General features: G+C 70.1%; 109 protein-coding genes and 1 tRNA gene (1 of these 110 cut by a window edge). 51 read left to right on the top strand and 59 right to left on the bottom strand.

Annotation, left to right across the window (positions count from 1 at the left end; all coding sequences use genetic code 11):
* The 3 genes from bla to metH form a co-directional block, all read left to right on the top strand.
* On the top strand, nt 1-596 hold the 3' portion of the coding sequence (bla, locus tag H2041_RS00550; RefSeq protein ID WP_293408315.1) for a subclass B3 metallo-beta-lactamase. Its footprint begins 268 nt before the window's first position; 596 of the gene's 864 nt are visible here — the last part of the coding sequence; its start codon lies beyond the left edge, outside the window; the stop codon is at nt 594-596.
* Nucleotides 593-1669, top strand: coding sequence for a homocysteine S-methyltransferase family protein (locus H2041_RS00545; protein WP_293408313.1), 1077 nt, complete (start codon nt 593-595; stop codon nt 1667-1669). The genes bla and H2041_RS00545 overlap by 4 nt, the downstream gene beginning before the upstream one ends.
* A 77-nt stretch (nt 1670-1746) precedes the next feature.
* A complete protein-coding gene (gene metH / locus H2041_RS00540; protein ID WP_293408311.1) occupies nt 1747-4392 on the top strand; it encodes a methionine synthase in 2646 nt (881 codons plus the stop codon).
* 15 nt (nt 4393-4407) lie between these two features.
* Here the strand turns inward: metH and H2041_RS00535 are convergent, their stop codons facing one another.
* A complete protein-coding gene (locus tag H2041_RS00535; protein ID WP_293408780.1) occupies nt 4408-4683 on the bottom strand; it encodes a hypothetical protein in 276 nt (91 codons plus the stop codon).
* Nucleotides 4684-4840: 157 nt separating this feature from the next.
* On the opposite strand from H2041_RS00535, the gene H2041_RS00530 reads away from it, so the two are divergent.
* Together H2041_RS00530 and H2041_RS00525 are read left to right on the top strand one after the other, a co-directional pair.
* A complete protein-coding gene (locus H2041_RS00530; RefSeq protein ID WP_293408309.1) occupies nt 4841-5152 on the top strand; it encodes a DUF1244 domain-containing protein in 312 nt (103 codons plus the stop codon).
* A gap of 86 nt (nt 5153-5238) precedes the next feature.
* Nucleotides 5239-5691 carry a hypothetical protein gene (locus H2041_RS00525; protein WP_293408306.1) on the top strand — a complete coding sequence of 151 codons (453 nt, stop codon included), beginning with the start codon at nt 5239-5241 and terminating at the stop codon, nt 5689-5691.
* A gap of 63 nt (nt 5692-5754) precedes the next feature.
* Here the strand turns inward: H2041_RS00525 and H2041_RS00520 are convergent, their stop codons facing one another.
* The 4 genes from H2041_RS00520 to H2041_RS00505 form a co-directional block, all read right to left on the bottom strand.
* Nucleotides 5755-8628, bottom strand: a complete 2874-nt coding sequence (locus tag H2041_RS00520; protein ID WP_293408304.1) for a TonB-dependent receptor — start codon at nt 8626-8628, stop codon at nt 5755-5757.
* A gap of 540 nt (nt 8629-9168) precedes the next feature.
* Nucleotides 9169-12171: a TonB-dependent siderophore receptor gene (locus H2041_RS00515; protein WP_293408302.1), complete on the bottom strand. Its 3003-nt coding sequence runs from the start codon at nt 12169-12171 to the stop codon at nt 9169-9171.
* A gap of 432 nt (nt 12172-12603) precedes the next feature.
* A complete protein-coding gene (locus tag H2041_RS00510) occupies nt 12604-13215 on the bottom strand; it encodes a hypothetical protein (RefSeq protein WP_293408300.1) in 612 nt (203 codons plus the stop codon).
* Nucleotides 13216-13220: 5 nt separating this feature from the next.
* Nucleotides 13221-16811 (bottom strand): hydantoinase B/oxoprolinase family protein, encoded by a 3591-nt coding sequence (locus H2041_RS00505; RefSeq protein WP_293408298.1) that lies wholly within the window; start codon nt 16809-16811, stop codon nt 13221-13223.
* 74 nt (nt 16812-16885) lie between these two features.
* On the opposite strand from H2041_RS00505, the gene H2041_RS00500 reads away from it, so the two are divergent.
* The 3 genes from H2041_RS00500 to H2041_RS00490 all read left to right on the top strand — a co-directional run bounded on the left by H2041_RS00500 (nt 16886) and on the right by H2041_RS00490 (nt 18396).
* Nucleotides 16886-17581 (top strand): DnaJ family molecular chaperone, encoded by a 696-nt coding sequence (locus H2041_RS00500; RefSeq protein ID WP_293408296.1) that lies wholly within the window; start codon nt 16886-16888, stop codon nt 17579-17581.
* Nucleotides 17582-17700: 119 nt separating this feature from the next.
* Nucleotides 17701-18006, top strand: a complete 306-nt coding sequence (locus tag H2041_RS00495; RefSeq protein WP_293408294.1) for a hypothetical protein — start codon at nt 17701-17703, stop codon at nt 18004-18006.
* Nucleotides 18007-18105: 99 nt separating this feature from the next.
* The gene (locus tag H2041_RS00490) at nt 18106-18396 is read left to right on the top strand and encodes a putative quinol monooxygenase (protein ID WP_293408292.1); all 291 of its coding nucleotides are present in this window, start codon (nt 18106-18108) and stop codon (nt 18394-18396) included.
* 43 nt (nt 18397-18439) lie between these two features.
* Here H2041_RS00490 and H2041_RS00485 read toward each other — a convergent pair whose 3' ends face one another.
* Nucleotides 18440-19702, bottom strand: coding sequence for a cytochrome P450 (locus H2041_RS00485; protein ID WP_293408290.1), 1263 nt, complete (start codon nt 19700-19702; stop codon nt 18440-18442).
* Between the two features lie 167 nt (nt 19703-19869).
* Between H2041_RS00485 and H2041_RS00480 the strand changes: the two genes are divergently transcribed.
* Nucleotides 19870-20970 (top strand): NADH:flavin oxidoreductase, encoded by a 1101-nt coding sequence (locus tag H2041_RS00480; protein ID WP_293408288.1) that lies wholly within the window; start codon nt 19870-19872, stop codon nt 20968-20970.
* Nucleotides 20971-20985: 15 nt separating this feature from the next.
* On the opposite strand, the gene H2041_RS00475 is transcribed toward H2041_RS00480, so the two are convergent.
* The 5 genes from H2041_RS00475 to H2041_RS00455 all read right to left on the bottom strand — a co-directional run bounded on the left by H2041_RS00475 (nt 20986) and on the right by H2041_RS00455 (nt 24504).
* Nucleotides 20986-21897 carry an SMP-30/gluconolactonase/LRE family protein gene (locus H2041_RS00475; RefSeq protein ID WP_293408286.1) on the bottom strand — a complete coding sequence of 304 codons (912 nt, stop codon included), beginning with the start codon at nt 21895-21897 and terminating at the stop codon, nt 20986-20988.
* 65 nt (nt 21898-21962) lie between these two features.
* Nucleotides 21963-22481 (bottom strand): dihydrofolate reductase, encoded by a 519-nt coding sequence (locus tag H2041_RS00470; protein ID WP_293408284.1) that lies wholly within the window; start codon nt 22479-22481, stop codon nt 21963-21965.
* A gap of 38 nt (nt 22482-22519) precedes the next feature.
* A complete protein-coding gene (locus H2041_RS00465; RefSeq protein ID WP_293408282.1) occupies nt 22520-22927 on the bottom strand; it encodes a VOC family protein in 408 nt (135 codons plus the stop codon).
* Nucleotides 22928-23009: 82 nt separating this feature from the next.
* Nucleotides 23010-23846 (bottom strand): thymidylate synthase, encoded by an 837-nt coding sequence (locus tag H2041_RS00460; RefSeq protein ID WP_293408280.1) that lies wholly within the window; start codon nt 23844-23846, stop codon nt 23010-23012.
* A gap of 103 nt (nt 23847-23949) precedes the next feature.
* Nucleotides 23950-24504: a DUF924 family protein gene (locus H2041_RS00455; RefSeq protein WP_293408278.1), complete on the bottom strand. Its 555-nt coding sequence runs from the start codon at nt 24502-24504 to the stop codon at nt 23950-23952.
* Nucleotides 24505-24709: 205 nt separating this feature from the next.
* Here H2041_RS00455 and ilvC point away from each other — a divergent pair, with 205 nt between their 5' ends.
* Nucleotides 24710-25729: a ketol-acid reductoisomerase gene (ilvC, locus tag H2041_RS00450; RefSeq protein WP_293408276.1), complete on the top strand. Its 1020-nt coding sequence runs from the start codon at nt 24710-24712 to the stop codon at nt 25727-25729.
* A gap of 64 nt (nt 25730-25793) precedes the next feature.
* Here ilvC and H2041_RS00445 read toward each other — a convergent pair whose 3' ends face one another.
* Together H2041_RS00445 and H2041_RS00440 are read right to left on the bottom strand one after the other, a co-directional pair.
* Entirely contained in the window at nt 25794-26510 is a 717-nt protein-coding gene (locus H2041_RS00445; RefSeq protein WP_293408274.1) for a M23 family metallopeptidase, read from the bottom strand.
* Nucleotides 26511-26703: 193 nt separating this feature from the next.
* Nucleotides 26704-27477, bottom strand: coding sequence for a methyltransferase domain-containing protein (locus H2041_RS00440; protein ID WP_293408272.1), 774 nt, complete (start codon nt 27475-27477; stop codon nt 26704-26706).
* A gap of 188 nt (nt 27478-27665) precedes the next feature.
* Between H2041_RS00440 and H2041_RS00435 the strand changes: the two genes are divergently transcribed.
* Nucleotides 27666-28601 (top strand): polyprenyl synthetase family protein, encoded by a 936-nt coding sequence (locus H2041_RS00435; RefSeq protein WP_293408778.1) that lies wholly within the window; start codon nt 27666-27668, stop codon nt 28599-28601.
* A gap of 44 nt (nt 28602-28645) precedes the next feature.
* Here the strand turns inward: H2041_RS00435 and fumC are convergent, their stop codons facing one another.
* Complete coding sequence (fumC, locus tag H2041_RS00430) at nt 28646-30037, bottom strand: class II fumarate hydratase (RefSeq protein ID WP_293408270.1); 1392 nt, start codon at nt 30035-30037, stop codon at nt 28646-28648.
* Nucleotides 30038-30120: 83 nt separating this feature from the next.
* Here fumC and H2041_RS00425 point away from each other — a divergent pair, with 83 nt between their 5' ends.
* Nucleotides 30121-30540 carry a RusA family crossover junction endodeoxyribonuclease gene (locus tag H2041_RS00425; RefSeq protein WP_293408268.1) on the top strand — a complete coding sequence of 140 codons (420 nt, stop codon included), beginning with the start codon at nt 30121-30123 and terminating at the stop codon, nt 30538-30540.
* Here H2041_RS00425 and H2041_RS00420 read toward each other — a convergent pair.
* The 5 genes from H2041_RS00420 to H2041_RS00400 all read right to left on the bottom strand — a co-directional run bounded on the left by H2041_RS00420 (nt 30508) and on the right by H2041_RS00400 (nt 35260).
* Nucleotides 30508-30894 carry a DUF5367 family protein gene (locus H2041_RS00420; RefSeq protein ID WP_293408266.1) on the bottom strand — a complete coding sequence of 129 codons (387 nt, stop codon included), beginning with the start codon at nt 30892-30894 and terminating at the stop codon, nt 30508-30510. The genes H2041_RS00425 and H2041_RS00420 overlap by 33 nt on opposite strands.
* Nucleotides 30895-31052: 158 nt before the next feature.
* The gene (locus tag H2041_RS00415; RefSeq protein WP_293408264.1) at nt 31053-31340 is read right to left on the bottom strand and encodes a DUF1153 domain-containing protein; all 288 of its coding nucleotides are present in this window, start codon (nt 31338-31340) and stop codon (nt 31053-31055) included.
* A 177-nt stretch (nt 31341-31517) separates the two neighbouring features.
* The gene (locus H2041_RS00410; protein WP_293408262.1) at nt 31518-32906 is read right to left on the bottom strand and encodes a flagellar hook protein FlgE; all 1389 of its coding nucleotides are present in this window, start codon (nt 32904-32906) and stop codon (nt 31518-31520) included.
* A gap of 62 nt (nt 32907-32968) precedes the next feature.
* A complete protein-coding gene (locus H2041_RS00405) occupies nt 32969-33703 on the bottom strand; it encodes a flagellar hook capping FlgD N-terminal domain-containing protein (protein WP_293408260.1) in 735 nt (244 codons plus the stop codon).
* 9 nt (nt 33704-33712) lie between these two features.
* Nucleotides 33713-35260 carry a flagellar hook-length control protein FliK gene (locus H2041_RS00400; protein WP_293408258.1) on the bottom strand — a complete coding sequence of 516 codons (1548 nt, stop codon included), beginning with the start codon at nt 35258-35260 and terminating at the stop codon, nt 33713-33715.
* A 397-nt stretch (nt 35261-35657) separates the two neighbouring features.
* On the opposite strand from H2041_RS00400, the gene flgK reads away from it, so the two are divergent.
* Together flgK and H2041_RS00390 are read left to right on the top strand one after the other, a co-directional pair.
* The gene (gene flgK, locus H2041_RS00395; protein WP_293408257.1) at nt 35658-37754 is read left to right on the top strand and encodes a flagellar hook-associated protein FlgK; all 2097 of its coding nucleotides are present in this window, start codon (nt 35658-35660) and stop codon (nt 37752-37754) included.
* An 11-nt stretch (nt 37755-37765) separates the two neighbouring features.
* Nucleotides 37766-38698 carry a flagellin gene (locus tag H2041_RS00390; RefSeq protein WP_293408255.1) on the top strand — a complete coding sequence of 311 codons (933 nt, stop codon included), beginning with the start codon at nt 37766-37768 and terminating at the stop codon, nt 38696-38698.
* Between the two features lie 11 nt (nt 38699-38709).
* On the opposite strand, the gene H2041_RS00385 is transcribed toward H2041_RS00390, so the two are convergent.
* Nucleotides 38710-38907, bottom strand: a complete 198-nt coding sequence (locus H2041_RS00385; RefSeq protein WP_293408253.1) for a hypothetical protein — start codon at nt 38905-38907, stop codon at nt 38710-38712.
* 205 nt (nt 38908-39112) lie between these two features.
* Here H2041_RS00385 and mnmA point away from each other — a divergent pair, with 205 nt between their 5' ends.
* Together mnmA and H2041_RS00375 are read left to right on the top strand one after the other, a co-directional pair.
* Complete coding sequence (mnmA, locus tag H2041_RS00380; RefSeq protein WP_293408251.1) at nt 39113-40300, top strand: tRNA 2-thiouridine(34) synthase MnmA; 1188 nt, start codon at nt 39113-39115, stop codon at nt 40298-40300.
* A gap of 37 nt (nt 40301-40337) precedes the next feature.
* On the top strand, nt 40338-41528 hold the full coding sequence (locus H2041_RS00375; RefSeq protein ID WP_293408249.1) for an acetyl-CoA C-acyltransferase: 1191 nt from the start codon (nt 40338-40340) through the stop codon (nt 41526-41528).
* 135 nt (nt 41529-41663) lie between these two features.
* On the opposite strand, the gene H2041_RS00370 is transcribed toward H2041_RS00375, so the two are convergent.
* Together H2041_RS00370 and H2041_RS00365 are read right to left on the bottom strand one after the other, a co-directional pair.
* The gene (locus tag H2041_RS00370; RefSeq protein WP_293408247.1) at nt 41664-41945 is read right to left on the bottom strand and encodes an endonuclease domain-containing protein; all 282 of its coding nucleotides are present in this window, start codon (nt 41943-41945) and stop codon (nt 41664-41666) included.
* A gap of 73 nt (nt 41946-42018) precedes the next feature.
* Nucleotides 42019-42597, bottom strand: a complete 579-nt coding sequence (locus H2041_RS00365; protein WP_293408245.1) for a DUF3617 family protein — start codon at nt 42595-42597, stop codon at nt 42019-42021.
* A 110-nt stretch (nt 42598-42707) separates the two neighbouring features.
* Here H2041_RS00365 and H2041_RS00360 point away from each other — a divergent pair, with 110 nt between their 5' ends.
* Nucleotides 42708-42980, top strand: coding sequence for a GNAT family N-acetyltransferase (locus H2041_RS00360; protein ID WP_293408243.1), 273 nt, complete (start codon nt 42708-42710; stop codon nt 42978-42980).
* Complete coding sequence (locus H2041_RS00355; protein WP_293408241.1) at nt 42977-43135, top strand: hypothetical protein; 159 nt, start codon at nt 42977-42979, stop codon at nt 43133-43135. Before H2041_RS00360 ends, H2041_RS00355 begins: the two co-directional genes overlap by 4 nt.
* A 37-nt stretch (nt 43136-43172) precedes the next feature.
* Here the strand turns inward: H2041_RS00355 and H2041_RS00350 are convergent, their stop codons facing one another.
* From H2041_RS00350 to H2041_RS00325, 6 genes are all read right to left on the bottom strand, one after another.
* Nucleotides 43173-43469 (bottom strand): hypothetical protein, encoded by a 297-nt coding sequence (locus tag H2041_RS00350; RefSeq protein WP_293408238.1) that lies wholly within the window; start codon nt 43467-43469, stop codon nt 43173-43175.
* A 204-nt stretch (nt 43470-43673) separates the two neighbouring features.
* Nucleotides 43674-44516, bottom strand: coding sequence for a DpnI domain-containing protein (locus H2041_RS00345; RefSeq protein WP_293408236.1), 843 nt, complete (start codon nt 44514-44516; stop codon nt 43674-43676).
* A gap of 33 nt (nt 44517-44549) precedes the next feature.
* Nucleotides 44550-44771 carry a hypothetical protein gene (locus H2041_RS00340; protein WP_293408234.1) on the bottom strand — a complete coding sequence of 74 codons (222 nt, stop codon included), beginning with the start codon at nt 44769-44771 and terminating at the stop codon, nt 44550-44552.
* Between the two features lie 58 nt (nt 44772-44829).
* Nucleotides 44830-47028 (bottom strand): excinuclease ABC subunit UvrB, encoded by a 2199-nt coding sequence (gene uvrB, locus H2041_RS00335; protein ID WP_293408776.1) that lies wholly within the window; start codon nt 47026-47028, stop codon nt 44830-44832.
* A 133-nt stretch (nt 47029-47161) separates the two neighbouring features.
* The gene (locus tag H2041_RS00330) at nt 47162-50179 is read right to left on the bottom strand and encodes an autotransporter domain-containing protein (protein ID WP_293408232.1); all 3018 of its coding nucleotides are present in this window, start codon (nt 50177-50179) and stop codon (nt 47162-47164) included.
* 246 nt (nt 50180-50425) lie between these two features.
* Nucleotides 50426-50605, bottom strand: coding sequence for a hypothetical protein (locus H2041_RS00325; RefSeq protein WP_293408230.1), 180 nt, complete (start codon nt 50603-50605; stop codon nt 50426-50428).
* A 380-nt stretch (nt 50606-50985) separates the two neighbouring features.
* Between H2041_RS00325 and H2041_RS00320 the strand changes: the two genes are divergently transcribed.
* Both H2041_RS00320 and H2041_RS00315 read left to right on the top strand, forming a co-directional pair.
* A complete protein-coding gene (locus H2041_RS00320; RefSeq protein ID WP_293408228.1) occupies nt 50986-52080 on the top strand; it encodes a cell wall hydrolase in 1095 nt (364 codons plus the stop codon).
* 100 nt (nt 52081-52180) lie between these two features.
* Nucleotides 52181-52723, top strand: a complete 543-nt coding sequence (locus tag H2041_RS00315; RefSeq protein WP_293408226.1) for a DUF1003 domain-containing protein — start codon at nt 52181-52183, stop codon at nt 52721-52723.
* Here H2041_RS00315 and H2041_RS00310 read toward each other — a convergent pair.
* Nucleotides 52720-53670 carry a GlxA family transcriptional regulator gene (locus H2041_RS00310; protein WP_293408224.1) on the bottom strand — a complete coding sequence of 317 codons (951 nt, stop codon included), beginning with the start codon at nt 53668-53670 and terminating at the stop codon, nt 52720-52722. The two genes, H2041_RS00315 and H2041_RS00310, sit on opposite strands and share 4 nt — an antisense overlap.
* An 83-nt stretch (nt 53671-53753) precedes the next feature.
* Here H2041_RS00310 and H2041_RS00305 point away from each other — a divergent pair, with 83 nt between their 5' ends.
* Nucleotides 53754-54455: a DJ-1/PfpI family protein gene (locus H2041_RS00305; RefSeq protein WP_293408222.1), complete on the top strand. Its 702-nt coding sequence runs from the start codon at nt 53754-53756 to the stop codon at nt 54453-54455.
* Nucleotides 54456-54502: 47 nt separating this feature from the next.
* Here the strand turns inward: H2041_RS00305 and H2041_RS00300 are convergent, their stop codons facing one another.
* From H2041_RS00300 to H2041_RS00275, 6 genes are all read right to left on the bottom strand, one after another.
* Nucleotides 54503-54712, bottom strand: a complete 210-nt coding sequence (locus H2041_RS00300; protein ID WP_293408220.1) for a hypothetical protein — start codon at nt 54710-54712, stop codon at nt 54503-54505.
* A 53-nt stretch (nt 54713-54765) separates the two neighbouring features.
* The gene (locus tag H2041_RS00295) at nt 54766-56430 is read right to left on the bottom strand and encodes a glycosyltransferase family 4 protein (protein WP_293408218.1); all 1665 of its coding nucleotides are present in this window, start codon (nt 56428-56430) and stop codon (nt 54766-54768) included.
* 34 nt (nt 56431-56464) lie between these two features.
* Nucleotides 56465-57310: a carboxylating nicotinate-nucleotide diphosphorylase gene (gene nadC, locus H2041_RS00290; RefSeq protein WP_293408216.1), complete on the bottom strand. Its 846-nt coding sequence runs from the start codon at nt 57308-57310 to the stop codon at nt 56465-56467.
* A complete protein-coding gene (locus H2041_RS00285; RefSeq protein ID WP_293408214.1) occupies nt 57307-58833 on the bottom strand; it encodes an L-aspartate oxidase in 1527 nt (508 codons plus the stop codon). Before H2041_RS00285 ends, nadC begins: the two co-directional genes overlap by 4 nt.
* Complete coding sequence (gene nadA, locus H2041_RS00280; RefSeq protein ID WP_293408210.1) at nt 58833-59921, bottom strand: quinolinate synthase NadA; 1089 nt, start codon at nt 59919-59921, stop codon at nt 58833-58835. Before nadA ends, H2041_RS00285 begins: the two co-directional genes overlap by 1 nt.
* A gap of 156 nt (nt 59922-60077) precedes the next feature.
* Nucleotides 60078-62462 carry a PAS domain S-box protein gene (locus H2041_RS00275; protein ID WP_293408207.1) on the bottom strand — a complete coding sequence of 795 codons (2385 nt, stop codon included), beginning with the start codon at nt 62460-62462 and terminating at the stop codon, nt 60078-60080.
* Between the two features lie 106 nt (nt 62463-62568).
* Here H2041_RS00275 and H2041_RS00270 point away from each other — a divergent pair, with 106 nt between their 5' ends.
* Complete coding sequence (locus H2041_RS00270; RefSeq protein WP_293408205.1) at nt 62569-63699, top strand: cell wall hydrolase; 1131 nt, start codon at nt 62569-62571, stop codon at nt 63697-63699.
* Here the strand turns inward: H2041_RS00270 and H2041_RS00265 are convergent.
* The 3 genes from H2041_RS00265 to trxB form a co-directional block, all read right to left on the bottom strand.
* On the bottom strand, nt 63696-64184 hold the full coding sequence (locus H2041_RS00265) for a GNAT family N-acetyltransferase (protein WP_293408204.1): 489 nt from the start codon (nt 64182-64184) through the stop codon (nt 63696-63698). The genes H2041_RS00270 and H2041_RS00265 overlap by 4 nt on opposite strands.
* Nucleotides 64185-64456: 272 nt before the next feature.
* The gene (locus tag H2041_RS00260; RefSeq protein ID WP_293408203.1) at nt 64457-65755 is read right to left on the bottom strand and encodes a UDP-N-acetylglucosamine 1-carboxyvinyltransferase; all 1299 of its coding nucleotides are present in this window, start codon (nt 65753-65755) and stop codon (nt 64457-64459) included.
* Between the two features lie 28 nt (nt 65756-65783).
* Nucleotides 65784-66794 carry a thioredoxin-disulfide reductase gene (gene trxB / locus H2041_RS00255; protein ID WP_293408774.1) on the bottom strand — a complete coding sequence of 337 codons (1011 nt, stop codon included), beginning with the start codon at nt 66792-66794 and terminating at the stop codon, nt 65784-65786.
* Between the two features lie 50 nt (nt 66795-66844).
* On the opposite strand from trxB, the gene H2041_RS00250 reads away from it, so the two are divergent.
* Nucleotides 66845-67129: a hypothetical protein gene (locus H2041_RS00250; protein WP_293408202.1), complete on the top strand. Its 285-nt coding sequence runs from the start codon at nt 66845-66847 to the stop codon at nt 67127-67129.
* A gap of 51 nt (nt 67130-67180) precedes the next feature.
* The gene (pseI, locus tag H2041_RS00245; RefSeq protein WP_293408201.1) at nt 67181-68260 is read left to right on the top strand and encodes a pseudaminic acid synthase; all 1080 of its coding nucleotides are present in this window, start codon (nt 67181-67183) and stop codon (nt 68258-68260) included.
* On the opposite strand, the gene pseH is transcribed toward pseI, so the two are convergent.
* The 4 genes from pseH to H2041_RS00225 all read right to left on the bottom strand — a co-directional run bounded on the left by pseH (nt 68257) and on the right by H2041_RS00225 (nt 71822).
* Nucleotides 68257-68823 carry a UDP-4-amino-4,6-dideoxy-N-acetyl-beta-L-altrosamine N-acetyltransferase gene (gene pseH / locus H2041_RS00240; RefSeq protein ID WP_293408199.1) on the bottom strand — a complete coding sequence of 189 codons (567 nt, stop codon included), beginning with the start codon at nt 68821-68823 and terminating at the stop codon, nt 68257-68259. The two genes, pseI and pseH, sit on opposite strands and share 4 nt — an antisense overlap.
* Nucleotides 68823-70001 carry an NAD(P)-binding protein gene (locus H2041_RS00235; protein WP_293408197.1) on the bottom strand — a complete coding sequence of 393 codons (1179 nt, stop codon included), beginning with the start codon at nt 69999-70001 and terminating at the stop codon, nt 68823-68825. Before H2041_RS00235 ends, pseH begins: the two co-directional genes overlap by 1 nt.
* Nucleotides 70002-70077: 76 nt before the next feature.
* Complete coding sequence (gene pseG / locus H2041_RS00230) at nt 70078-71106, bottom strand: UDP-2,4-diacetamido-2,4,6-trideoxy-beta-L-altropyranose hydrolase (RefSeq protein WP_293408195.1); 1029 nt, start codon at nt 71104-71106, stop codon at nt 70078-70080.
* Nucleotides 71106-71822 carry an NTP transferase domain-containing protein gene (locus H2041_RS00225; protein WP_293408193.1) on the bottom strand — a complete coding sequence of 239 codons (717 nt, stop codon included), beginning with the start codon at nt 71820-71822 and terminating at the stop codon, nt 71106-71108. The genes pseG and H2041_RS00225 overlap by 1 nt, the downstream gene beginning before the upstream one ends.
* Nucleotides 71823-71947: 125 nt before the next feature.
* On the opposite strand from H2041_RS00225, the gene H2041_RS00220 reads away from it, so the two are divergent.
* Nucleotides 71948-72175, top strand: coding sequence for a hypothetical protein (locus tag H2041_RS00220; RefSeq protein WP_293408191.1), 228 nt, complete (start codon nt 71948-71950; stop codon nt 72173-72175).
* On the opposite strand, the gene H2041_RS00215 is transcribed toward H2041_RS00220, so the two are convergent.
* From H2041_RS00215 to H2041_RS00200, 4 genes are all read right to left on the bottom strand, one after another.
* A complete protein-coding gene (locus tag H2041_RS00215; RefSeq protein WP_293408188.1) occupies nt 72172-73164 on the bottom strand; it encodes a mitochondrial fission ELM1 family protein in 993 nt (330 codons plus the stop codon). The two genes, H2041_RS00220 and H2041_RS00215, sit on opposite strands and share 4 nt — an antisense overlap.
* A gap of 78 nt (nt 73165-73242) precedes the next feature.
* On the bottom strand, nt 73243-73716 hold the full coding sequence (greA, locus tag H2041_RS00210; RefSeq protein WP_293408186.1) for a transcription elongation factor GreA: 474 nt from the start codon (nt 73714-73716) through the stop codon (nt 73243-73245).
* A gap of 168 nt (nt 73717-73884) precedes the next feature.
* A complete protein-coding gene (locus H2041_RS00205) occupies nt 73885-74379 on the bottom strand; it encodes an ATP-binding protein (RefSeq protein ID WP_293408184.1) in 495 nt (164 codons plus the stop codon).
* Between the two features lie 9 nt (nt 74380-74388).
* Nucleotides 74389-75177, bottom strand: coding sequence for a glucose 1-dehydrogenase (locus H2041_RS00200; RefSeq protein ID WP_293408182.1), 789 nt, complete (start codon nt 75175-75177; stop codon nt 74389-74391).
* A 96-nt stretch (nt 75178-75273) separates the two neighbouring features.
* Between H2041_RS00200 and H2041_RS00195 the strand changes: the two genes are divergently transcribed.
* Complete coding sequence (locus H2041_RS00195; RefSeq protein ID WP_293408180.1) at nt 75274-75819, top strand: GNAT family N-acetyltransferase; 546 nt, start codon at nt 75274-75276, stop codon at nt 75817-75819.
* A 39-nt stretch (nt 75820-75858) separates the two neighbouring features.
* Here the strand turns inward: H2041_RS00195 and H2041_RS00190 are convergent, their stop codons facing one another.
* From H2041_RS00190 to H2041_RS00180, 3 genes are all read right to left on the bottom strand, one after another.
* Complete coding sequence (locus H2041_RS00190; protein WP_293408178.1) at nt 75859-76029, bottom strand: hypothetical protein; 171 nt, start codon at nt 76027-76029, stop codon at nt 75859-75861.
* 264 nt (nt 76030-76293) lie between these two features.
* On the bottom strand, nt 76294-79596 hold the full coding sequence (carB, locus tag H2041_RS00185) for a carbamoyl-phosphate synthase large subunit (protein ID WP_293408176.1): 3303 nt from the start codon (nt 79594-79596) through the stop codon (nt 76294-76296).
* 202 nt (nt 79597-79798) lie between these two features.
* Nucleotides 79799-80005: a cold-shock protein gene (locus H2041_RS00180; RefSeq protein ID WP_293408173.1), complete on the bottom strand. Its 207-nt coding sequence runs from the start codon at nt 80003-80005 to the stop codon at nt 79799-79801.
* Nucleotides 80006-80347: 342 nt separating this feature from the next.
* Here H2041_RS00180 and H2041_RS00175 point away from each other — a divergent pair, with 342 nt between their 5' ends.
* From H2041_RS00175 to H2041_RS00165, 3 genes are all read left to right on the top strand, one after another.
* On the top strand, nt 80348-80767 hold the full coding sequence (locus H2041_RS00175) for a cupin domain-containing protein (RefSeq protein WP_293408171.1): 420 nt from the start codon (nt 80348-80350) through the stop codon (nt 80765-80767).
* A gap of 136 nt (nt 80768-80903) precedes the next feature.
* A complete protein-coding gene (locus tag H2041_RS00170) occupies nt 80904-81455 on the top strand; it encodes a sigma-70 family RNA polymerase sigma factor (RefSeq protein WP_293408169.1) in 552 nt (183 codons plus the stop codon).
* On the top strand, nt 81452-82186 hold the full coding sequence (locus H2041_RS00165; protein WP_293408167.1) for an anti-sigma factor: 735 nt from the start codon (nt 81452-81454) through the stop codon (nt 82184-82186). Before H2041_RS00170 ends, H2041_RS00165 begins: the two co-directional genes overlap by 4 nt.
* 46 nt (nt 82187-82232) lie before the next feature.
* Here H2041_RS00165 and carA read toward each other — a convergent pair whose 3' ends face one another.
* Nucleotides 82233-83402, bottom strand: coding sequence for a glutamine-hydrolyzing carbamoyl-phosphate synthase small subunit (carA, locus tag H2041_RS00160; protein WP_293408165.1), 1170 nt, complete (start codon nt 83400-83402; stop codon nt 82233-82235).
* A 179-nt stretch (nt 83403-83581) separates the two neighbouring features.
* Here carA and H2041_RS00155 point away from each other — a divergent pair, with 179 nt between their 5' ends.
* Both H2041_RS00155 and H2041_RS00150 read left to right on the top strand, forming a co-directional pair.
* Nucleotides 83582-84022, top strand: a complete 441-nt coding sequence (locus H2041_RS00155; RefSeq protein WP_293408163.1) for a DUF1330 domain-containing protein — start codon at nt 83582-83584, stop codon at nt 84020-84022.
* An 11-nt stretch (nt 84023-84033) separates the two neighbouring features.
* A complete protein-coding gene (locus tag H2041_RS00150; protein WP_293408160.1) occupies nt 84034-84279 on the top strand; it encodes a DUF1272 domain-containing protein in 246 nt (81 codons plus the stop codon).
* Here H2041_RS00150 and H2041_RS00145 read toward each other — a convergent pair.
* Entirely contained in the window at nt 84276-85421 is a 1146-nt protein-coding gene (locus H2041_RS00145; protein ID WP_293408158.1) for a response regulator, read from the bottom strand. The genes H2041_RS00150 and H2041_RS00145 overlap by 4 nt on opposite strands.
* 176 nt (nt 85422-85597) lie before the next feature.
* Between H2041_RS00145 and H2041_RS00140 the strand changes: the two genes are divergently transcribed.
* From H2041_RS00140 to rpoD, 6 genes are all read left to right on the top strand, one after another.
* Nucleotides 85598-86293: an HAD family hydrolase gene (locus H2041_RS00140; protein WP_293408156.1), complete on the top strand. Its 696-nt coding sequence runs from the start codon at nt 85598-85600 to the stop codon at nt 86291-86293.
* Between the two features lie 69 nt (nt 86294-86362).
* A complete protein-coding gene (locus H2041_RS00135; RefSeq protein WP_293408154.1) occupies nt 86363-86752 on the top strand; it encodes a hypothetical protein in 390 nt (129 codons plus the stop codon).
* Nucleotides 86753-87304: a hypothetical protein gene (locus H2041_RS00130; RefSeq protein ID WP_293408151.1), complete on the top strand. Its 552-nt coding sequence runs from the start codon at nt 86753-86755 to the stop codon at nt 87302-87304.
* Entirely contained in the window at nt 87301-88182 is an 882-nt protein-coding gene (gene sigJ, locus H2041_RS00125) for an RNA polymerase sigma factor SigJ (protein ID WP_293408149.1), read from the top strand. Before H2041_RS00130 ends, sigJ begins: the two co-directional genes overlap by 4 nt.
* A gap of 38 nt (nt 88183-88220) precedes the next feature.
* A complete protein-coding gene (gene dnaG, locus H2041_RS00120; protein ID WP_293408146.1) occupies nt 88221-90107 on the top strand; it encodes a DNA primase in 1887 nt (628 codons plus the stop codon).
* A 105-nt stretch (nt 90108-90212) separates the two neighbouring features.
* On the top strand, nt 90213-92138 hold the full coding sequence (rpoD, locus tag H2041_RS00115; RefSeq protein ID WP_293408144.1) for an RNA polymerase sigma factor RpoD: 1926 nt from the start codon (nt 90213-90215) through the stop codon (nt 92136-92138).
* A 106-nt stretch (nt 92139-92244) separates the two neighbouring features.
* Here rpoD and coaD read toward each other — a convergent pair whose 3' ends face one another.
* The gene (gene coaD / locus H2041_RS00110) at nt 92245-92775 is read right to left on the bottom strand and encodes a pantetheine-phosphate adenylyltransferase (RefSeq protein ID WP_293408142.1); all 531 of its coding nucleotides are present in this window, start codon (nt 92773-92775) and stop codon (nt 92245-92247) included.
* A 100-nt stretch (nt 92776-92875) separates the two neighbouring features.
* On the opposite strand from coaD, the gene H2041_RS00105 reads away from it, so the two are divergent.
* Entirely contained in the window at nt 92876-93076 is a 201-nt protein-coding gene (locus H2041_RS00105) for a DUF2905 domain-containing protein (RefSeq protein ID WP_293408140.1), read from the top strand.
* Between the two features lie 5 nt (nt 93077-93081).
* Here the strand turns inward: H2041_RS00105 and H2041_RS00100 are convergent, their stop codons facing one another.
* From H2041_RS00100 to H2041_RS00090, 3 genes are all read right to left on the bottom strand, one after another.
* A complete protein-coding gene (locus H2041_RS00100; protein ID WP_293408138.1) occupies nt 93082-93903 on the bottom strand; it encodes an RMD1 family protein in 822 nt (273 codons plus the stop codon).
* A gap of 50 nt (nt 93904-93953) precedes the next feature.
* On the bottom strand, nt 93954-94181 hold the full coding sequence (locus tag H2041_RS00095) for a flagellar hook protein FlgE (RefSeq protein ID WP_293408136.1): 228 nt from the start codon (nt 94179-94181) through the stop codon (nt 93954-93956).
* 72 nt (nt 94182-94253) lie between these two features.
* Nucleotides 94254-94874, bottom strand: a complete 621-nt coding sequence (locus H2041_RS00090) for a TIGR02466 family protein (RefSeq protein WP_293408134.1) — start codon at nt 94872-94874, stop codon at nt 94254-94256.
* 116 nt (nt 94875-94990) lie between these two features.
* Between H2041_RS00090 and H2041_RS00085 the strand changes: the two genes are divergently transcribed.
* On the top strand, nt 94991-95335 hold the full coding sequence (locus H2041_RS00085) for a hypothetical protein (RefSeq protein ID WP_293408132.1): 345 nt from the start codon (nt 94991-94993) through the stop codon (nt 95333-95335).
* Nucleotides 95336-95357: 22 nt separating this feature from the next.
* Here the strand turns inward: H2041_RS00085 and H2041_RS00080 are convergent, their stop codons facing one another.
* Nucleotides 95358-96593, bottom strand: coding sequence for a serine hydrolase (locus H2041_RS00080; protein WP_293408130.1), 1236 nt, complete (start codon nt 96591-96593; stop codon nt 95358-95360).
* Between the two features lie 85 nt (nt 96594-96678).
* On the opposite strand from H2041_RS00080, the gene H2041_RS00075 reads away from it, so the two are divergent.
* From H2041_RS00075 to H2041_RS00065, 3 genes are all read left to right on the top strand, one after another.
* Nucleotides 96679-97578, top strand: a complete 900-nt coding sequence (locus H2041_RS00075; RefSeq protein ID WP_293408128.1) for an alpha/beta hydrolase — start codon at nt 96679-96681, stop codon at nt 97576-97578.
* A 155-nt stretch (nt 97579-97733) separates the two neighbouring features.
* On the top strand, nt 97734-98090 hold the full coding sequence (gene panD / locus H2041_RS00070) for an aspartate 1-decarboxylase (RefSeq protein WP_293408125.1): 357 nt from the start codon (nt 97734-97736) through the stop codon (nt 98088-98090).
* On the top strand, nt 98090-98551 hold the full coding sequence (locus H2041_RS00065; RefSeq protein ID WP_293408123.1) for a hypothetical protein: 462 nt from the start codon (nt 98090-98092) through the stop codon (nt 98549-98551). Before panD ends, H2041_RS00065 begins: the two co-directional genes overlap by 1 nt.
* Nucleotides 98552-98605: 54 nt before the next feature.
* On the opposite strand, the gene H2041_RS00060 is transcribed toward H2041_RS00065, so the two are convergent.
* A complete protein-coding gene (locus H2041_RS00060) occupies nt 98606-99364 on the bottom strand; it encodes an SIMPL domain-containing protein (RefSeq protein ID WP_293408121.1) in 759 nt (252 codons plus the stop codon).
* A 147-nt stretch (nt 99365-99511) separates the two neighbouring features.
* Here H2041_RS00060 and H2041_RS00055 point away from each other — a divergent pair.
* The 5 genes from H2041_RS00055 to H2041_RS00035 all read left to right on the top strand — a co-directional run bounded on the left by H2041_RS00055 (nt 99512) and on the right by H2041_RS00035 (nt 105356).
* A tRNA-Ile gene (locus H2041_RS00055) sits at nt 99512-99587 on the top strand.
* Nucleotides 99588-99752: 165 nt separating this feature from the next.
* Nucleotides 99753-100373, top strand: a complete 621-nt coding sequence (locus H2041_RS00050; RefSeq protein ID WP_293408119.1) for a sigma-70 family RNA polymerase sigma factor — start codon at nt 99753-99755, stop codon at nt 100371-100373.
* Nucleotides 100374-100417: 44 nt separating this feature from the next.
* Nucleotides 100418-101380, top strand: coding sequence for a DUF4880 domain-containing protein (locus tag H2041_RS00045; protein WP_293408117.1), 963 nt, complete (start codon nt 100418-100420; stop codon nt 101378-101380).
* Nucleotides 101381-101469: 89 nt separating this feature from the next.
* Nucleotides 101470-104247, top strand: a complete 2778-nt coding sequence (locus H2041_RS00040; protein WP_293408115.1) for a TonB-dependent receptor — start codon at nt 101470-101472, stop codon at nt 104245-104247.
* A 23-nt stretch (nt 104248-104270) separates the two neighbouring features.
* Nucleotides 104271-105356 carry a glycerophosphodiester phosphodiesterase family protein gene (locus H2041_RS00035; RefSeq protein ID WP_293408113.1) on the top strand — a complete coding sequence of 362 codons (1086 nt, stop codon included), beginning with the start codon at nt 104271-104273 and terminating at the stop codon, nt 105354-105356.
* Here H2041_RS00035 and H2041_RS00030 read toward each other — a convergent pair.
* On the bottom strand, nt 105353-106282 hold the full coding sequence (locus tag H2041_RS00030) for a LysR family transcriptional regulator (protein WP_293408111.1): 930 nt from the start codon (nt 106280-106282) through the stop codon (nt 105353-105355). The two genes, H2041_RS00035 and H2041_RS00030, sit on opposite strands and share 4 nt — an antisense overlap.
* Nucleotides 106283-106417: 135 nt before the next feature.
* On the opposite strand from H2041_RS00030, the gene H2041_RS00025 reads away from it, so the two are divergent.
* The 4 genes from H2041_RS00025 to leuD all read left to right on the top strand — a co-directional run bounded on the left by H2041_RS00025 (nt 106418) and on the right by leuD (nt 110319).
* On the top strand, nt 106418-107176 hold the full coding sequence (locus tag H2041_RS00025) for a GntR family transcriptional regulator (RefSeq protein WP_293408108.1): 759 nt from the start codon (nt 106418-106420) through the stop codon (nt 107174-107176).
* A gap of 84 nt (nt 107177-107260) precedes the next feature.
* Nucleotides 107261-108280: a phosphoglycerate dehydrogenase gene (locus tag H2041_RS00020; RefSeq protein WP_293408105.1), complete on the top strand. Its 1020-nt coding sequence runs from the start codon at nt 107261-107263 to the stop codon at nt 108278-108280.
* On the top strand, nt 108277-109698 hold the full coding sequence (gene leuC / locus H2041_RS00015; protein WP_293408103.1) for a 3-isopropylmalate dehydratase large subunit: 1422 nt from the start codon (nt 108277-108279) through the stop codon (nt 109696-109698). The genes H2041_RS00020 and leuC overlap by 4 nt, the downstream gene beginning before the upstream one ends.
* A gap of 3 nt (nt 109699-109701) precedes the next feature.
* Complete coding sequence (gene leuD / locus H2041_RS00010) at nt 109702-110319, top strand: 3-isopropylmalate dehydratase small subunit (RefSeq protein WP_293408101.1); 618 nt, start codon at nt 109702-109704, stop codon at nt 110317-110319.
* An 81-nt stretch (nt 110320-110400) separates the two neighbouring features.
* Here the strand turns inward: leuD and H2041_RS00005 are convergent.
* Nucleotides 110401-110674: transposase (locus H2041_RS00005; protein ID WP_293408099.1), on the bottom strand; the 274-nt coding region annotated here is incomplete at its 5' end.

Raw genomic sequence — 110674 nt, 5'->3', positions numbered from 1 at the left:
TGAACACCCACGCCCACTTCGACCATTCGGGCGGGCTGGCGCAGCTGAAGGCCGACACCGGCGCAACGCTCATCGCCAGCGCGGCCGACAGGCCGGCCCTGGAGAGCGGCGAGTACGTCGGCTCCGAGGAGGTCGCGGCCTTCGACTTTCCGCCGGTGAAGGTCGACCGGGTGATCGGCGACGGCGAGACGGTGGAACTGGGCGGGGTCGCCCTGACCGCCCATCTGACGCCGGGCCACTCGCCGGGCTGCACCACCTGGACCTTTCCCGTCCAGATCGCCGGCAGGACGCGGCAGGCCCTCCTCTACTGCTCGACCTCGGTGGCGGCCAACCGGCTCGTCTCGAAGGACGAGGGGCCGCAGTATCCCGGCATCGTCGAGGACTATCAGGCGAGCTTCGAGAAGCTGGGCCAGATGAAGGCGGACGTCTTCCTCGCGCCCCACGCCGAGCAGTTCGGCCTGACGAAGAAGCGGGAGAGGCTCGCGGCCGGAGACGCCGAGGCCTTTGTCGATCCCACCGAACTCCCCGCCGTCGTGGCCGCCAGCAAGGCGGCCTTCGAGACGGCGCTGAAGACCCAGAAGGAGACCGCGCGATGAGCAAGGTCCAACCCGGCCGCGCCGAACGCATCGCCCGCCTGAAGGCGATCGCCAAGGAGCGGATCCTGATCCTCGACGGCGCCTGGGGCGTCATGATCCAGAAGCGCAAGCTGGCCGAGGCCGATTATCGGGGCGAGCGGTTTAAGGACCATCCGGTCGAGCTGAAGGGCAACAACGACATCCTCTGCCTGACGCGGCCGGACATCATCGCCGAGCTGCACGACGCCTACTTCGCCGCCGGCGCCGACATTTCCGAGACCAACACCTTCTCGGCCACCACCATCGCCCAGGCCGAGTACGAGGCCGGCGAGGCGGTCTACGACATCAACTTCCAGGGCGCGAAGATCGCCCGCGAAGTGGCCGACCGCTGGACGGCGAAGGAGCCGGACAAGCCGCGTTTCGTGGCCGGTTCGGTGGGGCCGCTGAACCGCATGCTCTCCATGTCCTCGGACGTGAACGATCCCGGCGCGCGGACGGTCACCTTCGAGCAGGTCTACCAGGCCTATCGCCAGCAGATGATCGCCCTGCACGAGGGCGGCGTGGACCTGTTCCTGATCGAGACCATCACCGACACCCTGAACTGCAAGGCGGCGGTGAAGGCGATCCTGGACCTCGAGGACGAGGGTTACGAGCCGCTGCCGATCTGGATCTCCGGCACCATCACCGACCGGTCAGGCCGGACCCTGTCGGGTCAGACGGTGGAGGCCTTCTGGAACTCCGTCCGTCACGCCAAGCCCTTCGCCATCGGCCTGAACTGCGCGCTCGGCGCCGACCTGATGCGGCCGCATATCGCCGAATTGGCCCGCATCGCCGACACCCTGGTCTCGGCCTATCCCAACGCCGGCCTCCCCAACGCCATGGGAGAGTATGACGAGACGCCCGACCAGACGGGGCACCAGCTGCACGAGTGGGCCGAAAGCGGCCTGGTCAACATCCTGGGCGGCTGCTGCGGCACGACGCCCGACCACATCCGCCACGTGGCCGACGAGGTCCGCGGGATGACGCCCCGCCAGGTTCCGGAGCGGCCCGCGGCGCTTCGACTGGCGGGCCTTGAGCCCTTCGAGCTCGCTTGAGCCTTTGATCTTCTGACGACTTGCGGGAGAAGGAGCCGCTGGCCAGTTCGGCGGCTCCTCTGACTTATCGGAGCACCATGCGTCCCACCTTCATCAATATCGGCGAGCGGACCAACGTCACCGGCTCGGCGAAATTCCGCAAACTGATCGTCGAGGGCGATTTCGCCGAGGCGCTGTCGGTCGCGCGTCAGCAGGTGGAGGCCGGGGCGGCCGTCATCGACGTCAACATGGACGAAGGCCTGCTGGATTCGAAGCAGGCCATGGTCACCTTCCTGAACCTGATGGCCGCCGAGCCCGACATCGCCCGGGTTCCGGTGATGATCGACTCCTCGAAGTGGGAGGTGATCGAGGCAGGCCTGCAGTGCGTGCAGGGCAAGTCCATCGTCAACTCGATCAGCCTGAAGGAGGGCGAGGAGGCCTTCGTCCGCCAGGCCAAGGCCTGCCTGCGCTATGGCGCGGCGGTGGTGGTCATGGCCTTCGACGAGCAGGGACAGGCCGACACTGCGGCGCGCAAGATCGAGATCTGCACGCGGGCCTATCGCAAGCTGGTCGACGACATCGGCTTCCCGCCCGAGGACATCATCTTCGACCCCAACATCTTCGCCGTGGCGACGGGGATCGAGGAGCACGACAACTACGCCGTCGACTTCATCGAGGCGACGCGGGCGATCAAGGAAAGCCTGCCGGGCGCGCGGGTGTCCGGCGGCGTCTCCAACGTCTCCTTCTCGTTCCGCGGCAACGAGCCCGTGCGCCGGGCGATCCACTCGGTCTTCCTCTACCACGCCATCGCCGCCGGCATGGACATGGGCATCGTCAACGCCGGCGACCTGCCGGTCTATGACGAGATCGAGCCGGAGCTGCGCGAGGCGGTGGAGGACGTGATCCTCAACCGGCCGCAGCGGACCAACATCTCCAACACCGAGCGGCTGGTGGAGCTGGCGCCCAAGTACAAGGGCGGCAAGGGGCAGTCCAAGGGGCCGGACCTCGCCTGGCGCGAGGGCAGCGTCGAGGAGCGGCTGAAGCACGCCCTGGTGAAGGGCATCACCGAATTCATCGAGGAAGACACCGAGGCCGCCCGCCAGCAGGCCGAGCGGCCCCTGCACGTCATCGAAGGCCCGCTGATGGCCGGCATGGACGTGGTCGGCGACCTGTTCGGCTCAGGCAAGATGTTCCTGCCCCAGGTGGTGAAGTCCGCCCGGGTGATGAAGCAGGCCGTCGCCTACCTGATGCCCTTCATGGAGGCCGAGAAGGAGGGCAAGCCCCGCGAGGCCGCCGGCAAGGTCCTGATGGCGACGGTGAAGGGCGACGTCCACGACATCGGCAAGAACATCGTCGGCGTCGTGCTCCAGTGCAACAATTACGAGGTGATCGACCTGGGCGTCATGGTCCCGGCCGACCGGATCCTGGACGAGGCGGAGAAGCACAATGTCGACATCATCGGCCTGTCGGGCCTGATCACGCCGTCCCTGGACGAAATGGTGTTCGTGGCCAGCGAGATGGAGCGCCGCGGTTTCGACATTCCCCTGCTGATCGGCGGGGCGACGACGTCGAAGACCCATACGGCGGTGAAGATCCAGCCGGCCTACAAGCGCGGTTCGACCACCTATGTGCTCGACGCCAGCCGGGCCGTCAGCGTGGTCTCCGGTCTTCTCTCGCCCACCGAGCGCGAGCGCATCCAGGCCGAGACGGCGGCGGAGTACGAGCGCGTGCGCGAGCAGTACGCGCGCGGCCAGACCAACCGCGCCCGCGCCAGCCTGGAGGAGGCGCGCGCCAAGGCCTTCTCCATCGACTGGGCCGACTACGACCCGCCGCGGCCGCACGTGACGGGACTGCAGGTCTTCGAGGACTACGACCTGGCGGACCTCGCCGCCCACATCGACTGGACGCCCTTCTTCGCCTCCTGGGAACTGGTCGGCCGCTTCCCGCAGATTCTGGACGACGACGTGGTCGGCGAGGCGGCGCGCAGCCTCTATGCCGACGCCCAGGCGATGCTCGCCAAGATCGTCGAGGAGAAGTGGTTCACCGCCAAGGGCGTGGTCGGCTTCTGGCCGGCCAACGCCGACGGCGACGACGTGGTGGTCTATGCCGACGAGTCGCGTGTCACCGAACTGGCCCGCTTCCACACCCTGCGTCAGCAGATCGCCAAGGCCGACGGCAAGCCCAACGTGGCGCTGGCCGACTTCATCGCACCCATCGGGACCAAGCCCGACTGGATCGGCGGCTTCGCCGTCACCGCCGGCCACGGCGAGGCGGAGATCGCCGCGCGCTACAAGGCCGCCGGGGACGACTACAACGCCATCCTCGCCGCCGCCCTGGCCGACCGCCTGGCCGAGGCCTTCGCCGAGGCCATGCACCGCAAGGTCCGCACGGAGCTCTGGGGCTTTTCGCCCGACGAGCCCTTCGACATCGACGCCCTCATCGCCGAGAAATACCAGGGCATCCGGCCCGCGGCCGGCTATCCCGCCCAGCCCGACCATACGGAGAAGCGGACGCTCTTCGCCCTGCTGGACGCCGAGGCCAGGGTCGGCGTGAAGCTCACCGAGAGCTTCGCCATGACGCCGGCCTCGTCGGTCTCGGGCCTCTACTTCGCCCATCCGCAGTCGCACTATTTCGGCGTCGGACGGATCGAAAAGGACCAGGTCGAGGACTATGCCCGCCGCAAGGGGTGGGCCGTCACCGAGGCCGAACGCTGGCTGGCGCCGATCCTGAACTACCAGCCCTGAGGGCCGGGCGGCAGGTCAGGTCCGCGCCGTCGCCGGTCCGCTGGCGACCGGGGCGAGGCTGGGCGACAGGGGGCTGAGGATCGCGAGCAGGCCCAGGGCGGGGCGCCCCTTGTCGCGGCGACGGGCGAGCCAGATGGCCACGCTGGGGGCTGTGACCGCCGTCCGTCCTGCGCCCAGCAGGCCATAGGCCACCTTGATCGGCCAGCCGCCGAACCAGCCGAAGTGCAACACGACCAGCACCCCGAGGATCTGCTCGCCGAGCGTGCTTCCCTCGACGCGAGCCTGATGGATCAGCTCGCCCTGGCCGTCAAAGGTGAAGCCGTCGCCCAGCGGGCAGGGCAGGGCGGCCTTGGGCTTGCATCACGGGCCATTGCGCAATCAAAGGGCCCGAAGCAGCGTCCCCGAAGCAGGGGGCCCGCTTCCATCGCCGGAAGCCTTGAGAGGATGTATGGACACGATCGATGACAAGACTGCGGCCGCCGCCTTTCGCCGTCTGGTGGAGCATCTGCGGCTGCGCACCGACGTCCAGAACGTCGATCTGATGGGACGGGCCGGATTCTGTCGCAATTGTCTGGCTGACTGGCTAAGCGAGGCCACGGGCGGAGCCCTGAGCCGGGATCAGGCCCGAGAGGCGATCTACGGCATGCCCGCGGCCGAGTGGAAGGCGCGCCACCAGACGGAAGCCACGCCGGATCAGCTGGCGCGGATGGAGGCCAGCGTCGCCCTCAACGAACAGCTTCGGCGCGGCCTCGCCGACTGAAGCGCAAACCAGCCTGGCCGTAAGGCGTTGTTCCGCGGAAGGCCCTGCGCGCCGCCACGGCCCGGGCGCAACTGTGGAGACACGACTTGCGACACCTGATCACGACCAGCCGCAGGCTCGCCGCGCCGGCGCTCGCCGCCCTGGCGCTCGCCGCCTGTTCCGGTGAAAGCGCCGACGATCGCGATCCCTATGCGGGACTGAACGAAGCCATCCAGCAATGGCGCGTCGACCTCGTGGCGTCTGACGCCTGTCCGGCCCCGCCGGCCGAGGCCCTGACCGAGGGCCAGGGCGGCGCCGACGGCTGCCGCAATTTCGCCGTCGCCTGCAAGGTCGAGGGCGAGCTGACGGAGGCCGAGGCCGAGCAGGGCGGGGCCAAGGTGCTGACGGCCATGCGCTGGGAGGCCTGGAACCCTGAGAGCGCCGAGTTCCGCACGACGTCGGCGGCCGCCAACTTCCTCAAGGTGGGGGAGACCTGGACGCGGTCCGATGCGCCGCCCGTCAACCTGACCACCTGCCGGCCGCTGGACTTCGGCCAATAGCCCAAAGGAAAGGGGCGGCGCCTTGCGGCGCCGCCCCTGGAGTTTCGAACCTCTCGCTTCAGATCAGAAGCGCTTGGTCACGTTCAGCTTGAAGTAGCGGCCGTACGGATTGGCCGTGAAGGGGTCGTACGACAGGTCCAGCCGGGCGAACGGCGGGTCCTGGTCGAACACGTTGATCACCGTGGCGCTGACCGTCGTGTCCCAGGGCAGGAAGACGCGGTAGGCGATGTCGGTGGTCACGAAGGCGTCGATCTTCTGGCCGTCGGGGCCGTTGGAGAAGGTCGAGGTGCCCGCGCGCGTGTCGACCATGTCGTCGATGTAGCGCAGGGTGGCCCGGACGTTGTGGATGTCGCGGTTGTATTCCGCGAACACCGAACCCCGCCATTGCGGCTGGGAGCCGTAGCCCAGGTAGTCCATCGTGCCGGCATAGTCGGTGGCCTCGGCCACCTGGACGCCGTCGATGACGTTGGCGTCGACCGAGTATTCCAGGACATAGGTCAGATCGAGACCGAAGTTCATGTCCCCGCCGAGCACGTCACGCGCGCGGTAGGAGGCGGCGACGTCGATGCCGTTCGTCTTCACGTCCGGACCGTTCACGTAGTTGATCCGCACGCGGTTGATGTTCGCCGCGGTGCAGGCCCCCGTGCCGCCGAAGGTGATCCGGCTGACCAGGGGCGAGGAGCAGCCCGCGCCGTTGGGGCCGAAGATGGCGTTGACGATGTCCGAACCGGATTCGTTGTCGATCGGACCTTCGAAGTCGAAGCTCCAGTAGTCCACCGAGGCGCGGAAGTCGCCGAAGTCGACCAGGGCGCCAAGGTTCAGCGTCTGGGCTTCTTCCGGCTCCAGGTTCGGATTGCCGAAGGTGTCGTAGGCGCGATAGCCGCCGGCGACCGAGGTGTAGGCCAGGGACGTCGTCGAGGACGGCGTGATCTGGGTGATCGGCGGGGCGCGGAAGGTCGAGCCCGCCGAGGCGCGGAAGGCCAGCCAGTCGGTGGCCTGCCAACGGACGGCGACCTTCGGGTTGGTGGTCGAGCCGACATTGCCGCCGTAGTCCTCGTACCGGACCGCCAGGGTCAGGTTGAGGGAGTCGGTGACCGGCACAGCCATTTCGCCGAAGAGGGACACGACCGACTGGTCGAGGTCGTAATCCTCAAGCGCGCCGAAGAAGGTGAAGGGGCCGTTCTCGCGGCCGGGGCAGGTCGCGGCGGGGTTCACCGAGGAGTCGGGGCAGGGGCTGACGGCGACGTTGGTGAAGTCGCTGTTCTGACGCTCCAGCGCGCTCCAGCGGTACTGGGTGCCGAGGGCCCAGCCGATCGGGCCGCCGCCGAAGTCCACGGGCAGCTCACCATTGAAGACCAGGTCGGCCGTGTAGAGCTGCGAGCGGATCTCGTAGGCGTACTCGTCGAAGATGTAGTCGAGCACTTCGCGGCTGTTGGCCGTGCCCGCCACATAGTTCGGGTTGGTGCGGCCATCCACGGCGTTGGCCGGGGTGCCGGACGAGAACGGGTTGAACCACAGGCAGCCGTTGGCGCCGGGGGTCGTGCCGGTGCAGCTGTCGCCGCCGAAGCCTTGCAGGGCGCGCTGCAGGCGGCCCACCAGGATGTCGGGGGTGGCGATGTCGCTGGTGTTGTCCATGTAGGTCATGGACGCATCCCAGCCGATGCCGCCGCCGAACTCGAACTCGCCCTTCAGGCCCGCCGAGATGCGGTAGGCGTCGAAGCGACGCTTGTCATGCTTGGCCGCGCCTTCGAACAGGTCGTTGCCGTCCACGCCGATCGGACGCCAGGCGATGGAGGTGAACAGGCCCGCCGTGCCGGCCGAGGCCGGAACCTGACCGGGATAGCTGGCCAGCAGGGCCTGGAGGCCGGGGTTGGCGGCCGGGATGAAGTAGCCGTTGCCCTGGATTTTGCCCGACAGCGCCGAGGACGGATAGTTGTTCGGCGGATAGGACGGCGAGGAGTGCTCCATCGACACGTCGTGACCGGCATAGAGCGCTTCCACATGGAAGGTCGTCGTGTCGGTGATGTCGAAGTTGAACTCGCCGTACAGCTGCCAGTGGTCCTCGTCCTCCACCAGGTTGTTGAACCCGATGTACTGGAACTGGCAGAGCGTGCCCGTCTGCGGGCCGGAGATCACGTTACAGGCCGGGTCGACGACCGGCGAGGTGTAGGTGACGCCGCCGTTCGTGCTGGCCAGGTAGAGGCCCGGATTGCCGAACGAGGACCAGCCGCCCTGCGGGTTTTCCTCATAGGGACGCACGGCGAAGTCGCGCTCGGTGGTCGGCAGTTCCGAACGGTGACGGTAGCCGGCGGTCAGCAGCATGCTGGACCGGTCGGTGGTGTGGCCGTAGGCGATGCTGGTGTTGTAGTCGCCGTCCGAGCCGTCGATGAGCGAATAGCCGGCCTGCAGCTCCAGCCCGTCGAAATTGCGGCGGGTGATGAAGTTGACGACGCCGCCGATGGCGTCGGAGCCGTAGGTGGCGGCCGCGCCGTCCTTCAGAACCTCGACGCGGCCGATGGCGGCGGTCGGGATCAGGTTGGTGTCCACGTAGATGGAGCCGGGCGACGTCGCCATGCGGCGGCCGTTGAACAGCACCAGGGTCCGCTCGGCGCCCAGGCCGCGCAGGTTGGCGCTGCCGGCGCCCGTGGTCTGGCCGGCGCCGAACTGGTTCGATTCACCGACCGCGCCCTGCATGGCGGGGATCGACTTGATCAGGTCGACCGTCGAGGGCGAACCCTGCTTCTCCAGTTCGTCATTGCCGATGACGTTGACCGGCAGAGCGGCGTCTTCCGGCGTGCCGGCGATGAACGAGCCGGTGACCACGACCTCTTCGACCACGGTGGTCGCGTCGGCGGTCTGCGCGGACGCCTGACCGGCGCCGAGCGCCGCGGCGACGGCGAGGGCCGAAGCTGTCATCAGATAATGCGAGCTTCTCATGCGTTTCCCCATCTATGAGTTTTCTTCAGTCCAGCAGGCCGGAGACCGACCCGTCGCGGGCTAAAAACAGAGGGGTTCGTTCGAAAATCAAGTTTCTTATGCAGGGTACGCAGAAGCGCCGCTGTATAAAAACGCCGGTCGAGCGCAAAAACGTGTCACAGCGTTACACATATAACGCAGGTACGTCAGAATAGGGCGGATGGGCTTACGCCGCTCTCCGAAAAACGACCGTACAATCAATGGTCGACAATCTTCGCAAGCGTCAAAAATCAGCGAAACGCCAAACTGTCGCAAGACAGCCACAGTGTTGGCGGAAATCGCTCGGGCTCGGTCCCGGCTACGGTCTCCACGCCCTTCGGCCCCGCCTCGGCGGCCATACCAGGCCGATGAATCTGGCCGGAGTCGCTTACCGGGTCATGAGTCGCAGCGGGGGCGCGGACAGAAGGCGGCGTGGCCGGGGCGCGCGGGACAGCGCCTGGGGCAAAGAAAAAGGGGCGGCTCCGAAGAGCCGCCCCGCAGAGGCGATTGCCGTATCCAGGATCAGAACTTCTTGCGAAGACCGATCTTGAAGTTGCGGCCGTAAACATTGCCGATCGCCGGATCGTACGAGTACTCCAGCCGCGAGGCCGACGGGTCTTCGTCGGTGACGTTCAGCACCGAGGCGGTGAGCGTCAGGTCCCAGGGCAGGAACACGCGGTAGGTGACGTCCAGCGTGACGAACGGGTCGACTTCCTGGCCGAAGGTGACCAGCTGGCAGCCCGTCGTGGTCGTGGCGTTGGCCACGGTGCACGGGGCGGCCGAGAAGCCGGTGTTCACCACGGTCGGGCCACGGTTGTCGGTGACGCCGTCGATGTAGTTCACCGTAGCGCGCACATTGTGCTCGCCGCGATCGTACTCGGCATAGAAGGCGCCGCGCCATTCCGGAACGGTGCCCGGCAGGCGGTCGTAGTTCGCGTAGCCGACGGCCTCGTAGGACGGGGTCACCTGCACGCCGTTGTAGGTGAAGGCGTCCTGTTCGTATTGCAGGACGTAGCTCACCGTGGCGTTCAGGGTCATGTCGCCGCCGAACACGTCACCCGGATAGTCATAGGTGAGGGTGGCGTCGATGCCCGAGGTGCGCAGCTCCGGACCGTTGACCAGGTCCGACCGGATCCGGGAGATGTCCGAACCCATGGTCACGCCCTGGACGCAGGCGTTGTTGTTGGAGAAGGTCACCAGGTCCCGCAGCGGGTGCGAGCAGTTGACGAACTGGGCGCCGTTGCCCGGGCCGTTGCCGACCAGGTTGCCGACCACGTTGGCCGGAACGCGGACGATCTGGTCCTCGAGCTTGATGTTCCAGTAGTCTACCAGGGCGCGGAAGTCGCCGAAGTCCATCACCGCGCCGACGGAGTAGGTGAGAGCCTTCTCCGGGCCGATGTCGGGGTTGCCGAAGGCGTCGACAGACTTGAAGGCGTTGCCGGCGGCCTGGATGCCCGACAGACCCGTCGCCCCGCCCGGAGCCCGGTCGGTCGGCGTCGGACCGCGGAAGGTGGAGCCCACCGAACCGCGCAGCGACAGCCAGTCGGTGGCGTCCCACTTCATCGACAGCTTCGGGTTCGTGGTCGAACCCGTCTCGCCGCCGTAGTCCTCGAAGCGGACCGCCAGCTGAGCGTTCAGGTTGTCGAGGACGGGCAGGTTCAGCTCGCCGAACAGGGCGTAGATGGACTCGTCCACGAAGTAGGGTTGCGACTGGCCGAGGAACATGTACGGGCCGGTCTCGATCGCGCAGCTCGTGTCGCCCGGCACGGGGCAGGGCGTGATGTTGCGATCGTAGAAGTTGCTGCCCAGACGGCGGGTCTGTTCGGACGAACGCCACTGCGCGCCGGCCGCCCAACCCACTTCGCCGCCCGGCAGGTCGAAGCCGGTCATGCCGTTGAAGACCAGGTCGAGGACGTAGAGCTCGTTGGTCGTCTCGCCGATCTGATCGTCATAGAGCCAGCGGGCCAGTTCCTGGGAATTGGCTTGAGCCGGGTTGTAGTTCGGGTTGGTCGTGCCCAGCAGGGGGTTGCCCGGATAGGCGGTCGAGAAGGGGTTCAGCCACTGACAGCCGTTGGCGCCCGGCGTGTTGCCGGTGCAGTCCGGACCGCCGAGGCCGCGCAGCGCACGGTCGAGGCGGTTGATCAGGATGTCGCGGGTGACGCCGTAGGCCTGGTTCTTCGAATAGGTGAAGGACAGGTCCCAGCCGATGCCGCTGCCGAAGTCGAGCTCGCCCTTCAGGCCGGTCGCGATGCGGAACAGCTCGTAGGAGCGCTCGCCCTTCTGGCCGTCATAGCCGAACGCCGGGTTGCCGCCGCTGGCGAACGGACGCCACAGGGTCAGCTGCAGGCCCGAGGTCGGGATGGCCGCATAGGCGCCCGCCGCGCCGGCGGAGCCGAAGATCTGCGGATTGGCGGCGATGAAGGCCTGGACGTAGGGGTTCGACTTGGGCGCGAAGTACTGGGTGCTGCCCGGGCCGAACGGCCCCTGGGTCGGCGGATAGGACGGCGAGTAGCCGATGTTGGGCACGTCCGTCTTCGAGTACATGCCCTCGATGAAGAACTCGGTCGTGTCCGTCAGGTCGAAGTTCAGTTCGCCGTACAGCTGGTAGCGGTCGGTCTCTTCGATCAGGTTGGCGAAGGGAACGTAGCTGTAATAGCAGGCCGGCAGCTGGCTGGCGCCCGACTGGTAGACGCCTTCAAAGCCGCCGACGGCGCCGCAGGTGGACTCGCGGATCGAACCGACGGCGTCGCCGTAGTTCGGGTCGGGCGTGCCCGGGATGGTCGGCAGGTCGACGCCCAGACGGGCGACGTAGAAGCCGGGGTTCGACAGGAAGGACCAGCCCGACGGGTTGGTCGTGTAGTCCTGGTAGGACCAGTCGCGGTCCAGGGTGTCGAGCTCGGAGCGGTGCTGATAGCCGGCGGCCACGAAGACGTTGCCGCGCTCGCCCTGCCAGCCCCAGGCGGCGTTCAGGTTGTACTCGCCGTCATTGCCGTCGACGTAGCGGTACTCGCCGCCCACCTCGAAGCCCGAGAAGGTCTTCTTGGTGATGAAGTTGATCACGCCGCCGATGGCGTCGGAGCCATAGGTGGCGGCCGCGCCGTCCTTCAGGATCTCGACGCGGCCGATGGCGGCGGTCGGGATCAGGTTGGTGTCGACGCCGGTCAGCGGGTCGGTCGACATGAAGCGACGGCCGTTGAACAGCACGAGCGTCCGCTGCGGGCCCAGGCCGCGCAGGTTGATCGAGCCCGCGCCGATGGCGCCCTGGGCCGAGGTCGAGAACTGGTTGGTGTCCCCCAGAACCGGGCCGCTGACGGTCAGCGACTTGATCAGTTCGGTGGTGGAGGGCGAGCCCTGCTTCTCAAGCTCGGCCGAGCTGATCACGTCGACGGGCAGGGCCGCGTCTTCCGGCGTGCCGGCGATGAACGAGCCGGTGACGACGATTTCCTCGACTTCGGTCTGGGCCGAGGCCTGGCCCGCCGCGAGGCTGAGGGCGAGGGCGACGGCGGCCGTAGAGACCGTCGACAAGTATTTTGAACTCCTCACACGTTTCCCCTTCATAATTAGAAGCGTCATGGATCAATTTGTGATCCGATGCCGGGTAGAGACGTGCGTCGCGTGAATAAATCAAGCATGCGAGTTGTCATGCTTACTCAAAACGGCAAGGAATAGATTTCCGTTCTGTCAAATGTAAAGCCGTTGGTAATAGAAAACCGACGATCTCGCAGAAAAGTATACCTCGGCTTCGAGGGTGCGTGGCAAAAACCCCTGTAAAATCAATGCTCGGAGTTTGGCGTGTGCGCTGAAAACGGCGGCTGTCGCGGCCCTGTCACGTTGCGGCAACAGTGAACACGAAAACGCCTTCCGACCGCCGCATTGGGGCCGGAAGGCGCACAATCCGCCCACTTCCGAGATCTCGGCTCTGCGAGCGCCCGCCGTTTGGGCGCCCGCCTGCGGCCTTCAGGGTTCGCCCGGAGTTTCGGTCGACTCCGGCGGGACTTCTGCGGGGGTGTCCTGCGCCGGAGCCGTCCGGTCGAAGTCGAACGCGGGCTGCGCCAGGCGCGCGCGCCGTTCCAGGGCCACGGCGGTCGCTTCGCAACGCGCGGGCAGCGTCCAGCTCATCCACTCCTGGGCCAGGCGCGCGTCGCTCAGCTCGCCGGCCTGACTCCAGGTGGCGCGGCCGCGGCGCACGGCGTCGGCCCCCTGGACGTTGAGCGGCTGAGGGCTCGCCCGCTCGGCGGCTTCCATGGCCCGGCGGAACAGGCCGAGGTTCCGCTCCGACAGCGCGTCGAGCTCGTCATAGACGGCGAGATCCTCCTCCAGCGACGTGCCCGGCCGGCGGAAGGTGGATTCGATGCGGACGACCTCGGGCATGGCGCGGTCGCGCAGGTCCCGATGGCCGGAAAGCGCGCCATAGCACCAGGCCACCAGGCCATAGGCGTCGCGCGGCGCGCCGGGCGGGTAGGGCGCCTCGGCGGCTTCGGCTGCGGGCGCGGCGGGCGCGGCGGCGGCGGGTGCGGCTTCGGCGTCTTGCGCCAGCAGGGCGAGGGCGAAGAGGAACGGGGAAAACAAGGGAGCTACACCTCGACTGGGTCTTGGGATGCGTCAGCGGCCGGCGGCCCGAAGCCCCCGCCCCCCGGGGTCTCGATCTCGACGGCCTCGCCGGGCTGGACGCGAATGGAGAAACAGCCCGGAAGTTCCTTTACCTCGCCGCTGGCGGCGATCAAAGCCTGCCGCCCCGCCTGTCCCGGCTGGCCGCCGGCCAGGCCCTGGGGCGCATGTTCGCGGCGGGTCGAGAGCAGGGCGGCGTCCATCGGGGCGAGGAACCGCAGCCGTCGGACCACGCCGTCGCCGCCCCGCCGACGGCCGGCGCCGCCGGAGCCGCGCCGCAGGGCGAACCGCTCCAGCCGCACGGGAAAGCGGCGCTCCAGGATCTCCGGGTCGGTGAGGCGGGAGTTGGTCATGTGCGTGTGCACGCCGCCGGCGCCGTCGGCCTGCGCGGTCGCGCCGGCCCCGCCGCAGATCGTCTCGTAGTACTGCCGGTTTTCGTCGCCGAAGGTGAAATTGTTCATCGAGCCCTGGGCGTTGGCCATGACGCCGAGCGCGGCATAGAGGGCGTCGACCACGTGCTGGCTCGTCTCCACATTGCCGGCCACCACCGCCGCCGGCGGCGCGGGGTCGAGCATGGAGCCCGGGCGCGTGCGGATGTCGAGCGGCTCCAGGCAGCCGGCGTTCAGCGGAATTTCGTCGTTCACCAGGGTGCGGAAGACATAGAGGGCCGCCGCATCGACGATGGAGGCCGGAGCGTTGAAGTTGGACGGCAGCTGATCGGCGCTCCCGGTGAAGTCGAGCACGGCCGAGCCGGCCGCGGCGTCCACCTTGGTCCGGACGACGATCCTGCCGCCCCCGTCCATGGGGACGTCCGCCGTCCCGTCGCTCAGGCGGCCGAGCGCCCGGCGCACGGCCTTGGCGGCGTTCTGCTGCACGAAGCCCATGTAGCGGGCGACCGTCTCGCCGCCGAAGGCTTCGATCATGGCCAGCACCGCCTCGCCGCCGGCGCGGCAGGCGGCGAGCTGGGCCTTCAGGTCGGCCAGGTTGCGTTCCGGCGCCCGCGCCGGCCAGCGGCTCGCGGCGAGCGCAGTACGCACCGTCTCCTCCAGAAAGACGCCGTCGGCCATGATGGGCAGGGCGTCGAGCAGCACGCCCTCTTCGTCGATGGTCTTGGAGAAGGGCGGCATGGAGCCGGGCTGGACGCCGCCCACATCGGCATGATGGCCGCGGGCGGCGACGAAGAAGGCGGGCTCGCCCTCGCCGGGCCGGAAGACGGGCATGACGACGGTGATGTCCGGCAGGTGGGTGCCGCCGGCATAGGGATTGTTGAGGCCGAAGGCCTGGCCCGGCTGCACGATCGGATGGCGTGCGCGTACGGCCCTCACGCTCGCCCCCATCGAGCCCAGGTGCACGGGCATGTGCGGAGCGTTGGCCACCAGGCCGCCGTCGGCGTCGAACAGAGCGCAGGAGAAGTCGAGCCGCTCCTTGATGTTGACGGAGTGCGCCGTGCGCTCCAGCGCCGCCCCCATGGCCTCGGCCACGCCCATGAAGCGGCGGTTGAACAGCTCCAGGGTGATCGGATCCGGCGCGTCGGCGGACGGCGAGACCGCGGCGACGGGCGCCGTCTCCTCCAGCGTGACCAGCCCGCCTGCGCCCGCCACGGCGCGCCAGCCGGGCAGGACGACGATCTGGGTGTCGCCGCGGACGATCAGCGCCGGACCTTCGATCCGGTCGAGGTCCTCGGCGGCGACGACCGGCGCGGACCGCCACTCGCCGGCATAGAGCCGTCGCGGCTCGCCGGACGGCTGCGTCTTCGACGGCGGCGCGGCGTCGGCGCCCCAGGCCTCCGTCCGGCCTGCGGCGGCCACCTCGGCCTCGACGCTGGCGATCAGGATCGGCCGCTCCGGTTCGGCGAAACCGAAGAGCCGCACATGGGCGGCTTCGAACGCGGCTCGCACGGCGGCGGCGTCGCCCGGCGCGACGGGAAGCTCGGCGTCGGCGCCGTCATAGCGGAGCCGGAAGGCGAGGGCGACGGCGCCGGGTTCCGCGCCCTGCGCCAGCAGGTCGGCGCGTGCGAGGTCCTCCACGGTCCGGGCCAGGTCCCTCGCCCTCTCGAGACCGGCGGCGTCCAGCGGCGCCTCCAGCCCCGCCTGCCGGAGGGCCGAGACCTCCGCCCGGCCGATCCCATAGGCCGACAACAGGCTGCCGTATCGCGGGCAGAGCACCCGGCGCACCCCCAGGGCGCGCGCGGTGTCGCAGGCCACCTGACCCGCCGCGCCTCCGAAGGCGACGAGGGCGTGATCGCGCGGGTCGAAGCCCCGTTCCGTCGAGATGCGCCGCACGGCCAGGGCCATCTGCTCGACCGCTATGGCCAGGAAACCTTCGGCCGCCGCCTCGGCGCTCGGCGCGCCCATGGCCCGGGCCAGCGTCTCCAGCCGTTCGCGGGCGGCGGCGACATCCAGCGGCTGGTCGTTGGTCGGGCCGAAGACCGAGGGGAAGCGGGCGGGGTCGAGACGGCCGAGCACCAGATTGGCGTCGGTGACCGTCGCCGGACCGCCGCGGCCGTAGGCCGCCGGTCCCGGATCGGCCCCGGCGCTGTCGGGGCCCACCCGCGCCCGCAGGCCGTCGAAGAAGAGGATGGAGCCGCCGCCGGCCGCGACCGTCTCCACGTCCAGCATCGGGCTTCGCAGCCGCGCGCCGGCGACCGAGGCGCGATCGCGCCGCTCCAGCCGTCCCGCATAGCGGCAGACATCGGTGGAGGTGCCGCCCATGTCGAAGCCGAGGACGGCCGAGGCGCCGGCCTCGCGCGCCGTGGCCGCGACGCCGACCACACCGCCCGCAGGCCCGGAGACCACGGCGTCGCGGCCCCGGAAGGCGGCGGCGGGGACCAGCGCACCGGCCGAGGTCATGAAGTAGAGCGGCGCGCCGGCCACCGCCTCGGCCACCTGCCGCACATAGGCCTGCAGCACTGGCGTCAGATAGGCGTCGGCCACGGTGGTCTCGGCCCGAGGCAGAAAGCGGGGCAGGGGCGAGACCTCGTGCGAGAGGGCCACGAACTCGAAACCGGCGGCCTCGGCCAGCCGCCCGGCGGCCAGCTCGTGCGCCGGGTCGAGGTCGGCGTGCAGAAAGGCGATCGCCGCCGAGGTGAAGCCTTCGCCCCGGGCCTTCGCCAGAGCGTCGGCGAGCGCGGCCTCGTCCAGCGGCGTCACGAGCGCGCCGTCGGCGGCGAGCCGCTCGCGGACTTCGACGACCCGCGAATAGAGCGGCGCCGGCCGCACGATGTTCAACGCGAACAGCTCGGGCCGGGACTGGTCCCCGATGACGAGGGCGTCGGCGAAGCCCTCGGTGGTGACGAACAGGGTCTTGGCGCCCCGACGCTCCAGAAGGGCGTTGGTCGCCACCGTCGTGCCCATCCGGATGGCGCGCACGCGCTCGGCCGGAAACGGCGCGTCGGGCGCGGCGCCCAGGATGCGGCGCATCCCTTCCACGGCGGCGTCCGTATAGACGCTGGAGGCCGACAGCAGCTTGAGGGTCGCGACCTGTCCGTCGTCACGCCGGGCGATGACGTCGGTGAAGGTGCCGCCGCGATCGATCGAGAAGCTCCACAGCCTGTCCAAAACTTAACCTGCGCGTAGCCCGATTTGCGTTGTCATGAGGGCGCCTTGTTCCTAAGGCTACTTGGCATAAGACAATGAGCTTCTGGCGCAAAATCGCAGGCTTGGCCGTTCGCCTCCCCGACGCGGCCGACTGCCCCGACTGTCCGCCCGGCCTGCCGGGCGAAGACCCTGCGTTTTCCACGGCCGTCACCGCCCTCGGGGCCAAGCTCGCCCGCGCCGACGGCCACGCCGGCAATGCGGAGTTCGACGCCTTTTCCGACGTCTTCCAGTCCGACGAGGCCTCCCGCCCGAACATCAGGCGGCTCTACAATCTGGCCCGCCAGACGACCCGCGGGTTCGAGAGCTACGCCCGGCGTCTCGCCCGCCGCTACCGCAACTGCCCGCAGATCCTGGAGGACGTGCTCGACGGCCTCTTCCACATCGCCTGCTCGGACGGTGCGGTCACCGACGAGGAGCTCGCCTATCTGGAGCGCGTGGCCGAGCTCTTCGGCTTCTCCGAGCTGGTCTTCCGGCGGCTGAAGGCGACGCACCTGGGCGCCGGCGCCGACGATCCCTACGCCGTCCTGGGCGCGCCGCACGATGCGACCGATGACCAGCTGCGGGCGGCATGGAAGATCGCCCTGATCGAGAACCATCCCGATCGTGCGCGCTCGCGGGGGCTGCCGCAGGAGTTCATCGAGGTCGCCGAGGCCAAGGCCAAGGCGATCAACGCCGCCTTCGAGGCCGCCATGCGCGAGCGCCGGGAAATGGCGCTGGTCGGCGCGGTCTAGAGGCGCGGCGCGGCGTAACCGCCCAATCGGCGCCCAGATGTTCCCGCAAGGTTGACGTCCGGGAGCCGAAGGCGAACATAATCGTTAGGCCCCGAACAGGAGGCGATCAGAAAGAGACCATGGAGACGCGCCAAGCCTCGGGTCAGGGCCATCGCCCGGCCCTTCGCAGCCTCACCGCCATCGCCGGCGCGGTCGCCGCCGTGGCCGCCGTCCTGGTGGGCGTGGTGCTGGCCGTGGTCTTCGCCGCCACGGTGGTGGTCATCGGCGTGATGCTGAGCACGCTCCTGGCGCTGGCCGCCCTGGCGCACCGCGCCGGCCGTCTGGCCCGCCGCCGCAGCGGCCCCGTGGGCGAGGACGGCGTGATCGAGGCGCGGCACCTCGGCGGCCACCACTGGGTGGCCTACGGCTGGAACGAGCGCCCCTGATCTTCCGGCGCGGCTGAGCCTTCGCGCCTTCGCGCGGCCTTGCCGGTCGCCGCCTGCGCCTCTACCGTCGATTCAAACAATCGTTGGGAGAATGAGCCTATGATCGGTGTGGTCGCGACCCTGAAGGTCCAGGACGGCAAGGGCGAAGAGTTCGAGGGCGTGTTCCGCGACCTGATGGCCCAGGTGAAGGCCAACGAGCCCGGTTGCCTGGCCTACCAGCTCACCAAGAGCCGCACCGAGCCCAACACCTACAAGGTGCTCGAACTCTACGCCAACGAGGACGCGCTGAAGGCCCACGGCCAGTCCGAATACTTCAAGGCCGCCGGCCCGAAGATGGCGCCCTGCCTCGCCGGCCGTCCCGAGATCGAATACCTCGACGCGGTGAACTGAGGCCCGTTCGGCGGCTCGCGCGACGGCGAGCCGCCTTTCCGGCTCAGTGACGCTTCGGGATGACCACCGGCAGGTGTTCGTAGCCCTTCACGAAGGACGAGTTCACCCGCACCGGCTCGCCCACCACGTCAAGGCGCGGGAAGCGCTTCATGATCTCTTCCCAGATGATCTTCAGCTGAAGTTCGGCCAGGCGGTTGCCCACGCAGCGGTGGATGCCGAAGCCGAAGGACAGGTGCTGGCGCACCCGCGGCCGGTCGATGATGTAGGCGTTCGGGTTCTCGATCACCTCGTCGTCGCGGTTGCCCGAGACGTACCACATGATCACCTTCTCGCCCTTTCTGATGGTCTTGCCGCCCAGCTCCACGTCGCGCGTGGCCAGCCGCCGCATGTGGGCCAGCGGCGTCTGCCAGCGGATGGTCTCCGACACCATGGACGGGATCAGGTCCGGATTGGCCGTCAGCTTGTCGTACTGATCGGGGTTCTGGTTCAGCGCCAGGACGGAGCCGGTGATCGTGTTGCGGGTGGTGTCGTTGCCGCCGACGATCAGCAGGATCAGGTTCCCCAGATACTCCATGCGGTCCATGTTCCGCGTCGCCTCGCCGTGGGCGAGCATGGAGATCAGGTCCGGCTTGGGCGGAGCGTTGATCCGCTCGTTCCACAGCGTGGTGAAATAGTCGACGCACTCGAAGAGCTCGTTGCGGCGCTCGGCCTCCGGATCGTCGCTGGTGAAGAGGTGGGAGTCCTTGCCCGCCGTGGCCACGTCAGACCAGCGGGTCAGCTTGCGCCGATCCTCCCACGGGAAGTCGAACAGGGTCGCCAGGGTCATGGTGGTCAGCTCGATGGAGACCTTGTCCACCCAGTCGATCTCCTCGCCGACCGGCAGATCGTCGAGAATCTTGGCCGCCCGCTCGCGGATGATCGGCTCCATGTTCTGGAGGTTCATGGGCGAGACGATGGGGCTGACCGTCTTGCGCTGCACGTCGTGCTTGGGCGGGTCCATGGCGATGAACATCGGCAGAGGCAGCTCCTCTGTCGGTTCGGCGATGGTGATGGCCGGCTCCGACGAGAAGGTCTCGTGGTCGGTGTCGACGGCCATGATGTCCTTGTACTTGGTCACCGACCAGTAGGGGCCGAACTCGTGCTCGGCCTGGTAGTGGACCGGCGCCTCCTTCCGCAGGCGTTCGAAGTAGGGCCACATGGTGTCGGTGCGGAAAAGCTCGCCGTCCGCCACGTTGATCTGGTCGAGGGGCATGGCGTAGGCCGTCGCGCGCGCCTCCTTCGCCAGGTCGATGGATCCGTCGCTCATGGGCGTCGCCTCCTATCTTATCGCTGTTCAGAACCATGCGGGACGCTGGGGGCCTCTGGCAACCCGGCCGGACGGCGCGGCTGACGCCGCCGGCAGAATTTCTGAATGACGCCACCGGACGGGACGGCCTAGTGTCCGCCAAACAGTCGTTTGAACGGGAGTCCTGCATGGCCGCCGACGCGCTTTTCCGCCCCTTCGCCTACAAGGGTCTGACCCTCAAGAACCGGATCGTCATGGCTCCCATGACGCGGTCCTTCTCGCCCGGCGGGGTGGCGACGTCGGAGGTCGCGGCCTACTACCGGCGGCGGGCGGAGGCCGATGTCGGCCTGATCATCTCCGAGGGCACGGGCGTCGACCGTCCCGCCTCTCTGAACGACAAGAACGTGCCGCGCTTCCACGGCGAGAAGGAGCTGGCCGCCTGGAAGACCGTGATCGACGAGGTCCATGCCGTCGGCGGCAAGATGGCCCCCCAGCTGTGGCACGTGGGCGCGGTGCGCACCCGCGACCCGGAGTGGACGCCGCCCGGACCCTATGACAGCCCCTCGGGCCTGTCGCGTCCCGGCAAGCAGTTCGGCGTGGGCATGACCGAGGAGGAGGTGGCCGACGCCATCCGCGCCTTCGCCGAGGCCGCGCGCGAGGCCAAGGCGCTCGGCTTCGACGCCATCGAGCTGCACGGCGCCCATGGCTACCTGATCGATCAGTTTTTCTGGGAGGGCACCAATGTCCGCGAGGACGCCTACGGCGCCAAGGATCTCCCCGGCCGCGCGCGTTTCGCCGCCGACATCCTGCGCGCCTGCCGCGAGGCGGTCGGCCCCGACTATCCGATCATCATCCGCATCAGCCAGTGGAAGCAGCAGGACTATGAGGTCAAGCTCGCCAGGACGCCCGCGGAGATGGAGGCCTGGCTGAACGTCCTGGTCGAGGCCGGCGCCGACATGCTGCACTGTTCGCAGCGCCGCTTCTGGGAGCCGGAGTTCGAGGGCTCGGACCTGAACTTCGCCGGCTGGGCCAAGAAGCTGACCGGCGTGCCGACCATCACCGTCGGTTCGGTGGGCCTGACGGGCGAGTTCGTCGCCGCCTTCGGGGGCGAGGGCAGCCAGCCGGCCTCGCTGGACCGGCTGTTGGAGCGGCTCGAGCGCGACGAGTTCGATCTGGTCGGCGTCGGCCGCGCCCTGCTGCAGGATCCCGAATGGGCCCGAAAGGTGAAGGAGGGCCGCACCGACGAACTGATGGCGTTCGAACGCGCGGCCATGGCCAAGCTGTACTGAGCCGGTTCGGCCCCGTCAGGCGTTGAAGTTCAGCTTCAGCCCCGGGCGGGGCCAGCGGGCCTTGTAGAGCCTGCCCGTCGACGAGCAGGTCACCCAGGCGTCCTTCATGTCCTCCCCGCCGAAGCAGATGTTGGTGACGATCATGTCGGGGAAGGGGAAGTGCTCGGTCCCGCCCGCGGGATCGAAGGCGGTGATCCCGCCATTGATGATGGTCGCCACGCAGACCTTGCCGCCGGCCTCCACCGCCAGGCTGTCGAGCAGCTGATAGCCGGGCAGGTTGGCGACCACCCGACCCGGCCCGAAGCCCTCCTGGGGTTTCAGCTTGCCCGGCTCGGCGATGTCGAAGGCCCAGAGCCGGCCGAGCGTGGTGTCGGCCATGTAGACCACGTCCTCTTCCGGCGAGAGGCCGACGCCGTTGGGCGAGACGAAGTGGTCGCGCAGGCGGGCGACGTGCGAGCCGTCGGGCCTGGCGTAATAGAGCGCGCCGAACTTGCGACCCTCCGGCGTCGAACATCCGTGGTCGCTGAACCAGAAGCCGCCGGTCTTGTCGAAAACCAGGTCGTTGGGCCCGACGAAGGGCCGGCCGTCGCAGGACTCGTAGACCGTCGTCAGGGCGCCGGTCTTCAGATCGTAGCGCTGGATCATGCCGCCCTTGTGCTCCGGCGGAGTGGGGCCGGGAATGGTCAGGCCGTTCTGCTCCGGCCAGGTGAAGGAGCCGCCGTTGTTGGTGATGAAGATGGCGCCGTCCGGGCCGATCGCCGCGCCGTTCGGGCCGCCGCCGGTCTCGACCAGGGTCTCGCGCCGCCCGTCCGGCGTGATGCGGGACAGGCGCCGGGCCTTGATCTCGGTGACGATGACCGAACCGTCGGCCATGGCGATGGGGCCTTCGGGGAATTCCAGGCCTTCGCAGACCAGTTCGATGTCCATGGCGCGTCTCCTCGTCTTCTGATTACGAGGAGTATGCAGGGCGACGCCGCGGAAGGGCCAGCCCGTCAGCGCCGTTCCAGCACCCGGATCGTGAAGGGGTGGTCGTCGCCCTCGCCGGCGGGGAAGCTCTCGCGCCGCACCTCTTCCCACGCGCTCTCGTCGAAGGGGGCAAGGGTCACATCGCCCTCCACCTCGGCCTCGACCTCGGTCAGATAGATGCGCTGGGCGCGGGGCAGGGCCAGTTCGAAGAGCGAGGCGCCGCCGATCACGCAGACCTCCGTCGCCCCGTCGTCCTGCGCCTGTTCGCGGGCGATCTGCACGGCCTCGGAGAAGTCGTCGCAGACCAGCGCCCCCTTGGCCTCGAAGGCGCCGTCGCGGGTCAGCACGATGTTGGTGCGGCCGGGCAGGGGCTTCTTCGGCAGGCTCTCCCAGGTCTTGCGGCCCATGATCACCGGCTTGCCCATGGTGGTGGCGCGGAAGTTGGCGAGATCGGTCTTCAGCCGCCAGGGCAGGTCGCCGCCGCGGCCGATGACGCCATTGCGCGCCCGGGCGATGGGACCGGCGGAGAGCAGGATGCGAGCCATGGACCGGACCTAGCCGACCCACGGCCCGCAGGGAAGCCTCAGCCCGCCTCTTCCATGGCCGCCATGTCCATGTACATCAGCTCCCAGACGTGGCCGTCCGGATCCTGAAAGCTCGCGCCGTACATCGGACCCATGTCCATGATCGGCTTCCAAGGCTTCGCGCCGGCGGCGAGCGCCTTGGCCAGCAGGTCGTCGACCTCATCGCGGCTGTTGGCCGACAGGCAGGTGAGAACCTCGGTCGCCTTGTGGGCGTCGCTGATCTCGCCGGTGATGAAGTCGGAGAACTTCTCGTGGCTCATGACCATGGCGAAGATGTTCTCGTCGATGACGATGCAGGCGGCGGTCTCGTCGCTGAACTGCGGATTGTGGCCGAAGCCCAGGGCGGCGAAGAAGGCCTTGGAGGCCTCCACGTCCTTCACGGGCAGGTTGACGAAGATCATTCGCATGGGGGCTTTCCCTTGGTCAGGCGTTCAGTCTGCCCCAAGGACGCGCGCAAGGCGGGTCGCCCGACATCCGCCGGGTGATTTCTCACACCGCGATCGGCGCCGTGATCTTCTCGTGAGCCTTGTAGCCGGTGACCTTGAAGTCCTCGTACTCGAAGGCGAAGAGGTCGCGCTTGTCGGCGATCGTCAGGGTCGGGAAGGGATAGGGCTCGCGCGCCAGCTGCTCGCGAGCCTGGTCGAGGTGGTTCAGATAGAGGTGGGCGTCGCCGAAGGTGTGGACGAACTCGCCGGGTTCGAGGCCGGTCACCTTGGCCATCATCATGGTCAGCAGGGCGTAGCTGGCGATGTTGAACGGCACGCCCAGGAAGACGTCGGCCGAGCGCTGGTAAAGCTGGCAGGACAGCTTCCCGTCGGCGACGAAGAACTGGAACAGGCAGTGGCACGGCGGCAGGGCCATGTCGTCCACGTCGGCCGGATTCCAGGCCGAGACGATGTGCCGGCGCGAATGCGGCGTGGTCTTCAGACTCTCGACCACGTTGGCGATCTGGTCGATCACCCGACCGTCCGGCGCCGTCCAGGAGCGCCACTGCTTGCCATAGACGGGGCCAAGCTCGCCGGTTTCGTCGGCCCACTCGTCCCAGATGCTGACGCCCCGCTCCTGCAGCCAGCGGACATTGGTGTCGCCGCGCAGGAACCAGAGCAGCTCCAGGATGATCGACTTGCGGTGCAGCTTCTTGGTCGTGAGCAGGGGAAAGCCCTGCGCCAGGTCGAACCGCATCTGCCGGCCGAAGACGCCGAGCGTGCCCGTGCCCGTCCGGTCGCCGCGCTGCACGCCGGTCTCCAGGATGTCGGCCAGGAGGGCGAGATACTGGCGCTCCGGGTGGTCGGCGGCCGCCTTGGGCTGGGCGATGTGGGCGTTCACGGCGGGGCGATCCTCGAGCCGTCTTTGAAGCGACGTGCAGAATGCACGATTCTCGAGCGGGACGGGCGGACGCAAGGTCGCGGTCGAACCATCCACAGCTCCGTCAGCCGGCGAAGCCGCCCTCGTCGAGGAAGGTCTTCTCCGCCGGCGTGGTGCGGCGGCCCAGCGCGGCGTTGCGGTGGGGGAAGCGGCCGAAGCGCACGATGATGTCGCGGTGCAGCTCGGCCCATTTCAGGGTCTCGGCGTCGCCGACCGCCTCGTGGTGGGCCTTGCACAGCCGCACGGCCTCGTCCTGGTCGGCCATGTCCTCCGAATGCTCGAAGGGCAGGTAGAAGAAGGGCCGCAACTGGCCCTCCACCGCCTGGTCATGGCCTGCGGAGACGGCGGCGCGGGCGATGGCGCGGGCCTTGCCGTCGGTGGCGAACGCGTGACCGGACTCTCGGAAGATGTTGCGCGGAACCTGATCGAGCAGGATCAGCAGGGCGAGCGCGCCCTCCGCCGACGACGCCCAGTCGTCGGCCTCGCCGCGCGCGGCGGCGTGATGGGCGGCTTCGAAACGCTGGGCCAGCGCCCGGTCGAAGGACTCGTCCTTGGCGAACCACTTCGGCGGACCGGCCTCGCGCCAGAACCTCACCACCTCGTCCGGCGTCACGTCCATGATCGGTCTCCCCCTCGCGGCTGGGCGCAATGTCGGGGGCGGCGTGCGGACCTGCAAGCCGCGCCGTGGGAGAAATCGGGCGTGAGCGTGTGCGCCCGACGCCTGCGCCGCTTGACCTTTGCGCAAAAAAACGGTCGATAGCGCGGCCTTTGCTGCGGCGCCGTTGCGTGGCGCCGGGGCCGAACCTTGTTTCAGGAGAACAAACATGCGCGTCTACTACGATCGCGACGCCGACCTCGCCCGCATCCTGGACAAGAAGATCGCCATCGTAGGCTATGGCTCGCAGGGGCGCGCGCACGCGCTGAACCTCGTGGACTCCGGCGTGAAGAACGTCGCCATCGCCCTGCGTCCCGGCTCGGCCACCGCCAAGAAGGTCGAGGCCGACGGCCTGAAGGTGATGAGCGTGGCCGAAGCCGCGGCCTGGGCCGACGCCATCATGGTGCTGGCGCCCGACGAGCTGCAGCGCGAGATCTACGCCAACGAGATCGCCCCCAACATCCGCGACGGCGCGGCCCTGCTGTTCGCCCACGGGCTCAACATCCACTTCAACCTGATCGAGCCCAAGTCGACGATCGACGTGCTGATGGTCGCGCCCAAGGGCCCGGGCCACACGGTGCGCGGCGAATACCAGAAGGGCGGCGGCGTCCCCTGCCTGATCGCCGTCCATCAGAACCCCACCGGCAACGCCCTGGACTTCGGCCTGGCCTATGCCTCGGCCATCGGCGGCGGCCGTTCGGGCGTGATCGAGACCACCTTCCGCGAAGAGTGCGAGACCGACCTGTTCGGCGAACAGGCCGTGCTCTGCGGCGGCCTGGTGGAGCTGATCCGCGCGGGCTTCGAGACCCTGGTCGAGGCCGGCTATGCGCCGGAAATGGCCTATTTCGAGTGCCTGCACGAGGTGAAGCTGATCGTCGACCTCATCTATGAGGGCGGCATCGCCAACATGAACTACTCGATCTCGAACACCGCGGAGTACGGCGAGTACGTCACCGGTCCGCGGATCATCACGCCCGAGACCAAGGCCGAGATGAAGCGCGTGCTGGACGACATCCAGTCGGGCAAGTTCGTGCGCGACTTCATGGCCGAGAACATGGTGGGCCAGCCGAGCTTCAAGGCCACCCGCCGCCGCGGCTCGGAGCACCAGATCGAGGAGGTCGGCCAGCGCCTGCGCGCCATGATGCCCTGGATCACCAAGAACAAGCTGGTCGATCAGGCGCGGAACTGATCTCCGCCAGAGTCGGAAACGACAAAGGCCCTCCTTCGCGGGAGGGCCTTTTTTCTTGGCCGGTTCAGTCGGCGGTGGTCTCGGGGACTTCGACGAGGCGGGCGACGATCAGCTCGGTGGCGTCCAGCCGCTTGCCGGTCTCGGCGACTTCCAGGTGGACGTGGTCGGTCATGCCGCCCGGGTACTTGTGCTGCAGGGTGTGGGCCTTGCCGATCGGCGCGCCCAGGGCCACGGCGTCTCCGACCTCCACGCTGGCGTCGATGTAGAAGACCCGCGCCTCGTAGCCGAGGGCCGGGTTGGTGATCTCGACGAACTGCAGGTCGGGGTCGCCGGCATAGGCGTAGCCGATCTTGGTGACATAGCCCGACATCGGGGCGGTGACCGGCTGGCCCGCCTCCGCGGCGTAGTCGACGCCCTCGTGGTGGCGAACGCCCCCGTCCCGCGAGGCCCCGAAGGCGCCCGAGCCATAGGCGTCGAAGGTGCGCGGCGCCTTTCCGGTGGGGTTGGCGAAGTCCGCCGCCCCGTCGCCGTCGATGTCGCGGCCGACCCAGCGCAGCTCGCGGGTGACGACGGCGGGGGTTATGGTGGGCTGGGCGACCCCCAGGGCGCGCGCCAGAGGGGCGGCGGCCGGAACCTGGGCCAGGCGCCCGACAAGACCGCTGCTGGCGTTGGCGACGGCTCCCATGGCCAGACTGATGGCGAGAGCCGCGCCTACGGAGGCGAGCATCCGGGTGGCCAGGAATCGCCCCTGTGCGCGGGCGACCAGCAGGTCGTGCGTCATATCTGCCTGTTCTCGTCGATGCAGGCCGGGCGACTTGGAACCCGGCGTCTCGTTCTGGGTTACAGGTACGGCGCAAAGGGCCGCAGACCGGCCCTCTGGCGGGGCCTGATCCGTCCTGCCTGAACCTAGTAGCTGCCGATTTGGGCGGCTATGCGGCGCATTGTCTCGAAAAATCAGGCGCTTATGGTCAAGCTTAGGGCGCGGCCCAGTCGATGGCGGCCGCGCCGCGCAGGATCGCCTCGGCCTCGGCCGTGTGCTTGTCCTCGCCGGAGCGCGGGTGGAGGACCACCGGCGGCAGGAGGCGCAGCGGCGCCCGGCCGGTCTTGACGGCCCGCACCAGCACCCGCTTGGCCGGAGCGTCGGCGAAGGGGTGGACCGGCCGGATCTGGATCGATCCGGCCCCCGCGGCCAGGGCTTCGAGCAGGTCGGCGAGGCGGTCGGCCCGGTGGATGACCAGGATTCGGCCGCCCGGCCGCACGGCCTTCAGGAGGAAGGCGGCCCAGGCCGAAAAGCCGTCGTCGGCCATCCAGGCCCCGGCCTTCTCCGGCGCCGGCGCACGCAGGGCCTCCGGATCGTCGAAGAAGGGCGGATTGGCCATGGCGAGGTCGAAGGGCGGCAGGCCCAGGCGCACGAACGGCTCTGCGACTTCGCCCGCCCGGACGGAGACCCGGTCGCCGAGGCCGTTGATCTCGATGTTCTGCCGGGCGAGTTCCAGGGCCTGGGCGTCGCGCTCGACGCCGACGAAGACCGCCTCTGGACGTCGGACCGCCGCAGCCAGCAGGGCGCCGCCGACGCCGCAACCGGCTTCGAGGACCCGCTCCCCGGGCGCCGCATCGCAGGCGGCTGCGAGCAGTGCGGCGTCCATGCCCGCCCGATAGCCCCGCCGAGGCTGACGCAGGGTCACCTGGCCGCCGAGGAACCGGTTCTCGCTCAGGCCTTCGGGCAGGGGCGGGACGGGGTGGGTCATCGACCGGCTCCATGGGCGCGCGCGCGCCTTGACCGCCCCCTATCGCGTGACCATTGTCCGGACGCAACGGCGGGCCGCCCGGAGGGGCCCGCCCAAACTGGAGTTCCCTCGTCTTGGACGCCGCCCCCGCCGCCACCCAGGCCAAGCCGGTCAGTCTCGATCATCTCCTGAACCTCGCCGGGCCCGACATGGCTGGCGTGGACGCCCTGATCCGCGACCGGATGCAGAGCCCCGTGGCCGTGATCCCGGCGCTCGCCGAACACCTGATCGGCGGCTCGGCCAAGCGGCTTCGCCCCCTGCTGACGGTGGCCGCGGCGCGTCTCGCGGGCGCGACCGACGATTCCTGCCGCAAGCTCGCCGCGGCGGTGGAGTTCATCCATACGGCCACCCTGCTGCACGACGACGTGGTCGACTCCTCCGAGCTTCGCCGCGGCAAGGTGGCCGCCCACCTGATCTGGGGCGCACCCTCCAGCGTGCTGGTCGGCGACTTCCTCTTCGCCCGGGCCTTCGAGCTGATGGTGGAGACGAACTCGATGGCGGCGCTGGAGATCCTGGCCCGCGCCAGCCGCGTGATCGCCGAGGGCGAGGTGCTGCAGCTCACCCGCGCCCACGATCTGGATCTCGACCAGGACGTCTATCTCGAGATCATCAAGGCCAAGACCGCCGAGCTGTTCGCCGCCGCCGCCGAGGCCGGCGCGGTGGGGGCGGCGGCCAGCGCCGAGCAGCGCCGCGCCCTGCGGCAGTACGGACAGGACCTGGGCCTGGCCTTCCAGCTGGTGGACGATGCGCTGGACTATTCGGGGGCCAGCGAGACCCTGGGCAAGAACCCCGGCGACGACTTCCGCGAAGGCAAGGCGACCCTGCCGCTCATCCTGGCGATCCAGCGGACCGGAGCGGCCGAACGGGCCTTCTGGGTGCGGACGGTGGACGCGCGCGAGCAGACCGAGGCCGACTTCGAACGGGCGCGCCGCCTGGTCCAGGACTGCGGCGCTCTCGATGCGACCCTGGAGGCGGCGCTGGGCTATGCGCGCAGCGCCAAGGCGGCGCTCTCCGTCTTCCCGGACGGCGAATGGCGAACCGCCCTGGGCGACCTGGCGGACTTTGCGGTGGCCCGGCGCACCTGACCGCCCTCGGCCGGCGTCGCCGCCGGCCTCGGGACGGAAGCGCCTCAGCCCGGCGAGATCATCTTCTCCGGGCGCACCACCTCGTCGAATTCCTCATTGGTGACATAGCCGCCGCCGACGGCCTCTTCGCGCAGCGTGGTGCCGTTCTTGTGCGCCGTCTTGGCGATCTTGGCGGCGTTGTCGTAGCCGATCTTCGGCGCGAGCGCGGTGACCAGCATCAGCGACCGTTCGAGCGCGGCCTTGATGTTGTCCTCGCGCGCCTCGATCCCGACCACGCAGTTGTCGGTGAAAGATACGGCGGCGTCGGCCAGCAGGCGGCACGACTGCAGGAAGTTGTAGGCCATCACCGGATTGAAGACGTTCAGCTCGAAGTGGCCCGAAGCGCCGGCGAAGGTCATGGTCGCCTGGTTGCCGAACACCTGGGCGCAGACCATGGTCAGGGCCTCGCACTGGGTCGGGTTCACCTTGCCGGGCATGATCGAGGAGCCCGGCTCGTTCTCCGGCAGGGACAGTTCGCCCAGGCCCGAGCGCGGCCCCGAGCCCAGGAAGCGGATGTCGTTGGCGATCTTGAACAGGGAGCCGGCCACCGTGTTGATCGCCCCGTGGCTGTAGACCATGGCGTCGTGGGCGGCGAGGGCCTCGAACTTGTTGGGCGCGGTGACGAAGGGCAGGCCGGTGATGGCGGCGATCTTCTCGGCCACCTTCTCGGCGAAGCCGACCGGGGCGTTCAGGCCGGTGCCGACGGCCGTGCCGCCCTGGGCCAGCTCGTAGAGGCCATAGAGGCTCTCCTTCAGCCGGCGCACGCCGCTGGAGACCTGGTGGGCGTAGCCGGAGAATTCCTGGCCGAGCGTCAGGGGGGTGGCGTCCTGGGTGTGGGTGCGGCCGATCTTGATGATGTGGTTGAAGGCCTCGGTCTTGGCCTTCAGCGCCACATGCAGGTGCTCCAGGGCCGGCATCAGCTCGCGGGCCACCTGCTCGGCGCAGGCGATGTGCATGGCCGTCGGATAGGTGTCGTTGGACGACTGGCTCATGTTCACGTGGTCGTTCGGGTGGACCGGCGACTTGGAGCCCATCACCCCGCCCAGGATCTCGATGGCGCGGTTCGAGATCACCTCGTTGGCGTTCATGTTCGACTGGGTGCCCGAGCCGGTCTGCCACACCACCAGCGGGAAGTGGTCGTCGAGCTTGCCGTCGATCACCTCCTGGGCGGCCTGGACGATGGCCGCGCCGATCTTCGGATCGAGCCTGCCGAGCTCCATATTGGCCTCGGCGGCGGCGCGCTTGACGACGCCCAGGGCGCGGATCACCGGCTGGGGCTGCTTCTCCCAGCCGATCTTGAAGTTGCCGATGCTGCGCTGGGACTGAGCGCCCCAGTATCGGTCGGACGGAACCTCGATCGGGCCGAAGGTGTCGGTTTCGGTGCGGGTCGCGCTCATCGCATGTCTCCAGCCGGGAATTGTCGCGCCGGGTTTAGCGAGGCCGGGCGAGACTGCAAAGCGCTCCCGCGATAGGAAGGGCCATGAACGACGGCTGGACCCACCACGGCAAGGTGCGCGCGCGAGAGAGCGAGGCGGGGCTGGAGGTGGTGGTCGACGGCCTGACCACCCAGGCCAAGTACTACAAGCCCCTGATCTACGAGTTCTTCCGCAAGGCCTGGCGAGGCTCCCGCCCGGCCTGGGGCGAGTACGCCGTGGAGATCGGCATGGAGTATGTGGGCGACCCGCCGTGGCTCGATCTCGACAATCTCGCCAAGGCGATCCTCGACGCCATCAAGGGCTACGTCTTCCACGACGACGCTCAGGTGGCGCGCCTGCTGGTGGAGCGCCGGGCCGGCGAGCGCGAGCGGATCGTGATCCTGGTCCGGAAGATGTCGGAGGCGGGCTTCGACGCGGCGTCGGCCGGCGCCTCAAGCCGTCTTCGCCGGCCGCTCCAGACATAGAGCCAGAAGGGCGCTGTAGGCGACGACCACGAAGGCGCCGTAGCGGCCCAGGCTTTCCGGCGGAAGGTGGGGCATCAGGGCCTGGAAGTTGAGGATCACCAGGGCGGCGCCGAACACGCCGGGCGCGGCGAAGGTGATGGCCGCCAGAGGCCGCCGCCGTTGCGAAAGATGGCGCAGACGCGCGGTGACGTGGAAGAAGAAGGTGAGCGCCGCCGTCGCCAGCGCCGCGTTCAGGGCATAGAACCAGAAGGCCTGCTCGATCAGGCCGCCGGCGAAGGCCGCATAGAAGAGCGTCGCCGCCCCCCAGACGAGAGCCCCCGAAAGGGCGAGATAGAAACCGTCTTCTTTTGACACGTCGCACCCCCGTACGCGCCCAATTTGGGCTGACAATTGCGACGTTCGTGCCATCGGGCGCCGCAGGCCGGCGCAAGATTGGCGAAATGCATAGAAAAACGGCCGCGCTCGTGGGGGAGCGCGGCCGCATGTCGCGAACCAACCTGGGGGAGTGAGGTTCAGCGATACTGTTGCAGGCGCGTGGTCCGCAGGCCGGCCATGCCGTGCCGGTCGATGGACTTCTGCCACGCCAGGAATTCCTCGGACGTCAGATCGTAGCGGCGCAGGGCGTCCTCCAGGCTCAGGAGGCCCCCACGCACAGCCGCGACCACTTCCGCCTTGCGACGGATCACCCAGCGGCCGGTGTCCGGCGGCGGCAGATCGGCCAGCGTCAGGGGCGCACCGGTCGGGCCGATCACGTAGGGCTCCCCTCGACTGTTCGTCCGGGTCTGCTGTTGTTGCAACATGGCTTTACGCCTTTCCCACCATCATCGTTGGGACAGACCATAGGCCTGCTGACATAACAGCTGGTGAATCCCGATAGTGAAAATCGGAATAACCATTCGCTCCCCCGTGTACTGAAATGATACAGTGCAAGAAGTCAGAGGCGATTAACCTCTGCTAATTCTCAGTTACTCTCCAAGTTATCGGCGCATATTGATAAGTTCATCCAACATCTGGTCGGCGGTTGTGATGATCCTTGACGAGGCCGAGTAGGCTTTCTGCGTGGTGATCAGGCCGGTGAACTCAGCCGACAGGTCCACGGTGGAGTTTTCGAGCGTCGAGGGCGAAATCGTTCCGGCCCCGCCGAGGCCGGCCTGCTTGATCACGAACTCGCCGCTTTCGATGGTCGCCCGGTAGGAGTTGCCGCTGACGGCGCGCAGACCGTCGGGGTTGGCGAAGGTGGCCACCCCAATCTGGGCGATCTGGCGGACCTGGCTGTTGTCGAAGATGGCCGAGACCACGCCCTGCTCGTCGACCTCCACGCCCACCACCGTGCCGACCGTGGCGCCGTCGGGGTTCACGACCTTCACGGTCGAGGCGCTGGCGTACTGGTTGAGCTTGTCCAGGTCGAAGGTGATGTCCTGGGCGCCGACGCCCAGGGCGTCGTCCCAGCGCGGCGTCGCCGCCGTGCCGGAGGCGCCCAGGCTGATCGTCGGGGCCGCGCCGGCCGCGCCGAACAGGGTGGTGTTCGTCAGGTCGATGGTGCCGTCCTGATTGAACATGACCAGGCCGGAGGTGATCTGCCCGCTGGGGCCGCCGCCGGCGATGTCCGTGGCGGGAATGGCGTAGATTTCCGCGTGCCACTCGTTCGGGTTGGCGTCGCTGCGCAGGAAGGACATGGCGACCTTGTGGGTGCCGCCCACCGTGTCCACGACGTTCATCTCGATGGTGAAGTCGGGCTGGGTGCCGGTCGCGGGGTCGGCGTTCTCCTCCCAGTCGGCCATCGACCGCGTCGCCGGGTCATAGGTCGCCTCGGCCGCCGAGACGGTCTGGCGCTTGTCCAGGTTGGCGTTGATGACGACGTTGGCCGTCGCCTGCACGGCCGAGCCCAGGTTCTTGACGTTGATCGAGTTGAGCTCGGTCAGGTCCGAGGGATTGTACTGGATGGTCCCGTCGGCGGCGATCGGCCAGCCCTGCAGATAGAAGCCCGCGTCGTTGCGCAGGTAGCCGTCGGAGTCGACGCTGAAGGAGCCGGCGCGGGTGAAGACCCGCTTGTCGGCGTCGGTCAGTCCGGCGCCCTTCTCGGTGACGATGAAGAAGCCGTCGCCGGAGATCGCCAGGTCGGTGGAGGAGTTGGCGCTCTGGATCAGGCCTTGCTGGCTGATGTACTGCCGGGTCAGCCCCTGGACGCCGCCAGCGCTGTAGCGCCCCGTCACCGCCTGGGCGGTCACGATGTTGGCGAAGTTCACCTGGTTTCGCTTGTAGGCGACCGTGTTGATGTTGGCGATGTTGTCGGAGATGGCGGCCAGGGCCGACGAATTGGCCGTCAGCCCCGAGACGCCGGCGAGCATGGCGGAATTGATGCTCATTGGGTTGGTTGCCTTCTTTCTTTGCACATGAGGGCGGTGGCGCAGCCGTGCTGGCGCGCCGGTCAGGCCGCCTTCGGCGTCGTTTCGTCGTCGCCGTCGTCATTGGTTGCGGTGGTGTCGGCGGCGTCGTCCGTGGTCGGCGCCAGTCCGATGCTGCTGATGGTCTGCCAGAGGGCGCGCGTGCCCCCGATGGTGGCGTAGGTCTCCCCGTCCACCTGCTCGATCGCGGTGACCACCCCTTCGATGAAGGTCACATGATCGACCTCTTCGCCCTCGGAGTCGGTGGCCGTCACCCGCAGGGTGTACTTGCCGCCGTCGGCGAGCTGCGTGCCGAGGATGTTCTTGCCGTCCCAGCTGAAGGCGTGTTCGCCGCCTTCGACGTCCTTCAACGCCTGGACGTGGACGATGCCGCCATTCTCGTCGAGCACCTCGACCTTCACGTCCTGGGCCTCGCGGTCCAGGCGGTAGATCCAGTTGGCCTCGCCGTTCACCAGGGCCGCCTCGTCGGTGACCGCGCGCACCTTCTTGCCGATCAGGCTGACCGCATCGGCCACGCCGTCGCCGGAGGAGGTGACCAGCTGCTGAAGCAACTGGTTGGTGAGCAGCTGCTGCTCCACCCCGGTCATCTGCACGATCTGCTGGGTGAACTGGTTGGAATCCATCGGGGAGAGCGGATCCTGGTTCTTCATCTGCGTGGTCAGCAGGTTGAGGAACGTGTCGAAGCTCTCGGCCAGCCGCTGCGTGCCGCCGTTGACCGCCGCCTGGGATGAAGTCGTGTCGACGCCGCCGACAGCCATGGTGGTCTCCTAGATCCGGATGTCGACGCCGGTCTCGGCGCGTCGTTGCTGATAGGCGCCGGCGGCCGCGGGCGGGGCGTCGGCCTCGCTGGCGAGGCCGAGGGCCGACTGGAAGGCGCGGCCGCCGCCGAAGTCCCGTTGCGGCTGCTGTTCGGCGAAGCGGCCCCCGCCGCCGCCGTCAGGGCTCTGGAAGGAAAGGCCGCCCGAAAGGTCGAAGCCCGCCTGCTCCAGGCTGCGCTGCAGCTCCGCCGAGCGGCCGCGCAGTTCGGCCGCCGCCTGCGGATTGTCGAAGGTCATGGCCGCGGTCAGGCGGCCCTGCGCGTCGATGTCCACGCGCACGTCGACGCGCCCCAGGCCCTCGGGCTGCAACTGGATGTCGAAATGGGTCGTGCGCCCCTGCAGCTTTCGCGACATCTGGGTCGCGAGATTGGCGACGGTCTCCGGCGTCGCCGAGACTCGGGCGCTCTCGCGCGCCGTGGCGGGGGCGTCAGAGGTCTCGGCCGTGGGGGCGTGGGTCGCCAGGTCCGGCGTCTCAAGGCTGGTTTCGGAATGGTGCGCCTCGGGCGCGGTGTCGACCGCGATCTCCGGTGGCGCAGGCGCCGCCGCCTTCGGATCGGCCGCCTGGGCGGCGGGCGGAGTCCCCTGGACAAGGGCGAAGGCGCTGGGGGCGGCGTCCGGAGCCGCCTTGTGGTTCGACTTGCCGGCCGCCGCCGGCTTCGCGGCTTCGGTCTTCTCGGCCTTCACCTCGCCGCGCAGGCTGCGCAGCGCCGGGTCGGACATCGTCGCGCCGGCCTGCGTGGCGGCGGTCGCCGTGGCCGAAGCGGCGCCCGCCTGCGGCGCGGCGGCCGCCGTCTCGGTCGCCGGGACCTGAGCCTGTGCGGCGGACGCAGCCTCCGTCGCGGCGGCCGCAGCCTGAGGCGCCGCCGGGACGGGCGGCTGACGCGTTTCGACCGCGGCCCGCGGCGCGGCGTGCGAGGGCGAGACCGGCGGCTTCGGCTGGGCGGTCTCGCTCGGCTGGTCCGCATCCAGGAGGGCCGGGGCGGGCGCTTCCTCGGCGGCGGCGGCAGGATCGGAGGCCTGGGCCTCGGCGCCGGTCTCGGCCGGCTGCGGCGCGCCGGGCGAGCCGGGCTCCGGCGCGTCGACGGCGGCGGCGTCCGCCGCAGCGGCCGCCAGGGCGTTCGGCTGGCCAGCGGCCGCCTGCGGGGCGATGGCGGTCTCTTCGGCCGCGGCGGGCGCGGACGCCTGGGCGACGGGCGCCTGCGCCGGAGCCGCGACGGCGGCGAGCAGGCCCGCCTCGGCCGAGGCGAGCTCCGAGGCGTCTTCGGCGTCTTCGCCTTCCTTCGCCGGTGCGCCGGCGCCCGGGACCACGGGCTGCGCGGCCGCAGCCTTGGCGGCGCCCTTCGCCGGGGCGGGCGTGGACTGAGCCTGCCCCGTCTCGCCGAACAGGGCGGCCAGCAGGGCGTCGAAGCCGGCGGCCGCGGCGCCTTCCGGCGAGGCGGCGGCGCCAAGCCCCAGACCGGGCGCCTGAGGGGCGATGGGGAAGAGCGAAAGCGACATGATCGGAGCGGGCCGAGAGAGGTGGAGGAAATCGGCGCCTGCTGCGCCCGAACCTGTTCGGCTCCCAACCAGCAACCTTCGCGCCAATTGTCCGCGCGATAGTAAGCCGCTGAAAAACAAGGAGAAAGGCCGGCTGGGCCCGCGTCGAGCCCGACGGTCGCCGGGGTCGAACTTGCCGGGCGGCGGGTCGAGTCTGCCGCCTTTCGAAATGGTTACCGGCGAGCCGCCCCCGGACTGGCGCCACTCTTGCGGCGTACAGGGCGAACCGTCTGGACCCTGAATGGGTCTGCTTTGAAAAGGTTGGCTTTTTTCGGCCCCTCGCGTGCGCGTTCACTAAGCGCCCGGCAGAAACCGCCGGGCCGCGCAGCCGGGATTGCCGGGTGGAAGGTGAAGACCCATGTCGCTGACAGCGGTCCTCAAGACGGCGAACTCGGGCCTGGTGGCGTCGCAGGTCGGGCTGCGCGCGGTCTCCGACAACATCGCCAACGTCAACACGACCGGCTACGTCCGAAAGACCGTGGACCAGCAGCAGCTGGTGGTCGGCGGCCGGGGCATGGGGGTCGAGGTCTCGGGCGTCAAGCGCGTGACCGACCAGTACCTGCAGCTGGCGACGCTCAGCGCCGCCTCGGAGGCCAGCCGCTGGGACGTGGTCGCCCAATACATGGACAACGCCCAGAGCCTGTTCGGCGACCCCTCGGGCGAGAGCTTCTTCTTCGCCCGCCTCGACGAGATCTGGAGCTCCTTCGCCGCCACGGCCAACGACCCTTCGTCGAGCCTGCTGCGCAGCCAGGCGCTCTCCAGCGTCGAGGACTTCCTGAACGAAGGGGCGCGGATCAACAGCTCGATCGCCGAGCTGGGCCGGACGGTGGACACCGAGATCACCGCCAATGTGGACCGGATCAACGATCTGCTCGACCAGATCAACAAGCTGAACGCCGACATCAGCCGCGCCAAGCTGGTGGACGCCGACGCCTCGGGCTCGGAGAACATCCAGAGCCAGCTGGTCGATGAGCTGTCGAGCCTGATGAACATCCAGATCTCGGCGCGAAGCGACGGCGGCCTGATCGTCCGTTCCACCGAGGGCGTCATGCTGGCGGGCGACGGCGCGGCCCGCCTGACCTACTCGCGCACCGACAGCACCAAGGGCTACATCACCGCGACCACGGCCGCAGGCTCTGGCGTGGGCAAGCCGATCTCCATCACCGGCGGAGCCCTGCGCGGCCTGATGGACCTGCGCGACGACAAGCTGCCCGGCCTGTCCGACCAGCTCGGCGAGTTCATGGCTCGCGCCTCGGAAGCCATCAACGCGGCCCACAACGCCGCGTCCACCGTTCCGGCCCAGGCCAGTCTGACGGGGCGCAACACCGGTCTCGACCTGCCCACCGCGATCAGCGGCTTCACGGGATCGACCACCGTGGCCATCGTCGACGCCGCCGGCGTGCTGAGCCACCGGGTGGACATCGACTTCGACGCCGGCACGATGAGCGTCAACGCCGGCCCGGCGACGGCCTTCACCCCGGCCAGCTTCCTGACCGACCTCAACACCGCCCTCGGGGCCAACGGCTCGGCCACCTTCACCAACGGCGTTCTGAGCATCTCGGCCGCCACCGGCGGAGTGGCCATCGACGAGGGCACCTCCCAGAAGGCGGGCCGCGCCTTCTCGCACTTCTTCGGGCTGAACGACATCGTCCGGTCCGGCGGCTTCACCAACTACGACACCGGACTGCGCCCGACCGACCCGCACGGCTTCACGCCGGGCCAGCAGCTGACGCTTCGCCTGGCGCAGCAGGACGGAAAGCCGATCCGCGACGTGACGGTCACGGTCCCCGCCGGCGCGACCATGGCCGACCTGGTCAACGCCCTGAACAACAACACCACCGGCGTGGGCCTCTACGGCGCCTACAGCCTGGACTCCAACGGCGCCCTGACCTTCACCGGCGCCGCGCCGCTCTATGCGACGTCTTCGGTGGTGCAGGACAATACGGCGCGCGGCGTCGGCGGGCCGTCGATGAGCGAACTCTTCGGCATCGGCGCCCTGGAGCGGGCGAGCCGGGCCAACGACCTGCAGGTCGACGGCGCCTTCTCCGCCGACCCGATGAAGCTCGGCCTGGCCAAGCTCGATCTCAGCGTCGCCGCCGGTCAGCCGGTGCTGACGCCGGGCGACGGCCGGGGCGCCCTCGGCCTCGCCACCGCCGGCGACGTGGTCATGCGCTTCGGCGCCGCCGGCACGCTCGGCGCCGCCAACATGACCGTCTCGCGCTACGCTTCGGAATTCGGCGGCTCGATCGGCCGGGAAGCCTCGGCCGCCGACACCCGCAGGTCCAGCGCCCAGGCGGTGCAGACCGAGGCGGTCAACCGCCGGCAGGCGGTCGAGGGCGTGAACCTCGATGAGGAGCTCGTCCGCCTCACCACCTATCAACAGGCCTTCAACGCTTCGGCCCGCATGATCCAGGCGGCCAAAGAGCTGTTCGACGTCCTGACCAACATCGTCTGAGGAACGCCAGCATGGTGAGCCGCATCTCGACCGGCGGAAACTACAGCGCCGTCCTCGCCAATCTGATCGCCGCGCAGCAGCGGCAGACGGATGCGGGGGAAAAGGTCTCGAGCCAGAAGAACGGCTCGGATCTCAAGGACTATGCGCGCAAGGCCGAAATGCTCACGGCCATGCGGGCCATCGAGTCCCGGCTGGAAGCCTACACCGATCAGAACAAGCTGGTGGCCGACCGCCTGACCACCCAGGACTTCGCCCTGAACCAGGCCGCCGACGCCGCCCAGACGGCCCGCACCGCCATCGCCGAGGCCCTGGCCAGCGGCCGCGTCGACACGCTGATGCAGGACATGCAGGGCGCCTTCCGCAACAGCGTGGAAGGTCTGAACGCCCGCTACGGCGGCAAGTATCTGTTCGCCGGCGGACAGGTGGACACCCCGCCGTTCTCGGCGACCACCCTGGCCGAACTGACGACGCCGGCGACCACGGTGGCCGACTTCTTCCACAACGACACCTACGTCACCCAGGCGCGCGTGGACGACTCGACGCTGGTCAGCACGGGCTTCCTCGCCGACTCCTTCGGCACGAACATGATGCAGGCCTTCAAGGACATGCAGGCCTTCCACGAAGGCGTCGACGGCCCCTTCACCGGCAGCCTCACCGACAACCAGCGCACCTTCCTGGAAAGTCAGCTGCAGGTCTGGGACGGGGTCTACAACGACCTGATCAACACCGCCGGCCGGAACGGCATGGTGCAGAGCCGGGTGGAGGCCGTGAAGGAAGACCTGGTGGTGCGCACCAACAGCATGAAGGGCATGATCGGCGAGATCGTCGACGCCGACATGACCGAGGCGATCAGCAACCTGGAGCAGGCGCAGATCTCTGTGCAGGCGGCGGCGCAGGTCTTCGTGGCGCTGAAGGAGAGCTCGCTCCTCAACGTGCTGCGCTAGGCAGGTCCCCGCTAGAAGGCGCGTCCGAAGTCGAAAGGCCCGCCGATGCGGCCCACCAACCGTTCCCCGGACCACACCTCGACCGCGTGCGGCGCCTCGTGCAGGCGCGCCGCCTGGGCCAGGGCCTCCTGGTCGTCCTGGTATTCGTGTTCCACCGCGTGGAAAATGTTCTCCTGCGGCGTCACGACATAGAGTCTATATGGCTTCATATCGCTCACTCGCACTTGTCGGGCGGGAGCACGCTCAGTCTCTCAGTCGCCGGCGGCCGATCAACGTTTACCGGCGATGTTCTGACTCTAAACCTTAACCTTCGGGCTTTCTAATCAACTCTCTGGTTACGGATGTCGACTACCCGACATCTTCCGCGCAGGCCGCACCCTCGCAAACTCGCGGCGCACTCGCTAAATAGCGGCCATGACCCTGACGACGCTCGACAATCCCAAGGCCGCGGCCGACGCCGCCGTGGAGGCCGCGCGCGCCGCCGTCGGCCTGCCGGCGGGCGCGCGTGTGGTGGCGGCCATGTCGGGGGGCGTGGATTCCACCGTCACCGCCGCGCTGCTGGCGCGCGCCGGCTATGACGTCGTCGGCGTCACGCTGCAGCTCTACGACCATGGCGAGGCGATCGAGAAGAAGGGCGCCTGCTGCGCCGGCCAGGACATCCACGACGCCCGGACGGCCGCCGAGGCGATCGGCATCCCGCACTATGTCCTCGACTACGAGAGCCGCTTCCGCCAGGCGGTGATCGAGGACTTCGCCGACGCCTATCTGCGCGGCGAGACGCCGATCCCCTGCGTGCGCTGCAACCAGACCGTCAAGTTCCGCGACCTGCTGGACGTGGCCCGCGACCTGGGCGCCGAGGCCCTGGCGACGGGGCACTATGTCCGCCGCGACGCCGGCGGCAACCGGCCGCGCCTGATGCGGGCGGCCGATCCGACGCGGGATCAGAGCTACTTCCTGTTCGCCACCACGGGCGAGCAGCTCGACTTCCTGCGCTTCCCCCTGGGCGGCCTGCCCAAGAGCGAGGTGCGGCGGGTGGCGGCCGAGCTGGGCCTGGCCATCGCCGACAAGCCCGACAGCCAGGACATCTGCTTCGTGCCCGAGGGCCGCTACACCACGGTCATCGACCGGCTGCGCCCGCACGGCGCGGAGCCGGGCGACATCGTCCACATGGACGGCCGTGTGCTGGGCCGCCACGAGGGCGTCACCCGCTACACCATCGGCCAGCGCCGCGGGCTCAACGTGGCGGTGGGCGAGCCGCTCTTCGTCGTGCGCATCGACGCCGACGCGCGCCAGGTGATCGTCGGCCCGCGCGAGGCGCTGCTGACCGCCGCCCTGACGCTGAAGGAGACCAACTGGCTGGGCGAGAGCGCGAGTTTCGAGGCCGCCTGCGAGGAGGCGCGGCCCGTGCTGGCGCGCGTCCGCTCGACACGCGAGCCCGTCGCCGGCCGCCTGGGCTTCGCCGAAGGCCAGCCCGCCGTGGTGTTCGAGGCGCCGGAGGAGGGCGTGGCGCCGGGCCAGGCCTGCGTCCTCTATGCGCCGGAGGACCCGGAGCGCGTGCTGGGCGGCGGCTTCATCGTGCGCACGGTCGCCGCCTACGGCTGATCTGGAGGCGGGCTGGCTGCGGGTCTATATCGAGGTCATGACCCAAGCTTCCGACCCCGTCGTCATCGCGAGTTTCGCCCGCACGCCCATGGGCGGCTTCCAGGGCGCGCTCTCCGCCGTCAAGGCCACAGAACTGGGCGCCGCCGCCGTCCGGGCGGCCGTCGAGCGAGCCGGCCTGCCGCCTGAAAAGGTCGACCAGATCTTCATGGGCTGCGTGCTGCCCGCCGGCCTCGGCCAGGCGCCGGCCCGTCAGGCGGCGCTGGGCGCCGACCTGCCGCGGTCGGTCCAGGCGACCACCGTCAACAAGATGTGCGGCTCCGGCATGCAGGCCGCCATCATGGCCCATGACGCGCTCGCCGCCGGTTCGGCCGAGGTGATCGTCGCCGGCGGCATGGAGAGCATGTCGGGCGCGCCCTACCTGCTCGCCAAGCATCGCTCCGGCGCCCGGATCGGCCACGACACCGTCTATGACCACATGTATCTGGACGGGCTGGAGGACGCTTACGAGCCCGGCCGCCTGATGGGCTCCTTCGCCGAGGAGACGGCGCGCGCCTACCAGTTCACCCGCGAAGCCATGGACGACTTCGCCATCCGCAGCCTGAGCCGCGCCCGGAGCGCCACCGAGTCCGGCGCCTTCTCCGGCGAGATCGCGCCGGTGGAGGTCGCCACCCGCAGGGGCGTGGAGACGGTGACCCATGACGAGCAGCCGCTGAAGGCCGATCCCGCCAAGATCCCGACGCTGAAGCCCGCCTTCGCCAAGGACGGCGCCATCACGGCCGCCAACGCCAGCTCCATCAGCGACGGCGCCGCGGCCCTCGTGCTCACCCGCGCCTCGGTCGCCGACCGGCTGGGGCTGAACGTGGCCGCCCGCATCGTCACCCACGCCGCCCACGCCCACGAGCCCGGCCAGTTCACCACCGCGCCGGTTCCGGCCATGCGCAAGGCCCTGGAGAAGGCGGGCTGGAGCGCCGGCGACGTCGATCTCTTCGAGGTCAACGAGGCCTTCGCCGTGGTCGCCATGATCGCCGAGCGGGAGCTGGGGATCGACGCCGACCGGCTGAACGTCAACGGCGGCGCCTGCGCCCTCGGCCACCCCATCGGCGCCTCCGGCGCCCGCATCCTCGCCACCCTGATCGCCGCCCTGAAGGCCCGCGGCGGAACCCGCGGCCTGGCCAGCCTCTGCATCGGCGGCGGCGAGGCGACCGCGATGGCGGTGGAGCTGGTCTGATCCGCAGACCCCCTCCGGCCTCCGGGCCACCTCCCCCTCAAGGAGGGGGAGGATCTGCTCGGCGGCTGGGCAGTCTCAGTGCGAAAGATGCTCCCCCTCTCAGGGGGAGCTGCCGCCAAAGGCGGCTGAGGGGGTCTACAGTCGGCGATCGAGCTCGGCGGCGATCGTCCGGACCGCGGCGTCTATGTCGCTCAGCACCAGCTCCGCTGGCAGGCGGAGGGTCGCGATACCCCTCTCGGCCAGCCAGGCGTCGCGCCGCTCATCGCGCTGCGGCCGATCCGCTGTCGAGTGCGCGTAGCCGTCGACCTCAACCGCAAGCCGGGCGCGCGCGCAATAGAAGTCGAGGACATAAGGGCCGACAGGATGCTGCCTCCGGAACTGCCTGTTCAGCAGCCGTGCCCGCAGCTGCATCCACAACAAGACCTCTGGAAGGGACATTCGGCGGCGGAGCGCCTTCGCCTCGTCCCGTCGGCGCCGCATGTCGCCCGTCTTACTCCCCGCCCATGTCCAGCAGGTTGATCCGCATGCCGCCCGGCAGCTCCATGTCGCCGGGCTCGAAGCCTTCGGGGCAGGGGCCTTGCCAGGCGCTCTCGATGATCATCTTGCGCACGCCGTTCATCTGCGGGGCCTCGGCGCCGACGGTGGAGCTCTCGGCCTCCACCAGATAGCGGCTGTTGAAATCGCCGGTGGCGACGCCGGACGTGGTGGTCTTGCCGCCCGTGCCCATGTCGCAGACGCTGGAGAACTGCCAGCCGCCGTCGGCGCGGCGGGTGACCTGGTTCTTTTCGCAGGCGTCGGCGGTGGCCTGCTGGCCCCACCAGCCGATCCGCTTCTCCAGGGCCTCGTCGATGCAGATGCGGCTCACCTGGACCATGCCTTCGGTGGAGACGCGCTGTTCCCACAGCCCCGGCCGCCGTTGCGGCGCCGCGGCGGCCTCGCCGGCGGCCGGCGCCGGAGCCGTCGCCGCGGGGGCTTCGGCCGGCGCCTCCGCGGCCTCCTCGTTGCGGTTGCAGGCCGCGAGGGTCAGCAGGGCCACCCCGGCGGCGGCCGTCACGAATGCCTTGCGCATCTTTTCCTTCTCCGGGCCGGCGCCCATCTCGATGTCGGAAACGAAGGTCAGGCTTAGCCGGGATCGAAACCGCCGTTAAGCCCGTTGCCGATGCGCAAGGAGATCCCACGATGAGCGAGCTTCGCAACAACACCGCCGCCGGCCGCTATGAGATGGACGAACAGGGCCAGACCTCCTGGGCCGATTACCGGGAGAAGGACGGCCGCCTCTATATCGACCATGTGGAAAGCCCGCCGGCCCTGCGCGGCACGGGCGCGGCCGGACGCCTGATGAAGGCCCTCGCCCAGGACGCCAAGGACCGCGACCTGAAGATCACCCCCATCTGCGGCTATGCCGCCGCCTGGCTGCGCCGCAGCCCCGAGTACCGGGAGCTCGTGTCGTGAGCGAGACAGAGCGCCAGCCCGCCGATCCGCCCCGCGAACCGGGCAAGGACGAGAACCGCCGCCAGCGCGAGATCGAAACCGACCCCGCCTTCAGCCCCGTCGGGCCGCAGGGCGGGGCGGCCATCTCGCCCATCCGAAAGACGGAAGAAGACTGAAGCCCCTCCCGCGGGGGGAGGGGGCAGGCGTCGGGGTTCAGGCCTTGGCCATGATGGCTTCGAGGGTCTGGGCCTTGGTTTCGGCGTCCTCGGTCAGCCGGCGGGCGATCTCGCGCACGCCCGGAGGATAGAGTTCGCCGCCGCCGGCGATCTCCCTGCTCAGCCGCTCCACGGTGTGAAGGGCCGCTTCCAGGTCGCGCACATGCTCAAGCACAAGACCGCGCGCCTCGGCCTGCAGCCGGCGCACCCGCTCGACCACGGCGTCGTTGCTGTTCGTCCGTTCCAGGGCCGCCACCTTGCCGTCGGCGGACACCACGCTGAGAGACGGTGACATGGATCACCTCTTCTGTTCTGTCGCAGGGCCCAGGTCCGGCTCACCGCGAGCCGGCTGAACAACCTCAGCCCCAGTCACCCCGGAATTACGAACGACGGGGACGGAGGTTCCGTCCCCCATCCGTTCCGGGGCTCATCCAACACAGAGGTGGGGATTTTGGGGCACGGTCGGGAGGGCTGGCCGGCGGAAGGTTTCTCGGACCGCTTACAGATTGCCTGTACGACTTCGGACCAATTCGTACTGACCGTTCCCGAGGAAACGGACCAGGCCGTGGTCGCGTAGAACTTGCAGCTGCTGCCGGATTTTCGGCCTGATGTTTTGGTTGCCGGGATAAACGGCTTGAAGGCTGGCCTCACGCTCATAGACGTCGCTTAGAGAGAATCTGTCCTTTCGCAGGTCTTCCACGATACGAAGCACCTCAACCAACCAACCGCGGGCGACGCCGCCTGCTTCTCGCAGAAAGAACGTCTCCCGCCAGCGCGTCTGCACCTCTAACTTTGGCCGGGGCGTTCGATTGGCGACGAAGGAAATGCGGCCGGCGGCCGGTATCAAGTCGAGCCGGATGTTGCATCCTACCCATCCGGCCCGCCTTGCAGTCGATGCGAGAGGCGGCCGTCTCTCCACGATCTCTTCCACGAAAAAGTGCTTCGGGACCAGCACGGCATCGGTCACGCCAAAGCTAGCCAAGTCATAGTTCAACAGGATGAGGTTGGGGTTGTCTCCGGACCTCAGCCGCTGGATCATCGTCTCGTACGCACCGTCAACAATGCGCTTCCCGAAGGGACCCCTCTTACTCTTTAGTTCGAACGTCTCGCCGCAATCGGCGCAGAACAGATCGGCGACCGGCTTGTTAGCCGAGAAGCGCTGCAACTCGTCGCTGCCGCAGTTTGCGCAGTAGAGGGATTTCGCCGCCCAACCTTCCGTCCAAACGCGAGCGCGCTGCGTAGGGCTAAGGTACACCTGCGGCGCTTCCTCAAAGCGCAGATAGTCGGCTGTGTCGCCCGATTTGAAGAGACCGTCGTCCGGCGGATCGGGATTGGTTGTCATCGATTTAGCCAACAGCAGCTTGGTTACCTGCGCCTAAATCCAGTCTCCCGCACGAGTATCTTCGATCTCTTCGCCATTCTCATCGAGCGTCAGATACTTTCGCGCATCGAACTCTTGTGCGCCGCCAGCTTCCCATTGGTAGTCGCCCGGATGGTCATAGGCGAGTTGAGCGGCCGTCATGGGGTCGTCGGCTTCGACTTCGGCGATGTAGTCGACGTAAGCATCGACACGGCAAAGGACGCGGTACTTTGGCACGGCTTTTCTCCCTCGGCGGTTGAAGAAGCTAAGATCCGATCCTGACCGAGATCTAGTCCTACCGCCCCTTGCGGAACCGCTCCTGGGCCTCGGCGCGCGCCTCGGCCTTGACGCGCTTCACCGCCGAGCGGTCGACCTCTTCGCCCTCGGCGGTGAGGGCCTCGTTGGCGAATTCCAGGTCCATCAGCTTCAGGCGCTTGATCTCGTCGCGCAGGCGCGCGGCGGTCTCGAACTCCAGGTCGGCGGCGGCCTGGCGCATCCTGGCCTCCAGGTCGCGGAGGGTGGCCTTGAAGTTGTCGCCCATGAAGGGCTTGGCGTCCTCGGCCAGCTCGGCGCGGACGAGCGGCCGGTCCTTCTCGTAGGGGGAGGCGAGGATCTCCTTGATCTGGCTCTTCACGCTCTCGGGCGTGATGCCGTGCTCGCGGTTGTAGGCCTCCTGCTTCTCGCGGCGGCGCTGGGTCTCGGCCATGGCGCGTTCCATGGAGCCGGTGACCTGGTCGGCATAGAGGATGACGCGGCCGTCGACGTTCCGGGCCGCGCGGCCGATGGTCTGGATCAGCGAGGTCTCAGACCGGAGGAAGCCTTCCTTGTCGGCGTCCAGGATGCCGACCAGCCCGACCTCGGGAATGTCCAGGCCCTCGCGCAGCAGGTTGATCCCCACCAGCACGTCGAAGGCGCCCAGGCGCAGGTCGCGGATGATCTCGATGCGCTCGATGGTGTCGATGTCGGAGTGCATGTAGCGGACCTTCAGGCCCTGCTCGTGCATGTACTCCGTCAGGTCCTCGGCCATCTTCTTGGTGAGCACGGTGATCAGCGCCCGGTAGCCCTGGGCGATGGTCTGGCGCACCTCGTCGATGACGTCGTCCACCTGGGAGAAGCCGTCCTTGGAGACCGGGCGCACCTCCACCGGCGGGTCGATCAGGCCGGTGGGGCGGATCACCTGCTCGACGAAGACGCCGCCGGCGCGCTTCATCTCCCATTCGCCGGGCGTGGCCGAGACGTGGATGGTGTCCGGCCGCATGGCGTCCCACTCCTCGAACTTGAGCGGGCGGTTGTCCATGCAGGAGGGCAGGCGGAAGCCGTATTCGGCCAGGGTGAACTTGCGGCGATAGTCGCCGCGGTACATGCCGCCGATCTGCGGGATCGCCTGGTGGCTCTCGTCCACGAACAGCAGGGCGTTCTCGGGAATGTATTCGAAGAAGGTCGGCGGCGGCTCGCCGGGGCGGCGGCCGGAGAGATAGCGGCTGTAGTTCTCGATGCCGGCGCAGGAGCCGGTGGCCTGGATCATCTCCAGGTCGAAGGTGGTGCGCTGCTCCAGCCGCTGGGCCTCCAGCAGCTTGCCGTTGGCCACGAGCCAGTCGAGGCGCTCCTTGAGCTCCTTCTTGATCTCGATGACCGCCTGGTTGAGCGTCGGGCGCGGGGTCACGTGGTGGCTGTTGGCGTAGATCTTGATCCCTTCCAGGTCGGCGGTCTTCTTGCCGGTCAGGGGATCGAACTCGCTGATCGATTCCACCTCGTCGCCGAACAGGCTGACGCGCCAGGCGCGGTCCTCGTAGTGGGCGGGAAAGATCTCGATGGTGTCGCCGCGGCGGCGGAAGGTCCCGCGCTCGAAGGCCTGGTCGTTGCGCTTGTACTGCAGCGCCACCAGGTCGGCCATCAGCTGTTTCTCGTCGATGCGTTCACCCGGCGCGAGGGTGAAGGTCATGGCCGTATAGGTCTCGACCGAGCCGATGCCGTAGATGCACGAGACCGAGGCGACCACGATGACGTCGTCGCGCTCCAGGATCGCCCGCGTCGCCGAGTGGCGCATCCGGTCGATCTGCTCGTTAATCGAGGAGTCCTTCTCGATATAGGTGTCCGTCCGGGGCACGTAGGCCTCCGGCTGGTAGTAGTCGTAATAGGACACGAAGAACTCGACCGCGTTCTCCGGGAAGAAGGCCTTGAACTCGGAATAGAGCTGGGCCGCCAGCGTCTTGTTCGGCGCCAGGATCAGGGCCGGGCGCTGCGTCTCGGCGATCACCTGGGCCATGGTGAAGGTCTTGCCCGAGCCGGTGACGCCCAGCAGGACCTGGTCGTGCTCGTGGGCGTTGACGCCCTCCACCAGCTCCCGGATCGCCTGCGGCTGGTCGCCGGCCGGCTGATAGTCGCTGACCAGCTTGAACCTCTTGCCGCCCTCCGACTTGGACGGGCGCGCGGGCCGGTGCGGCTTCCACAGCATCGGCATGGCGGCGTCATTGTAGTCGAAGGCCGCCGACATGTCGGCGACGCCGTCGGAAGACGGGGGAGGAGCGGTCTTGGAACGCGGCATGAACGCCAAGGTAGGCGCGCGCAGGCTCCGGCGCCAGCGGGGCTGCTGACACCGTGGCGCCAGCAGCCCGCCGTTCACGGGTCTAGAAGCGCCAGGCGGCGCGCAGGCTCACATCGACCAGATCCGCCTCGTCCCGTCCCAGATCGGCCTCGGCCGCCAGGGTGAGGGCGAGCGGGCCGTCCTCATAGGCCACGGCCAGGCCGGCCTCGCGCCAGTCCTCGTCCCGGTCGGGGAAGCCGGCCGATACGCGCGCGGCGCCGTTGGCGGCGAAGGCGATCGCGGCGTCCGGCGCCTCGGCGAACTCGTGGGCCAGGGCCAGGCGGCCCCGCACGCTGAGCTTGCCCGAGGCGACCGGCAGACGCCCCTCCAAGCCCACGCCGATCCGGCCCTGGACGCTGTCGGCCTCGAAGCCGTCGACGCGCAGGGCGGCCGGGCCGCCGGTCTCGGTGAAGCCGTCGACCTCGAACCGGGCGGCGCGCAGGGAGGCCTGCGGCACGAGCTTCAGGCCGGAATCGAGGGGCAGGTCCCAGGTCCCCGCGATCGTGGCCGTATAGAGGTCGGCCTCGGTGTCGCCGGCCGCGGCGTAGGCGAGGCCGCCGGCCGTGAAGGCGCGGCGGAACTCCAGGTCCTGACGGCCGAGGCCGACCGAGGCTTCCAGCGTCCAGGGCCGTGCGGCGCCTTCCAGCCGGCCGAAGGCGATCGCCTGCCAGAGCTTGCTCTCGCCCTCCGCCTGGGGCGTGGGCAGGTCGAGATCGCCGCGAGCGTAGGCGAGCGCCCCGCCGACGGTGGCCGAACCGAGCCGGGCCTCGCCGCCGCCGACCAGCCATTCGGACTCGATCTGCGTCTTGGCGTTGAAGGCTTGCGAAAGTCCATCGCCGCGGCCCTGGCCATAGGCGATGAAGGCGCCGGCGTTCTTCACCCCCAGCGGGGCGCGGTCGGCGACGGCGCGGGCGACGGACTCCGTCTGCAGGCGGCCGAGCACCTCGGCGTTCTGCAGGCCGAGCGGGGCCAGACTGCGCAGGCCGGCGCTCAGCTCTTCGCCCTCCAGGAAGTCGAGGCCGTCGTAGAGGCCGGCCAGGGGCCCGTCGGCGGGGCCGCGGGCGGCGTCCAGCAGCCGGGCGTAGGGGGCCTGGCTGGCGTCGGACATGTCGGCGATGTCGGCGTAGAGACCGGCCTCGATCAGCACATCGATGGCGTTCGCGCCATAGACCAGCTCCCCGCGCAGAACGCCGGGAAGGTCGGCGACGCCATCGAAGTCGTTCAGGAAGCCGCCCTCGGCGCTGACGATGGTGAAGCGGTCGCCGGCGCGGGGGCGGTCGGCCGCCAGCGGGTTCAGCACCAGGAGGCCGCCCAGGATCAGACCGCCGGTGGAGGGCTGGGCCGCTTCAGGATCGGCGATCACCGCCAAACGGTCTGCGCCGCTGCGCGCCACGTCGATCTGCAGGACGTTCTCGGCCGCCAGCAGGGCGTCGGTCTGCAGGGTCAGCGTGCCGAGTTCGCCGAAGTCTCCAGGGCCGACGCCCATGGCCGACTGGAAGCTGTAGGCCCGCACGCGGCCCGAGCCGGTCAGCAGACCGGCCGCGCCGGTGAAGGTCGGGGTCTGCAGCAGGCCGTCCACGTCGATCCAGCCGCCGTAGGTCTCCGTGCCAATCGCCAGGGCCAGGCCGGCCTCGCGGGCGATGTCGAGGCGGGCGGCGCCGGCGACGGTCAAGGCGTCGATCTCGGCGAACCCGGCAAGCCGCGTCGTTCCGGCCTCCGACAGGGTGACGTCATAGAAGCGGACGGCGCCATCCGGGCCGTAGAAGCCGTTGTTCGGGACGAAGCCGCTGGAGCCCGGGCCGCTCACCGGGAAGCGCGGCGTGTCGCTCTCGGGATTGTTGGCGTCGGCCATGTTCAGGCAGCCGGCGCCTTCGATGCAGATCTCGCCGAAGTTCTCGCCCACGCCGTTTGCCCCAAGGGCCGGCGTGTCGGGCAGCCCGTTCACCACGCCCGCGCCGGTCAGCACCTGGTAGGCGGGATCGAGGCGCTCCGCCCAGTGGTCCGGGTCGAACCAGTCGCCGTCCCCGCCCTTGGCGCCGACATAGCGGTAGAAGTTGTTGTCGACGATCCAGTCCCAATAGAGGGAAAGCGGCTGGTAGAAGGCGAACTGGCCGTAGCCCGCCTCCGGCGCATCGACCGGATAGTAGAAGCCGCCCGACACGACGCCGGCCAGCAGGTTGTCGCCCAGGCTCGGGACGATCAGCGGCCCGCCGGAGTCGCCCGGGGCGGCGCTGCCCTCGCGCTCCGTCGCGTCCCCGCCGAGGTTGGCGTAGGGCAGGCCGTCGGCGCCGATGCGGACCCCGGACGGGGGGTCGAAATCGTAGATGTACACGTCGGCGGTGAAGGTCGGCGACACGTTGGGAGGCGCCTCGCCGCTCAGCAGATAGATGGCCTGAGCGATATCGGAGGGAGACGCCAGGACGTCGATCCGGTTGGTCACCGTGCGGCGCAGCAGCCCGTCGGCGTTCACCGCCCCGTCAGTCCCCGAGCCTGTGTTGCCGTAGCCCGTGAACACCACGTCGGTCGGGCCGGGAAGGGGGGAGAACAGCAGCTTCCACTTCGGCACGTCGATCGCCGGCGCGCCCAGCGCCGCCAGCGCCACGTCGGCCTGCTGATAGCCGGCCGGATCGTCGGCGAGCGCCAGCGAGCGGGGGTCGAAGGTGATATCGACCACATTGTAGGTCGACAGGCCGGGCTGGTTCTCGCCCCCGGACCTGTGCCACGCCTGCACGCCGGGGAGCGCATCGGCGAGGAAGCTGACGGCCGCCCGCGCCCCTGCGCCCCACTCGGCGTCGGGGACCTGGTTGACGCAGTGCGAGGCGAGAATCGCCGTCCGCGGGTTGATCAGCGTCGTCGTGCAGATGCTCGTCGCGCCGCCAATATCGAAGAAGGTGACGCCCACCCCGGTGACGCCGGAGTCGAGCACCTGTGTCTCATCGACCGTGCCGTCGGGGTTCACCCCCAGCAGATCGTCGTTGGGAACGATGCCCCAGGCCGGACCGGCCAACAGGCCTGAAAGGCCAAACGCGCTCGCCATGAGCGCGGAACGCAGACGCCGCACTTCTACAACTCCCCCTCAACCTGCGGCCTATGGGCGCAAGCGGGGATTGCATGTCAAGGCGTGACCCGACGCAAAGGTCGAGCTTAGAAAAGGCCCCCGCCGCTGACGGCGACCGCACAGGCCGCCGCCAGAACGCCGAGAGCCAGGATAAGGTGGCGCACCGTCTTCTCCCGATTGGCCAACGATGGCCGCGGGATAAGGGGCGCGCCGCCTCCTCGCATGACGCAGATGGACTAGGCGCGGCGCCTACTTGTCCACTGACTTGCTGACCGCCGTACCCGCCACGCCGCCGACGGCTGCGCCCACCGGACCGCCGACCACGGCGCCGGCCGCGGCGCCCGTCGCCGCGCGCTGCTCCACATTGTGGCCACAAGCGGCCAGTAGGAGGCCCGCCGAGACGACGCAGACGCTAAGGACCTTACGCATGTTGCTGTCTCCTGATTTACCCTGGGCTCAACGGCGGCCAACGGCCAAGGTTCCCGGGGCGGCGTGTCCGGATCGTCCGGCGCGCCGGTGCGACGCAGAGTCGGCTTGCGAATCCTTCACGAAGCCGTCATAAGCCTCGCCACTTTGTCGTAGCCCCGTCCTTTTGAGTGCCTGGACGGGCTTCGTTTCGAGGGTGTTTCCCGCATGAGGCGGGCGCCTTCAGAGCGATGATGTCGGGGGGCTGTCGCCCTCGCCGCACGGGACAGGACGTTTTGCGAAATGAGAAAAGAGCGGGCGCCGACTGGCGTGCGCTGACCGGAGCCGCCGTACTCGGCTCGGCGGTCGGACTGGCGCTTGGCGGCGCCTATATGGCGGGGGGCATGGCCCGGGCCGCCACCGACCACAGCCGGGCTGAACGCCTCGCCGCAGCGGCTGCTGACGGCTACTCCGAGCAGGCCCTTCAAGACGCCGCCGCCAGCATGGACCCTGGAGTCCTGCGCATCGCGCGCCGGCACGATCCCTTCACCATCGCGGGCGCCGCCGAGCGCGACCGCCAGAACGCCATCCTTGTCGCGCGCCTCGAACGGCACGGCGACGGGCGTGGGCAGGCGCCGTTGCTGCGCGCCAGCCTGAATGCAACGCCGGCGCCCGCCGCGCCGTTCCGCCTCGGCGGCGCGCTGGAAAGCTCCCGCGAGCTCGAATGCCTCACGCAGGCCGTCTATTATGAAGCCCGCGGCGAGACTCCCTCGGGGCAGGCCGCCGTGGCTCAGGTGGTGCTCAACCGCGTCCGCCATCCGGCCTTCCCCAAGACGGTCTGCGGGGTGGTCTTCCAGGGCGCGGCCCGCAAGACCGGCTGCCAGTTCAGCTTCGCCTGCAATGGCGTGATGCGCCGTCGGGTGGAGCCGGCCGCCTGGCGCCGCGCCGAACGGGTGGCCGCGCGCGCCCTCGGCGGCGAGGTGATGGCCGATGTCGGCCGGGCCACTCACTTCCACACCACCGCGGTCGCGCCCTATTGGGGAGCGCGCATGACCCGCGTGACGCAGGTCGGCCAGCACGTCTTCTATCGCTTCAACCGCAACCCGGCGCCCATGCGCATGCTGGCCCGCGCCGAAGAGGTCTCGCCCGAGCAGACCGAGGCCCCGGTCTTCGCCAGCGCCGAGGAGGTGATGGAGTCCGAGGCGGCCCCCGCCCTGGGGGGCGAGGTTCGCCTGACCTCGGCCGTGATCGAGCCGGGCTCCAAGGTCACGCTGGAGGCGATGGGCGGGCCGCTCGAGCCGGCGATGGAGCCGGCCTCGGCCCCCGCCGCGGCCAAGGCGCCCGCCAAGTCGCAAGAGGCGCCGGCGAAGTCGCCGACCGCGGCCAAGGCCGCCGGCGCAGCGGGCGGCGTCAAGGCCGCCGCGGCGAAGCCGGCGGCCCGCGACGAGAAGCCGGCGGACGCCAAGGCGCGTCCGGCGGACGGCGGAAAGGCGGCCTAGGTCGCGGCAGGCCTTGCCGAAGGGCCTGCGGCCTGCGGAGATCATCAGGGGCTGAGTCGCGCCTGCGACCCGGCCCCGGGTGATCGACCAGGAAACCGACATGTCCGAGCAGGCCCGCCGCGAACAGCTCGCCCGAAAGCTCCTCAACAGCGCCTATGCGGACCTGACGCCGGTCCAGCGCAGCGTCGTCGACCTGGTCGCCCGCGAGGCGCCCACCGGACGGGGCCCCCGCCTGCGCGACGAGGAGGCGAGTCTCGGCCAGCAGCTGGCCGACCGCGTCGCCGCCCTGGGCGGGTCCTGGGGCTTCATCGGGGGCTTCAGCCTTTGTCTCGCGGTCTGGGCGGGCTGGAATCTCGTGTTCCGGGGCTCGGAGCTGGCCTTCGACCCCTATCCCTTCATCTTCCTCAACCTGCTGCTCTCGACCCTGGCGGCCCTGCAGGCGCCGGTGATCATGATGAGCCAGAACCGCCAGAGCGAGCGGGACCGTCAGGCCGCCGAGCACGACTACGAGGTCAATCTGCGGGCCGAGCTGGAGATCATGCTGCTGCATGACAAGCTCGACTCCCTGCGCAGCCGCGAGGTCGTCGATCTCCTGAAGGCGCAGAACGAGACCCTCGAACTGCTGCGGGCCCGTCTCGGCTAGGGGCTCCCCGCCCGAGCCGCCCGCCGCAGGGCCTGGGGCGGCTGTCCGAAGGCCCGCACGAAGGCCCGCCGCATCCGCTCGGCCTCGCCGAAGCCGACGCGCATCGCCACCCGGTCGACCGGCTCGCCGGCCTCCACCTGTTCGCGCGCGGCCTCCACCCTCAGGTGCTCCACCGCCTTGGCCGGGGTCATGCCCACCTCGCGGGCGAAGGCGCGGGCGAAATTGCGCGGGCTCATGCCCGCCTGCCCGGCCAGTTGCTCCACGCTCAAAGGCTCGGTCAGGTTCTCGCGGATCCAGTGGGAGAGGGCCCCGAAGCGGCCCGACTGGCCGCCCATCTCGACCAGGGCCGAGAATTGCGACTGGCCGCCCGGCCGGCGGCGCGGCACGACCAGCTGCTGGGCCGTGGCCCGCGCGATCGCCTCGCCCAGGTCGTCGGCGACGAGGGCGAGGCTCAAGTCGATGCCCGCCGTGATCCCGGCCGAGGTCCAGACCGGGTCGTCACGCACGAAGATGCGGTCCGGCTCCAGCCGCACCTTCGGGAACCGGCGCTGGAAGTCGATGGTGCGGCTCCAGTGCGTCGTCGCCTGCCGGCCGTCCAGCAGGCCGGCGGCGGCCAGGATGTAGGCGCCGGAACAGACGCTGGCGGTGCGCCGCGCGCCGCGCGCCGTCCGCCGCGTCCAGTCCAGCAGGGCGGGCTCCAATATGGCCGGCCGCGTGCCGTCGCCGCCGGCCACCACCAGCGTATCCGGCGCCGCGTCGGGCAGGGGGTGGGCGTGCATGGCGGCGCCGCAGGAGCTGCGCACCAGCCCGGACTCGGCGGCCACGACGGAGATCTCGTAAGCGCCGGGGCTGTGACGGCCGGCGATCTCGAACGCCGAGAGCGGCCCGGCCGCATCCAGGAGCTGGAAGTCGGGGAAGATCAGGACGGCGATCTGGCGCGGCGACATGGCGGAATTGGTGGGACCTTTGTCATTTCGGCCAAGCCTAGACCGGTTCATCCTGCCCCTGTCAACCGACCGAGGAGGCCGCCATGTCCGACATCTGCCGCATCGTCTTCCCGCTCTATGAGGGCGTGACCCAGCTCGACTTCACCGCCCCGCATCAGTTCTTCAACCGCATGCCCGGCGCGCGCACCGTCGTCGCCTCCATGGGCGGACGCGACATCGAGGCCGACGGACTGGTCTTCGCCCGGCTCGCCGACCTCGCCGCCGTGGAGGCGTGCGACGTGCTCTGCGTTCCCGGCGGGTTCGGAACCACGGCCGCCATGCTCGACGAGGACTTCATGGCCCAGATCCGGCGCCTCGGCGGCTCAGCGCGCTATGTCACCTCGGTATGCACGGGCTCGCTGATCCTCGCCGCGGCCGGTCTCCTGCAAGGCAGGAAGGCCGCCTGCCACTGGGCCTGGCGCGACCTGCTGACCCTGTTCGGCGTGGAGGTCGACGAGGCCCGGGTCTCGCGCGACGGCAACGTCTTCACCGGCGGCGGAGTCACGGCCGGCCTCGACTTCGCCCTGGTGGTGGGGGCGGAGATCTTCGGCGAACAGGCCGCCCGTTCGGTTCAGCTCGGACTGGAATACGCGCCGTCGCCGCCGTTCGTGGGGGGGCGTCCGGAAGAGGCGCCGGCCGAGGTGCTCGCCCGGGTGCGCCAGATGATGGCCGCGGCCGTCGCCGACCGCCAGGCCGGGGCCGAGGAGGCCGCCCGCCGCCTGAAGGCCGCCCTGGCGACGGCCTGAAGCGCGAAAGGACGCGCCGGTCCTGGACCGGCGCGCCGTTCGTAAGGTCAGCGGTTCTGCTGATAACCCTGGTGGTGGGTGTTCTGGTTGATGTCGCCGTGCCGGCCCTGCTGCCGGAGATTGACGTCGTCGTTGCCCGGCTGGTCGGACTGCAGGTTGCCGGCGTCGTCGCGACGGTCGCGGCCCTCGCCGGCGATGTCGGGCCGGTCGTTGGGGCCGGCGCGCTGGTCCTTGGGGATCGGGGGCGGTTTCGACATGTGATGTCCTCCTTGCCAGGGACAACCCGTCCCGTCCGCCCCGGTTCCGAAGCTCACAGCCAGTCCAGCACCCCCATCTTGCAGAGCCAGACGAGGCCGTAGGTCACGCCCGCCCGCTCGGACGGCGGAACCTCCGAGACGATGTCGCCGAGCGCTCGCCAGGGCGTTTCGGCCAGACCTTCCACCAGCCTGCGCAAGGCGTCCGGCGGGGCGCGCCAGGCGTCGGCGAATCCGTCGAGCCGGACGGTCAGGGCCAGCGCGACCTCGTCGCCCGGCGATACGCCCTCGCGAAGGGCGAAGCGGGTCTCCGGCGACAGCACCTTGGTGGCGAAGCCCGCGAAGTCGCGGAAGGGATCGCCGCTGACGGGATTGAGCTTTGGGGCGCGCGACGCCGGCGCCGCCCGCTGCCGGATCGCCGCCAGCTCGTCGAACAGCTCCCGATAGCGCCGCATCACCTGCGGCCAGTCGAAGACCTCCCGCACCCGCTGCCGGCCGCCCTGGCCGAGCCGCCGCCGCATGTCCGGGGATGCGGCGAGGGCGGCGAGGCCGTCGGCCGCCTCGCGAACATTGATGGCCGTGTAGTACGCCACGTGGCCGGCATAGGCCTGATAGCTGTCGATGCGCAGCTGATGCCGGCGCAGCATGCCGGCGCTCGGACGCCCGGGAGCCGGAATCAGCGAAGAGGCGAGGAACGCCTGGCGTCCGTGCTGGAGGGTGAAACGATAGCCGTCCCAGTCGCTGGCGACGATCGGCAGGCCGGCGGCCATGGCCTCGACGGGCGCCAGGCCGAAGGTCTCCTGGATGTTGTCCACCAGCGAGAGGAAGATGTCGGCGGCGGCCCACATCTCGCCCAGCAGGACGCGGTCGTTGCCGTCGATCCAGTGCACCGGGGTGGTCGGCGCATAGCCTTTCGCCGCCTCCTCGAACAGCGGGCGGTGCTCCGGGTTGGGAAACCAGCCGGCCAGGGCGAAGTGCAGCGGACGGCCCACCTTCCGGCCCGCTTCCTCCACCGCACGAAACATGGGCTGAGGCGCGGCCTTCTCGAAGAAGGAGAGGCGGCCGACCCAGAGGACGAGCACATCGCCCTCGGACAGGCCGAGCCTGGCACGGGCGGCGGCGCGGACCTGCGGCCGGTCGGCCAGGGCGGTCATCTCCGCCAGATCGACCCCGAGCGGGATCATGGGCAGCATCGGGGCCGGGCGTTCGGGGCCGCCGAACTTCTGGCCCAGATAGTCCGTCCACTCGGCGAACATGGTCTGCATGGCGCCCTGCACCGCCGGCGAGGTGCAGACGATGGCGTCCCACGGCTCCACCGGAGCGACGCTGGCCAGGGCGATCTCCTGCCGGGTCAGCGGCGGGGCGAGCGTGTGGATCAGGCCCACAAGGCTGTAGTCGAGGTCCCGCCCTGCGCTGCGCCGCGCCCAGGCGAGCTCGGGCAGGTCGGCCTTGCCCCGGAAGAGGACGCCGGCCCGCGCCATGCGGCCCTGATCGAGCAGGGAGCCGTACTCCACCTCGGTCGCCAGAGCCTCGCCGGCCGAAAGCGCTTCGTGGGCGGCGGCCGGGTCGATGCGGAAGGGGGTCAGCAGGTGCAGCCGCTCGAAACCGCCATGCCGGGCGAAGGCGCGGAAGAGGGCCAGATTGGCCACGTCCCGGCCGAACGGGTTCTGGCCGAGCCCCACTCGAACGCCCAGGTGGTGGATCGCCAGTTCGCCGCGCATGTGTCCTCCGACGCCCGTGCGGCGCAGGCGGATATCAGATCGCGTCGAGCCCGATGTCCAGCGACATGACGGAGTGGGTCAGCGCGCCCACGCTGATCACGTCGACGCCCGTCTCGGCGATGGCGCGGACGGTCTCCAGGGTCACGCCGCCGGAGGCCTCCAGGACGGCGCGGCCCTTGGCCAGGCCGACGGCGGTTCGCAGATCGGCCAGAGAGAAGTTGTCCAGCATGACCACGTCGGGACCGTGCCGCAGCGCGTCCTCCAGCTGGTCGAGACCGTCGACCTCCACCTCCACCTTCATCAGGTGGCCCGCAAAGGCCTTGGCGCGTCGAACGGCTTCGGCCACGCCGCCGCAGGCGGCGATGTGGTTGTCCTTGATGAGGATGGCGTCGTCGAGGCCGAAGCGGTGGTTCACGCCGCCGCCGCAGCGCACGGCGTACTTCTCCAGGTGGCGCAGGCCCGGCGTGGTCTTGCGGGTGTCGACGATGCGCGCGCCCGTGCCCTCGACGGCGTCCACATAGGCCCGGGTCAGGGTGGCGACGCCGCTCATCCGGCCGAGCAGGTTCAGACCCGTCCGCTCGGCCGAGAGGACCGCGCGGGCGTTGCCTTCGGCGCGCGCCAGCACCGCGCCGGCGGCGATGCGCGCGCCGTCGCCGACCAGGGTTTCGAAGCGGGCTTCGGGGTCGAGCGTCTGCAGCGCGAGCCGCGCGCAGGCGAGGCCGGAGACGACGCCGGCCTTCCGCGCCGCGAAGGCGACCGACAGGCGGGCGTCGGCCTCCACGCAGGCGAGAGCGGTGACGTCGCCCGCGCGGCCGAGATCCTCGGCCAGGGCGGCGCGGACGACGGGCTCGATGAGCAGGTCAGGGAGGGGTTCGGTCATTCGGCGGCGATGCAGGCAGGCGAGGCGGGCAGGGCGTCGAGGGTCACCAGCGTCCGGCGCGGTTCGGCCGGCGTCTCGGGCGCATCGGCGCGGAAGTGGGCCCCCAGGCTCTCGCGGCGGTCCAGGGCGCAGGCGGCGGTCAGCCGGGCGGCGACCAGTTCCGGCGTCCGGCCATGCGCGGCCTCCAGCGCGTCCAGCTGAGCGAGCAGGCGCGACAGGCCCGTGGCGTCCCGCACGACGCCGGCCTCGGCGCTCATGGCGCGGCGCAGCTCCGTCACCGCGCCCTCCGGCAGGACCGGCGCGGCCGCCGTGCGGGTGATGCGGGCGCTCGCGGCCTCAGCCTCGCGCGCGGCGGCCCCGGCGCGCGCGCCGAAGACGGCCGCTTCCAGCAGGGAGTTCGAGGCCAGGCGGTTGGCGCCGTGGACGCCGGTCGAGGCGCACTCGCCGGCGGCGAAGAGGCCCGGAAGGCTGGTCGCGCCCCTCTCGTCCGTGACCATCCCGCCCATGTGGTAGTGGCACGCCGGCGCCACCGGGATCGGCTGGACGCGGGGATCGACGCCGCCGGACAGGCAGGCGGCGAACACGGCGGGAAAGGCGTCGGGGAAGTGGTCGCCCACGGCGGCGCGGGCGTCCAGGAAGGCGCCGCGGCCGGCCGCCAGTTCGGCGTGGATGGCGCGGGCCACCACGTCGCGGGGCGCCAGCTCGGCGTCGGGATGGTAGGCGGCCATGAAGGCCTCGCCGTTCCCGTTCACCAGGCGCGCCCCTTCGCCGCGCAGCGCCTCGGTGGCGAGCGGCGCGGGGTCGCGGCCGATGTCGATCGCCGTCGGATGGAACTGGACGAACTCCGGGTCGCCGATCAGCGCGCCGGCGAGCGCCGCCAGGCCCAGGCCCTCGCCCCGCAGCTCCGGCGGAGTGGTCGTCACGGCGTAGAGGCCGCCGATGCCGCCGGTGGCCAGCACCACGGCCGGCGCGGTGATCTCATGCAGTTGGCCGCCGTGCTCGACGACGACGCCCCGCACGCGGCCCGTCTCGTCCTGCAGCAGCCCGCGCAGGCGCATGCCGTCCCGCACCTCGATGTGCCGCTGGGCGAGGGCCGCGGCGCTCACCGCGGCCATGATGGCGCGGCCGGCCTGGTCGCCCTTGACCCGCGCGACGCGCGCGCGGCTGTGCGCCGCTTCCAGGCTCAGCGAGAAGTCGCCGGCCGCATCGCGGTCGAACGGCGCGCCCAGCTCCGCCAGGCGGCGCACCGCCGCCGCGCCTTCGCGGGCCAGCAAGGCGGCGCGCTCGGGATCGACGAGGCCGGCGCCGGCGGCCACCGTATCGGCGGCGTGCAGGGCGGGATCGTCCTGCGCCGACAGGGCGGCGGCCATGCCGCCCTGGGCCCAGGCCGAGGAGCAGCCGTGGTTGAGCGGCGCGCCGGTCAGGACCAGCGCCTTGCGCGGCGCGGCCGACAGCGCCGCCGACAGCCCCGCCAGACCCGCGCCGACGACCAGGACGCCGTCGTGCTGGGTGCGATGGGCCATCAGATCAGCTCCACGTCCACATGGTGGCGGGCCTTGACCAGGTCGTAGCGGGCGGGCTCGGCCGGCGGCGGCAGGTCGATCATCCGCTGCACGGCCAGGCGGGCGCGCTCGGCGATCTGCGGATCGACGGTGACCTCGTGCTGCTCCTTGACCAGGGCCTCATAGATGTTCTGCAGGCTGATCCGCTTCATGTGCGGGCACAGGTTGCAGGGCCGCACGAACTCGGTGTCCACGGCGTCCACGGCGACGTTGTCGGCCATGGAGCATTCGGTGATCAGCACCACCTGCTTGGGCTTCTTCGTCAGCACGTAGTCGTTCATCGCCGCGGTCGAGCCGGCGAAGTCGGAGACCTCCAGCACCTCGGCCGGGCACTCGGGGTGGGCCAGGACCTGGGCGCCGGGATAGGCCGCCTTCAGGTCCAGGATGTCCTGGGCGTCGAAGCGCTCGTGCACCTCGCAGCGGCCCTTCCAGGCGATGATCTTGACGTCGGTCTGGCGGGCCACGTTTCGGGCCAGGAACTCGTCGGGGATCAGGATGACGCTGTCGACGCCCCACTCGCGCGCCACGTGCTCCACCACCTGCACGGCGTTGGCGCTGGTGCAGCAGACGTCGGTCTCGGCCTTCACGTCGGCGGTGGTGTTCACATAGGTGACGACCGGCAGGCCCGGATAGCGGGCCTTGATCAGCCGGACGTCCTCGCCGGTGATCGAGGAGGCGAGGCTGCAGCCGGCCCGCAGGTCCGGAATCAGCACGCGCTTCTCAGGCGACAGGATCTTCGAGGTCTCGGCCATGAAGTGGACGCCGGCCTGGACGATGATGGCCGCGTCCGACTTGGCCGCTTCCTTGGCCAGGCCCAGGCTGTCGCCCACATAGTCGCCCACGCCGTGGAAGATTTCCGGCGTCATGTAGTTGTGCGCCAGGATGACGGCGTTCTTCTCCCGCTTGAGGCGGTTGATCTCGGCGATCAGCGGCGCCTGCAGGCGCCACTCCATGGGCGTGACGTGCTTCTTCACCTTCTCCCAGAGGGGAAGGGTCAGGGCTTCCACCTCGGGGGTGAAGTCCAGCGGGGCGAAACCGTCGGCGGCCATGGCGTCCTCCTTATGCTCAAAGTGAGCATTTCACCGGCCCAAAGAAAGGCGCCTCGGGGCAGTCGTCTTAGCGAGGCGCCGCTAATATGCTCAGAAAGAGCATAACTCGTTCGTCACACATATAGACCCTTGCCGGTGAGATGCAAGCGGCAAGCTTCAGGTTGGCGACGCGGAGGCCGAGACGAGCGCCGCCTCGATGGCCTGGGCGAGATCGCCGGCCGAATAGGGCTTGCGAAGCAGGGGCCAGGGCAGCTCGTCGCGGGTCTCCAGCACCTCGCCGGCATATCCGGAGCACAGGACCACCGGCAGGCCCGGACGCGCTTCGATCGCCGCCCGCGCGACGTCGGCGCCGGTGCCCCCGCCGGGCATGACCAGATCGGTGAGCAGGAGGTCGAGTTCGGCGTCGGACCGCAGAAGCTCGACGGCCGGCTGGAAGCCCGAGACATGGCGGACGGCGTGACCGAGGTCGAGCAGCATGTCCCGGGCCAGCTCGGCGACGTCGGCGTCGTCCTCCACCAGCAGAATCTTGAGCGCCCGTCCGGGCGCTTGCGGCGGCTCCGAGCCTCGCTGATGTCCGGCCAGGAGCCCCGGAACGGACGCGTCCTCGGTGAGAGGCAGGTAGAGGCGGACCGTCGTTCCCAGGCCAGGCGCGCTTTCGACCGCGACCGATCCGCCGCTTTGCCGGGCGAAGCCGTAGACCTGCGACAGGCCAAGCCCGGTGCCCTTGCCCACCTCCTTGGTGGTGAAGAAGGGTTCGAAGATCCGCGCGGCCACCGCCTCGTCCATTCCGACGCCCGTGTCGTGGACGCTGATGCAGACATAGCCGCCGGCCGGGGCGCCTTCGACCTCGCCCTCCCGCAGGCTGACGGCCGTGGTTTCCACGCGGATCACGCCGCCCTGGGTGACCGCGTCGCGGGCGTTGACCGCCAGGTTCATCAGGGCGGCGTCGAACTGGCTGGAGTCCAGACGCGCCACCGCGCCTTCCGCGCCCAGGGAGAAGACGAGGCTGACGGCTTCGCCGACCGCGCGCTGGAGGAGGGGTTCGGCTTCCCGCACCAGGTCGTCGACGTGGGCGGCCTCCGGCTTCAGGGGCTGGCGACGGGCGAAGGCGAGCAGCTGCTGGGTCAGGCGCTCGCCCCGGCGGGCGGCGGCGAGCGCCGCCTCGATCATCCGTTCGCGCCGCTGAACGTCGTCGGGCCGGCGCTGGACGAGGTCCAGGGCGCCGATCACCACGGTGAGCAGGTTGTTGAAGTCATGGGCCACGCCGCCGGTCAGCTGTCCCACCGCCTCGAGCCGCTGCGCCCGGCGCAGGGCCACCTCGGCGCGATCGCGATCGGCGAGCGCCGCCTCCACCCGCTCGGCCATCAGGTCGTTGATGTGCTCGAGATCGGCCTGGACCTGCTTGGCCTCGGTGACGTCATAGCCGGCGCCGACGAAGCCGCGGAACTGACCCTCGGGGCCGATGCGCGGCCGGGAGATGGACCGCACCCACCGCCATTCCCCATCGGCCCGGCGGTAGCGCGCCTCCAGGACGAAGGGCTGGCGGGAGGCCTCGCCCGTCACCTGGTCCTCCAGGATGCGGTCGTGGTCCTCGGGATGCAGGCGCTGGCGCCAGTCGAAGGAGAGGGCGGCCTCGTAGCCGGCGCCGAGGAAGTCGACATAGGTCTGGTTCACGAACTCGCGGCGGCCGTCGGGGTGGGAGACCCACATCAGGATGGGCACGCTGTCGGCCAGCGTGCGGAAGCGCAGTTCGCTCTCGCGCAGTTCGGCCTCCGCGCGCCGCCGCTCGGTGACGTCGATGTTGACGCCGATGGCCCGGCGGGCGCCGCTCTGCTCCTCCAGGACCTCGCCGCGCGACAGCAGCCATCGCACCGAGCCGTCCGACCGCACCACGCGGTACTCCACCGGCTCGAAGGCCCCGTCGCGAGCCTGCCGGCCCATGTCCCTCATGCGCTCCTGGTCGTCGGGATGGATCATGCGCATCATCGCCTCGACGCCCGGCGGCTCGGCCGGATCGAGGCCGAGATTGCGATGGACGGCGCTGGACCAGTGGGTCTCGCCGGTCTCCAGGTTCCAGTCCCAGACGCCGACGCCGCCGGCCTCCTGGGCCAGCTTCAGCCGCGCCTCGGCCTCGTCGAGGGCCCGGCGGATCTCCGCTTCGTGCCGCCGGGTCTCCTCCAGGCGGACCAGAGCCGCCCTGAGTTCGCCGGAGAACCAGACGGTGATCACGCCCGATATCAGGTACATCACCTGCAGGGGCAGCATCGGGCCGGAGCGGGCGAAGGCGCTCGGCCACAACACCCCCAGCACCATGGCCGCAGCCAGGGTCGCCCAGCCCCAGCGGCGTCCGGCATAGAGGGTGGCGGCGATGAAGGCGGGCACATAGGTGATCGACATGCCGAGCCCCGCGTCCAGCCCGACGAAGGCGACGCGGACCAGCACGCCCAGGGCCAGGCTGGCCGCACAGAAGGCCAGGGCCCATGCGAAGCCCGGCGGCTCGCCGCGGATGAGGGACAGCAGTCGGTCCTCCGTTCGCGTCATCGGGGAAGCCCTTGTGTTCCGTCCGCTTTTTCGCCGGCTTCTGGTTGCATATAGAGGAACTCCGGAGGGCCGCGTCCGCCCTTGCACTTGAGCCTACAACGCAAGCTTGACCACTTTGCTCCGCCCCCTCTTCGCCCTGGCCGCGGCCCTCCTGCTGAGCGGCTGCCTCACGACCTACGACCGGCCGATGTACGCCGGCCGGGCCGAGGGCCTGGCGACGGTGGCGCGCAACCTCTCCGACGAAGGCCTGCGCCGCCTGACCGCCGACATGGACCCGGCCATGCTGGCCCTGGCGCGCCGGCACGATCCGGCGCCGCACACCGATTACTGGGGACGCCCCGCCGGCTGGGAGACCTTCGATCTCGCCGAGATACCGACCCTGGGCTTCGGCACCACGTTCGACCGCACCGCGCGCGAAATCAACGCCTTGCGGCCGTTCGCCGGCGCGCCGATCAATGCGATGTCGCCCTTCGTCCTGCGCGCCTCTTCCGGCGACCGGGCGCAGGCGCTGCGCTGCCTGACTCAGGCCATCTATTACGAGGCCGCCCGCGAGCCGCTGGAGGGCCAGCGGGCGGTGGCCCAGGTGGTGCTGAACCGCGTGCGTCACCCGGCCTATCCGGACTCCGTCTGCGGCGTGGTCTTTCAGGGCTCGGCGCGGCGCACGGGCTGTCAGTTCAGCTTCACCTGCGACGGTTCGCTGATGTGGGCGCCGGAGCCGGGGCTGTGGCGCAGGGCCGAAAACGTCGCGCGCGAGGCCCTCGACGGCTTCGTCGAAACGGGCGTCGGTCCCGCCACCCACTACCACGCCGACTATGTGGCGCCCTACTGGGCTCCGACCCTGGTCAAGCTGACCAAGGTGGGCGCGCACATCTTCTATCGCTGGACGGGGCCGATGGGCGAACCGCCGGCCTTCACGAGCCGTTATGCCGGCGGCGAACGGAACCTGACGCCCGTGGTGCTGGGCGGGACCGACGCCCGGACGCAGGGCCTGTTCGATCCGCAGGCCCAGGGCGTGCCCGCGGGGCGCTCGGTGACCTTGGCCGTCGCCGGCGAGGTGCGCACCTATGACGTGGCCGATCAGGCGCCGGGCGGGGCCTCGACCCGCGTGGCCGGCGTGCTGACGCCGACGCGACGGGCGCCGACCCCGGAGGAAGTCCGGCAGATCAACGAGAGCCTCGCCAAGGTCGAGGCGCGGCTCGACGAAGGTCTTCCCGCGCGCGCTGCGCCGGAGGACTAGAGGCGAGAGAAGGCGTCAGGATAGGCGAGCGTCAGAGGCTCATCCAGCGCGCCGGGCTCCAGCGCCTTGGCCATGTAGGCGGGCGAGCCGGCATAGGGGCTCTTCAGCTTGCCGGCGGCCTCCGCCGAGAATCCGAAGCGCGGATAGTAGTCCGGGTAACCGAGGACGATCACCGCGTGAACGCCGAACTCCTGGCAGAATTCCAGCCCGGCGCGCACCAGGCGGGAGCCCACGCCCTGACCCTGCCGGGCGGGAACGACGGCCACGGGCGCAAGCGCGACGAAGAGGCCCTCGCTGTCGGCCCACAGGCGGCTGAAGAGGATATGGCCGGCGATCTCGCCGGCCTCTTCGGCCACAAGCTCCAACACGACGTCGCCGTCGGTCCGCAGGGCTTCGACGAGATCAGCCTCCGCCGCGCCGTCGAAGGCGGACAGGTTCAGGTCGCGGACGTCGGCGTGGTCGGCCGGTGTCACAAGGCGGATCATGCAGGGCTCCATACCGCTATGCTGCAAAGCACTATTGTTCGTCATGGTCGGGCTTGACCCGACCATCCATGAGCACGGGGCCCGCCGCAGCGTGCATGGACCCTCGGGTCAAGCTCGAAGGTGATGCAGGCGATCCGATGAGTCCTGGATGGAGGTCCACCCATTCGGGGTTCTCCGCCTTGATCAGCGCGATCTCCAGTCCCGCCGCGCCGACATGCAGCGTTCCATGCCGTCGATCGGTCGTCATGCAGACGGCCGGACAGGAGCCCAACCTAGTCCCCCGACACCCACTCCACATCGGCGCCCAGGGCGTTCAGGTTCTCGACGAAATTCGGATGGGCGCGCTTGATCGGGGCGGCGTTGGTGATGGTCGAGACGCCCTCGATGCTGGCGGCCAGCATGAAGAGGGCGATGGCCACGCGGATGATGTAGGGGCTCTCCACCTGGGCGGGGAACAGCGGCTTGCCGCCATAGGTGATCACCCGGTGCGGATCGCACAGCACGGCGTGGCCGCCGAACTTGGCCAGCTCCGACGTCCAGCCCAGCGCCCCTTCATAGACCTTGTTCCAGAACATCACCGATCCCTCGGCGCGCACGCCGAGCGCGATGAAGATCGGCAGCAGGTCGGCCGGCACATAGGGCCAGGGCGCGGCCTCGACCTTCTGCAGGATGTGGCTGGTGAAGGGCTGGCGCACGCGCAGGGGCCCGTCCAGGCGCGCCCGCGACCAGCCGTCCTGGTGCGTCACCTCGACGCCGAACTTGGCGAAGGTGCGGTCGATGAGCGGGAAGACGTCGGCCGATCCGTTGCGCACCGCCACGTCGCCGCCGGTGATGGCGCCCATGGCCAGGAAGGTCGCCACCTCGTGGAAGTCGTCCTGGAAGGTGAAGGTGGTCGCGCCCAGCGTCTCCACGCCCTCGATGGTGAGGGTCGAGGCGCCGACGCCCTCCACCCTGGCGCCCATCTGAACGAGGAAGCGGCAGAACTCCTGCACATGCGGCTCGCAGGCGGCGTTGACCAGCTGCGAGGTTCCCTTGGCGACGGCCGCACAGATGGCGAAGTTCTCCGTCGTCGTGACCGAGGCGTAGTCGAGCCAGTGCCGCGTGGCGTGGAAGCCCTCGCTCGCGTCGATCAGGATGGCGGCCTCGCGCATCTCCACCCGGGCGCCGAAGGCCTCGAAGACCTCCAGGTGCGGGTCGATCTCGCGCGCGCCGAGGGTGCAGCCCTTGGCCTCGTCCTCCAGGCTCGCCTTGCCGAAGCGATGCAGCAGGGCGGGGATCAGCATCACGGACGAGCGCATGCCGAGCGGCAGGTGCGCACGGCTCGGGTCCAGGTTCTCGCCGTGATGCAGCCGCAGCGTCCCCGTGCCGAAATCCATGTCGACCTGGCTGCCCAGGGCGCGGAAGAAGTCGAGGATCTTCCGTACGTCGGTGATGTCGGGCACGCGGTGCAGCACCAGCGGCGCATCGCTGAGCAGGGTGGCGCAGAGCACCGGCAGGACGGCGTTCTTGTTGGCGGAGGGCGTGATCTCGCCCCGCAGGGGACGGCCCCCGCGCACGATCAGATTGGTCATGGGCCCTCGTGAAGCTGGAGGCGTCCGCCTACCACGTGCCGATCTTTTCGGCCTCGGCGTGGCTGATGGGGTGGTGGGCCTTGCGGTGGTCTTCTTCGGCCAGGAAGCGCACGGCCTCAAGGGCGGCCATGCAGCCCATGCCCGCGGCGGTCACCGCCTGGCGATAGACATGGTCGGTCACGTCGCCGGCGGCGTAGACGCCCTCGATCTCGGTGGAGGTCGTGCCCGGCTTCACATCCAGATAGCCGGCCGAATCCATGGAAAGCTGGCCCTTGAAGAGTTCGGAGGCCGGCGCGTGGCCGATGGCGATGAAGACGCCGGCGCAGTCGAGATCCCGCGTCTCGCCGGTGTTGACGTTCTTGAGCCGCACGCCGGTGACGCCCAGCGGGTCGGTCTCGCCCAGCACCTCGTCAATGGCGTGGTCCCAGATCACCTCGATCTTGGGATGGGCCAGCAGGCGCTCCTGCAGGATCTTCTCGGCGCGCAGTTCGTCGCGGCGGTGGACCAGCGTCACCTTGGAGGCGAAGCTCGTCAGGAAGAGGGCCTCCTCCACGGCGGTGTTGCCGCCGCCGACCACCACGACCTCCTTGTTGCGATAGAAGAAGCCGTCGCAGGTGGCGCAGGCCGAGACGCCGAAGCCCTTGAACTTCTCCTCGGTCTCCAGGCCCAGCCAGCGGGCCTGGGCGCCGGTGGCGATGATGAGGGTCTCCGCCAGCCAGACCTGTCCCGAATCGCACGTCAGCCGGAAGGGGCGCTTGGAGAGGTCGGCCTCGACCACGATGTCGTCGACCATCTCCGTGCCCACATGCTCGGCCTGGGCGCGCATCTGGTCCATGAGCCAGGGGCCCTGGATCACGTCGGCGAACCCCGGATAGTTCTCCACGTCCGTGGTGATGGTCAGCTGGCCGCCCGGCTGGATGCCGGCGATCAGGACGGGATTCAGCAGGGCGCGGGCGGCGTAGATGGCGGCCGTGTAGCCGGCCGGGCCGGAGCCGACGATGAGACAGCGGGTGGTGCGGGGTTCGGACATGGGGCTTATTTAGAGCAGATTCCGCTCCTTGGGAGGGGCGCACGGCGCCAGGACTTCTATTGGCGCGTTCAATCGGCATGGACGAGCCGAAACCTTCCGATCCCGCCACGCCCTCCGAACGCCCGCCCTCCGAACGCCCGCCATCCGACGGGCCGCTGACGCCGCCGGGCGTCGCGGGCCGGGCGAGCCTTCGGGCGACCGGCGGCTGGATCGCCGCCGGCGTCGCCCTGGGGGCGGCTCTGGGGGCCGTGTTCGGCAGCGTCGCCTTCGGCGTGGCCTTCGGCCTTGGCCTCGGGGCGGTCGTCGGCGTCGCCTGGGCGAGCCGCGGCGGCGGCCAGGGTTAACGACCTCTTTTCGCTCCAGGGCTAGGATCAGGCGAAACCGGAGCGACCCAGGTGACCCAGCCTCCTGAAATCGAGATCGCCGACCGCAAGATCGGTCCCGCCCATCCGCCCTATGTGATCTGCGAACTGTCGGGCAACCACAATGGCGACCTGGGCCGCGCGCTGGCGATGATCGACGCCGCGGCGGAGACGGGCTGCGACGCCATCAAGATCCAGACCTACACCGCCGACACCATCACCATGGACGTCGACCGGCCGGAGTTCAGAATCCAAGGCGGCCTGTGGGACGGACGCAGCCTCTACGAGCTCTACCAGGAAGCGCAGACGCCCTATGAGTGGCACCCGGCGCTGTTCGAACGGGCCCGCCAGCGGGGCGTGACTCTCTTCTCCAGCCCCTTCGATGAAACCGCGGTCGACCTGCTCGCGGGACTTGAGGCCCCGGCCTACAAGATCGCCTCCTTCGAGGCCGTCGACCTGCCGCTGATCCGCTACGCCGCGCGCCAGGGCAAGCCGCTGGTCATCTCCACCGGCATGGCGAACCTCGCCGAGATGGCCGCCGCCCGCAATGCGGCGCTCGAGGCGGGCGCGGCCGGGGTCGTCCTGCTGCACTGCGTTTCCAGCTATCCGGCCCCGATGGCCGACGCCAATGTCCGCACCGTGCCCGACATGGCGCAGCGTTTCGGCTGTCCCGTCGGCCTTTCGGACCATACTCCGGGCACGGCGGCGGCCGTGGCGGCCGTGGCCCTCGGGGCCTGCGTGATCGAGAAGCACTTCACGCTCGCCCGGGCCGACGGTGGGCCGGACGCCGCCTTTTCCCTGGAGCCGGATGAGTTCCGCGCGCTGGTGACCGACACCCGGGCCGCCTGGGAGGCGCTGGGGACGGCGCAGTACGACCTGCTGGGCTCGGAGCGGGCCAACGCCCAGTTCCGCCGCTCGCTCTATGTCGCCGCCGAGGTCAGGGCGGGGGAGACGATCGGGCGCGCCCATGTCCGCTCGATCCGGCCGGGGCTCGGCCTTGCGCCGGAGCATCTGGAGGCGGTGATCGGAATGACGGCGGCGCGCGACCTGGCGCGCGGCGAGCCGCTGGCCTGGGACATGCTGACCTCGCCGCAGCGGGCGGCGCAGGCCTAGGCTATCGCATAGCCCTTCTGGATCAGGCGTTCGCGGCTGGCCGCGCGCGCCTGAGCCCAGTCGTCCTTGAGCAGGCCCAGTCCGACGACGTCACGGGGCTCGCCGCCCTTCCAGACGTGGCGGCGGAAGAGGGCCTCGCGCCGGAAGCCGAAGGACTCGTGCAGCTTCCAGACGGCCTCGTTCTCGATCAGCACCTCGCACCAGAGCTTTTCGAGGCCGAGCACGCCGAAGACGTGTTCGATCATCCAGAACTCGACGAAGGCGCCCACCCCTTTGCCGCGGACGGCGGGCGAGGCGAGATAGTAGGCCCAGGCGCAGCGGCGATGCTCGCGGCTGATGTCGGCCAGATTGGCGAGGCCCACGGGCTCGCCGTCCAGTTCGATGATCCAGTAGCGCCGGGCGGGGTCGGCCAGGGCGGCGTCGAACCAGCGATCGTGTTCGGCGGGGCTGATCTCGTGGTCGGAATACATCCAGCGCGACACGTCGGGCAGGTTGCGCCAGTCGCGCAGCCGCGTCCGGTCGGCCTCGCCCACGTCGCGCAGGACGACGTGCGGCGCGCTCATCACGCCACCGCCGAGACGGGCCCCGCTCCGGCCAGAGCGGTCTGCATCTCGCCGGAAAGCGCGGCGAAGCGCGCGGCCGCGTCGGCCGACTCCCAGCCGGCGACAAGGAAGCCGCCGGTATGCCGCTGGGCAAGTTCGGCCTTCAGGCGGGCCAGGCCCCGGACAGCCTCGACCGTGGGGCAGGCGAAGCGGCTGCGCACATTGGCGAACAGGCAGGCGCCCAGTTCCGGCGGCCGTTCGGCGAAGGGGGAGAGGAGGCGCGTGGCCTCGCGCCGCAGTTCCGCGTCGTTCGCCTCGTCCACGCATTCGAGCGCGACGAGCGTCTCGCCCCGGCTCTCATAGACGCGGACCTGCGTGACCGGCCCTACCGCCGTGAAGTTTCGCACGGTCAGCGGCCGCGGCGCGGCGATGTCGGCGCGGAACACATAGCTCGCCACCCGCTCCGCCACGGCCGCCGGGCGGGGCAGGGCGGCCAGGTCGAACAGCGGCGTCGGGTCGGCGGCCCAGACGATGACCTCGTCCGGCTCGCGGTCCAGGGCGGCCTCGCGCGGGGAGACCAGGACGCCGAGCTCGATCTGCGCGCCCAGCCGGGCCAGCGCCCGGCCGCTGGCGGCGAACAGGCCGGAGAGACCCTCCCGCGGGATCGCGCCGCGAAGGGCGAAGCCGGGCGGCGGGCTTTCGCCCGGGCCGACCAGGCGGGTGCGGTCCAGCGCGAGCGCCGCCGCCGCGCTGGCGTGGACCTGATCGAGCCAGAGGGGCAGGCGCCACTGGCAGAAGCGGCGCAGCGGCTCGGCGGCTTCCCGCGGATAGGCTCTGAGATGGTCGCAGAGGGTCTCGCCGTCCGATCGGCCCATCGGGTTGCGGGCGGCGAGAACGGGGCCTTCGCCCCAGTCGGCCCGACGGCCGTCGGAGGTGGGGCTGACCGCCCCGAAATAGAGTTCAACCTCGTCGAAGGTGACGCCTTGCCATTCCAGGCTGCGACGGATCGGGTCGTGCGCCGAGCCGAAGGCGAACTCGCCCTCGCGCAGTTCCAGTCCCTGCATCGTGCGCGGCAGGCTCCAGCCGCCGAGGCGGTCCAGCGCGTCCTGCAGGCGGATCTGCGTGGCGCCCAGCCGATGGGCTTCGAAGGCGGCGAGGATGCCGGTCAGGCCCCCGCCGATGATGCGAACCTTGGTCATGCCGCGTCTCCCCGACCAGCACTTGAAGGGAGGAGGATCACGCAGAGGTTGAGAAGGTTCGGTTAAATTGCCTGCGTCAGACGGTCGCGGCCTGGGCCAGCAGCGGCCAGAAGGCCTCGGCGACGCGCGCCGTCCCCAGGCCGTCGCAGATCTCCGCGCTCTTTTCGGTCAGGCTGCGGCGCAGTTCGCGGTCGATGAAGAGGCGCGTGATCGCCCGGTCGAAGGCGGTGTCGAAGTCGGCCGCCTCGGCGTCGACCCACAGCAGGGCGCCGGCCTGGGCCAGGGCCTTGGCGGCCGGGCGCTGGTTCTCCGCCAGGGTGACGGCCACGCTGGGCAGGCCCAGCACGCACCGCTCCCAGATGGCCGAACCGGCAGCGCCCACGGCCAGGTCGGCGGCGGCCGTCAGCTCGGCCATGTCGGGGGTGTCGACGTGCAGGCGCAGGCGGCCGTCGTGGGCGGCGATGCGCGACAATCCCTTGCGGCTGGGCGCGCCGGCGCCGATCACCACGTCCAGTTCGGCGTCGCCGAAGCGTCGGCGCAGGCGTTCGACGACGCGCCCGGTGATCCCGCCGACGTCGGTCAGGCCCATGGAGACGAGGACGCGCCGGGGCTCGCCGCCGCGTCGCGCCAGGGCGCTGTCGCGCAGGGCGGCGAAGGCCGGACGCACCGGCGCATAGGCCGGGCCGAGCAGCAGCCGGGCCTTGGGCGCCAGATCAGCATAGTCGGCGGCCGTGCGATGCGGACCGGAATCCAGGACCAGATCCCCGCCCAGCGGCCGATCGGCGAGGTCGTCGAGGACCAGCGACGGGCGCCCGTCGGAGACCGCCTCGTGCGTCTCGCGCCCGAGACCGTAGTGGTCGAACACCACGGCCTCGAAGGCCAGAGCGCCCGTCGTGGCGACGATGCTGTCGGCGGACAGGTCCGCCACCGGCCGGCGGCCGATGTCCGGCGCGAAGGCGGCCAGGATCGCCTCGACCGCCGGATCGGCCAGGAAGAGGCACTCGGCGCCGCGCTCGGTCAGGGCCGCGGCCAGCGTCAGGCTGCGCATGACGTGGCCGCCGCCCACCGCCGGTCCGGCGTTGGCGATGAAGAGGATGCGGGACATCACAGGCGTCGGTCTCCGCCGAAGGTCTGCAGGTCGGGCCGGCCGCGCAGGAAGACGCGTACGTCCTCCGAAGTGAAGTTCGGATCGACCGGATAGAGCGCCTCGAACACCTCCCGGACGAAGGCGTAGTCGTCCGGCGTGTCGACGGTCCAGCGCACCTCGCCCTCGTCCACCGGCGGATCCAGGCGCGCCAGGCGGTAGGCGTCGGGCGCGTTGCGTATGCCCCAGGTCACGTGCTCACGCTCCTCGCGCGTCGTGGCCGTCCGGGCGGCGCGGCGCAGCGCCTCGGCGCGGACCACTTCCACGTCCTGACCCTTGGGAAAACCCACCGGGTCGTAGCGGTTGTTGGTGTAGTCGGCGCCGGTCTCCAGGTGGCGGGCGATGGTGGCGTCGATCACCTCCGGATCGCTCAAGGGGCAGTCGCCGGTCAGCCGGACCACGTGGTCGGCGGGGTCGGTGTCCAGCACCCCGACGAAGCGGGCGAGCACATTGTCCAGGTCGCCGCGGCGCACGGCCACGCCGGCGCGGGTCATCTCCGCCTCCAGCAGGTCGTCGCTGGGATCGGTGCTCGTGGCGACGACGAGGGCGTCGAGCCGGCGGGCGCGCCGGACCCGTTCCACCTGGCGCAGCAGCATGGGGGCGCCGGCGAGCGGCGACAGCACCTTGCCCGGCAGCCGCGACGAGCTGAGGCGGGCCTGAAGTATGGCGAGAATCAATCGGTCCTCCTGGCGCCACGATAGGCTCTTTTGCGGCGGCAATGGGTCGGTCCCTTCGCCCCCGGAACCCGCCGGGCCGGGCGGCCGTTCGGATGAGGAAGTCGGGACAGAAGAACGAGGCTCAGATGTCGACCCGCCTGATGGTGGCCGCCCTTGTCTATCCCATGGTCCAGGCCGTGATGTTCGGCGCCGGGCTGATAATCGCCCTGTGGCTGCGGCCGGACGTCTCCGCCCAGCTCACCATCCCCATCGTGGTGCTTTCGACTGCCATCGCCTCGGTCCCCGCAGCCTGGGTGATCGCGCCACGCATGATGGCGCGCTACCGCCGCGTCGGCATCAAGGCGCGGTCCTAGCCGACGCCGGAGCGGGCGTCGAAGCGGCGCAGCACCTCACGCGCGGCGCGGCCGGTTTCGTCGAGGGGCTGATAGGTCCAGTCCTCGAACCGCCCGGCGAACGGCCTTGCGGCGCCCAGTTCGCGCAGCTCGTCGTGATAGAGCCGGAACTTGAGGCTCTCCCCCTCCATCTTCAGCACGAAGACGGGCTTGCCGGTCGAGGCGGCCTCGGTGGTCATATTGGTCGATTCCTCGGTGACGAGGACGTAGTCCGCCGCCGCCAGGAAGGCGAAGTACGGGTTGTCGCCCTCGCCGTCCCAGACCATCCCCGGCAGGTGGCGCAGGCGCGAGGCGAGGATCGCCTTCGCGGCCTCCGGCGTCCGGCGCGAGAAGGTCACCAGCACCGATCCGCCGGCCGCGGCGACGGCGGTCTCGATCTCCCGCGCCATTTCCGCCGCCCGTTCCGGCGACAGGTTGAAGGCCTTCGACTTGCCGCCGATCAGAACCGCCACCCGCGGCCGGGGCAGGGGCGCGAGCTGGTCTTCGAAGCGCGCATAGTCGGCCGCCAGCCGCTCGGCCGTCACCCGGTGGGGCGAGCCGAGGATGGGCAGGACGTTCTCGCCCTTCATCCGGTCGTGGCGCGGGGGGATGACCAGGTCGAAGGGGCCCGTCGGCATGCGCGGGTCCTGCAGTTGCACCACCATGGTGCGGCCGCGCGTCCAGCGGCGCATGCGCATGGAGAGCGGCAGGGTGGCGCGGCCGACGGCGATCCAGATGTCGGGCCAGGGCGGCGCGATGTCCGAGCCGGGCGCCAGGGTCTGGCGCGGCAGGGGATGCAGCCACCAGGGCAGGCGTCCAAGCGCGCCCTTCCAGCCGATCCGCTTCACGGACAGGTCGATGGGCCGCTCACGGCCCATGGCCTCGGCCAGGCCCAGTCCCTGGTTCTCGATGCCCGCCCGGCCGTCCGAGACGACCCAGACGCTGGGCGGCGCGCCGCGGTCCTTGGTCACGTGAGTCCCCATCGCGGCGCCGGAAGGCGCCGCCTGGGCAGGCTGTGACAGATCATTGCGGCTGCGACGTGGCGCGGCTCAGATCCACTCGACCTTGACGACCTCGTAGGAGCGCACGCCACCGGGCGTGTTCACCTCGACCACGTCGCCCACTTCCTTGCCGATGATGGCGCGGGCGATGGGCGAGGAGATGGAGATGCGTCCGCCCTTCACGTCGGCCTCGTGCTCGCCGACGATCTGGTAGCGAGCCTCTTCCTCGGTGTCTTCGTCCACCAGGGAGACGGTGGCGCCGAACTTCACCTGGGTGCCGGACAGTTTGGAGACGTCGATGACCTGGGCGCGGGCGAGCTTGTCCTCGATCTCGGCGATCTGGCCTTCGATCCAGCCCTGCCGCTCCTTGGCGGCATGGTACTCCGCGTTCTCCGACAGGTCGCCGTGCTCGCGCGCTTCGGCGATGGCGGCGATCACGGATGGCCGCTCCACGGTCTTCAAACGCTTCAGTTCATCGTCGAGAGCCTGATAGCCCCCGGCGGTCATCGGGACTTTTTCCATGGCGGGTGATGACTCGGTAGTGCGCCCTAAGGGAGGTCTCCGGCCGCGGGCGCTGTCGTCCGGGGGCTGAAACGATATGAGTGTGCGCTGCGAAACGCAAGTCTGGCCCGGCTCCGCAGCCCGCCACAACGCCGCGGCGCGGCAGGCGTTCCAGAATCTCTGGGCGGATCAGTGGCTTTCGCTGACGATGCAGCCGCGCAGTTCCGCCTCGTCCGGCGCCTCGTAGGCCTTCTCCGTGAAGTGGAACATCTCGGGCGTGACCAGCATGCGCGACCCTTGCCCATCCCCTTGGCCCAACACGCGTTCGCGACGGACCTCCGGAGGCGCGTCGACGAAGTGCCACTGGATGGGGATCTCCACAGCCTGGGCGATCTCCGCCACGCGGGCGCGGTCGCTGCGGCGCATGAGGCCGAGGTCGAGCACCACCGAGGTCCCGGCCGCGATCACGCCGGCTGCGGTCGACCAGATCTGCGCCTCGCAGCGGTCGACGCGCTCCATCATCCAGTCGAACTCCAGGGGTTCGGGCATGTCGGGCCCGAAGAGCCGGCCCATCCAGTCGTCGATGGCGAAGGCCACCGCCGGCAGGCGGCGGGCCAGATCCCGGGCATAGGTCGATTTGCCGGCCCCCTGGGGCCCGAAGATCACGTGCAGCGTGGCGGTCATGGCGCCCGCTTAGCGGACGGAGAAGCCGCCGTCGATGACCAGTTCGGCGCCGGTCACATAGCGGGACTCTGCGCTCGCCAGCCACAGCACGCCGTCGGCGATATCGGCGGGCAGGCCCTTCATGCCCAGGGGCACCGTCATGCCGGCCATGGCGTCCAGGGTCGCGCTGCGCTCCGGCGCGGCGTTGGCGCCGGGCCCGCCCGTGCCGATGATGGTGTCCCAGATCGGCGTTTCGATGATGCCGGGGTGGACGGAGTTCACCCGCACCTTGTCCTGCGCCTGGGCGCATTCCAGCGCCACGGCCTTGGTGAAGAGGCGCACCGCGCCCTTGCTGGCGCAGTAGCCGGCCAGCGAGGCGGCCCCCTTCAGCCCGGCGACCGACGACATGTTGATGATGCTGCCGCCGTCGCCGCTCTTCCGCATCAGGGGCAGGCCGTGCTTCACGCCGAGGAAGACGCCTTCGACGTTCACCGCCATCTGCCTGCGGAAATCGGCCAGGCTCATCTCCAGGACCGAGCCGCCCAGACCGATGCCGGCGTTGTTGACCAGGATGTCCAGCCGGCCGAACCGGTCGGCGGTCGCCGCGACGACCTTCGCCCAGGCGTCCTCGTCGGTCACGTCGTGGCGCAGGTAGAGGCCCTCCGGCAGGGCGCCGGCGACGGCCTCGCCCTTCTCATCCTGCACGTCGGTGACGACGACCTTGGCCCCTTCGGCCGCCAGCCGTTCGGCGCAGGCGCGGCCGATGCCGCTCGCCCCGCCCGTCACCAGGGCGACCTTGCCCTCCACCCGTCCCGGCATGATGTCCTCCCGTCCTGCGTCTGAACTGCGCTTGCGGACCGGCCTAGCTTAGGCTTGAGGGGGAGGGAAGTCGGGAAAGGCCGGAGGGGGAACGGGATGAGCCAGCCGCCAGAGGCGCGATCGTCCGCGGGCGTCACGATCCGCGCCTGTTCGCCGTCCGACGCCGAGGCCCTGGCCCTCGTCGGCCGCGCCACCTTCCTGGAATCCTATGCCGAGGTCCTGCCGGGCGCGGACATCCTGGCCCACTGCGCCGCTCAGCATGCGCCCGAACTCTACGCCTCATGGCTGGCGCGGGAAGACCATGGCCTGTGGATCGCCGAGGCGGCGGGCGGCGCCCCGGTCGGCTATGTCACGCTCAACCCGCCGGACCTGCCGGTGGAGACCGGACCGGGCGACGTGGAGATCAAGCGCATCTACCTGCTCAGCCGCTACCACGGCGCAGGGCTTGGCGCAGAACTGCTGACCGCCGCGCGGTCTGACGCGGCGGCCCGCGGGTTCGAGCGGATCCTCCTGGGCGTCTTTTCGAAGAACGCCCAGGCGATCGGCTTCTACCGGAGGCAGGGCTTCGCCCAGGTCGGCGTCCGCCAGTTCCAGGTCGGCGCAAATCTCTACGACGACCTGGTCCTGGCGCGGCCGGTCTGAGCGCCGCCGCGGGCGCCTCCGGATAGGCCGGTCGAAGCCCTACTGCATCCAGGTCGGGCTGCCGCCGGCGGTCAGCAGGCCGAACAGCATCGCCCCGCCGAGCAGGACGATCAGCGCCACCACCATGAGGTCGGTCGCGCCCTCGAAACGGCGCAGCAGATGCTTGTGGGGACGGGCGGCGTGGTGTTCGTGGCCTTCGTCGACGTGCATGGACGTACTCCCTGACAGTCTTGTGGGTTGCGGGCCCCAGCTCTTGTGGCTGGGTCCGCCGCCGGACTGCGGAAGGCGTCACGGGAAGACGCCGCGTGCGGGCGGTTACGATGGTGGGCCGCCCGTAAGCGCCCGTGCGCCCGACGAAGCCAGGCGACTCCGGGAAGCCTGCGCCCGGTCGGGGGGCGCGTCAAACATTATCCGAACACCGTTTTGTCAAAACGACCAAAAATCGGTCATTTTTGAGCGCGATGTACAAAAGTATTAGGGCTGGGCGCGGGCGTAGCTCTGCAGGGGCCGCACGTCGAGCGTGTCCTCCGCCGTGGCGACGATCGCCTGGGCGGCGGCCAGGGCGCCGGCGGCGGTGGTGAAATATGGCGTCTTCATCATCAGGGCCGTGCGCCGGATCTCGAAGGAGTCCGAGAGCGACTGCTTGCCCTCCGTGGTGTTGAAGACGAGCTGCACTTCGCCGTTCTTCATGGCGTCGACGATGTGCGGCCGCCCCTCCAGCACCTTCTTGACCGACTGCACCTCCAGCCCCTGACCGCGCAGGTAGTCGCAGGTGCCGCTGGTGGCCAGCACGCGGAAGCCCCGCTCCAGCAGCAGGCGCACGGGCTCGACGATCCAGGGCTTGTCGCTCTCCTTGACAGAGACGAAGACGCAGCCCGATTTCGGCAGGACGGTGCCGCCGCCCAGCTGGCTCTTGGCGAAGGCGCGCGCGAACGCCGCCTGCGGGTCGGGCTCGCCGGGGCGGCGCCAGTCCAGGCCCATCACCTCGCCGGTCGAGCGCATCTCCGGGCCCAGCACCGTGTCGACCCCGGCGAAGCGGGCGAAGGGGAAGACGGCTTCCTTCACCGCCACGTGGTCGTAGGGCGCCTCGGCCAGATCGAATTCGGCCAGCTTGCGTCCAGCCATCACCTTCGCGGCGATGGAGGCCAGCGGCCGGCCGATGGTCTTGGCCACGAAGGGCACGGTGCGGCTGGCGCGCGGATTGACCTCCAGCACATAGATGCGCGGGGCGGCGCTCTGCGGCTCCTCGATGGCGAACTGCACGTTCATCAGGCCGCGCACGTCCAGCGCCCGGGCCATGGCCTCGGTCTGGCGCTTCAGCTCCTCGATGGTTTCGGGCTTGAGCGAGAAAGGCGGCAGGGAGCAGGCGCTGTCGCCCGAGTGCACCCCGGCCTCCTCGATATGCTCCATGACCCCGGCCACGAACACCGACTCGCCGTCGCACAGGGCGTCGATGTCCACCTCGGTCGCGCGCGACAGGTACTGGTCGATCAGCACGGGGCTGTCGCCGGAGACCTGCACGGCGTCGCGGACGTAGCGGGCCAGCTGCTCGTCGTCGCGGACGATCTCCATGGCGCGGCCGCCCAGCACGTAGGACGGGCGGATGACCACTGGATAGCCGACCTCATGGGCGGCCTTGAAGGCCTCCTCGTCGGAGCGGGCGATGGCGTTGACCGGCTGGGCGATGTCCAGCTTGTGCAGCAGCTGCTGGAAGCGTTCGCGGTCTTCGGCCAGGTCGATCGCGTCGGGGCTGGTGCCCAGGATCGGGATGCCCGCATCCTCCAGCGGCTTGGCGAGCTTCAGCGGCGTCTGGCCGCCGAACTGGACGATGACGCCCAGCAGGGTCCCGCGCGAACGCTCGACCTCGATCAGCTCCAGCACGTCCTCGGCCGTCAGGGGCTCGAAGTAGAGCCGGTCGGAGGTGTCGTAGTCGGTGGAGACGGTCTCGGGGTTGCAGTTGACCATGATCGACTCCACCCCGATGTCGGCCAGGGCGAAGGCGGCGTGGCAGCAGCAGTAGTCGAACTCGATCCCCTGGCCGATGCGGTTGGGGCCGCCGCCCAGGATGATGGCCTTGCGGGCCTCGGACGGCTCGCTCTCGCACTCGGGGACCTGGCCCAGGGCGCCCGTCTCGTAGGTCGAGTACATGTACGGCGTCTCGGCGCGGAACTCGCCGGCGCAGGTGTCGATGCGCTTGAAGACCGGCCGCACGGCGAGCGCCCGGCGCTGCTCGCGCACCTCGGCCTCGGTGGTGTGGCTCAGCTTGGCCAGGCGCGCGTCGGAGAAGCCGTGCGCCTTGAGCGTCCGGAAGGCCTCGGCGGTGGTCGGCAGGCCCGACTGCGCCACCTGGGCCTCCATGCGGACGAGGGTCTCGATCTGGCGCAGGAACCAGGGCTCGTAGGAACAGGCCGCCTGGACCTCCTCCACCGTCAGCCCGTGGCGGAAGGCCTGGGCGATGACCCGCAGGCGGTCCGGCGTCGGCTGGCCGAGCGCGCGGATGATGGCCGCATGGCCCATCTCCGGATCCTCGGCGTTCTCGATGGCCACCTCGTCGAGGCCGGTGAGGCCGGTCTCCAGCCCGCGCAGGGCCTTCTGCAGGCTTTCGGCGAAGGTGCGGCCGATGGCCATGACCTCGCCGACGCTCTTCATGGAGGTGGAGAGCAGGGGCTCCGAACCCGGATACTTCTCGAAGGCGAAGCGCGGGATCTTGGTGACCACATAGTCGATGCTGGGCTCGAACGAGGCCGGGGTCGCCCCGGTGATGTCGTTCATCAGCTCGTCCAGGGTGTAGCCGACGGCCAGGCGGGCGGCGACCTTGGCGATGGGGAAGCCGGTGGCCTTCGAGGCCAGCGCCGAGGATCGCGACACCCGCGGGTTCATCTCGATGACGACCATCCGGCCGTCGGCCGGATTGACCGCGAACTGCACGTTCGAGCCGCCGGTCTCCACCCCGATCTCGCGCAGGACGGCGATCGAGGCCGCCCGCATGCGCTGGTATTCCTTGTCGGTCAGGGTGAGCGCCGGGGCGACGGTGATGGAGTCGCCGGTGTGGACGCCCATGGGGTCCACGTTCTCGATGGAGCAGACGATGATGCAGTTGTCCGCCTTGTCGCGGACGACCTCCATCTCATACTCCTTCCAGCCCAGGACGCTTTCCTCGATCAGCACCTCGGTGGTGGGCGACAGGTCGAGCCCGCGCTCCACGATCTCCCGGAACTCCTCCACATTGTAGGCGATGCCGCCGCCGGTGCCGGCCAGGGTGAAGGAGGGGCGGATGATGGCGGGCAGGCCGACGAACTCCAGGCCCTCCATCGCCTCGTCCATGGTGTGGGCGGCCTTGGAGCGGGGGCTCTCGAGGCCCAGCGCGTCCATGGCGTCGCGGAACTTCTGCCGGTCCTCGGCCTTGTCGATCACCTCGGCCCGGGCGCCGATCATCTCGACCCCGTACTTCTCCAGGACGCCCATGCGCTCCAGGGCCAGGGCGGTGTTCAGCGCCGTCTGGCCGCCCATGGTGGGCAGGAGGGCGTCGGGACGTTCCTTGGCGATGATCTTCTCGACCATCTCCGGCGTGATCGGCTCGACATAGGTGGCGTCGGCCACGTCCGGGTCGGTCATGATCGTGGCCGGGTTCGAATTGACCAGGACGATCCGGTAGCCCTCGGCGCGCAGCGCCTTGCAGGCCTGGACGCCGGAATAGTCGAACTCGCAGGCCTGGCCGATGACGATCGGGCCGGCGCCGATGATGAGGATGGAGGAGATGTCGGTGCGTTTCGGCATGTTTCTTCCGCGCGCAAGGACGGTCGCGCACAGTCGCGCGCCCGACACCAGTCAGAATGCAGGTTAAGGCGCCCGTTTAGTGGGGGAGTCGGGGGCGCGCAAGCGCCTCCTGCGCCGCAGCGGTTAACGGGCGCCTGGAAACGCAAGAGGCCGGCGCTTTCGCGCCGGCCTCCGAAAACCTCTGACAGTCCAGCCCGAAAGCTTAGACCTGAAGGTTCGAAGCGGCCATCTTGCCGCTGCGGCGATCACGCTCCAGGTCGTAGGTGATCTTGTCGCCCTCATTGAGGGTGCGCAGGCCGGCGCGTTCCACGGCCGAGATGTGCACGAAGACGTCGGCGCCGCCGTCATCGGGTTTGATGAAGCCGTAGCCCTTTTGGCCGTTGAACCACTTAACAGTGCCGGTAGACATGGGGGGTAGAGTCCTTGGATAGGTCGGCCGCCCGCAGGAAGTCGTGCGGGGGATCAAGATCGGGCTGAGCTGCGGGAGAGCGTGTCCGGGCCGGATGGTGGCTGGAGAAGTCGACCGTGCCCTTACGAAATTGACCCTCGAAGATTGGCCGAAATCCATGGGCGCCGCAAGTTGAATCGCGCGCGGCTTCTCCCCGCCGCCGAAGGCGGGCGACCCATTTTGGGGCGGCGGCGCCCCACGGCGGGGAGCCCCCGCGGTTCGCTTTCCAGACGAACTCCGCTCGCCAGTTTGCGTTGGCGAAACTGGCCCGCCGCGTGCTACGGCGGATGTGGGAGGATCATTATGAGAAAATTAACTCTTGCCGCCTTCGCGCTTTCGGCTGCGATTCCCGGCCTCGCCTTCGCCGGCGTCGCCCAGGCGGCGGCCACCCTCCCGACGCCGCCCAGCACGGCCGTCCCGGCCATGGGCCTGGCCCTGCCGCAGGACGACGAGCCCGCCCAGGGCGAAAAGGTCCGCATGACCGTCGTCCGCGCCACCCTGGCCCCGGGCGAGAGCTTGCCCGACAACGCCCGCACCGCCCTGCGCTACATCTACGTCCAGTCCGGCCGTCTGCAGGTGTCGAACCTGGTCACCGGCGCCGAACAGGAAGTGGTCGCCGGCGAGTTCGCCGTCGAATCCGCCGGCCAGTGGCACACGGGCAGGGCCATGGGCTCCGAACCGGCCGAGGTTCTCCTGATCGAACAGGCGCCTGCGGGCCTCTGAGCCGCCGGACCGGCCGGCGCGCCCCTTCGCCGCTCGGTCCTGTTCGTGCGCCTTCGAGGCGCGGGCTTGCCCTCGACGCGCCGCATGGGCAGGCTTGCCGTGCAGATTCTGACGCTGCGCCAACTGACGAGTCCCCGTGCCCGCCGCGACACCCGACGACCTCGCCATCCTGATGTCCCAGATCGCCACCGGCGATCGCGACGCCCTGCGACAACTTTATCAGGCCACCTCGTCGAAGCTGTTCGGCGTCTGCCTACGTATCCTCTCGGACAAGGACGAGAGCGAGGACGTGCTGCAGGAGGTCTATGTCACGATCTGGCGACGCGCCGACCGGTTCGATGCGAGCCGGGCGAGCGTGATGACCTGGATCTCCACCATCGCCCGGAACCGGGCGATCGATCGGCTGCGCGCCCGCGGACCGCTGGCTCACGCCGAGCAGGTGGAGGAGCTGGAGATCGCCGATCCGGCGCCGGAGGCCGTGGCCCTGCTGGAGTCGGCTGAACAGGTCAGCGCTCTGCAGCAGTGCCTGGCCGAACTGGACGAGCGGACGCAGCACGCGATCCGCACCGCCTTCTTCGAAGGCGTCACATACGAAGCCCTCGCCAAGCGGCTGGAGACGCCGCTCGGCACGGTGAAGAGCTGGATTCGGCGGGGGCTGATGAAGCTGAAAGGGTGCCTGGAGCCATGAGCGACACAGGTCCTGAACTGAACGAACCCGAGGCCCTGGCGGCCGAACATGCGCTTGGCGTGCTGACCGCGGCGGAGCGGGCTGCGGCGGAGCGGCGCATGGCCGCCGATCCCGCCTTCGCCCAGCAGGTGGACGCCTGGCGCGTCCGCCTGGGGCCCCTGGGAGCGGAGATTCCCGCGGTGACGCCCTCGGCGGCGGTCTGGCCGCGGATCGAACGCGCCCTGCCGGTCAACGACAATGCGCCGGCCGCCGCCTTCGGCCGCCGCCTGGCCTTCTGGCGCTCGGCCACCGTCGGCGCCATGGGGCTGGCCGCCGCCAGCCTGGCGCTCGCGATCTATTTCGGGGCCCGTCCGCCGGAGGTGATCACCCAGCCGGCGCCGGCGCCGGCTCCGCTGCTGAACGCCAATCTGAGCACCGAGGCGGGTCAGCCGCTCTTCGTCGCCTCCTACGATCCCGTGCGTCAGGCCCTGATCGTCACCTCGCTGGTGCCGCCGGGGACCGATCCGCTGCACGTCCACGAGCTGTGGCTGATCCCCGAGGAGGACGGCGTGCCGCGCTCGCTGGGCACAGTGGAGCCGGGGACGGTGCGCACGGTCGCGCTCGACAGGTCGCTGTCGCAGCTGGCCCACGAGGGCGCGGAACTGGCCGTCTCGGTCGAGCCGCCGGGCGGCTCGACGCAGCAGGGGCCGAGCGGCCCCGTGGCCGCCGTGGGCGAACTCGGCCGGATCTGATGGGAAGGCTCTGACGCGGCGGGCGAACCGCCGCGTCGGACCCCGCCTAGCGCGCCGCGTCCATGTGGCCGGCGAAGCGCTCGAACAGGTAGAGCGAGTCCGTCGGTCCCGGGGACGCCTCCGGGTGGTGCTGGACGGAGAAGACCGGCCGGTCCTTCAGAGCCACGCCGGCGTTGGTGCCGTCGAACAGCGACACGTGGGTCTCCATCACCGGCGCCGGCAGGCTGTCGCGGTCGACCGTGAAGCCGTGGTTCATGGAGACGATCTCCACCTTGCCGGTGGTCAGGTCCTTCACCGGGTGGTTGGCCCCGTGGTGGCCCTGCTCCATCTTCACCGTGCGGGCGCCCAGCGCCAGGGACAGCATCTGATGACCCAGGCAGATGCCGAAGACCGGCTTGTCGCTGTCCACCAGCTTGCGGATCTCCGGCACCGCATAGGCGCCGGTGGCGGCCGGATCGCCGGGCCCGTTCGACAGCAGGATGCCGTCCGGATTGCGCGCCAGCACGTCCTCGGCGCTGGTCGAGGCCGGCAGGACGGTGGCCCGCGCGCCGATGCTGGTGAGCGCGCGCAGGATGTTGCGCTTCACGCCATAGTCGAGGACCACGACATTGTACTTCGGCTCCGGCAGAGGCTGGGCGTAGCCCTCGGGCCAGTTCCACAGGCCCTCGTCATAGACGAAGGGCTGCAGGCAGGAGGCGTCCTTGGCCAGGTCCAGGCCGACGAGGCCAGTCCAGCGCCGGGCCTTGGCGATCAGGTCTTCGAGGTCGAAGCGGCCCTGGGGGTCGTGGGCGATGACGCCGTGCGGCATGCCCTGCTCGCGGATGCGGCGGGTGAGCGCCCGGGTGTCGACCCCCGCCAGCCCGATGACGCTGCGCCGCGCCATCCAGGTCTGCAGGTCGGCGTCGGAACGCCAGTTGGCCGGGGCGGTCGGCACGTCGCGGAAGATGGCGCCGCGGGCGGCGGTTTCGGCCGCGCCGGACATCTGCTCGATGTCCTGAACATTGGTCCCGACATTGCCCATGTGCGGGAAGGTGAAGGCCACGATCTGGGCCATGTACGAGGGGTCCGTCAGGATCTCCTGATAACCCGTCATGGCGGTGTTGAAGCAGACCTCGCCCACCGCGTCGCCGGTCGCGCCGACGCCGATCCCCTGAAGGACGGTCCCGTCGGCCAGGGCCAGCACGCCGGTCGCGCCGGAGAGAAGTTGGCTCGTCATGGGGGACTCCTTTGCGGGTGGGCTATGGTCGCAAAAAGGCGGGCGAGGGTGAACCCCGCCCGCCGACCAAACGGCCGGGTAGGTAATGACTCGATCTCCCGCGGTCAATGCGCCTCACCGGGCGGGTGACCGGCGCGGACGCCTCGACTAGCCTTGCGGAAACGAACGAGGGAGACGCCATGTCGCAGTCCGGCCATATCGATCCCGACCGCCAGGCCTGGGAGCTCTTCAAGTCGCTGCCTCGGGACCAGCCCGTCCACATGCTGAACCTGGTGCGCCTGAAGCCCCTGGCGGACTATCCCGAAGGCCATCCCAACCACGGCAGGGGCATGACGGGGCGCGAGGCCTATCAGGCCTACGGCCGCACCACCGCCCACATCTTCAAGCGTCTCGGCGGCGCCCAGGTCTGGGTGGGAAAGCCGGAAGTGACTCTGACCGGGCCGCAGGATGAGGCCTGGGACATCGCCTTCATCGCCGCCTATCCGAACGCGGAGGCCTTCATCTCCATGGTGCGCGATCCGGAGTACCAGCAGCTGGTCGCCCATCGCACCGCCGGCGTGGCCGACTCCCGACTGATCCGCATGTCGCCCACCGAGCCCGGCGAGGGCTTCGGCGAGTAGGAGACCTGGCCATGCTCGCCCTGCGTCCGAACTGCGAATGCTGCGACCGCGACCTGCCGCCGGACTCCGACCAGGCCCGCATCTGCACCTTCGAATGCACCTTCTGCGCCGACTGCGTGGAGAGCCGGCTCGGCGGCGCCTGCCCCAATTGCGGCGGCGGCTTCGTCCCGCGGCCGATCCGTCCGGCGCATCTGCTGGCCAAGTACCCGCCCTCGACGGAGCGGGTGCGCAAGGCGCATGCGGGCTGCGCAGCCTAGCCGCCCAGCACCTCCGAAATGGCCCCGAACAGGGTCTCGGCGCGGATCGGCTTGGCGATGTGACGGTCGGCGCCGGCCTCGGCGCTCGCCTCCCGGTCCTCGGGCGCCGAATTGGCCGACAGCACGATGATCGGCAGCCGGCCGTCCGGCCGCTGGGCCTCGCCCTGACGGATGGCGCGGATGGCCTCGAAGCCGTCCATCACCGGCATGCGCAGGTCCATGAGGACGAGATCGAAGGCGTCGGCGCGCAGGGCGTCCAGCGCCTCGGCGCCGTTCTCCACGCTCACCACCTCGGCGCCCGCGGCGTCCAGCATCAGCTCCACCACGCGGCGGTTGGTCGGGTTGTCGTCGGCGACGAGCACGCGCAGGCGCCCCTGCGCCTCGGCGGCCTCGGCCACCGTCTCGGCGCTCGCCTCGGCGAGGGGGGCGGTGAGGGGATCATAGGCCAGCAGACCGCCGACCAGCTCGTCGAGCTGGGCCGCCGAGGCGATCAGCTCGTCCACCACGCCCTTCTGGACCGGGTCGAGCGGCGTCGCGCTCAGGGCCTGGGCCAGGCCCATGACGCCGTTCAGCGGCGTGCGCAGCTCGTGGCTCATGTCGGCCAGGAACTCGCTCTTGGCCCGGCTGGCGGCGGCCTCCCGCTCCAGGGCCTGCGCCAGTTCCTGGGCCTGACGCTTCATCTCGGTGATGTCGACGCGCAGACCGATCAGTCCGCCGTCGGCGGTGCGCCTGTCCTCCACCATCAGCCAGCGCCCGTCGGAGAGCTGCTGCTCCAGCCGCTCGCCCGTGGGGTTCTCCAGCTTGGCGAGGCGTTCGGCGATCCACGCCTCCTCCCGGCCGGCCGCCTCGGGGTAGTCGCCGCGCTCGACGCCGATCCGCAAGGTCTCGGCGAGCTTGCGGCCCGGGGCGAAGAGGTCGGCGGAGCGGTGGTAGATCTCGGCGTAGCGCGCGTTCCAGAGGATGTAACGCCCCTCGGCGTCCAGGAAGACGACGCCCTCGGGAAAGGCGTCGATGGCGGCCTGCAGGCGGTCCCGGGCCTGCTCGGCCTCGCCCTCGGCCCGACGCAGGACGCCGCCGCCGACCCACCGGTCGAGCACGCGCACGACCGCCCGCCCCACAGCCTCCAGTCCCGTGCCCGCCATCCCCAAACTCCAACGCTCTCCGGCGCCGAAGTGAGACTCGTCATGTGTTGCGGAATTCCTTCGACGGGCATCAAGTCGCATCTCGCCCTGGGGTTGCTCGTTGCGTGAGCGCTCCGGCGCCTGCTGTCTGGACACGGGCGGTTCGCAAACCGCCTCGCGGGCGATATGAGGCGGCCATGACCATCACCACGGTCGGCTTGGACGCCGACGACACCCTCTGGCACAACGAAACCCTGTTCCGGCTGACCCAGGCGCGGTTCTTCGATCTTCTGTCCGACGTCGCCGATCAGGCGACCCTGGAGACGAAGCTCGCCGAGACGGAGAAGCGGAACCTGCGCCTCTATGGCTATGGGGTGAAGGGCTTCACCCTCTCGATGATCGAGACCGCCATGGAGCTGACCGGCGGCGAGGCGCCGCCGCGGGTGATCCGCGAAATCCTCGCGGCCGGCCGCTCCATGCTCACCGAGCCGGTGGAGCCGCTGCCCGGCGTGGAGGACGCCCTGGCCGCGCTCTCGAAGCGCTACCGGCTGATCCTGATCACCAAGGGCGACCTCCTGCACCAGGAGCAGAAGCTGGCGGCGTCCGGCCTGGGCGATCTGTTCGTGGCCGTGGAGATCGTCAGCGAGAAGGACGCCTCGACCTATGAGGGGGTGTTCCGCCGCCACGGAACCGGCGCCGCCCAGGCCGCCATGTGCGGCAACTCCCTGCGCTCCGACATCCTGCCGGCGCTGGAGGCGGGCGCCTGGGCCGCCCACGTCCCCTATGCGGTGACCTGGGCCCACGAAATGGCCGACGCGCCGGAGGGCCATCCCCGGTTCGCCGAGCTCTCCAGCATCTCCGAACTGCCGGACTGGCTCGATAAGGTGAGCTGAAAAGCGGCCGGTCGTGTCACACGCCGCCGTCCTCGCGCGTCCTGGCCACGTAACGAGGGAGGCGCCGGGATGGTGCGACATTGGGAAAGTCTGGTCAGCGGCCTTCTGGGGCTTGGCCTCGCCGTGAACGGCCTCGCCATGCTGGGCGCGCCTTTCGCCTGGTACGAGGCCGTGCCTGGGGTGGTGAAGACCGGCCCCTTCAACAGCCATTTCGTGCGCGATGTGGGCGCGGCCTATCTGGTCTCCGGCGCGGCGCTCCTGGTCTTCGCTAGGCGGCCGCGGGCCTGGCCGGCCTTGTGGGCGGCCGCAGGGTTCCTGATCCTGCATGGCGGCGTCCACCTGTTCGACACGCTCTGCGGCCGTTCGACCTTGGCGGACCTCGCCGGCGACCTGCCGGGCGTGTTCGGGCCGGCGCTGGTGGCGGCGCTGCTGGCGGTTCGCGCCGCCCGGGAGGCCTGAATGCTGAAGACCCTTCTTGGCCGCCAGCTCGACCGCTTCGAACGCACCTGGTCGTACGACGCCAGCTATCTGCGTCGCCTGCTGGCGGCCAATCCCGTCAGCGTCCTGAAGTTCGGCCTGGTGAGCGGAATGGCGCCGCGGGACGGCGCGCCGCTTGGCGCCGTGGCGGCGGCGGAGATCGCCGCCACCCTCTCCGAGGACTGCGGCCCCTGCGTTCAGATCGTCGTGGACAAGGCGCTCGCCGCCGGGCTCGCCCCGGAGGTGCTGCGGGCGATCCTGGACGGGAACCCCGAAGGCATGGGCCGGGAGGCCGCGATCGGGTGGCGCTTTGCACGGGCGAGCCTCGATCGGGACCTGGCGACGACGGACCCGCTGCGGGAGGAGATCGTCGGGCTCTGGGGCGAGCGGGGGCTCGCCGCCATCGCGCTCGCGCTGACGGCCGCCCGTCTCTATCCGACGTTGAAATATGCGCTGGGTTACGGAAGGACCTGTACGCGCGTGGTCGTGGGCGGCGAACCGTTCGCGCCGACGCCAAGAGGGGGGATTCTGTGACGCCGTCGCCCGATCTGGCCGCCTTCGAGGCCGAACGCCCGCGTCTGCAGCGGCTCGCCTATCGCATGCTCGGCTCGGTGGCCGAGGCCGAGGACGTGGTCCAGGACGCCTGGATCCGCTGGAGCGGGGCAGGGGAGGCGGTCGATGATCCCGCCGCCTGGCTGGTGCGGACCACGAGCCGGCTCTGCCTGGACCGCCTGCGCGCGGCCAAGGTGCGGCGCGAGGCCTACCGAGGCCCGTGGCTGCCGGAGCCGCTGATCGAGGAGCCGACGACAGATCCGGTGGAGCGGGCGGAAGACGTCTCCGTCGCCTTCCTCCTGGCGCTGGAGCGCCTGTCGCCGCTGGAGCGGGCCGTCTTCCTGCTGCACGAGGTGTTCGACGAGGATTATGCCGCCGTGGCCCGAACGCTGGACCGCAGCGAGGCGGCGGTGCGCCAGCTCGCCAGCCGGGCGAGGGCCCATCTGCAGGCGGCCAAGCCCCGCTTCACGGTCGATCAGCAGGCCGCAGTGCGCCTCGCCAACGCCTTCATGGCCGCGGCGGCCAAGGGCGACATGGCCAGCCTGCGCGACCTGCTGGCCGAGGATGCGGTGATGGTCACCGACGGGGGCGGCCGGCGCAGCGCCGCCCTGCGCCCGCTGGTGGGCCCGGACGACATCGTCGCCATGCTCACGGGACTGGCCTGGCGGGGCCGCGCCTGGCCGACGTCCAGCGCCGGCCCGTTGCGCTACCGCGCCGTGCGCATCAACGGACTGCCGGGCCTGATCCTCGAGCCGGACGACGGCCCCATGACCATCGCCTTCCAGCCGGGCGCGGGGGGGCGGCTGTCGGCCATCTACATCATGCGGAACCCGGACAAGCTGGCGCACCTTCGCCGCTGAAGGGTGACGCCGCCCGCGCCCTGGCGCATATGTCGGGCGTGCGGATCGACGAACGCTTCCTGGACGAGATCAAGTCGCGCCTGCGCCCATCGGACGTGATCGGGCGGACGGTGAAGCTGCGCCGGCAGGGGCGCGAGTTCGTGGGCCTGTCGCCCTTCACCAAGGAGCGGACGCCCTCCTTTTACGTCAATGACGACAAGGGCCAGTTCTTCGATTTCTCCTCCGGCAAGAACGGGGACCTGATCACCTTCCTGCAGGAGACCGAGCGGCTCTCCTTCATGGAGGCGGTCGAGCGCCTGGCGGCGGAGGCGGGGGTGCCCATGCCGGCGCCTGATCCGCACGCGGCGGAACGCGAGAAGGTGCGGCAGGGCCTGGCCGACTGGCTGGAGGCGGCGGCGGCCTGGTTCGAAGGCGAGCTGCGCCGGCCCGCGGGCCGCGACGCGCGGGACTATCTGGAGCGCCGCGGCCTGCCGGAGAAGGAGTGGAGCCGCTTCCGCCTGGGCTTCGCGCCTGGCGGTCGCACGGCGCTGAAGGATTATCTGGTGGCCAAGGGCGCGCGGCCGCCCGAACTGGTCGAGGCCGGCCTGCTCATCGCGCCGGAGGACGGCGGCGCCCCCTATGACCGGTTCCGCGACCGCATCATCTTCCCGATCGCCGATGCGCGGGGGCGGGTGGTCTCGTTCGGCGGACGGGCGATGGACCCGAAGGCTCGCGCCAAGTACCTGAACGGGCCGGAGACCTCGCTCTTCCACAAGGGGCACGTCCTCTACGGCCTGGGCGAGGCGCGGAAGATCCTCGGCGCCGCGCCCTCGGGGGAGGATCCGCCGCTGGTGGTGGTGGAAGGCTACATGGACGCCATCGCCTGTCACCGGGCCGGGATCGCCGCGGTCGCCCCGCTGGGCACGGCGCTCACCGAAGAGCAGATGGAGCTCCTGTGGCGGCTGCATCCCGAGCCGACCCTGTGCTTCGACGGCGACCGCGCCGGCCAGCAGGCGGCCTCGCGGGCCATGGACCGCGCCCTGCCGCTGCTGAAGCCGGGCCGCAGCTTCCAGTTTTCCATCGTCGAGGGCGGCAAGGATCCAGACGACGTCCTGCGCGAGCAGGGCGCCGCGGCCCTGCGGCAGCAGATCTCCAGGACCACCCCTTTCGTCCAGGCGCTGTTCGACCGCGAAAAGGCCGCCGAGACGCTGGACACGCCCGAGCGGCGGGCGGGACTGAAGGCCCGCCTGCGGCATGCCGCCGCAACCATCGCCGACAAGGACCTTCAGCAGGCCTATCGCCAGGACCTGCTGGAGCGTTTCGACGCCCTGTTCCGCCGTGAGCCGCCCCCTCACCAGGGCCCGGAGGGCGGCGGATGGCGTCCGGGGTCGCGGCGCGGCCGGTGGCGGGGCGCGGCCGACGCCTGGAGCGAGCCTGCGCCCTCGACGCCGCTTGGCAAGGCCGCCGCCGGTCGCCTGGCCAATGGGGTCGACCCGGCGCCCGCGGCGCTCGCGGCCTATGCGGTCGCTCACCCCCAGGTGCTGGACGACCACCTGGAGGACTCCTTCGCCACCGAAGGTTTCGGCGAACCGGGGCTCTGTGAATTGGTCAAGGAAATCATTCGCCTGCGACTTGAGGCGGACCATCTTGACTCGGACAGCCTGACGCGCCATCTGGCGTCGTGCGGGTTTAACGCGCTGCTGAAAGACATCGACCGGGCCGCCGCGACATCGGGCGCGCCCTTCCTGAAACCGGATGTCTCCCTCGAAGTCGCGTATTCGCAGTGGTCGCAAGCCTTCGCCAGCCTGTCTCGGTTGGCGGCGCTCGATCGGGCCATCGACGCCGCGAAGGGCAACCTTCGTGAGCGATCCGATATGGAGGCCTTCGAGCGTCTCAAGGGGGAGCGCGACGCACTCAGACGCGCGACCAGAGAGTGGAACGATTAGGGCGGCGCGCGGGTCGTTAGGACAACGACCCTCGGAAATCGTCCTTGTTAGTCATAGTCGGCCCGTCCTTTGCATGCGCAGAGGCGAGCCGAACCGGAGAATTCGATGAGCACCAACACGGCCGAAGCGGAAACGACCGAAGCCCAAACCAGCGACGGTCCGCTGCTCGACCTGACGGACGCCGCGGTCAAGAAGTTCATCAAGCAGGCCAAGACCCGCGGCTACGTCACCATGGACGAGCTGAACAAGGTCCTGCCGTCTGAAGAGGTGACCTCCGAGGCCATCGAAGACACGCTGGCCATGCTGTCGGAGATGGGCGTCAACGTCGTCGAGGCCGAAGAGGACGCCGAGGGCGGCGAGGTCGCGGTCCGCGAGGAGACGGCCGTCGTCGAGACGACCAAGGAGCCGGCCTACGACCGCACCGACGACCCCGTGCGCATGTACCTGCGCGAGATGGGTTCGGTGGAGCTGCTCTCGCGCGAGGGCGAGATCGCCATCGCCAAGCGCATCGAGGCCGGCCGCGACACCATGATCCGCGGGCTGTGCGAAAGCGCCCTGACCTTCGAAGCCATCATGGTCTGGCGCGAGGAGCTGGCCTCGGGCCGCATCCTGCTGCGCGAGGTGATCGACCTCGAGCAGACCTATGGCGGCCAGAACGCCGGCGCTGAGGAAACCCCCGAGGCCAAGTCCGACAGCGACGCCGGCGGCGAGGCCAAGGCCGAGGGCGAAGGCGAGGACGACGACGACGATTTCGACGACGGCGCCGGCCCGACCATCAGCGCGATGGAAGCCGAGCTGCGCGAGGGCGTCATGGAGACGCTGGACGCCATCGCCGGCGAATTCGACGCCTTCCGCCGCCTGCAGGAGAAGCTGGTCGCCCGCAAGCTGGCCGGCGAAGACCTGGGCGACGCCGACCGCAAGGCTTTCGAGGCGGCGACGAACACCATCGTCCAGCACCTCAAGACGCTGAAGCTGAACAACAACCGCATCGAGGCGCTCGTCGAGCAGCTCTATGCGATCAACAAGCGCCTGATGGGCCTGGAAGGCCGCCTGCTGCGCCTGGCCGACTCCTACGGCATCAGCCGGGCGGAGTTCCTGAAGGCTTATTTCGGCTCCGAGCTCGATCCGAACTGGGGCGACAAGGTCAAGGACCTGGGCGTCCGCTGGACCAAGTTCGTGGAGAACGACGCCGGGCAGATCGCCGAGATCCGCACCGAGATCGCCGCGCTCGCCACCGAGACCGGCGTGGCCATCGACGACTATCGCCGCATCGTGCAGACGGTGCAGAAGGGCGAGCGCGAGGCCCGGCAGGCCAAGAAGGAGATGGTGGAGGCGAACCTGCGCCTCGTGATCTCCATCGCCAAGAAGTACACCAACCGCGGCCTGCAGTTCCTGGACCTGATCCAGGAGGGCAACATCGGCCTGATGAAGGCGGTCGACAAGTTCGAGTACCGCCGCGGCTACAAGTTCTCGACCTACGCCACCTGGTGGATCCGGCAGGCCATCACCCGCTCGATCGCCGACCAGGCGCGCACCATCCGCATCCCGGTGCACATGATCGAGACGATCAACAAGATCGTCCGCACCTCGCGCCAGATGCTGCACGAGATCGGCCGCGAGCCGACGCCGGAGGAGCTGGCCGAGAAGCTGGCCATGCCGCTGGAAAAGGTGCGCAAGGTCCTGAAGATCGCCAAGGAGCCGATCTCCCTCGAAACCCCCATCGGGGACGAGGAGGATTCGCACCTGGGCGACTTCATCGAGGACAAGAACGCCGTCCTGCCCATCGACGCGGCCATTCAGTCGAACCTGCGCGAGACCACCACCCGCGTGCTCGCCTCGCTGACTCCGCGGGAGGAGCGCGTGCTGCGCATGCGCTTCGGCATCGGCATGAACACCGACCACACCCTCGAGGAGGTCGGCCAGCAGTTCAGCGTCACCCGCGAGCGGATCCGCCAGATCGAGGCCAAGGCCCTGCGCAAGCTCAAGCACCCCAGCCGGTCGCGCAAGCTGCGCAGCTTCCTGGACAGCTAGGCGCTGTCGCCATCCGAACGACGAGGACCCCGCCGGCGACGGCGGGGTTTTTCGTTTGGGGTTGGGCCCTCGTGGGAGAGCTCCTCCCCGCAAGGGTGAGGGGAGACTAGCTCCTCCGCCGGGCGCGGAAGGCCGCCTCCACGGACGGCGTCACCAGCCAGTCGATCTCCTCGCCCACCGACTCCAGCTCCTTGGCCGTGCTGGACGAGACGTGCAGGAACTGGGCGTCGCAGATGAAGTGGACCATGGGGATCGAGGCGTCGAGTCGCTCGGCCAGGCCGTGCAGGTTGAACTCCTCGTGGAAGTTGGTGGCCTCGCGCAGGCCGCGCACGATGTGGGTGGCGCCGATGGCGCGGGCGTAGCGCACCAGGCTCTGGCGCGCATATTCCCCGACCTCCAGCGACTCGCCCAGGATCGCCTCGGCCTCCGGCCACAGGTCCAGCAGCGAGCGCCGGATCAGGTCTGTGCTCTGCTCGACGCTGAACATCCGCTGCTTGCGCACGTTCGTCCCCACCGCCACGTGGACGGAGTCGAAGGTCATCAGGGCCTTGCGGATGATGTCCAGGTGGCCGCGGGTCACGGGATCGAACGATCCGGCATAGAGCGCCTTGGTCCGGCCGGCCTTGCTCAGCGGCATCCTTCGGGGTCTCCCACGGGGCGTTGACCGACCCTCCGACGCCGCGCGGCGCGAGGCAAGAGAGGATGCGCGGAGCCGGACGAAGACCTATCTTTCCGCCATGGCGCGGATCCTCATCATCGCGGGCGTCGTGCTGGTGCTCGCCGGCCTGCTCTGGCCCTGGCTCTCGCGCCTGGGCCTCGGCCAGCTTCCCGGCGACATCGTGGTGCGCCGGCCGGGCTTCACCTTCTACTTTCCCATCGTCACCAGCCTGCTGGCGAGCGCGGTGCTGACCCTGATCTTCTGGATTTTCCGGCGATAGGGCGCCTAGTGCGCGATCCCGCGCGCCATCTGGAAGAGGGTGAGGAAGATCTCGGCCAGGATCAGGATGACGATGATCGCCTCCAGGCGCAGGGAGCGTTCGGTGTCGATCAGGTCGGTCATCACCGTCGCCGTCTCGCCGATCAGGTCGAGCTTGCGCCCCAGCGTCTCGGCCCGCTCGACCAGCTCGTACTCGTCCTCCAGCCGGGCGTAGAGGCGCTCCAGGTCCGGGCGGTCCCACAGGATGTCGGGCTTCTCGCGCACCGCCACCCGCTCGGCCACCCGGTGCTGCACCAGCAGCGAAGCGCCGATCAGCCGGATCATGTCGCGCCGGCCGCCCGGGCGCTTGCCGGTGTCCGACAGCTTCCGCGCCCAGGGCTCGATGGTGTCGAACACCTTGGCGACCTGCCGCTCGTCCTGCTCCAGCGCCGCGCTCTTGGCCACGGCGTCGGCGACCACCAGCAGCTTGTCGGGGGTGAGCGCGCCGATGCGCACCACGCCGTCGGCCTCCACGCCCTCGCTGGCGCCTTCGCCGGCGGCGACCTGGATCGTCTCCTCCTCGCGCGCCTCGTGCTGGCCGTGAACGCGGGGCAGGATGCCCCGGATCACGTCGTCCTCGGTGATCGGGTCGAGCCCGATCAGAACGACCACCCCGTAGCGGAACACGACCACCAGGCCGTCCGCCACGCGGAAGGAGAGGGGGGCGGTGGAGAGCGCGTCGCGCCGCTCCAGGCCGAGCGTGTCGATCCTCTCCCCCAGAACCACGGCGCGCGCGGTCAGGGAGGGCTCCTCACGGGGCAGGGGCAGGGTCTTGGCGGGCGAGTCCATCGCCGCCTAGAGCATCACAGACGCCGGCGCGGTGAAAGGCCCGGGCGGCCTCAGGGGCGTTCCTGCAGCGCCATCAGCTCCTTCCACATGGCGTCGGCCGTGCGGATGGTGGCGAGCTGGGCGGTGAACTGGTGCTTCGCGCTGATCTGCTCGACGGCTTCCTGCTCGTAGCTCGCGGTCGAGCCTTCGACGCCGATCGTCGCCGTACGCTGGGCCGAGGCCTCGAAGCGGCGGGTGGCGGCGAGCATGCCGTACTGGGCGGTGACGATCGGGTCCATGGCGGGTCTCCTGAACCTGCACCATGGGGCGCCGCGGTTAAGCCCGCGCGTACGGACGTGGTGAAGGCTTCCCTACCGCCAGGCGTAGTTGAAGCTGATGCTGATCCGCGGCGTCTTGGCGGCGTTGGCCGGAACCTCATGGCGCAGCCAGCTTTCCCACATCAGGATCGTGCCGGCGTCCGGCTGCAGGTAGACGAAGCTGCGGGCGCTCTCCGGCGCGTCGGCTTCGCGCGGCGGGGCGGCCATCATCAGCGGCAGGCGCGGATCCTCCAGCTTCAGGGCGCTGGCGCCCGGCGGGACCGCCACATAGACGGTGCCGGAGATGACGCTGTGCGGGTGGATGTGGCCGGTGTGGCCCGCGCCGGGCTTCAGCAGGTTGACCCACAGGCTGTCGAGCCGCAGGCGGCCGCCGCCCAAGTCCATGTGCAGGGCCTTGGCGTAGGCCCGCGCGTGGCGGTCGAGCCTGGTCTTCAGTTCGGCGAAGACGGTCGCCCGCTGCGGCAGGTCGTCGAGGGAGGCGTAGGAGGTGTAGCCGCCATAGGCGTTGGCCTTGCACCAGGCGCGACCGGCGGCGTCCTCCTCGGCGAGCATCAGGACGGCCTCTTCCAGCTCGGCGTTGAACGCTGCGAAGTCGCGCCCCTCGGCGAGGCTCGCTTGATAGATCTCAGTGATGAAGAGGGGGCGCAGGCTCATGATGGCGCCGCTTACCCCATCTGCCGGCCCGAAGAAATGGCCTGTCTGAAAGTCGCCGTATTTCCGCGGCTTATGGGCGATCTGGAGGATTTCGTATGATAAAAAGCGTCTCTCTCATGGCCGCGCTCGCGGCCCTCGCCTTCACCGGCGCCGCCCAGGCGCAGACCGCCGGCCAAAGCCGCATCGGCGTGCCGGACAAGACCGAGATCTGTCTCGACGTGAACGGCGGTCGCCTGCCGATCGTCTGCAAGATGTCGGGCGGCCGGCTCGACCAGCGCGAGGACATCTGCACCTGTCCGGCCGGCGTCCGCACGTCGGTCGCCGTCTGCCAGCCGGGCCAGGAAGCGCCGCCGGAGAACGTGGCGCTCAACGCCGTGCGCCGCGAGGCCGCCCGCGACGGCAGCCTCATCGGCGACACCTTCGAGGGTAAGCCGATCTGCGTGGCCCCGCGCGCCGGCTAGGCGCCGGGGGGTTGCGGCGCCCTCAGCCCGAGAGGGCGCCGTAGACCATCTTTTGGAACACGGGCAGGGCGGCGCGCCCGCCCATGCGCTGGCCCGTCGCCAGCTGCGCCGCCGCCTCGGGGCCGAGCGGCATAGAGTTCTGGATCAGATAGATGAGAACCAGGTCGGCCTTGGGGTCGGCCTGCCACCAGGTGCCGAAGGCGCCGGGCCAGCCGAAGGCGCCTTCGTTGCCGGCGCCCATCCAGGCCTGTTTCTCCGGATCGGTGATCACCGAGACGCCCAGGCCGAAGCCCTGGCCCAGCCAGAAGGGGATGCCCATGAAGGGGATGGCCCGCTGCTCCGGCGTCAGCCGGTTCTGCGTCATCATGGCCAGCGTCTCCGGCTTGAGCAGCCGCACGCCCTCCAGTTCGCCGCCGCCAAGCATCAGGCGGGCGAACTTCAGATAGTCGTCGGCCGTCGAGACCAGCCCGCCGCCGCCCGCGGCGAAGGCCGGCGGAGCCTGATAGTAGGGGAAGGGGACTTCCTCGAGCGCATCGGTCTCGGGATTGATCCGATAGAGCTTGGCGGCCCGGTCCAGCTTCTCCGGCGGCACGTGGAAGGCCGTGTCGACCATGCCGAGCGGGCCGAAGATCCGCTCCTGGAGCACGTCTCCGAGCGGCTTGCCTTCGATGCGGCCGACGATGAAGCCGAGGACGTCGGTGGCGTGGCTGTAGTGGAAGCGCTCGCCCGGCTGATAGGACAGCGGCAGTTCGCCCAGCTTCTTCATCCACTCGTCCGGCGAAAGCGGCGTGCCGAGCGCCGGCCCCAGGGCCTTCTCGTGCGCCTCGCCGATCGGCCCGACGGAGGTGAAGCCGTAGGCCAGGCCCGAGCGATGGGTCATCAGGTCTTCGATGGTGATGTCGCGGGCGGCCGGGACCGTCTGGTCCAGCGGACCGTCCGCGGCCTTCAGCACCTGCATGCCCGAGAATTCCGGCGCCCAGCGGGTGATCGGGTCCTCCAGCCGGAGCTTGCCTTCCTCCATCAGCATCAGCGCCGCCACCGAGGTGATCGGCTTGGTCATGGAGGCGATGCGGAAGATGGTGTCGCGGGTCATCGGCTTGCCCGAGGCGACGTCGCGATGGCCCACCGTATTGACCTGGACCACCTCGCCCTTGCGCCAGACCAGCGTCACGAAGCCCGACAGGTCGCCCGCGTCCACCACGCCCAGCAGCGCCGGACCGATGGCCTCCAGGCCCGATGAGGAAAATCCGCCGTCCATACGTTCCAACCCTTCGTACCTGTTGATTGGCGGCCATAGCGCCGCGCCAGCCGTTGTTCGTCAAGCCGCCGCGCCGGAGTCTCCCATGCCGTCCCTCGTCCGCTCGCTTCGCCTGCCCGCCATGCTCGTCCTGGGGGTCGCGGCCCTGGCGCTTGGCGCCTGCTCGCCCCTGACGGCCTTCGCCAACCTCACCCCCACCGACCCCTCCCGGAAACTGGCCGGCGACGTCGCCTACGGCCCCGATCCGCGCCAGGCGCTGGACGTCTATGCGCCGGCGGAGGGGCAGGGCCCCTGGCCGGTGGCGGTCTTCTTCTATGGCGGATCGTGGGAGGACGGACGGCGGCAGGACTATGGCTGGGTGGGGCGCGCCCTGGCCGCGGAGGGATTCCTCACCGTGGTTCCCGACTACCGGCTCCACCCGCAGGTCCGCTTCCCCGCCTTCCTGGAAGACGGCGCCGGGGCGGTCGCCTGGGCGGCGAACAACGCCGAGCGGTTCGGCGGCGACCCTCAGCGGATCGTGCTCGCCGGGCACTCGGCCGGCGCCTACAACGCCCTCATGCTCGCCCTCGACGAGACCTATCTGGAGGCGGCCGGCGTGACGCCGGCGCGGATCCGGGCCGTGGCGGGGCTGGCCGGTCCCTACGACTTCCTGCCGCTCACCGGCGAGATCACGCCCAAGGTGTTCGGGGCCGCAGAGGACCTCTCCGCGACCCAGCCGGTGAACTTCCCCCGCGCCGACGCGCCGCCCGCCTTCCTCGCCGCCGGCGGGGAGGACGAGGTGGTGGAAGCCGAGGACACCCGGATCCTGCAGGCGCGCCTCTCGGCGGCCGGCGCGCCGGCGGCCGCGCGCATCTATCCCGACCTCGGCCACGCCGGCATTCTCCTGGCCCTTTCGCGGCCCCTGCGCGGTTCGGCCCCCGTGCTCGAGGAGATGACGGCCTTCCTGCGCCGCCACGTCGACGCTGCGGCGCCTAACACGCGCTGACCCTTGGCCGGCAAGCCGTCGCAGTCCGTTTCCCTTGGGGAAGGTTTCGCGACGCGGTAATTGAACGGAAGGGCTGAAATGCGTATATGCCCTTTCCCGACGCCGCTTCCGGCTGACGGGGCTGTCAATCTGTAGCCGCAAGGACGCTGTCGCCCATGCTGGTCACCCTGATGAAGGCCAAGCTTCACCGCGCCACGGTGACCCAGGCCGACCTCGACTACGAAGGCTCCATCGCCATCGATCGCGACCTGCTGGACGCTTCGGGCATCCTGCCGCACGAGCAGGTGGACGTGCTCAACATCACCACCGGCGCCCGCTTCACCACTTACGCCATCGAGGCGCCGCGCGGCTCCAAGGTGATCGGCGTCAACGGCGCGGCCGCCCGCCTGGTGCAGAAGGGCGACAAGGTCATCGTGGTGACCTACGGCCTGCTGCCGGCCGAGGAGGCCCGCAACTACGCCCCCACCGTCGTCCTTCTGGAGGACGGCAACGAGATCAAGCAGGCCGCCTGATGCGGCGGACGGCGGCGGCGCTGATCCTCTCGGCCGCCGCGGCGCTGGCCGCCTGCGCCCCCACCGCGCCGGAGGGGGTCGACGAGGCCGTCCTCGATCGGGCCATCGGAAATCGCATCGGCGATCCGTCCACCTGCGTGCTCGTGGCGCGCGCCGATACGGGCGAAGTCGTCTATCGCTACGGGACCGCGGTGATCTGCGGGCGCGCCTATCCGGGTTGCCGGGGCGAGGGCGTGCGCACGGCGCAGGATCTGCTCGAGAGCTATCTGGAAACCCCCGAGAGCGTGGCCATCAGCTGCCCCACCGCCAGCGACGGCTCGCGCAGCGTCGGCTGGGCCGCAGGTCCCGTGGCGGGCCGCCCGCTGGTCTTCGCCGCGGTCATGGAGGGCCAGCGCGCCCTGCCGGGCCTCGTCATGACCGACCGCCTGGCGAGCGCCTTCTCCGAAGCCGGCATGGACTGACGAAAACGGCCCCCGCCGGCGCGGGGGCCGTTCGCCATTAACCGGCGCGTCGCCTCAGCGGGTCAGTTCGTAGAGGCCGCTGATGTCCACCCGCACCGTCATCTCGCCGCCGGAGACCGGCGTCGACATGTCCTTCGATTCCGCACGGGCCATGGCCATGTAGGGCATGGGCGGGGGCGGCTGGGAGTAGCTGGTCCCTTCGCTCAGCGTCACCAGCCGGCCGACGCGGTGGCCGGTGGCCTGGGCGTAGAGCTGGGCCTTGGCCTGCAGGTTGCGGACGGCGGCCTGGCGGGCGGCGTTCTCCGCGGCCGTGGAGTCGTTCAGGCCGAAGTTGATCGAGTGGATCTGGTTGGCGCCGGCGTTCACCGTCGCGTCCACCGCCGCGCCGAGACGGGCGAGGTCGCGCACCTTCACCGTCACCTGGTTGCTGGCCTGATAGCCGCGCAGGCGGGGCGACTCGTTCTGCGGGTAGTCGTACTGGGCGTTCAGGTTCAGGTTCGAGGTCTGGATGTCGCGCCCGTCGATGCCGGCCCGGTTCAGGGCGGACATGACCTCGCTCATCTTCTGGGCGTTGGCGCGCATGGCTTCCTGCGCCGTCGCCGCCTCGGTCTGGACGCCGAGCGTAATGGTCGCCATGTCGGGCGCCACGTCCACCTCGCCCATGGCCGACAGGTTCAGCGTCGTGGCGCGGAACATGGAGTCCGCCGCCGGGGTCGCCGGCGCGGCCGCCGTCTGCGCCATGGCCGCGGGGGCCAGGGCCGCGGCCGCCGCCATCGTCAGTCCAAGGGCGCCGGCGCGCATCAGGGTCTTCATCGAGCTCTCCCGTTCTTGTTGAAACTTCACCGTAGAGGCTGCATGCGGAAATTCCGTGGCGGCCGTCGTGTTCCACCCTCGCAAGCCGAACCTGAACCGGAGCTTTAAGCGCCGTGCAGCCCGTGGTAACCGCATCGTCCGCTGATGGGGCCTGTAGCTCAATGGTTAGAGCCGGCCGCTCATAACGGTCTGGTTGCAGGTTCGAGTCCTGCCGGGCCCACCAGCGGGGCGTCGGCGCCGCACGAGGCTCGCCCGAGGAGGCGGAGACGATCGTGCGCCGTCCGCCCGCCCGCGGCTCCGCGCTCTGGCCGACACAATAATTTCTCGCCGCGGTCGCCGAACTTTCACGTCGGCGGATCATGCCCGCCCCAGTCGGGGATGGGGCGGGATGAAGCACTTGCTGGGTCTGAGGGAGGTCGATCTGTGGTTCATCGACCGGGTCCTGCCCCATGAACAGCGCTACCTGGCCTTGGCGCGCCGGTTCTCGGCCAATGGCGAGGAGGCCGCCGATCTGGTGCAGGACGTCTATGCGCGGCTGATGGCGTCGGAGGGATGGCGCTTCATCGAGGAGCCGCGGGCCTATGTCCTGACCATGATACGCAACCTCGGCGTCCAGAGGGTCCGGCGGGCCCGGGTCGTTTCCATGGAGCGTCTGGCCGAGGTGGACGGCGCCCGCGAGGTCAGCAGCGACACCCCCGATCCCTTCGACGAGGCGTCCGGCCGCCAGAGGCTGCGCCTGGCCCTGTCGGCCCTGCGCGACCTGCCGCCCCGCTGTCGCGAGGTGGTGGAGCTGCGGCGGCTGCATGATCTGTCCTCGCGCGAGATCGCCCGGCGGCTGGGGCTCAGCCTCTCCACCGTCGAGAAGCGGCTGGCCCGGGGCATGATCCTGATGGCCCAGGCCATGAGCCGCGCAGAGGCGCCGCAGGCGCAGGATTCTGAGGCTGCGCAAGCCCCGGCCGCGCCGGGACGGCGCCGGCCCCAGGCGAGACAGAAGAAATTCCGGCTCTAGCTTGGAGGTGCGCGCCGCTTCGCGCGTCTCTAAGAGACAGCATGATGAACGAGACGCCCGAACGCGCCACGGATCCTGAGGCGGACGACACCGCAGGCGGCGCCGCGCGCGTGGAGGCGGCCATGGAGGCGGCCGGTCTCTGGCTCGCCCGGCTGGACTCCGGAACCGGCGATCGCGAGGCCTTCGAGCGCTGGCGCGCGGCCGACCCGGCCCATGCGGTGGCCTTCGCCCGCGTCGCCTCGGCCTGGACCGCGCTGGCGGCGCCGGCCGTGGTCACGACGCGGCCTCCGCGGCGGGCCGGCCTGTCGCGGCGGGCGATGGTGTTGTCCCTCGGCGGCGCGGCGCTCGCGGCCGCCGGCGCGGGCATGTCCAGCCGCGTCCTGGCGCGGGAGCGCGTGGCCACAGGGGTGGGCGAGCGCCGCACGATCCGGCTGGCCGCCGACGCGCGGGCCGACCTCAACACCGACAGCCGCCTGAGCTGGCGCGTTCGGGAGGCGGCGACCGAGGCCTGGCTGGAGCGCGGGGAGTCGGCCATCGCCGTCTCGCCCGGCGCGCGCCCCTTGATCCTGCACGCCGCAGGCTCGGACTGGCGGCTGGGGCCGGGCCGCTACAATGTGCGGCTGGACGAGGCGCGGCTGGTGCTCATCGCGCTCGACGGCACGGCGCACGGCGCGGCGGGCCTGCGGGCGCAGACGGGGCAGCAGGTGGTCGTCCAGGCCGGCAAGGCCAGCCTCGCGGCCGCGCCGGAGGCCGCCCTCGAGAAGGCGGTCGCCTGGCCGCAAGGCGAGATCGTCTTCGTCGATGCGCCGCTTTCCGAGGCTGTCGCCGAATACAACCGCTATCTGGAGCGCAAGATCGTCATCGTCGATCCGGCCATCGGCCGCCTGAGGATCGGCGGACGCTTCACATCGTCGGACCCCACCGACTTCCTCGCCGCTCTCGAGGTCGTCCTGCCCGTGCGCGCGCGCCGCGACCAACAGGCCCACCTGCTCACCGCCGCGGAATAATTTCCCCGCAGCTTGGCGTGTCGGCCATCCCCGCGCGTCCTGCCCATTGAAGGCGCCGTTGCGGGCGCCCATCAGCGAAGGCGGGGGCCATGATTTCGACCGTTTCTCACAACGCTTTGCTCGCGGGTCTGGCGGCGGCCGCCGCCTTCGTGGCCGCTCCGGCGTCGGCCCAGGACCGGGTCCGGGACTTCGATATCCCGGCCCAGAACCTCGGCGCGGCCCTCAACGCCTGGTCGGCCCAGTCCGACGTCCAGATCCTCTACCCGGCGCAGGCGGTGGCCGGCCGGGACGCGCCGGCCGTGCGCGGCCGCCTGGAGACCCGCGAAGCCCTCCGTCGGCTCATCGCCGGCGCCGGCCTAAGGGTGGAGCGCGACGAGGGGCGGCTGGTGGCCCTGCAGGCGGCGCCGGCGGAGACCGCCGTCAGCCTGAGCGACGTGGTGGTCACGGCTCAGCGCCGCGAGCAGGCGACGGCCGAGGTGCCCTTCGCCCTGACCGCCCTGTCGGGCGAGACCCTGGAGGAGCGCGGGGTGGCCACCCTGCGGGATCTGTCCCTCTACACGCCGGGCCTGGTGGTCGAGGATCAGTCGCCCAACAATCCGATCTTCGTGATGCGGGGGATCAACTCCTCCGGCGGCGATTCCTTCAGCGAGCCGCGCGTCTCCGTCTTTCAGGACGGCGTGCCGATCTCGAAGTCCCGCGGATCGTTCGTCGAGCTGTTCGACATCGCCCGGGTGGAGGTGGCCAAGGGGCCCCAATCGACCCTGTTCGGCCGTGGCGCCCTGATCGGCGGCATCAACGTCATCCAGAACCGTGCGGCGCCCGGGCCGGACTGGCGGCTCTCGGCCGAGGCCGGCAACCAGGGCCAGGCCATGGCGGAAGGCATGGTCAATCTGCCTCTCAACGATGTGGTGGCCGTGCGCCTGGCCGCCCGTCACCGGGAGCGGGACGGCTCGCTGGAGAACCTGGCGCCCGATTCCGGCGACGGCCTCAACGCCCTGCGCCTTGACGCGGTCCGCGCGGCCGTCTCCTTCGCGCCGACGCCGGACGTCTCCGCCGACCTGATCTTCAACTTCCAGCAGGAAGAGACGGACGGGACAGGGTTCAAGTCCATGTACCTGCGGCCGACCGACCCCGGCACGGGCCAGGCGCTGGCGGGCCTGGCGACGGACGATCCGGTCTGGCTCTCGGCGCCGGCGGACTTCGCGGACGGCCGCGGACTGGGCGTCGATCAGCAGTATGCCGGCGTCACCGCGCTTCTCCGCTACGACCTCAACGAGGCGTTCACGCTGAACTTGGTCACCGGCTATCGCGATGTGGATTCCATCGAGGTCTATGACGCCGACGGCACGTCCCTGCCGGTCTTCACCACCATGGAGGACAATGGCGGCCGCTATCTCAGCCAGGAACTGCGCCTGAACTATGATGGCGGCGGCGCCGTGAGCTGGTTCGTGGGCGCCAGCTACTACCAGGAACGCGCCCGCTCCGAGGTCGATGTCCGCTTCGACGAGCGCATCCTGCTGGCGCAGGTGAGCGGGATGCTGAACGGCGGGCCGCTCACTGGCCTGCCGCAGAACAACCCCGCGCCCCTGGGCCTGTTCGGTCAGACGGCCTTCACCGGCGCCCTCGTGCAGGGGGTCGTGGCCCAGCTGAGCGGCGGACGGCTCCTGCTGAGCGGCGCGGAGGCCGCCGCCCTGGCCGCGCGGCTGGACCCGGCCCACGTGGAGACCTCCCGCAACACGGCCGACCTGGATTCCTACGACCTGTTCGCCGACGCCACCTTCCGTCCCGCCGATCGCTGGGAGATCAGCGCGGGCGTCCGCTACACCCACGACGACAAGACGACCCGCTGGGGCAGCGCCGTGGCGGGCCGAAGCATCCTGGGCGGCGTGGTGGGCGCCTCGGGCCTGGCGGCGAGCGGAAGCCCCGCGGGCGTGGCCACGGCCCGCGCCCTGCTTCAGGGCCTGACCCTCTTCGGCACCGATCTGGCCGCGCCCGGCCTGCCTGACTTCGGGGTCAACGCCCAGCCCTCCAACGGCGAGGAGAGCCAGGACCTTTCCGACGACGGCTTCACCTGGCGCCTGACCGGCCGCTACGCCCTGAGCGAGGCGGTCAACCTCTACGGCAGCTATTCGCGAGGGCGGCGCGCGGCTGTGCTGTCGGCCGCCGCGCCGTCCGCCCCTGGCGGGCCGGTCAACTTCACGGTCTCGCCGGCGGAAACCGTCGACGCCTTCGAGGTCGGGCTGAAGGCCGATCTTCGCCAGAGCGGCCTGCGGTTCGACGCCTCGGCCTACTACTACGACTATCAGAACTTCCAGACGCGGGAGCTGGTGGGCAGCGGCTTCATCACCACGAACGCGGGCAAGGCCGAGGCCTATGGCGTCGAACTGCAGGGCGACTGGCGGGCGACCCCGGCGCTCAGCCTCTTCGGAACCTACGCCTACAGCCATGCGCGCTTCGGCGCGGGGGCCTATGAGGGCAATCGCTTCGCCCGCTCCCCCGACCACAGCCTGTCGGTCGGCGCCGCCCTGAGCCTGGCCGCGCCCGGCGGGCGCCTGGAGCTCCGGCCGAGCTATTCCTGGCGCAGCAGAATCTTCTTCGCCGACGACAACGACCGCCCGGACCTGCAGACGGGCCGCATCGTCGCCGACCTGCTCCAGGACGAGCTCCAGGACGCCTACGGCCTGTTGAACCTGCGCATCGGCTACACGCCCCATGCCGGCGACTGGGAGGTCGAGGCCTTCGCCAGCAACCTGACTGACGAGGTCTATCGCAAGGGCGCCGGCAGCGCCGGGGAGTCCATCGGCATGCCGACCAACGTGCTGGGCGAGCCCCGCCTCTACGGCCTCCGTCTCACCATCCGCCGCTGAAGCCGCTCAGGGACAGCTTCCTCATGCTCCATCGCCTGGCAACTCTGGCGCTCCTCGCCCTGACCCTCGCGACGCCCTCGGCCGGGGCGGCCGAGGCCTTTCCGAGCCCTATCGTCATCGCCCACCGCGGGGCGAGCGGCTACCGCCCCGAACACACCGAGGCGGCCTATCGGCTCGCGGCCGAGCAGGGCGCCGACTACATCGAAGCCGACCTGGTCATGACGAAGGACGGCGTTCTGGTCTCGCGGCACGAGAACGAAATCGGTCTGACCACCGACGTCGCGGCGCATCCCGAATTCGCCGATCGCCGCACCTCTCGCCTGATCGACGGCGAGCGCTTCGAAGGCTGGTTCGTGGAGGACTTCACCCTGGCCGAACTCAGGACCCTGCGCGCCCGCGAACGTTATCCCTCGCAAAGGAAGGAGAGCGCCGCCTACGATGGTCGGCAGCCCGTGCTCACCCTGGCGGAGATCGTGGCGATCGCGAGGACGGAGGGGGACCGGCGCGGTCGGCCGGTCGGTCTCTACATCGAACTGAAGAACCCCGGATACCACGCCGCCATCGGCCTGCCGATGGAGGCGGCCCTCGTCGAGGCGCTCGAGCGCGCCGGGCTCAACCGGCGCGACGCCCCGGTCATCATCCAGTCCTTCTGGCCCGAGGCTCTCGTGGCGCTGCGCAAGCTGACCCCGGTCCGCCTGATGTTCCTGATCAACAGCGTCCCGCCGCCGGACGACATCCTGCGGGCCAACGGAATCGCGGCCTGGTCCGACGTCTATTCCCCCGAGGGGCTCAGGTATGTGGCGCAGTTCGCCGAGATCGTCGGGCCGGAGACCGAGCTTATCTTCCCGCGCGACGCCGAGGGGCGGTCCCTGCCGGCGACCAGCTTCGTGGCCGACGCCCACGACGCCGGCCTGCAGGTCCATGTCTGGAGCGTGGGCGCGGAGAACCGGCGCCTGCCGGTCCAGTTCCGCCGGGGCGATCCGGGCGATCCCGACCACCTGGACCAGCCCGGCGACGCCGCAGCCCTTGTGCGGGCGCTGCAGTCGGCCGGCGTGGACGGCCTGTTCACGGATCATCCCGACGTGGCGGTCGCAGCCCTGCGACGCTAGGCCAGGCGTCGCCCGGCCATGGTCGCCGCCTGCGACCAGAAGGCTTCCGCGGCCGGGCTCTGGCGCGCCCGGGGGCGATAGAGCCGGATGCCCATGGGCACGTCCCAGTCCGTCGAGGGGGCGCTGCGGACCAGGGCTCCGGTTTCGAGGTCGCCGGCGATGAGGCTCTGCGGCAGCCAGGCGACGCCGCGCCCCTCCCGCGCCATGATCAGGAGCACCATGGCCAGATGGGCGGTGAAGACCGGGGAGAGCCAGGCCGGCGCCCCGGCGGCGCGGGCCGCGGCGAGGATGCGGCCCATGCCGGAGGCCGGGCTGAAGGCCAGGTGCGCGCTCGGCGCGTCGGCCGCGCCAGGCAGGGGGTGCAGAGGGGTCGCCGTGTCCGGCGCGGCCGGCGCGCTCACGGGGACCAGCACGTCCTCGCCCACCTCCACCCCGAGGAAGGCGCCTGAGTCGAGCTCCGTCTGCGCCGCCGGATGATGGTGGCAGAGGATGAACTGCGCCTGGCCGGCGACCATCAGGCGTTCGCAGTCGGCCATGCTGTCGGTGACCAGACTGATGTTGGAGGGCGGCGCGGCGGCTCCCGACTCCAGCTGCTGGAGCCAGGCCGGGAAGAAGGTGAGGGATAGGACATTGGTGCAGGCGATGCGCAGGCTGCCGGCGGCGAGTTCGAAGACCTCGCGCGCCCGCTCGCGGCCGAAGGCGAGCCGCCGAACGATCTCCTGGGCGATCGGAAGGAATTCCGCGCCCGCCGCCGTCAGCTCGACGCGGTGGGTGTCGCGGTCGAACAGCGGCGCGCCGACCCACTCCTCCAGCATCCGGACACGCCGGCTGAAGGCGGGCTGGGAGATGTGGCGCGTCTCGGCGGCGCGGGAGAAGTTCCGCTGCTGGGCGAGGGTCAGAAAATCCTCGAGCCAAGCCAGTTCCATACGCCGCCCCCAGTCGCCTTCTGCGCCACAGTAGCATCGACGGCGCCGTCGCGGTCAGGAGGCGCTGCAATCTGGCCGCAGTGGTGTATCTGAAGGCCGTCCGGCAGGTGCGGGCGCGAACAGGGGACGGTCGGGATGACGGATGACGGTTGGCTGGCTTCGGTCGAGACGGCGAGTTCCGAACCCTATACCGAACCTGCGACCTACACCGTGCTGACCCATCTGCGCGAGCAGATCGTCTCGGGCCGCATCGCCCCCGGCAGCAAGCTGCGCGCCGAGGCCCTGGCGAACGAGATGAACGTCTCCCGCACGCCGGTGCGCAGCGCCCTGGCCGTGCTGTCGGCGGAGGGCCTCGTCACCTACGGGATGAACCGCGGCTACACCGTCCAGAGCATGAAGCTGAGCGACATCCTCGACTCCATCGAGGTGCGGGCCCAGCTCGAGGGCCTCGGCGCACGCCTGTCGGTGGAGATGGGCTGGTCGGCCGAGGGGCTCGCCTATCTGGGGCAGACGGTCGGACGAGCCCGGGCCATCCTGGACGAAGGCCGCTGGTCGGAGGAGATCGAGCGGGACTGGTACACGCTGAACCGCCTGTTCCACCGCGCGATCCAGCGGGCGCCGGAGAACCTCGTCCTGCGCAGCGCCATTCGCATGACGCTGCTCTATCCCCTGTTCGGCGACGCCGCGCGCCTGTGCCCGGTGGTGGCCGAGCGCGTGCCCCTGCGCCTGCGCGAGGTGCCGGACACGCCGCCGGAGTTCATCACCGTCTCCCAGGCCGACCATGAGGAGATCCTCGAGGCGATCCGCAAGGGCGAGGCCGACGCCGCCGGCGCGCTGATGAGCCGGCACGTGCTCCGGACGAAGGCGCGCCTGCACAGCATCGCCACGCGCTGAGGCGCGCATCACCTTATGCGCAAGCGGTCTTGGCCGCCTGTCGCCGCCCTGGGCTAGGCGACCTCCATACAGAGGAGGTGCAGCATGACCCACAGGACGCGGCGGGTGGTCGTCACCCAGCGGTTCTTCGACGAGGCCGCCATCGCCTATCTCCAGGCCGAGGGCTGCGAGGTGGCGATCGCCGACCTGCCGGCCGGCCAGGCCGACGGCGGGTTGGACCACGATCAGCTCGTGCGCCTGCTGGCCGGCGCCCAGGGCTGGATCGTCGGCCACGCCAGAGTCACGCGGTTCCTGCTCTCGGCCCTTCCGGAGCTGGCCATCGTCTCGCGGCGCGGCGTGGGATACGAGCGCGTCGACCTCGAAGCGGCGGCGGAGCTCGGCCGCGTGGTGACCATCGCCGCCGGCGGCAACGACGCTTCGGTGGCCGACCAGGCCATCGGCATGATGATCGCGCTGGGGAGACGGTTCCGCGAAGCCCAGGCCCAGATGGAGGCGGGCGCCTGGTCGATCCTCACCGGCACGGACCTTTATCGCAAGACGGTCGGCGTCGTCGGCCTCGGCCGGATCGGCGGCAGCGTGGTGCGGCGCCTGAGCGGCTTCGAGGCCCGGGTGCTGGTCGCCACCTCCAGACCCGACGCCGACTACGCCGCGCGCACCGGCGTGCGCTTCGTCGACCTTGAGGAGGTGCTGGAGCAAAGCGACTATGTCACCCTCCACGCGCCCCTGACGCCCGCGACCCGGCACATGATCGACGCCCGGGCCCTGGCGCGGATGCGCTCCGGCGCCTTCGTGATCAACACCGCGCGCGGCGGACTGGTCAGCGACCGGGACCTGCTGGCCGCCCTGGAGGCGGGTCATCTGGGCGGCGCCGGGCTCGACGTCTTCGAGAGCGAGAGCGACCCGGCCATGCGCCCCGTGACCGAGGCGCTGATCGCCCGCCCCGACGTGGTCGCCGCGCCCCACGCCGGCGCCTCGACGCGCGAAGGCCTGGCCCGCACCAACATGATCGCCGCCCGCTGCGTCGTGGCGGTGCTGAACGGGCAGGACCCGCCGCCCGAATGCGTCGTCGCCGACGGCCGGCGGACCAAGGTCCCCACCGCATGACGCGCCCCCGCACCCTCTATGACAAGCTGGTGGACAGCCATGCCGTCGCCCGCCTCGACGAGACGGGCGAGACGGTGCTGCTCTACGTCGATTTCAGCGTGCTGAACGAATACACGAGCCCCCAGGCCTTCACCGGTCTGCGCGAGGCGGGACGAAAGGTCTGGCGGCCGGAGCGGCTGCTCGGGGTGGTCGACCACGTCAATCCGACCGCGCCAGACCGGATCGCCGACATGCCCGACCCGGGCGGCGCCGAACAGGTCGCCTATTTCGCCCGCAACTGCCGCGACTTCGGCATCGAGCTCTTCGACATCCTCCATCCCCTGCAGGGGATCGAGCACGTGGTCGCGCCCGAGCTCGGCCTCGTCCAGCCTGGCATGGTGATCGCCGCCGGCGACAGCCACACCACGACCTATGGCGCGTTCGGGGCGCTCGGCTTCGGCGTCGGGACCTCGGACATCGAGCACATGCTGGCCACCGGGACCGTGGTCTATCGTCGCCTTGCGCCGATGAAGGTGGAGGTGACCGGCCGGCTGCCGGCCGGGGTGACGGCCAAGGACGTGGTCATGGCCCTGATCGGACGCATCGGGGCCGACGGGGCGACCGGCTGCGCCATCGAGTTCTGCGGCGAGACCATCTCCGCCCTCAGCGTCGAAGGCCGCATGACGCTCTGCAACATGGCGGTGGAGTGCGGCGCCCGCGGCGCCCTGGCGGCCCCGGACGACAAGGTGCTGGCCTATCTGCAGGACCGCCCCCGGGCGCCTCAGGGAGCGCTATGGGAGAGGGCGGTCGACACCTGGTCGCAGCTCCGGGCCGACCCCGGCGCCGTCTATGCGCGAGAGGTGGCGCTCTGCGCCGCGGAGATCGAGCCGATGGTCACCTGGGGCACCAGCCCCGATCAGGCCGCCTCCGTCCTCGGCCGGACCCCCGACCCCGATGCCGAGGCCGACCCCGGGCGGCGGCGGGACCTGGTCCGGGCGCTGGACTATATGGGGCTCCGGCCCGGAACGCCGCTGCAGAGCATCCGGATCGACCGCGCCTTCATCGGCTCGTGCACCAATGCGCGGATCGAGGACCTGCGCGAGGCCGCCGCGGTCCTGCGGGGCCGGCGGGTCGCCGAGGGGGTGCGGGCCATGATCGTGCCAGGCTCCAGCGCCGTCCGCCGCCAGGCCGAGGCCGAGGGGCTGGATCGCGTCTTCCTCGAGGCCGGCTTCGAGTGGCGCCAGTCGGGCTGTTCCATGTGCCTGGCCATGAACGACGACGTGCTCGGGCCCGGCGAGCGCTGCGCCTCCAGCACCAACCGCAACTTCGAGGGGCGCCAGGGCGCCGGGGGCCGCACCCACCTGATGAGCCCGGCCATGGTCGCCGCCGCCGCCGTCTGCGGCCGGCTCGCCGACGTGCGCCAACTGCAGGGAGCCTGAACCATGGAGCCGTTCGAGAGGGTCGAGGGGGTGGCCGCGCCGCTGCCGGCCGCCAATATCGACACCGACGTCATCATGCCCAAGCAGTTCCTCAAGGGCATCGACCGCAGCGGCCTCGACCGGGGCGTCTTCCACGACCTGCGCTTCGACGCGGCGGGCGCCCTGCGGCCGGACTTCATCCTGAACCAGGCGCCGTGGCGCCAGGCGCGCTTTCTGGTGACCGGACCGAACTTCGGCTGCGGCTCCAGCCGGGAGCACGCCGTCTGGGGGCTGTCCCAGCTGGGGATCCGGGCGCTGATCGGGACCAGCTTCGCCGGCATCTTCTTCGACAACTGCGCGCGCAACGGCCTGCTGGCCGTCACCGTGCCCGCGGACGAGGCGCAGGCCCTGATGGCGCTCGTCGCCCGGCCGGAGACCTGCGGGCTGGTCATCGACCTGGCGCGCCAGACGATCGAGGGCGAGGGGCTTCGGCTGACCTTCGACATCGACGAACCGCGCAAGCACGCCCTGCTGAACGGCCTCGACGCGGTCGGCCTCGCCCTGGCCCGCGCCGACGAGATCCGCGCCTTCGAGGCCGCGCATCTGCAGCGCAATCCCTGGCTGGCGGCCCGCCGCCCGTAGGGCGGGTCCTTTCGACAAGAGACGGCCGCCGCCCGCAGCCGCGCCGGCGGAGGAAGGACGCGCCGCCGGCGCGAAGCCGGCCTAGGGCGTGGACTCATAAGCTCTGAGCCACAGGCGGGTTGAGGCGAGCAGGACGGCGGCGAGGAAGTTCCTGGCCAGCTTGTCGAAGCGCGTCGCGATCCGCCTGAAGTGCTTGAGCTTGCAGAAGAAGCGCTCGACGAGGTTGCGCTGGCGGTAGATCGCGGGATCTACGGAGCGCTGGAGTTTGCGGTCCTTCTGCGTGGGGATGTGGGCGCAGCCGCCGCGCGAGCGGACCAGCTCGATCACCGCCTGAGCGTCGTAGCCGCGGTCGGCG

It is taken from the genome of Phenylobacterium sp. (genome assembly GCF_013911965.1).
GTDB lineage: Bacteria > Pseudomonadota > Alphaproteobacteria > Caulobacterales > Caulobacteraceae > Phenylobacterium.
The sequence above is the reverse complement of the archived record's forward strand: the minus strand, read 5'-3'. Positions and strand labels throughout refer to the sequence as shown.

Excerpts from the sequence above, each read along its gene's own strand:
- H2041_RS00545 (WP_293408313.1), top strand. The coding sequence starts at position 593 with ATGAGCAAGGTCCAACCCGGCCGCGCCGAACGCATCGCCCGCCTGAAG.
- metH (WP_293408311.1), top strand. The coding sequence starts at position 1,747 with ATGCGTCCCACCTTCATCAATATCGGCGAGCGGACCAACGTCACCGGC.
- H2041_RS00530 (WP_293408309.1), top strand. The coding sequence starts at position 4,841 with ATGGACACGATCGATGACAAGACTGCGGCCGCCGCCTTTCGCCGTCTG.
- H2041_RS00520 (WP_293408304.1), bottom strand. The coding sequence starts at position 8,628 with ATGAGAAGCTCGCATTATCTGATGACAGCTTCGGCCCTCGCCGTCGCC.
- H2041_RS00500 (WP_293408296.1), top strand. The coding sequence starts at position 16,886 with ATGAGCTTCTGGCGCAAAATCGCAGGCTTGGCCGTTCGCCTCCCCGAC.
- H2041_RS00495 (WP_293408294.1), top strand. The coding sequence starts at position 17,701 with ATGGAGACGCGCCAAGCCTCGGGTCAGGGCCATCGCCCGGCCCTTCGC.
- H2041_RS00490 (WP_293408292.1), top strand. The coding sequence starts at position 18,106 with ATGATCGGTGTGGTCGCGACCCTGAAGGTCCAGGACGGCAAGGGCGAA.
- H2041_RS00485 (WP_293408290.1), bottom strand. The coding sequence starts at position 19,702 with ATGAGCGACGGATCCATCGACCTGGCGAAGGAGGCGCGCGCGACGGCC.
- H2041_RS00480 (WP_293408288.1), top strand. The coding sequence starts at position 19,870 with ATGGCCGCCGACGCGCTTTTCCGCCCCTTCGCCTACAAGGGTCTGACC.
- H2041_RS00475 (WP_293408286.1), bottom strand. The coding sequence starts at position 21,897 with ATGGACATCGAACTGGTCTGCGAAGGCCTGGAATTCCCCGAAGGCCCC.
- H2041_RS00470 (WP_293408284.1), bottom strand. The coding sequence starts at position 22,481 with ATGGCTCGCATCCTGCTCTCCGCCGGTCCCATCGCCCGGGCGCGCAAT.
- H2041_RS00465 (WP_293408282.1), bottom strand. The coding sequence starts at position 22,927 with ATGCGAATGATCTTCGTCAACCTGCCCGTGAAGGACGTGGAGGCCTCC.
- H2041_RS00455 (WP_293408278.1), bottom strand. The coding sequence starts at position 24,504 with ATGGACGTGACGCCGGACGAGGTGGTGAGGTTCTGGCGCGAGGCCGGT.
- ilvC (WP_293408276.1), top strand. The coding sequence starts at position 24,710 with ATGCGCGTCTACTACGATCGCGACGCCGACCTCGCCCGCATCCTGGAC.
- H2041_RS00445 (WP_293408274.1), bottom strand. The coding sequence starts at position 26,510 with ATGACGCACGACCTGCTGGTCGCCCGCGCACAGGGGCGATTCCTGGCC.
- H2041_RS00440 (WP_293408272.1), bottom strand. The coding sequence starts at position 27,477 with ATGACCCACCCCGTCCCGCCCCTGCCCGAAGGCCTGAGCGAGAACCGG.
- H2041_RS00435 (WP_293408778.1), top strand. The coding sequence starts at position 27,666 with ATGGCTGGCGTGGACGCCCTGATCCGCGACCGGATGCAGAGCCCCGTG.
- fumC (WP_293408270.1), bottom strand. The coding sequence starts at position 30,037 with ATGAGCGCGACCCGCACCGAAACCGACACCTTCGGCCCGATCGAGGTT.
- H2041_RS00425 (WP_293408268.1), top strand. The coding sequence starts at position 30,121 with ATGAACGACGGCTGGACCCACCACGGCAAGGTGCGCGCGCGAGAGAGC.
- H2041_RS00415 (WP_293408264.1), bottom strand. The coding sequence starts at position 31,340 with ATGTTGCAACAACAGCAGACCCGGACGAACAGTCGAGGGGAGCCCTAC.
- H2041_RS00410 (WP_293408262.1), bottom strand. The coding sequence starts at position 32,906 with ATGAGCATCAATTCCGCCATGCTCGCCGGCGTCTCGGGGCTGACGGCC.
- H2041_RS00405 (WP_293408260.1), bottom strand. The coding sequence starts at position 33,703 with ATGGCTGTCGGCGGCGTCGACACGACTTCATCCCAGGCGGCGGTCAAC.
- H2041_RS00400 (WP_293408258.1), bottom strand. The coding sequence starts at position 35,260 with ATGTCGCTTTCGCTCTTCCCCATCGCCCCTCAGGCGCCCGGTCTGGGG.
- flgK (WP_293408257.1), top strand. The coding sequence starts at position 35,658 with ATGTCGCTGACAGCGGTCCTCAAGACGGCGAACTCGGGCCTGGTGGCG.
- H2041_RS00390 (WP_293408255.1), top strand. The coding sequence starts at position 37,766 with ATGGTGAGCCGCATCTCGACCGGCGGAAACTACAGCGCCGTCCTCGCC.
- H2041_RS00385 (WP_293408253.1), bottom strand. The coding sequence starts at position 38,907 with ATGAAGCCATATAGACTCTATGTCGTGACGCCGCAGGAGAACATTTTC.
- mnmA (WP_293408251.1), top strand. The coding sequence starts at position 39,113 with ATGACCCTGACGACGCTCGACAATCCCAAGGCCGCGGCCGACGCCGCC.
- H2041_RS00375 (WP_293408249.1), top strand. The coding sequence starts at position 40,338 with ATGACCCAAGCTTCCGACCCCGTCGTCATCGCGAGTTTCGCCCGCACG.
- H2041_RS00365 (WP_293408245.1), bottom strand. The coding sequence starts at position 42,597 with ATGCGCAAGGCATTCGTGACGGCCGCCGCCGGGGTGGCCCTGCTGACC.
- H2041_RS00360 (WP_293408243.1), top strand. The coding sequence starts at position 42,708 with ATGAGCGAGCTTCGCAACAACACCGCCGCCGGCCGCTATGAGATGGAC.
- H2041_RS00350 (WP_293408238.1), bottom strand. The coding sequence starts at position 43,469 with ATGTCACCGTCTCTCAGCGTGGTGTCCGCCGACGGCAAGGTGGCGGCC.
- H2041_RS00345 (WP_293408236.1), bottom strand. The coding sequence starts at position 44,516 with ATGACAACCAATCCCGATCCGCCGGACGACGGTCTCTTCAAATCGGGC.
- uvrB (WP_293408776.1), bottom strand. The coding sequence starts at position 47,028 with ATGTCGGCGGCCTTCGACTACAATGACGCCGCCATGCCGATGCTGTGG.
- H2041_RS00325 (WP_293408230.1), bottom strand. The coding sequence starts at position 50,605 with ATGCGTAAGGTCCTTAGCGTCTGCGTCGTCTCGGCGGGCCTCCTACTG.
- H2041_RS00320 (WP_293408228.1), top strand. The coding sequence starts at position 50,986 with ATGGCCCGGGCCGCCACCGACCACAGCCGGGCTGAACGCCTCGCCGCA.
- H2041_RS00315 (WP_293408226.1), top strand. The coding sequence starts at position 52,181 with ATGTCCGAGCAGGCCCGCCGCGAACAGCTCGCCCGAAAGCTCCTCAAC.
- H2041_RS00310 (WP_293408224.1), bottom strand. The coding sequence starts at position 53,670 with ATGTCGCCGCGCCAGATCGCCGTCCTGATCTTCCCCGACTTCCAGCTC.
- H2041_RS00305 (WP_293408222.1), top strand. The coding sequence starts at position 53,754 with ATGTCCGACATCTGCCGCATCGTCTTCCCGCTCTATGAGGGCGTGACC.
- H2041_RS00300 (WP_293408220.1), bottom strand. The coding sequence starts at position 54,712 with ATGTCGAAACCGCCCCCGATCCCCAAGGACCAGCGCGCCGGCCCCAAC.
- H2041_RS00295 (WP_293408218.1), bottom strand. The coding sequence starts at position 56,430 with ATGCGCGGCGAACTGGCGATCCACCACCTGGGCGTTCGAGTGGGGCTC.
- nadC (WP_293408216.1), bottom strand. The coding sequence starts at position 57,310 with ATGACCGAACCCCTCCCTGACCTGCTCATCGAGCCCGTCGTCCGCGCC.
- H2041_RS00285 (WP_293408214.1), bottom strand. The coding sequence starts at position 58,833 with ATGGCCCATCGCACCCAGCACGACGGCGTCCTGGTCGTCGGCGCGGGT.
- nadA (WP_293408210.1), bottom strand. The coding sequence starts at position 59,921 with ATGGCCGCCGACGGTTTCGCCCCGCTGGACTTCACCCCCGAGGTGGAA.
- H2041_RS00275 (WP_293408207.1), bottom strand. The coding sequence starts at position 62,462 with ATGACGCGAACGGAGGACCGACTGCTGTCCCTCATCCGCGGCGAGCCG.
- H2041_RS00265 (WP_293408204.1), bottom strand. The coding sequence starts at position 64,184 with ATGATCCGCCTTGTGACACCGGCCGACCACGCCGACGTCCGCGACCTG.
- H2041_RS00260 (WP_293408203.1), bottom strand. The coding sequence starts at position 65,755 with ATGACCAATCTGATCGTGCGCGGGGGCCGTCCCCTGCGGGGCGAGATC.
- pseH (WP_293408199.1), bottom strand. The coding sequence starts at position 68,823 with ATGAGCGCGCCGCACGTCGTCCTGCGCGACGTGGGCGAGGCCGACCGG.
- H2041_RS00235 (WP_293408197.1), bottom strand. The coding sequence starts at position 70,001 with ATGACCAAGGTTCGCATCATCGGCGGGGGCCTGACCGGCATCCTCGCC.
- pseG (WP_293408195.1), bottom strand. The coding sequence starts at position 71,106 with ATGTCCCGCATCCTCTTCATCGCCAACGCCGGACCGGCGGTGGGCGGC.
- H2041_RS00220 (WP_293408191.1), top strand. The coding sequence starts at position 71,948 with ATGTCGACCCGCCTGATGGTGGCCGCCCTTGTCTATCCCATGGTCCAG.
- greA (WP_293408186.1), bottom strand. The coding sequence starts at position 73,716 with ATGGAAAAAGTCCCGATGACCGCCGGGGGCTATCAGGCTCTCGACGAT.
- H2041_RS00205 (WP_293408184.1), bottom strand. The coding sequence starts at position 74,379 with ATGACCGCCACGCTGCACGTGATCTTCGGGCCCCAGGGGGCCGGCAAA.
- H2041_RS00200 (WP_293408182.1), bottom strand. The coding sequence starts at position 75,177 with ATGCCGGGACGGGTGGAGGGCAAGGTCGCCCTGGTGACGGGCGGGGCG.
- H2041_RS00195 (WP_293408180.1), top strand. The coding sequence starts at position 75,274 with ATGAGCCAGCCGCCAGAGGCGCGATCGTCCGCGGGCGTCACGATCCGC.
- H2041_RS00190 (WP_293408178.1), bottom strand. The coding sequence starts at position 76,029 with ATGCACGTCGACGAAGGCCACGAACACCACGCCGCCCGTCCCCACAAG.
- carB (WP_293408176.1), bottom strand. The coding sequence starts at position 79,596 with ATGCCGAAACGCACCGACATCTCCTCCATCCTCATCATCGGCGCCGGC.
- H2041_RS00180 (WP_293408173.1), bottom strand. The coding sequence starts at position 80,005 with ATGTCTACCGGCACTGTTAAGTGGTTCAACGGCCAAAAGGGCTACGGC.
- H2041_RS00175 (WP_293408171.1), top strand. The coding sequence starts at position 80,348 with ATGAGAAAATTAACTCTTGCCGCCTTCGCGCTTTCGGCTGCGATTCCC.
- H2041_RS00165 (WP_293408167.1), top strand. The coding sequence starts at position 81,452 with ATGAGCGACACAGGTCCTGAACTGAACGAACCCGAGGCCCTGGCGGCC.
- carA (WP_293408165.1), bottom strand. The coding sequence starts at position 83,402 with ATGACGAGCCAACTTCTCTCCGGCGCGACCGGCGTGCTGGCCCTGGCC.
- H2041_RS00155 (WP_293408163.1), top strand. The coding sequence starts at position 83,582 with ATGTCGCAGTCCGGCCATATCGATCCCGACCGCCAGGCCTGGGAGCTC.
- H2041_RS00150 (WP_293408160.1), top strand. The coding sequence starts at position 84,034 with ATGCTCGCCCTGCGTCCGAACTGCGAATGCTGCGACCGCGACCTGCCG.
- H2041_RS00145 (WP_293408158.1), bottom strand. The coding sequence starts at position 85,421 with ATGGCGGGCACGGGACTGGAGGCTGTGGGGCGGGCGGTCGTGCGCGTG.
- H2041_RS00140 (WP_293408156.1), top strand. The coding sequence starts at position 85,598 with ATGACCATCACCACGGTCGGCTTGGACGCCGACGACACCCTCTGGCAC.
- H2041_RS00135 (WP_293408154.1), top strand. The coding sequence starts at position 86,363 with ATGGTGCGACATTGGGAAAGTCTGGTCAGCGGCCTTCTGGGGCTTGGC.
- H2041_RS00130 (WP_293408151.1), top strand. The coding sequence starts at position 86,753 with ATGCTGAAGACCCTTCTTGGCCGCCAGCTCGACCGCTTCGAACGCACC.
- rpoD (WP_293408144.1), top strand. The coding sequence starts at position 90,213 with ATGAGCACCAACACGGCCGAAGCGGAAACGACCGAAGCCCAAACCAGC.
- coaD (WP_293408142.1), bottom strand. The coding sequence starts at position 92,775 with ATGCCGCTGAGCAAGGCCGGCCGGACCAAGGCGCTCTATGCCGGATCG.
- H2041_RS00105 (WP_293408140.1), top strand. The coding sequence starts at position 92,876 with ATGGCGCGGATCCTCATCATCGCGGGCGTCGTGCTGGTGCTCGCCGGC.
- H2041_RS00100 (WP_293408138.1), bottom strand. The coding sequence starts at position 93,903 with ATGGACTCGCCCGCCAAGACCCTGCCCCTGCCCCGTGAGGAGCCCTCC.
- H2041_RS00095 (WP_293408136.1), bottom strand. The coding sequence starts at position 94,181 with ATGGACCCGATCGTCACCGCCCAGTACGGCATGCTCGCCGCCACCCGC.
- H2041_RS00090 (WP_293408134.1), bottom strand. The coding sequence starts at position 94,874 with ATGAGCCTGCGCCCCCTCTTCATCACTGAGATCTATCAAGCGAGCCTC.
- H2041_RS00085 (WP_293408132.1), top strand. The coding sequence starts at position 94,991 with ATGGCCGCGCTCGCGGCCCTCGCCTTCACCGGCGCCGCCCAGGCGCAG.
- H2041_RS00080 (WP_293408130.1), bottom strand. The coding sequence starts at position 96,593 with ATGGACGGCGGATTTTCCTCATCGGGCCTGGAGGCCATCGGTCCGGCG.
- H2041_RS00075 (WP_293408128.1), top strand. The coding sequence starts at position 96,679 with ATGCCGTCCCTCGTCCGCTCGCTTCGCCTGCCCGCCATGCTCGTCCTG.
- panD (WP_293408125.1), top strand. The coding sequence starts at position 97,734 with ATGCTGGTCACCCTGATGAAGGCCAAGCTTCACCGCGCCACGGTGACC.
- H2041_RS00065 (WP_293408123.1), top strand. The coding sequence starts at position 98,090 with ATGCGGCGGACGGCGGCGGCGCTGATCCTCTCGGCCGCCGCGGCGCTG.
- H2041_RS00060 (WP_293408121.1), bottom strand. The coding sequence starts at position 99,364 with ATGAAGACCCTGATGCGCGCCGGCGCCCTTGGACTGACGATGGCGGCG.
- H2041_RS00050 (WP_293408119.1), top strand. The coding sequence starts at position 99,753 with ATGAAGCACTTGCTGGGTCTGAGGGAGGTCGATCTGTGGTTCATCGAC.
- H2041_RS00045 (WP_293408117.1), top strand. The coding sequence starts at position 100,418 with ATGAACGAGACGCCCGAACGCGCCACGGATCCTGAGGCGGACGACACC.
- H2041_RS00040 (WP_293408115.1), top strand. The coding sequence starts at position 101,470 with ATGATTTCGACCGTTTCTCACAACGCTTTGCTCGCGGGTCTGGCGGCG.
- H2041_RS00035 (WP_293408113.1), top strand. The coding sequence starts at position 104,271 with ATGCTCCATCGCCTGGCAACTCTGGCGCTCCTCGCCCTGACCCTCGCG.
- H2041_RS00030 (WP_293408111.1), bottom strand. The coding sequence starts at position 106,282 with ATGGAACTGGCTTGGCTCGAGGATTTTCTGACCCTCGCCCAGCAGCGG.
- H2041_RS00025 (WP_293408108.1), top strand. The coding sequence starts at position 106,418 with ATGACGGATGACGGTTGGCTGGCTTCGGTCGAGACGGCGAGTTCCGAA.
- H2041_RS00020 (WP_293408105.1), top strand. The coding sequence starts at position 107,261 with ATGACCCACAGGACGCGGCGGGTGGTCGTCACCCAGCGGTTCTTCGAC.
- leuC (WP_293408103.1), top strand. The coding sequence starts at position 108,277 with ATGACGCGCCCCCGCACCCTCTATGACAAGCTGGTGGACAGCCATGCC.
- leuD (WP_293408101.1), top strand. The coding sequence starts at position 109,702 with ATGGAGCCGTTCGAGAGGGTCGAGGGGGTGGCCGCGCCGCTGCCGGCC.